At 63.4% G+C, this 96,156-nt stretch carries 93 protein-coding genes, 1 tRNA gene and 2 pseudogenes; 39 read left to right on the top strand and 57 right to left on the bottom strand.

What is annotated here, in order from left to right:
* The 4 genes from FJ428_RS28975 to FJ428_RS28960 all read right to left on the bottom strand — a co-directional run.
* Nucleotides 1-996, bottom strand: a 996-nt coding sequence (locus FJ428_RS28975; protein WP_140880678.1) for an MBL fold metallo-hydrolase, incomplete at its 3' end; no start/stop codon positions are given.
* Nucleotides 996-2,072 carry an ABC transporter ATP-binding protein gene (locus tag FJ428_RS28970; RefSeq protein ID WP_140880670.1) on the bottom strand — a complete coding sequence of 359 codons (1,077 nt, stop codon included), beginning with the start codon at nucleotides 2,070-2,072 and terminating at the stop codon, nucleotides 996-998. The genes FJ428_RS28975 and FJ428_RS28970, both read right to left, overlap by 1 nt.
* Entirely contained in the window at nucleotides 2,060-3,763 is a 1,704-nt protein-coding gene (locus tag FJ428_RS28965) for an iron ABC transporter permease (protein WP_140500631.1), read from the bottom strand. The genes FJ428_RS28970 and FJ428_RS28965 overlap by 13 nt, the downstream gene beginning before the upstream one ends.
* An 80-nt stretch (nucleotides 3,764-3,843) precedes the next feature.
* Nucleotides 3,844-4,830 carry an ABC transporter substrate-binding protein gene (locus tag FJ428_RS28960; RefSeq protein ID WP_140525497.1) on the bottom strand — a complete coding sequence of 329 codons (987 nt, stop codon included), beginning with the start codon at nucleotides 4,828-4,830 and terminating at the stop codon, nucleotides 3,844-3,846.
* Nucleotides 4,831-5,092: 262 nt separating this feature from the next.
* Between FJ428_RS28960 and FJ428_RS28955 the strand changes: the two genes are divergently transcribed.
* Nucleotides 5,093-6,070 carry a sugar-binding transcriptional regulator gene (locus tag FJ428_RS28955; RefSeq protein ID WP_140525496.1) on the top strand — a complete coding sequence of 326 codons (978 nt, stop codon included), beginning with the start codon at nucleotides 5,093-5,095 and terminating at the stop codon, nucleotides 6,068-6,070.
* Between the two features lie 18 nt (nucleotides 6,071-6,088).
* Here the strand turns inward: FJ428_RS28955 and FJ428_RS28950 are convergent, their stop codons facing one another.
* From FJ428_RS28950 to FJ428_RS28920, 7 genes are all read right to left on the bottom strand, one after another.
* Nucleotides 6,089-6,457, bottom strand: a complete 369-nt coding sequence (locus FJ428_RS28950) for a hypothetical protein (protein ID WP_140500628.1) — start codon at nucleotides 6,455-6,457, stop codon at nucleotides 6,089-6,091.
* Nucleotides 6,458-6,571: 114 nt separating this feature from the next.
* Nucleotides 6,572-7,966 (bottom strand): pyruvate dehydrogenase complex dihydrolipoamide acetyltransferase, encoded by a 1,395-nt coding sequence (locus tag FJ428_RS28945; RefSeq protein WP_140880668.1) that lies wholly within the window; start codon nucleotides 7,964-7,966, stop codon nucleotides 6,572-6,574.
* A 3-nt stretch (nucleotides 7,967-7,969) separates the two neighbouring features.
* Entirely contained in the window at nucleotides 7,970-8,968 is a 999-nt protein-coding gene (locus FJ428_RS28940; protein ID WP_140880666.1) for an alpha-ketoacid dehydrogenase subunit beta, read from the bottom strand.
* Entirely contained in the window at nucleotides 8,968-9,996 is a 1,029-nt protein-coding gene (locus tag FJ428_RS28935) for a thiamine pyrophosphate-dependent dehydrogenase E1 component subunit alpha (protein ID WP_140500625.1), read from the bottom strand. Before FJ428_RS28935 ends, FJ428_RS28940 begins: the two co-directional genes overlap by 1 nt.
* A 2-nt stretch (nucleotides 9,997-9,998) precedes the next feature.
* The gene (locus tag FJ428_RS28930; protein WP_140525493.1) at nucleotides 9,999-11,327 is read right to left on the bottom strand and encodes an NAD(P)H-dependent oxidoreductase; all 1,329 of its coding nucleotides are present in this window, start codon (nucleotides 11,325-11,327) and stop codon (nucleotides 9,999-10,001) included.
* A 246-nt stretch (nucleotides 11,328-11,573) separates the two neighbouring features.
* Entirely contained in the window at nucleotides 11,574-11,750 is a 177-nt protein-coding gene (locus tag FJ428_RS28925; protein ID WP_246674866.1) for a hypothetical protein, read from the bottom strand.
* Between the two features lie 116 nt (nucleotides 11,751-11,866).
* Nucleotides 11,867-12,655, bottom strand: coding sequence for a 3-hydroxybutyrate dehydrogenase (locus tag FJ428_RS28920; protein WP_140880664.1), 789 nt, complete (start codon nucleotides 12,653-12,655; stop codon nucleotides 11,867-11,869).
* An 87-nt stretch (nucleotides 12,656-12,742) separates the two neighbouring features.
* Between FJ428_RS28920 and FJ428_RS30830 the strand changes: the two are divergent.
* Nucleotides 12,743-12,867, top strand: a pseudogene (locus FJ428_RS30830) (acetoacetate decarboxylase family protein); the annotation flags it as partial.
* Between the two features lie 56 nt (nucleotides 12,868-12,923).
* On the opposite strand, the gene FJ428_RS28910 reads toward FJ428_RS30830, so the two are convergent.
* The gene (locus FJ428_RS28910) at nucleotides 12,924-13,493 is read right to left on the bottom strand and encodes a TetR/AcrR family transcriptional regulator (protein WP_140500622.1); all 570 of its coding nucleotides are present in this window, start codon (nucleotides 13,491-13,493) and stop codon (nucleotides 12,924-12,926) included.
* Nucleotides 13,494-13,638: 145 nt separating this feature from the next.
* Here FJ428_RS28910 and FJ428_RS28905 point away from each other — a divergent pair, with 145 nt between their 5' ends.
* Together FJ428_RS28905 and FJ428_RS28900 are read left to right on the top strand one after the other, a co-directional pair.
* Nucleotides 13,639-14,952: an efflux RND transporter periplasmic adaptor subunit gene (locus FJ428_RS28905; protein WP_140880662.1), complete on the top strand. Its 1,314-nt coding sequence runs from the start codon at nucleotides 13,639-13,641 to the stop codon at nucleotides 14,950-14,952.
* The gene (locus FJ428_RS28900) at nucleotides 14,949-18,032 is read left to right on the top strand and encodes an efflux RND transporter permease subunit (protein WP_140525490.1); all 3,084 of its coding nucleotides are present in this window, start codon (nucleotides 14,949-14,951) and stop codon (nucleotides 18,030-18,032) included. The genes FJ428_RS28905 and FJ428_RS28900 overlap by 4 nt, the downstream gene beginning before the upstream one ends.
* A gap of 155 nt (nucleotides 18,033-18,187) precedes the next feature.
* Here FJ428_RS28900 and FJ428_RS28895 read toward each other — a convergent pair whose 3' ends face one another.
* Together FJ428_RS28895 and FJ428_RS30455 are read right to left on the bottom strand one after the other, a co-directional pair.
* Nucleotides 18,188-18,652 carry a L,D-transpeptidase gene (locus FJ428_RS28895; protein WP_140525489.1) on the bottom strand — a complete coding sequence of 155 codons (465 nt, stop codon included), beginning with the start codon at nucleotides 18,650-18,652 and terminating at the stop codon, nucleotides 18,188-18,190.
* A gap of 213 nt (nucleotides 18,653-18,865) precedes the next feature.
* Nucleotides 18,866-19,087 carry a hypothetical protein gene (locus FJ428_RS30455; protein ID WP_181167427.1) on the bottom strand — a complete coding sequence of 74 codons (222 nt, stop codon included), beginning with the start codon at nucleotides 19,085-19,087 and terminating at the stop codon, nucleotides 18,866-18,868.
* A 326-nt stretch (nucleotides 19,088-19,413) separates the two neighbouring features.
* On the opposite strand from FJ428_RS30455, the gene FJ428_RS28885 reads away from it, so the two are divergent.
* Entirely contained in the window at nucleotides 19,414-19,581 is a 168-nt protein-coding gene (locus FJ428_RS28885) for a hypothetical protein (protein ID WP_140558462.1), read from the top strand.
* Between the two features lie 81 nt (nucleotides 19,582-19,662).
* Here FJ428_RS28885 and FJ428_RS28880 read toward each other — a convergent pair whose 3' ends face one another.
* Entirely contained in the window at nucleotides 19,663-20,364 is a 702-nt protein-coding gene (locus FJ428_RS28880) for a response regulator transcription factor (protein ID WP_140558460.1), read from the bottom strand.
* 45 nt (nucleotides 20,365-20,409) lie between these two features.
* Here FJ428_RS28880 and FJ428_RS28875 point away from each other — a divergent pair, with 45 nt between their 5' ends.
* Together FJ428_RS28875 and FJ428_RS28870 are read left to right on the top strand one after the other, a co-directional pair.
* Nucleotides 20,410-21,183, top strand: coding sequence for a response regulator transcription factor (locus FJ428_RS28875; RefSeq protein ID WP_181167426.1), 774 nt, complete (start codon nucleotides 20,410-20,412; stop codon nucleotides 21,181-21,183).
* 160 nt (nucleotides 21,184-21,343) lie between these two features.
* Nucleotides 21,344-23,431 carry a sensor histidine kinase gene (locus FJ428_RS28870; protein WP_181167425.1) on the top strand — a complete coding sequence of 696 codons (2,088 nt, stop codon included), beginning with the start codon at nucleotides 21,344-21,346 and terminating at the stop codon, nucleotides 23,429-23,431.
* Nucleotides 23,432-23,561: 130 nt separating this feature from the next.
* Here FJ428_RS28870 and FJ428_RS28865 read toward each other — a convergent pair whose 3' ends face one another.
* Nucleotides 23,562-23,972 (bottom strand): hypothetical protein, encoded by a 411-nt coding sequence (locus FJ428_RS28865; protein WP_140880660.1) that lies wholly within the window; start codon nucleotides 23,970-23,972, stop codon nucleotides 23,562-23,564.
* A gap of 428 nt (nucleotides 23,973-24,400) precedes the next feature.
* Here FJ428_RS28865 and FJ428_RS28860 point away from each other — a divergent pair, with 428 nt between their 5' ends.
* Nucleotides 24,401-25,603 carry an aromatic ring-hydroxylating dioxygenase subunit alpha gene (locus FJ428_RS28860; RefSeq protein WP_140500615.1) on the top strand — a complete coding sequence of 401 codons (1,203 nt, stop codon included), beginning with the start codon at nucleotides 24,401-24,403 and terminating at the stop codon, nucleotides 25,601-25,603.
* Nucleotides 25,604-25,677: 74 nt separating this feature from the next.
* On the opposite strand, the gene FJ428_RS28855 is transcribed toward FJ428_RS28860, so the two are convergent.
* Together FJ428_RS28855 and FJ428_RS28850 are read right to left on the bottom strand one after the other, a co-directional pair.
* Nucleotides 25,678-27,096, bottom strand: a complete 1,419-nt coding sequence (locus FJ428_RS28855) for an aminotransferase (protein WP_140880658.1) — start codon at nucleotides 27,094-27,096, stop codon at nucleotides 25,678-25,680.
* 26 nt (nucleotides 27,097-27,122) lie between these two features.
* Nucleotides 27,123-27,368: a hypothetical protein gene (locus FJ428_RS28850; RefSeq protein ID WP_140500613.1), complete on the bottom strand. Its 246-nt coding sequence runs from the start codon at nucleotides 27,366-27,368 to the stop codon at nucleotides 27,123-27,125.
* A 63-nt stretch (nucleotides 27,369-27,431) separates the two neighbouring features.
* Between FJ428_RS28850 and FJ428_RS28845 the strand changes: the two genes are divergently transcribed.
* From FJ428_RS28845 to FJ428_RS28835, 3 genes are read left to right on the top strand one after another with little or no spacing between them, the layout of a single operon-like run.
* Entirely contained in the window at nucleotides 27,432-28,349 is a 918-nt protein-coding gene (locus tag FJ428_RS28845) for an ABC transporter permease (protein ID WP_140500612.1), read from the top strand.
* Nucleotides 28,346-29,170 (top strand): ABC transporter permease, encoded by an 825-nt coding sequence (locus FJ428_RS28840; RefSeq protein ID WP_140525484.1) that lies wholly within the window; start codon nucleotides 28,346-28,348, stop codon nucleotides 29,168-29,170. Before FJ428_RS28845 ends, FJ428_RS28840 begins: the two co-directional genes overlap by 4 nt.
* A gap of 37 nt (nucleotides 29,171-29,207) precedes the next feature.
* On the top strand, nucleotides 29,208-30,281 hold the full coding sequence (locus FJ428_RS28835) for an ABC transporter ATP-binding protein (protein ID WP_140880674.1): 1,074 nt from the start codon (nucleotides 29,208-29,210) through the stop codon (nucleotides 30,279-30,281).
* Here the strand turns inward: FJ428_RS28835 and FJ428_RS28830 are convergent.
* From FJ428_RS28830 to FJ428_RS28810, 5 genes are all read right to left on the bottom strand, one after another.
* The gene (locus FJ428_RS28830) at nucleotides 30,245-31,555 is read right to left on the bottom strand and encodes a flavin monoamine oxidase family protein (protein WP_140880656.1); all 1,311 of its coding nucleotides are present in this window, start codon (nucleotides 31,553-31,555) and stop codon (nucleotides 30,245-30,247) included. The genes FJ428_RS28835 and FJ428_RS28830 overlap by 37 nt on opposite strands.
* Nucleotides 31,552-32,628 carry an extracellular solute-binding protein gene (locus FJ428_RS28825; RefSeq protein WP_140880655.1) on the bottom strand — a complete coding sequence of 359 codons (1,077 nt, stop codon included), beginning with the start codon at nucleotides 32,626-32,628 and terminating at the stop codon, nucleotides 31,552-31,554. Before FJ428_RS28825 ends, FJ428_RS28830 begins: the two co-directional genes overlap by 4 nt.
* A 110-nt stretch (nucleotides 32,629-32,738) precedes the next feature.
* A complete protein-coding gene (locus FJ428_RS28820) occupies nucleotides 32,739-33,839 on the bottom strand; it encodes an ABC transporter substrate-binding protein (protein ID WP_140880654.1) in 1,101 nt (366 codons plus the stop codon).
* A 34-nt stretch (nucleotides 33,840-33,873) separates the two neighbouring features.
* Nucleotides 33,874-34,560: a transcriptional regulator BetI gene (gene betI, locus FJ428_RS28815; protein WP_140880653.1), complete on the bottom strand. Its 687-nt coding sequence runs from the start codon at nucleotides 34,558-34,560 to the stop codon at nucleotides 33,874-33,876.
* Nucleotides 34,561-34,587: 27 nt separating this feature from the next.
* Entirely contained in the window at nucleotides 34,588-35,388 is an 801-nt protein-coding gene (locus FJ428_RS28810) for a class I SAM-dependent methyltransferase (protein ID WP_140880652.1), read from the bottom strand.
* Between the two features lie 201 nt (nucleotides 35,389-35,589).
* Here FJ428_RS28810 and FJ428_RS28805 point away from each other — a divergent pair, with 201 nt between their 5' ends.
* From FJ428_RS28805 to FJ428_RS28790, 4 genes are read left to right on the top strand one after another with little or no spacing between them, the layout of a single operon-like run.
* Nucleotides 35,590-37,209, top strand: coding sequence for an NAD(P)/FAD-dependent oxidoreductase (locus FJ428_RS28805; RefSeq protein ID WP_140880651.1), 1,620 nt, complete (start codon nucleotides 35,590-35,592; stop codon nucleotides 37,207-37,209).
* Nucleotides 37,196-38,761 carry an NAD(P)/FAD-dependent oxidoreductase gene (locus FJ428_RS28800; protein ID WP_140880650.1) on the top strand — a complete coding sequence of 522 codons (1,566 nt, stop codon included), beginning with the start codon at nucleotides 37,196-37,198 and terminating at the stop codon, nucleotides 38,759-38,761. The genes FJ428_RS28805 and FJ428_RS28800 overlap by 14 nt, the downstream gene beginning before the upstream one ends.
* Before the next feature lie 51 nt (nucleotides 38,762-38,812).
* On the top strand, nucleotides 38,813-40,036 hold the full coding sequence (locus FJ428_RS28795; RefSeq protein ID WP_140880649.1) for an aminomethyltransferase family protein: 1,224 nt from the start codon (nucleotides 38,813-38,815) through the stop codon (nucleotides 40,034-40,036).
* 2 nt (nucleotides 40,037-40,038) lie between these two features.
* Nucleotides 40,039-40,293, top strand: a complete 255-nt coding sequence (locus FJ428_RS28790) for a hypothetical protein (protein WP_140500602.1) — start codon at nucleotides 40,039-40,041, stop codon at nucleotides 40,291-40,293.
* 5 nt (nucleotides 40,294-40,298) lie between these two features.
* Here the strand turns inward: FJ428_RS28790 and FJ428_RS28785 are convergent, their stop codons facing one another.
* The 4 genes from FJ428_RS28785 to FJ428_RS28770 form a co-directional block, all read right to left on the bottom strand.
* Entirely contained in the window at nucleotides 40,299-41,357 is a 1,059-nt protein-coding gene (locus FJ428_RS28785; RefSeq protein ID WP_140500601.1) for a dipeptidase, read from the bottom strand.
* A gap of 153 nt (nucleotides 41,358-41,510) precedes the next feature.
* Nucleotides 41,511-41,810, bottom strand: coding sequence for a GNAT family N-acetyltransferase (locus FJ428_RS28780; RefSeq protein ID WP_140567475.1), 300 nt, complete (start codon nucleotides 41,808-41,810; stop codon nucleotides 41,511-41,513).
* Nucleotides 41,803-42,432, bottom strand: a complete 630-nt coding sequence (locus FJ428_RS28775) for an alpha/beta hydrolase (protein ID WP_140666455.1) — start codon at nucleotides 42,430-42,432, stop codon at nucleotides 41,803-41,805. Before FJ428_RS28775 ends, FJ428_RS28780 begins: the two co-directional genes overlap by 8 nt.
* A gap of 11 nt (nucleotides 42,433-42,443) precedes the next feature.
* Nucleotides 42,444-43,376 (bottom strand): VOC family protein, encoded by a 933-nt coding sequence (locus FJ428_RS28770; RefSeq protein WP_140558435.1) that lies wholly within the window; start codon nucleotides 43,374-43,376, stop codon nucleotides 42,444-42,446.
* Nucleotides 43,377-43,597: 221 nt separating this feature from the next.
* Between FJ428_RS28770 and FJ428_RS28765 the strand changes: the two genes are divergently transcribed.
* Complete coding sequence (locus tag FJ428_RS28765; protein ID WP_140500597.1) at nucleotides 43,598-45,163, top strand: alkaline phosphatase family protein; 1,566 nt, start codon at nucleotides 43,598-43,600, stop codon at nucleotides 45,161-45,163.
* A gap of 89 nt (nucleotides 45,164-45,252) precedes the next feature.
* Here FJ428_RS28765 and FJ428_RS28760 read toward each other — a convergent pair whose 3' ends face one another.
* Nucleotides 45,253-46,563: a PRC-barrel domain-containing protein gene (locus FJ428_RS28760; RefSeq protein ID WP_140558434.1), complete on the bottom strand. Its 1,311-nt coding sequence runs from the start codon at nucleotides 46,561-46,563 to the stop codon at nucleotides 45,253-45,255.
* A 276-nt stretch (nucleotides 46,564-46,839) separates the two neighbouring features.
* Between FJ428_RS28760 and FJ428_RS28755 the strand changes: the two genes are divergently transcribed.
* Nucleotides 46,840-47,760 carry a diacylglycerol kinase family protein gene (locus tag FJ428_RS28755; protein ID WP_140880648.1) on the top strand — a complete coding sequence of 307 codons (921 nt, stop codon included), beginning with the start codon at nucleotides 46,840-46,842 and terminating at the stop codon, nucleotides 47,758-47,760.
* Nucleotides 47,761-47,789: 29 nt separating this feature from the next.
* Here the strand turns inward: FJ428_RS28755 and FJ428_RS30450 are convergent, their stop codons facing one another.
* A complete protein-coding gene (locus tag FJ428_RS30450) occupies nucleotides 47,790-47,963 on the bottom strand; it encodes a hypothetical protein (protein WP_181165417.1) in 174 nt (57 codons plus the stop codon).
* A gap of 158 nt (nucleotides 47,964-48,121) precedes the next feature.
* Between FJ428_RS30450 and FJ428_RS28750 the strand changes: the two genes are divergently transcribed.
* Nucleotides 48,122-49,654 (top strand): HWE histidine kinase domain-containing protein, encoded by a 1,533-nt coding sequence (locus tag FJ428_RS28750; RefSeq protein WP_224519159.1) that lies wholly within the window; start codon nucleotides 48,122-48,124, stop codon nucleotides 49,652-49,654.
* Between the two features lie 42 nt (nucleotides 49,655-49,696).
* Here the strand turns inward: FJ428_RS28750 and FJ428_RS28745 are convergent, their stop codons facing one another.
* From FJ428_RS28745 to FJ428_RS28735, 3 genes are all read right to left on the bottom strand, one after another.
* Nucleotides 49,697-50,161: a hypothetical protein gene (locus tag FJ428_RS28745; RefSeq protein ID WP_140880647.1), complete on the bottom strand. Its 465-nt coding sequence runs from the start codon at nucleotides 50,159-50,161 to the stop codon at nucleotides 49,697-49,699.
* 10 nt (nucleotides 50,162-50,171) lie between these two features.
* Nucleotides 50,172-50,498 carry a DUF883 family protein gene (locus FJ428_RS28740; RefSeq protein ID WP_140561580.1) on the bottom strand — a complete coding sequence of 109 codons (327 nt, stop codon included), beginning with the start codon at nucleotides 50,496-50,498 and terminating at the stop codon, nucleotides 50,172-50,174.
* A gap of 194 nt (nucleotides 50,499-50,692) precedes the next feature.
* Nucleotides 50,693-51,454: a Crp/Fnr family transcriptional regulator gene (locus FJ428_RS28735; protein ID WP_140561578.1), complete on the bottom strand. Its 762-nt coding sequence runs from the start codon at nucleotides 51,452-51,454 to the stop codon at nucleotides 50,693-50,695.
* A 44-nt stretch (nucleotides 51,455-51,498) separates the two neighbouring features.
* On the opposite strand from FJ428_RS28735, the gene FJ428_RS28730 reads away from it, so the two are divergent.
* Complete coding sequence (locus tag FJ428_RS28730; RefSeq protein WP_140500637.1) at nucleotides 51,499-51,948, top strand: response regulator; 450 nt, start codon at nucleotides 51,499-51,501, stop codon at nucleotides 51,946-51,948.
* 72 nt (nucleotides 51,949-52,020) lie between these two features.
* Here the strand turns inward: FJ428_RS28730 and FJ428_RS28725 are convergent, their stop codons facing one another.
* Both FJ428_RS28725 and FJ428_RS28720 read right to left on the bottom strand, forming a co-directional pair.
* Nucleotides 52,021-52,572, bottom strand: a complete 552-nt coding sequence (locus FJ428_RS28725) for an RNA polymerase sigma factor (RefSeq protein WP_140500591.1) — start codon at nucleotides 52,570-52,572, stop codon at nucleotides 52,021-52,023.
* Nucleotides 52,573-52,575: 3 nt separating this feature from the next.
* Complete coding sequence (locus tag FJ428_RS28720; protein ID WP_181165418.1) at nucleotides 52,576-52,779, bottom strand: NepR family anti-sigma factor; 204 nt, start codon at nucleotides 52,777-52,779, stop codon at nucleotides 52,576-52,578.
* A 219-nt stretch (nucleotides 52,780-52,998) separates the two neighbouring features.
* Here FJ428_RS28720 and FJ428_RS28715 point away from each other — a divergent pair, with 219 nt between their 5' ends.
* The 5 genes from FJ428_RS28715 to FJ428_RS28700 all read left to right on the top strand — a co-directional run bounded on the left by FJ428_RS28715 (nucleotide 52,999) and on the right by FJ428_RS28700 (nucleotide 56,081).
* On the top strand, nucleotides 52,999-53,793 hold the full coding sequence (locus FJ428_RS28715) for a response regulator (protein WP_140500589.1): 795 nt from the start codon (nucleotides 52,999-53,001) through the stop codon (nucleotides 53,791-53,793).
* 186 nt (nucleotides 53,794-53,979) lie between these two features.
* Nucleotides 53,980-54,144 carry a DUF1328 domain-containing protein gene (locus FJ428_RS28710; protein ID WP_006203859.1) on the top strand — a complete coding sequence of 55 codons (165 nt, stop codon included), beginning with the start codon at nucleotides 53,980-53,982 and terminating at the stop codon, nucleotides 54,142-54,144.
* A gap of 177 nt (nucleotides 54,145-54,321) precedes the next feature.
* Entirely contained in the window at nucleotides 54,322-55,353 is a 1,032-nt protein-coding gene (locus tag FJ428_RS28705) for a PAS domain-containing sensor histidine kinase (RefSeq protein ID WP_140880646.1), read from the top strand.
* 129 nt (nucleotides 55,354-55,482) lie between these two features.
* Complete coding sequence (locus tag FJ428_RS30445) at nucleotides 55,483-55,653, top strand: hypothetical protein (protein WP_181167424.1); 171 nt, start codon at nucleotides 55,483-55,485, stop codon at nucleotides 55,651-55,653.
* Nucleotides 55,654-55,835: 182 nt separating this feature from the next.
* Nucleotides 55,836-56,081 carry a YMGG-like glycine zipper-containing protein gene (locus tag FJ428_RS28700; protein ID WP_140500585.1) on the top strand — a complete coding sequence of 82 codons (246 nt, stop codon included), beginning with the start codon at nucleotides 55,836-55,838 and terminating at the stop codon, nucleotides 56,079-56,081.
* Between the two features lie 202 nt (nucleotides 56,082-56,283).
* On the opposite strand, the gene FJ428_RS28695 is transcribed toward FJ428_RS28700, so the two are convergent.
* The 4 genes from FJ428_RS28695 to xylF form a co-directional block, all read right to left on the bottom strand.
* Nucleotides 56,284-57,906 (bottom strand): CHASE domain-containing protein, encoded by a 1,623-nt coding sequence (locus tag FJ428_RS28695; RefSeq protein WP_140666450.1) that lies wholly within the window; start codon nucleotides 57,904-57,906, stop codon nucleotides 56,284-56,286.
* Nucleotides 57,907-58,042: 136 nt separating this feature from the next.
* Nucleotides 58,043-58,843, bottom strand: a complete 801-nt coding sequence (locus FJ428_RS28690; RefSeq protein WP_140500582.1) for an ATP-binding cassette domain-containing protein — start codon at nucleotides 58,841-58,843, stop codon at nucleotides 58,043-58,045.
* A 15-nt stretch (nucleotides 58,844-58,858) separates the two neighbouring features.
* On the bottom strand, nucleotides 58,859-60,211 hold the full coding sequence (locus FJ428_RS28685; protein WP_140500580.1) for a sugar ABC transporter permease: 1,353 nt from the start codon (nucleotides 60,209-60,211) through the stop codon (nucleotides 58,859-58,861).
* A 142-nt stretch (nucleotides 60,212-60,353) separates the two neighbouring features.
* Nucleotides 60,354-61,394, bottom strand: a complete 1,041-nt coding sequence (xylF, locus tag FJ428_RS28680; protein ID WP_140500579.1) for a D-xylose ABC transporter substrate-binding protein — start codon at nucleotides 61,392-61,394, stop codon at nucleotides 60,354-60,356.
* Between the two features lie 259 nt (nucleotides 61,395-61,653).
* On the opposite strand from xylF, the gene FJ428_RS28675 reads away from it, so the two are divergent.
* Nucleotides 61,654-62,895, top strand: coding sequence for an ROK family protein (locus FJ428_RS28675; RefSeq protein ID WP_140880645.1), 1,242 nt, complete (start codon nucleotides 61,654-61,656; stop codon nucleotides 62,893-62,895).
* Between the two features lie 7 nt (nucleotides 62,896-62,902).
* Here FJ428_RS28675 and phoB read toward each other — a convergent pair whose 3' ends face one another.
* From phoB to FJ428_RS28630, 8 genes are all read right to left on the bottom strand, one after another.
* A complete protein-coding gene (gene phoB, locus FJ428_RS28670; protein WP_140880644.1) occupies nucleotides 62,903-63,592 on the bottom strand; it encodes a phosphate regulon transcriptional regulator PhoB in 690 nt (229 codons plus the stop codon).
* A gap of 19 nt (nucleotides 63,593-63,611) precedes the next feature.
* A complete protein-coding gene (gene phoU / locus FJ428_RS28665) occupies nucleotides 63,612-64,319 on the bottom strand; it encodes a phosphate signaling complex protein PhoU (protein WP_140500575.1) in 708 nt (235 codons plus the stop codon).
* A gap of 25 nt (nucleotides 64,320-64,344) precedes the next feature.
* A complete protein-coding gene (gene pstB / locus FJ428_RS28660) occupies nucleotides 64,345-65,148 on the bottom strand; it encodes a phosphate ABC transporter ATP-binding protein PstB (protein WP_140561568.1) in 804 nt (267 codons plus the stop codon).
* Nucleotides 65,145-65,996: a phosphate ABC transporter permease PstA gene (gene pstA / locus FJ428_RS28655; protein WP_140500572.1), complete on the bottom strand. Its 852-nt coding sequence runs from the start codon at nucleotides 65,994-65,996 to the stop codon at nucleotides 65,145-65,147. The genes pstB and pstA overlap by 4 nt, the downstream gene beginning before the upstream one ends.
* 3 nt (nucleotides 65,997-65,999) lie before the next feature.
* Nucleotides 66,000-66,989 carry a phosphate ABC transporter permease subunit PstC gene (gene pstC, locus FJ428_RS28650; RefSeq protein WP_140880643.1) on the bottom strand — a complete coding sequence of 330 codons (990 nt, stop codon included), beginning with the start codon at nucleotides 66,987-66,989 and terminating at the stop codon, nucleotides 66,000-66,002.
* A gap of 65 nt (nucleotides 66,990-67,054) precedes the next feature.
* Nucleotides 67,055-68,113, bottom strand: a complete 1,059-nt coding sequence (pstS, locus tag FJ428_RS28645) for a phosphate ABC transporter substrate-binding protein PstS (RefSeq protein ID WP_140517885.1) — start codon at nucleotides 68,111-68,113, stop codon at nucleotides 67,055-67,057.
* A 517-nt stretch (nucleotides 68,114-68,630) separates the two neighbouring features.
* Nucleotides 68,631-72,767: a PAS domain-containing protein gene (locus FJ428_RS28640; RefSeq protein ID WP_181167423.1), complete on the bottom strand. Its 4,137-nt coding sequence runs from the start codon at nucleotides 72,765-72,767 to the stop codon at nucleotides 68,631-68,633.
* Nucleotides 72,768-73,375: 608 nt separating this feature from the next.
* Nucleotides 73,376-74,299 carry a DUF2865 domain-containing protein gene (locus FJ428_RS28630; RefSeq protein WP_140525468.1) on the bottom strand — a complete coding sequence of 308 codons (924 nt, stop codon included), beginning with the start codon at nucleotides 74,297-74,299 and terminating at the stop codon, nucleotides 73,376-73,378.
* Between the two features lie 304 nt (nucleotides 74,300-74,603).
* Between FJ428_RS28630 and FJ428_RS28625 the strand changes: the two genes are divergently transcribed.
* Nucleotides 74,604-74,807, top strand: a complete 204-nt coding sequence (locus FJ428_RS28625; protein WP_140500562.1) for a hypothetical protein — start codon at nucleotides 74,604-74,606, stop codon at nucleotides 74,805-74,807.
* A gap of 179 nt (nucleotides 74,808-74,986) precedes the next feature.
* On the opposite strand, the gene FJ428_RS28620 is transcribed toward FJ428_RS28625, so the two are convergent.
* The 4 genes from FJ428_RS28620 to FJ428_RS28605 form a co-directional block, all read right to left on the bottom strand.
* Nucleotides 74,987-75,346: a hypothetical protein gene (locus tag FJ428_RS28620; RefSeq protein WP_224519158.1), complete on the bottom strand. Its 360-nt coding sequence runs from the start codon at nucleotides 75,344-75,346 to the stop codon at nucleotides 74,987-74,989.
* 421 nt (nucleotides 75,347-75,767) lie between these two features.
* A tRNA-Glu gene (locus tag FJ428_RS28615) sits at nucleotides 75,768-75,842 on the bottom strand.
* A gap of 89 nt (nucleotides 75,843-75,931) precedes the next feature.
* On the bottom strand, nucleotides 75,932-76,339 hold the full coding sequence (locus FJ428_RS28610; RefSeq protein WP_140525467.1) for a VOC family protein: 408 nt from the start codon (nucleotides 76,337-76,339) through the stop codon (nucleotides 75,932-75,934).
* A gap of 13 nt (nucleotides 76,340-76,352) precedes the next feature.
* Nucleotides 76,353-76,751 carry a fimbrial protein gene (locus tag FJ428_RS28605; protein ID WP_140517879.1) on the bottom strand — a complete coding sequence of 133 codons (399 nt, stop codon included), beginning with the start codon at nucleotides 76,749-76,751 and terminating at the stop codon, nucleotides 76,353-76,355.
* 25 nt (nucleotides 76,752-76,776) lie between these two features.
* Between FJ428_RS28605 and FJ428_RS28600 the strand changes: the two genes are divergently transcribed.
* Both FJ428_RS28600 and rpoH read left to right on the top strand, forming a co-directional pair.
* A complete protein-coding gene (locus FJ428_RS28600) occupies nucleotides 76,777-77,832 on the top strand; it encodes an RluA family pseudouridine synthase (RefSeq protein ID WP_140763786.1) in 1,056 nt (351 codons plus the stop codon).
* Nucleotides 77,833-78,043: 211 nt separating this feature from the next.
* Nucleotides 78,044-78,955: an RNA polymerase sigma factor RpoH gene (gene rpoH, locus FJ428_RS28595; protein WP_027023478.1), complete on the top strand. Its 912-nt coding sequence runs from the start codon at nucleotides 78,044-78,046 to the stop codon at nucleotides 78,953-78,955.
* An 84-nt stretch (nucleotides 78,956-79,039) separates the two neighbouring features.
* Here rpoH and FJ428_RS28590 read toward each other — a convergent pair whose 3' ends face one another.
* The 4 genes from FJ428_RS28590 to FJ428_RS28575 form a co-directional block, all read right to left on the bottom strand.
* Nucleotides 79,040-79,912, bottom strand: a complete 873-nt coding sequence (locus FJ428_RS28590; RefSeq protein ID WP_140500555.1) for an MBL fold metallo-hydrolase — start codon at nucleotides 79,910-79,912, stop codon at nucleotides 79,040-79,042.
* A gap of 248 nt (nucleotides 79,913-80,160) precedes the next feature.
* The gene (locus tag FJ428_RS28585) at nucleotides 80,161-80,820 is read right to left on the bottom strand and encodes a peroxiredoxin (RefSeq protein WP_140500553.1); all 660 of its coding nucleotides are present in this window, start codon (nucleotides 80,818-80,820) and stop codon (nucleotides 80,161-80,163) included.
* A 169-nt stretch (nucleotides 80,821-80,989) separates the two neighbouring features.
* Nucleotides 80,990-81,355: a cell division protein ZapA gene (locus FJ428_RS28580; RefSeq protein ID WP_140500552.1), complete on the bottom strand. Its 366-nt coding sequence runs from the start codon at nucleotides 81,353-81,355 to the stop codon at nucleotides 80,990-80,992.
* A 4-nt stretch (nucleotides 81,356-81,359) separates the two neighbouring features.
* Entirely contained in the window at nucleotides 81,360-81,632 is a 273-nt protein-coding gene (locus tag FJ428_RS28575; protein ID WP_140880641.1) for a DUF4164 domain-containing protein, read from the bottom strand.
* A 259-nt stretch (nucleotides 81,633-81,891) separates the two neighbouring features.
* Between FJ428_RS28575 and tkt the strand changes: the two genes are divergently transcribed.
* The 7 genes and pseudogenes from tkt (at nucleotide 81,892) to FJ428_RS28540 (ending at nucleotide 91,427) form a co-directional block, all read left to right on the top strand.
* Nucleotides 81,892-83,883 carry a transketolase gene (tkt, locus tag FJ428_RS28570; protein WP_140880640.1) on the top strand — a complete coding sequence of 664 codons (1,992 nt, stop codon included), beginning with the start codon at nucleotides 81,892-81,894 and terminating at the stop codon, nucleotides 83,881-83,883.
* Nucleotides 83,884-84,094: 211 nt separating this feature from the next.
* Nucleotides 84,095-85,105, top strand: a complete 1,011-nt coding sequence (gene gap, locus FJ428_RS28565) for a type I glyceraldehyde-3-phosphate dehydrogenase (RefSeq protein WP_140500546.1) — start codon at nucleotides 84,095-84,097, stop codon at nucleotides 85,103-85,105.
* Between the two features lie 213 nt (nucleotides 85,106-85,318).
* Nucleotides 85,319-87,202: a potassium/proton antiporter gene (locus FJ428_RS28560; RefSeq protein ID WP_140880639.1), complete on the top strand. Its 1,884-nt coding sequence runs from the start codon at nucleotides 85,319-85,321 to the stop codon at nucleotides 87,200-87,202.
* 167 nt (nucleotides 87,203-87,369) lie between these two features.
* Nucleotides 87,370-88,566, top strand: a complete 1,197-nt coding sequence (locus FJ428_RS28555; protein ID WP_140880638.1) for a phosphoglycerate kinase — start codon at nucleotides 87,370-87,372, stop codon at nucleotides 88,564-88,566.
* A 125-nt stretch (nucleotides 88,567-88,691) separates the two neighbouring features.
* The gene (locus FJ428_RS28550) at nucleotides 88,692-89,717 is read left to right on the top strand and encodes a class I fructose-bisphosphate aldolase (RefSeq protein WP_140558417.1); all 1,026 of its coding nucleotides are present in this window, start codon (nucleotides 88,692-88,694) and stop codon (nucleotides 89,715-89,717) included.
* Nucleotides 89,718-89,884: 167 nt separating this feature from the next.
* Nucleotides 89,885-90,612 (top strand): annotated as a pseudogene (locus FJ428_RS28545) (thioredoxin family protein).
* A gap of 98 nt (nucleotides 90,613-90,710) precedes the next feature.
* Nucleotides 90,711-91,427: an SGNH/GDSL hydrolase family protein gene (locus tag FJ428_RS28540; RefSeq protein ID WP_140500537.1), complete on the top strand. Its 717-nt coding sequence runs from the start codon at nucleotides 90,711-90,713 to the stop codon at nucleotides 91,425-91,427.
* Between the two features lie 81 nt (nucleotides 91,428-91,508).
* Here FJ428_RS28540 and FJ428_RS28535 read toward each other — a convergent pair whose 3' ends face one another.
* A complete protein-coding gene (locus FJ428_RS28535) occupies nucleotides 91,509-91,688 on the bottom strand; it encodes a hypothetical protein (protein ID WP_181165425.1) in 180 nt (59 codons plus the stop codon).
* 97 nt (nucleotides 91,689-91,785) lie between these two features.
* On the bottom strand, nucleotides 91,786-92,733 hold the full coding sequence (locus FJ428_RS28530; RefSeq protein ID WP_140880637.1) for a ring-cleaving dioxygenase: 948 nt from the start codon (nucleotides 92,731-92,733) through the stop codon (nucleotides 91,786-91,788).
* A gap of 309 nt (nucleotides 92,734-93,042) precedes the next feature.
* Between FJ428_RS28530 and FJ428_RS28525 the strand changes: the two genes are divergently transcribed.
* From FJ428_RS28525 to FJ428_RS28510, 4 genes are all read left to right on the top strand, one after another.
* Nucleotides 93,043-93,210 carry a hypothetical protein gene (locus FJ428_RS28525; protein ID WP_140500534.1) on the top strand — a complete coding sequence of 56 codons (168 nt, stop codon included), beginning with the start codon at nucleotides 93,043-93,045 and terminating at the stop codon, nucleotides 93,208-93,210.
* An 83-nt stretch (nucleotides 93,211-93,293) separates the two neighbouring features.
* On the top strand, nucleotides 93,294-93,884 hold the full coding sequence (locus FJ428_RS28520; RefSeq protein WP_140525462.1) for a DJ-1/PfpI family protein: 591 nt from the start codon (nucleotides 93,294-93,296) through the stop codon (nucleotides 93,882-93,884).
* A 55-nt stretch (nucleotides 93,885-93,939) separates the two neighbouring features.
* Nucleotides 93,940-94,383: a hypothetical protein gene (locus tag FJ428_RS28515; RefSeq protein WP_224519157.1), complete on the top strand. Its 444-nt coding sequence runs from the start codon at nucleotides 93,940-93,942 to the stop codon at nucleotides 94,381-94,383.
* A gap of 80 nt (nucleotides 94,384-94,463) precedes the next feature.
* Nucleotides 94,464-95,183, top strand: coding sequence for a YafY family protein (locus FJ428_RS28510; RefSeq protein WP_140500532.1), 720 nt, complete (start codon nucleotides 94,464-94,466; stop codon nucleotides 95,181-95,183).
* A gap of 65 nt (nucleotides 95,184-95,248) precedes the next feature.
* Here the strand turns inward: FJ428_RS28510 and FJ428_RS28505 are convergent, their stop codons facing one another.
* A complete protein-coding gene (locus FJ428_RS28505; protein ID WP_140550924.1) occupies nucleotides 95,249-95,944 on the bottom strand; it encodes a DUF1013 domain-containing protein in 696 nt (231 codons plus the stop codon).
* Between the last annotated feature and the right edge of the window lie 212 nt (nucleotides 95,945-96,156).

Genomic DNA, 96,156 nt, shown 5'->3' with positions numbered 1-96,156 from the left:
GTGGGTGGGCATGCGCACCCAGTCCGCCCGGCCGGCCTTGTGCAGCAGATCGCCGGGGGAGCCGGACGGCAGATGCCCGGTCAGCAGAACCGGAAAGCCGGCCCGGTCGGCGCGCGGCAGCAGGCGGGACGAAGGCCCAGCCTCGCCCATGCCGTCATCGGCCAGCAAGGGCAGCGAGGGCAGCGGGTCGGCGTCGGTCCAGTCTGCGGCACTACCCAGCCGCAAGCGCAGCATCTCGGATACGCCAGGAAGCAGCGCTGAAGTGTCGGCGATCTGCGCTTCGAGCGAAGCACGCATGCCGGCGTGGATGGCGAAGGGTCCCGGCAAGGCCGCGATCAATTCCAGCGACCGCCCCGACAGCGGCGTCGGCAGAAGGCATCCGTTCGAATGGCGCGCCACCCAGCCCGAAATGGCCTCGGCGCGCGCCGCACCCGGCACGGGATCGGCGCCATAGGACGCGTCGAGAACGAGAAGATCGCATTCGGGGATCGCGTCCATCACGAAGACATTGCTGTCCGGCACCACGTCGGCCGAATAGACGACGCGGCTCTTGCCATCGTCGACGGCAAACCAGACGCCGCCGACGACATGTCCCGACCTCCCCGTCCTGACCGTGAGATTGCCGCTCTTCAGCAAATCGCCGGGTTCGAAAATCTCGATGCGATCTTCCGGAAAGGGAAATCGCTTGAGATCCCCGGGATCGGCATAGCCGGCGAGCGTGGCCGGAGCCTCGGCGCGGGTTTCGGCCGTCATGAAAATCGGACCGGCATAGCCGCGCGACAAAAGCCAGCTCAGAGCACCGACGTGATCCTCGTGCGCATGCGAGACAAACAACGCGTCGATGTCGGCGATCGACCCGTCAAGTGCCGGATAGTACTCCGCCCCTGTGGCGCCGACCTTGATGCCGATATCGAGCAGGATGCGATCGTTTCCGCTGCGGACGGCAACGCTGGTGCGGCCCTTTTCGCCGAAGCCGCCGGCCAGGTCCAGCTTCATCACGACGCCGCCTCCGCCGGGATTACCCAGCCGGACTTAATGCGCAGGCGCGCCTGGGCTCCGCTCTCCAGCACGACCGGGTCGGGCTGCCCGAAATGCAAGGTAAGATCAGGTCCTGCGGAAGGCGTAAATTCGATGCGCGCCGAGCCGCCCTGGTAGATCACCCGCTTGACGAGGCCATCGAAGCCGGGGCCGTCCGGCGAGACGTCGAGATCGGCCGACCGGCAGCAGATCCTTGCGCCGGCGCGCGGCCGCTCGCCTGCCCGGCAGCGGACGACCAGCTCGGTTCCGAGAACCCGGACCTTGCAATGACCGGCTTCCTCGGCGTTCAGCACGTCGGCCGGAAGCAGAATGCCCTGTGAAATGAAGGAGGCCACCATTTCATTCGCCGGCTCATGATAGAGCTCGCGCGGGGTCGCGAGCTGGACCAGGCGACCGTGATCCATCACCGCGATGCGATCGGCCAGCGCCATGGCCTCGGCCTGATCGTGGGTGATGTAGACGATGGTCGTGCCGGTGCGCTTGTGAAAGGCGGCGAACTCGTCCTCCATCGAGGCCCTGAGATGCACGTCGAGATTGGCGAGTGGCTCGTCGAACAATACCAGCGAGGGCGCGGCGACCAGGCAGCGCGCCAGGGCCACGCGCTGGCGCTGGCCGCCGGAGAGGTTGGCCGGCCTACGGTCTCCTAACCCCTGTAGATTGACCAGGGCCAGCGCGTCGGCAACCTTCTGGCGGGCGACCGCCTTGTCCAGCTTTGCAACCTTGAGCGAATAGCCGATGTTCTCGGCGACCGTCATGTGCGGCCACAATGCGTAGTTCTGGAAGACGATGCCGACCCGCCGCTTCTCTGGTGGAACGCTGCCGCCTGCACCCGACACGACCTCGCTGCCGACCCGGATTTCGCCCGACGTCACCTTCTCGAAGCCGGCGACAAGCCGCAGCAACGTCGTCTTGCCGCAGCCGGAAGGCCCGAGCACGGCAAGGAATTCGCCGTCGCCGACGTCGATCGAAACGTCCTTGACCGCATCGAACTCGGCGAAGCTCTTGGTCACATGGTCCAGGGTCAATCGCGCCATGGCAGAACTCCACTCGGAAGGTGAGGGGCAAGCAGGTTGGTCACCAGCATCAGCACGAAGGTGACCGCGACCGTGATGACGGACATCGCCGCCGCGTAGTTGGAATCGCCGCCCTGTTCGAACGAGAACATCACCACGCCGATTGTCTCGGAACCCGACGACCACAGCAGCGCCGAGACCGTGAGCTCGCTGAGCGCCGTCATGAAGATCAGCAGGCCGCCGGCGATCGCCGCCGGCGCCACCAAAGGAAAGACGATGGTGCGCATGCGCGTGAACAGGCCGGCGCCCGCCACTTGTGCAGCCTCCTCCAGCGTCCGGTCGATCTGGTGATAGCCGCTGATGGTCGGCCGCAAGGCCAGCACCAGGAAGCGGGCGAGATAGGCGTAGAGGATGATCCAGACCGTGTTGTAGAGCTGTATGCCGGTCAGCGGGATCGGCCGCAGGAACAGCAGCAGCGATGCGATCGCCAGCACCACGCCGGGCAAGGCATAGGGCAGTTCGACCGAAAGATTGAGCAGCCGCACCCAGCGCTGTTTGCCCCAGGCAATGAGATAGCCGATCGGCACGGCGACGAGGACCGCGAAGAAGGCGGCGGCGATAGACAGCCAGAAGCTGTTGAAGAAGGCGCGGCTGGCGGCAGCGTGCTCGAACAGCACGAAACGGTAATTGTCGAGCGTCGCCGTCTTGGCGCTGAGCGCGATGCCGTAGCCGGGAACCAGCGACGTCAGCACCAGCCCGAACAGCGGCAGGAACAACACCAGTACGACCAGCAGCCACATGCCGGCCTGGACGACCGGACGCCAGCGGCCAAGCTCGTAGGGCTCGGCGGGCAGCGAGGTGGAGCTGATGCGGTAGTCGCGGCGCCGGCTCATGACCTCCTGGGCGATAATGCCGGCCATGGCGATGATGCCGATCAGCACCGACAGGAACGCCGTCTCGCCGAGCACGGCCGGCCCGCCGCCGGCCAGTTTTTGATAGATCAAGGTCGGCAGCACGAGATAATTGGCGGGAATGCCGAGAAAGGCGGGAATGCCGAAATTGCCGACGCAGGACACGAAGGCCAGTGCCGCTGCCGCCATGATCGACGGTGTCATCAGGGGTAGCACGATGGTGACGAGCACGGTGAACCAGCTCGCGCCGCCGGCTCGCGCCGCCTCGACCAGTTCGCGCGGCAGCTTGCGCAGGCCGGCGCGCACCAGCAGGAACACCAGCGGGCCATACTGCACGCCGAGCAGCAGGATGATGCCCGACGTGGAATAGAGCGGGTTTTTGGTGCCCAGCGGCGGTGCGGCGCCGAACAGCTTGAGGAACGGGCTGGCCGGTCCGAACAGTTGCAGCCAGGCAAGCGCCGTGACCTGCGGCGCGATCATCAGCGGCATGACGTAGCAGAGCACCAGCGCGCTTCGGCCGCGTATGTCGGTCAGCGTGATGAGCACCGCCACCAGCGTTCCCGACAGCACGGCAAGCACCGTGCCGCCTATGCCGACGACAAGCGTATGCCAGGTGGCGATCCAGGTCGCCGGACTTCTCAGTCCGGCCTCCAGGGCCATCGTTGACACCATGCCGCCGGGTGCCACGATTTCCTTGATCAGGCGCAGCATCGGCAGCAGGGACAGCAGCACGATGACGACGGCTACCGCCGCCGTCAGGACCATTTCCTGGCCCCGGCTTTCCCTGATCGTTGATGGCATGGTTGCTTTCCTGAAATTCGAGCAGCGCGCAGTGGGGATGCCGCCGCGAAGCGGCATCCCGGCCGGATCGCCGAGCCTTGTCAGCCGCCGAACAGTTCCGAGAACTTCGCCTTGTCGGCGTCGGTCTTGGCGACGATTGCCTTGGTGTCGAACGACATCACCTTGACCTTGACGCCTTCCGGCAGCCATTCGGGCCGGCCGACCGAGGCCCGTGCCGGCAGGTAGCCCATGGAAAGCGCCAGCTTCTGGCCTTCGTCCGAAAGAATGAAGTCGACGAACTTCTTGGCGCCGTCGACATTCTTGGCCGTCTTCATGATCGCGACCGGTTCGGTCACGGCCGGCACGCCTTCCGAGGGGAACACGAATTCCACCGGCGAGCCCTTCTTCTTGGCGTTCATCGCCATGAAGTCGACGAGGATGCCATAGGGCTTCTCGCCTGATGCCACGGACTTCAGCACCGCGCCATTGCCGCGCACGCTGACGGTGTTGTTGGCCTTCAGCTTCTGGAAGAAATCCCAGCCGTAATCGGCATCGCTGGCGAAACCCGAAAGCAGGTAGGCGGCGGCACCTGAATAGAGCGGGCTCGGCATGACGAGACCATCGGCATAGGCCGGCTTGGCGAGATCGGCCCAATGCTCGGGTTTTTGCGCAGCCGCGGTGTTGTAGACGATGCCGGTGGTGATCAGCTTGCTGCCGAAATAGGTCTTGTCGGCGTCGTAAGCATCCGGCTCGATGCCGTCGAGCTTTGCCTCGGGATAAGGCAGCAGCCGGCCATCCTTCTTCAGCAACTCCATCGAGACCGCATCGGCGATCAACAGCACGTCGGCCTGCGGGCTGCCGGCGGCGAATTCGGCCGCCATCTTTGTGAGGATGTCGCTGGTACCGGAACGATAGATTGCCACGTCGATGCCGGGCTGCGCCTTCTTGAAGGCCTCCACGGTCTTGGCCGCATCGGCTTCCGGCTGGGATGTGTAGAGCGTCAACGTTTCGGCACTTGCCATGCCGGCAAACAAAGTTGCCGCGAGCGCCAGCTGGCTGCCCAGCAGCTTGATGAATAGCGTCTTCATAAGACCTCCTGTCCTGTCTGTGCACGACCGGTCCGGCCCGGCCGGTTCCCTGTCTCTTCCTCCCTGCACGGCGCATATGACTGGTGGATGACACAGCGCGTGAGATATACAAAATATGTTCATATGTTCGATGTCAATTACAAATGAACAAAACTGTGCAACAATCGACACGCCGGACATCCGGCGCCAGTTGACACGCGGCCGGCCTTTCTCCGAAGAGGCGATGCGGGGCCCAGGCCAAGGCTCATGAGGACGAAAAGCGATGCCCGTGGAAAAACCGAGACCGGCCCGCTCCGGATTGCCGATGGTGTCGTCGGATCTCAACGTCAAGACGGCGTGGCTCTATTATGTGGAGGGCTTCACGCAGGAGCAGATCGCCGAGAAGCTCGATGTCTCCAGGGTTAAGGTCATGCGCACGCTGGCCGCGTGCACGGCCGAGGGCATCGTCGTCACCATGATCAACGCGCCGACCGCCGAACAGGTGGCGCTCGAACGTGCACTCGAGAAGCGCTGGGGCCTCGATGCCGCCGTCGTCATCCCGACGCCTTCGGCGCAAGAGCACCTGGAGAAGGCGATCGGCCACGCCGTGGCGGCCTATCTCGGCGAGCAGATGCAGGACGGCATGACGCTGGCAATCGGCGGCGGCGCGACCCTGCATGCAAGTTTGGGCTTTCTCGCCCGCCGGCAGCTGAAGCACGCCTCGGTCGTGGCGCTCGTCGGCAGCCTGCCGCATTCGCAATGGATCAATCCGTCGATCGTCGCCGCCAAGGTCGCCGATGTCTTCGAGGTCGACAGCTACCAGATCACTGCGCCGGTGACGGTCGACAACCCCTCGCTGCGTGACCTGCTCTGGGCGCAGCCGGCGCTGCAGGACGTGCGGCAGCGCGCTGCCGCCGCCGATATCGCGCTGCTTACCGTCGGCGACATGTCGCCGGACGCGACCATCTTCCGCCACGGCATCGTGCCGTCGTCGCTCATCGCGTCGCTGAAAGCGAAGGGCGCGGTCGCCAACATGCTGTGCTATTTCGTCGATGCCTCAGGCAGGCTGGTCGACCACGAAGTCAACGGCCGCGTCATGGCCATCGACCTCGATGTCGTCGGCCAGGTGCCGAATGTCGTGCTGGCCGCCGGCGGAAAACGCAAGGTGGCCGCGATCCTCGCCGCGCTGAAGGCCGTCAGCACCAATGTGCTGATCACCGACAGCGATACGGCGACGGCGCTGCTGGCAAAGGCTGGCTGACGCTGCTTCCAGTGCCGCTTAGATCAGGCCGCGTTCGCGCAAGAAATCCTCGACGCCGACATGGGTCATGGATTCGAATTCGGCGATCGCCTCGGCCACCCGCCTGCGCTGGGCCGCCAGCAGCGTGAACACCTGCTTCATCTCGCCGGAAACGCCGAAGCGGCCCCAGCGCTCCGCGATATGCGCAGGCAAGCCGATGTCGGCGCAGAACGCATCCAGGCTCTCATAGCCGAGACTGGCGACGAGTTGCTTGGTTTCGTCCGCCGACATGCGCGGCTCGAAAGCGTGATCGTGCAGGCGCTGCGCCACCAGCTTGATGTCGGACGGAGACGCGCCCATCACCTTGCCGAACAGGGTCTTGACGTCGGATGGATCGAATGCGGGCATGCGGACCTCCCTTCATCACAGTCCACCTGAAACATGGGCGAAGGGTTCGCGCCTGACAAGTCGATTCTGTGGTGAGCCGGCGCATCATTCGACGCCGGCTCACGTCAACGTGACCTACACCAGCATGCCCATCGGGTTCTCGATCAGCTTCTTGAAGGCGACCAGCAGTTCGGCACCGAGCGCTCCGTCCACGGCGCGATGGTCGGTCGACAGCGTTACCGACATCACCGTGGCGATTCTGATCTCGCCGTTCTTGACCACCGCCCGCTCCTCGCCGGCGCCCACCGCCAGGATCGTCGCATGCGGCGGGTTGATGACGGCGGCGAAATCCTTGATGCCGAACATGCCAAGGTTCGACACCGCCGTGGTGCCGCCTTGATACTCTTCCGGCTTCAGCTTGCGACTGCGCGCGCGGCTGGCCAGGTCCTTCATCTCGTTGGAGATCACCGACAGCGTCTTTTCATCCGCCTTGCGAATGATCGGCGTGATCAGGCCGCCGGGGATCGAGACGGCAACGCCGACATCGGCATGCCTGTGCTTGACCATGGCGCTTTCGGTCCACGAGGCATTGGCATCCGGCACCGCCTTCAAGGCCATGGCCATCGCCTTGATCACCATGTCGTTGACCGAGAGCTTGTAGGCGGGCGCCTCGCCCTTGTCGGTCTTCTTTACCGGTGCGGCCGCATTGAGCTGCGTGCGCAGCGAAAGCAGCGCATCGAGCTCGCAGTCGAGCGTCAGGTAGAAATGCGGGATGGTGGTCTTGGCCTCGACCAGCCGGCGCGCGATGGTTTTGCGCATATTGTCGTGCGGCACCAGCTCGTAGGAACCTTCCTCGAACAGGCGCAGCACGTCCCCCTCCCCCTTGAAGAGAGGGTGGCCGGCCGCAGGCCGGTCGGCTGGGGTCGCTTCGACGGGGCTCGGCGCAAAAGCGGTGCCTTCTGAGGCGACCCCCTCCGTCCGCTTCGCGGACACCTCCCCCTCGAGGGGGGAGGAGAGTACCGCATCGATATCCGCCTTCACGACGCGGCCATGTGGGCCTGTGCCTGGTATGCCGGAGAGATTCAGTCCTGCTTCACGAGCCAATCGACGCGCCAAGGGTGTAGCGCGGGTTTTCCCCTCCCCCTCGAGGGGAGGGTGGCCGGCCAAAGGCCGGTCGGGTGGGGTCGGTTCGACCGGGCTCAGCGCGATGGCGGTGCCTTCTGAGGCAACCCCCTCTGTCGGCTTCGCCGACATCTCCCCCTCGAGGGGGGAGATTGGCGCATAAGTCTCGCCCTCGGCATAGATCCACGCGACCGGTGCGCCGACGGGGATATCGACGCCTTCCTTGCCGGAGACATCGCGCAGGATGCCGCTGGCCGGCGCGTCGATTTCCATCGCCGCCTTGTCGGTCTCGATCTCGAACAGCACGTCGCCCTTCTTGACCCGGGCGCCTTCCTCGGCGAACCAGCGCGAGATCTGTCCGGTCGCCATGTCCATGTCGACCTTGGGAAGAATGACTTCGGTCGGCATGTCTCAGCGAACCCCTCTCACGAGGTCGCGCGCGGCGGTGATGATGCCGGGAACCTGCGGCACCGTCGCTTTCTCCAGCTCCGGATTGTACGGGATCGGCGTCTCCGCGCCGCCCAGCCGCACGATCGGCGCGTCGAGATAATCGAACGCCTCGCTCTCGGCGATCATGGCGCTCACCTCGGCGCCGATGCCCAGCGTCTTGACCGCCTCGTAGACGCACATCAGCCGCGACGTCTTCTTGACGCTGTCGATGACGGTCTGCTTGTCTATCGGCCGGATGGTCCTGAGGTCGACGACTTCGACGTCGATGCCTTCCGCCTCCAGTGCGGCCGCGGCGTCGAGCGCCTTCTGCACCATGATCGAGGTGGCGACGATGGTGAGATCGCGCCCTTCGCGGCGGATATCGGCCTTGCCGATCGGCACCGTGTAGTAGCCTTCGGGCACCGGGCCCTTCATCTTGTAGAGCAGCTTGTGTTCGAAGATCATCACCGGATCGGGATCGGCGACGGCAGCCAAAAGCATGCCCTTGGCATCGTGCGGCGTCGCCGGCTGGATGACCTTTAGGCCCGGCACATGGCCGAGCCAGGCCTCCAGGCTCTGGCTGTGCTGCGCGGCGGCACCGGTGCCTGAACCGGCAGGAAAGCGCATCACCACGGGAACGGAAACCTCACCGCCCAGCATGAAGCGCATCTTGGCCGCCTGGTTGACGATCTGCTCCATGGCGAGCGTGGCAAAGTCGGAGAACTGGAACTCGAAGATCGGCCGCATCCCGGTAAGCGCCGCACCCACCGCGACACCCGCGCCGCCCAGTTCCGAGATCGGCGTATCCATCACCCGGTCCGCGCCGTAGCGCTCGACCAGATCGCCGGTCACCTGGAAGGCGCCGCCATAGACGCCGATGTCCTCGCCCATCAGGAAGACGCGTTCGTCCATGTCCATGGCGATCGCCATGGCTTCCTGGATCGCCTGGGCGTAGCTCAGTTCACGCGCCATCGCGTCCATCACGCCTGCTCCGTATACACGTAATTTCCGGTCTCGCTGACATCAGGCGACGGGCTCGCCTTGGCGAACTCGATGCCGTCGGCGATTTCCTTGGCCACCGCTTCGCGGATCGCCTCGATGCCCTTGTCGTCAATGAACCCGAAGTCGCGCAGCTCGCTTTCGAACAGGGTGATCGGATCGCGGTTCGACATCCAGTCCTCGATCTCCTCCTTGGTGCGATAGCGGTTGCGGTCGCTCTTGGAATGGCCGCGATGGCGGTAGGTCTTGGACTCGATCAGCGTCGGCCCCTCGCCCGCGCGTGCGCGCTCGACGGCCTTGTAGGACGCCTCGGCGACCTCCGAAAAAATGTTGCCGTTGACGATGACGCCGGGCATCGAATAGGCGGCGGCGCGCTCGGCGATGTTCTTGACCGCGGTCGAGCGGGCCGTCGACGTCGACATGCCGTAGCCATTGTTCTCGCACACGAAAATCACCGGCAGCTTCCAGATCGCCGCCATGTTCAGCGCCTCGTGGAAAGCGCCCTCATTGTTGGCGCCGTCGCCGAAGAAGGAGACCACGACCTTGCCGGTCTTCATCATCTTGGAGGAGAGCGCCGCCCCGACGGCGATCGGAATGCCGCCGCCGACGATACCATTGGCGCCCAGATTGCCCTTGGCCACGTCGGCGATGTGCATCGAGCCGCCGCGTCCCTTGCAGTAGCCGGTGGTCTTGCCGAAGAACTCGGCGAACATGCGCTTGACCTCGGCGCCCTTGGCGATGCAGTGGCCGTGGCCGCGATGCGTCGAGGTGATCTGGTCATCCTCGCCGAGCGGCATGCAGATGCCCATGGCGCTGGCTTCCTGCCCGATCGACAGATGCATGGTGCCGTGGATGAGGCCGCGCGTGTAGCTCTCCTCCGCGCCCTCTTCGAAGCGGCGGATGAGGTACATCTTGTAGAGCACCTGTCTGAGCTGCTCGGCGCTGTACTGGCGATAGACGAAGGGCAGGTTGGCGCGGCTGTCCGCGACGGCTTTGCTGGCTGCGGCCATGATCACACCTCCACGGTTCCGTAGACGAGCTTGTCCTGGCGCGCGCGCAGTTCGGCGATCTTGGAGCCGGGAGCCGGGGCGGCATTGGCGTAGGTGATGAGCTCGCCCTTCTTGATCGGCGCCGTCACCGAACCGCCTTGCAGCAGACCGCAGGGAATGGCCCTGGCGGCATGTGCTTCCGGCGCCGTCATGATCCAGGCGCGGTAGCAATATTCGCCGATCGCATCGAGCTTCTCGCCCGGCTTCATGTCCTTCTTGGCCACGGCTGCGACTTCGGCCACCGGCTTTGCCAGCGGCACCATGTCGGCCTTGCCGTAGAGCACGACGCGGGCGCAGGTCAGGGGCACTTCGAGCGAGGTCAAATGGTAGGGCCGATGGAAGGTGAAGTACGGGCCCTTGCCCATCTTCAAATCTTCCATGCGCTCCGAAATGCGCGGATGCGACATGTCGGCGACGACGAACACGCCGGGCGCGACACCCTTGCCGATCGAATAGTCGACGACGCCGACCTTCGACAGCACGCCGCCGTCCTTCTGCGGCACCAGCACCTTGGACAATTCGCCGAGCGTCGCCGCCGGACCATGCATGCCGGCCTTGTCGGGCACCAGCCCGGTGGCGTTGGCGATCGCCGCCATCTCGACCATGGTCTTGGAGCCGTCGACGAACTCGACCAGCATACGCACATTCATGTGCCGGCGCTTGGCTTCCTCTTCATAGTCGGGCGGCGTGGCGTCGATGTTGAGCGGATTGTTCTTGCCCTTGCCGGCGGCGACGATCGGATGGCCCATGGCCGAGACGAATTCGATAAGCTCCATGCAGGAAGACGGCTCGTCGCCGGCGCCCAGCGAATAGGTGACGCCGAGCCGGTCGGCCTCGCTCTTGAGATAGGCGCCGATGGTGACGTCGGCCTCGACATTCATCATCACCAAGTGCTTGCCGTGCTCCATGGCGCGCAAGCCGATCTCGGCGCCGACGGCGGGAACGCCGGTGGCGTCGATGACGACATCGATCAGGTCATTGTTGATGACCAGGCTGGCGTCGTTGGTGACCGCCACCTTGCCGGCCTCCATGGCGGCCGTCATCGCCGAGGCGTTCGACACTTCGCGCGCATGCCCGGTTTCCTGGAAGGCGATATCCACGGCCTTGCTGGCGGCGGGCAGGTTCAGCTCGGAAATGGCGCCGATCTCGATGCCGGACATATGGGCGACGCGGGTGACGATGTCGGTTCCCATCTCGCCCGAACCGATCAAGCCGATGCGGATTGGCTTGCCCGACTTGGCCCGCACCTCGAGATCACGGGCAAGGCCCGTCAACGAAACATTGGAAGCCATATCGCTCATTCCTCCCGTAATGCTGCTATTCAATCACCTGACGGGTATTGAACATCTGTATTTCTGTCAAGACTAATGTCCAGATTTGATGCGCTTTTGCAGCACTTCCCAACATCACGAGCAAGATGGGAAAGCCGGCAAATCCGACAACCAAACGGCTCGCGACGGTTCGACGCATTCGGGCCCGGAAAAACTTCAACCGTGAGCGCGCTTGATGGCGAGAGAAGGGGCGCCCCTGCTTAAGTGCTAGCCAACCGGAAAATCGTGGAAATGGATGATGGTGCTGACCGGAATGCCGCGCCATTTGCCGGCGATCAGCCGGTGGACACGTCCGGCGAAGATGTGACGGACACTGCCATGGCGTTGGAATAGCTCTTGAAGGGCATTGGCGTCGGTTAGCGTGACCTCGTCGAGCACCGGCATGTGGATGCCGAACGGCGGGTGGTGCATAAACAGGAGGACCGACCGGTCCTGTGCCTCTTGCAACCGCTTGCCGGCGCCTGCGGCATCAGCCGGGAACAGAACGCCTCGCCTGGGCTTTACTGTGCCGTCCAGCCGCCGTCCATCGGCAAGGTCGTGCCGGTGATCTGCCTGGCTGAATCCGAGCACAGGAACAGCGCCAGGGCGGCAAGGTCCTCGACGGCGACGAATTCCTTTGTCGGCTGTGCGGCCAGAAGCACATCGCGCTTGACCTGTTCCTCGGTCATGCCGCGCGCCTTCATCGTGTCGGGGATCTGCTTCTCGACCAGCGGCGTCCAGACATAGCCGGGCGCGATCGCGTTGACGGTGATGCCGTCCTGCGCGACTTCCAGCGCCACCGTTTTGGTCAGGCCTGATATGCCGTGCTTGGCCGAGACATAGGCGGATTTGAACGGCGAGGCGACGAGCGCATGCGCCGAAGCCGTGTTGATGATGCGGCCCCATTTGCGGCTCTTCATGCCGGGCAGCGCCGCTTTTATCGCGTAGAAGGCCGACACCAGGTTGATGCGGATGATCGCTTCCCATTTGTCGTCCGGGAATTCCTCGATCGGCGCGACATGCTGGATGCCGGCATTGTTGACCAGGATGTCGAGGCTGCCGAACGCCTCTTCCGCCTCATGCACCATGGCGCTGACCGCCGCGCCGTCCATCATGTTGGCGCCGGAGTAGCGGCATTTGACACCGAAATCCTTCTCGATGCCGGCGCGCTCCTGCTCGATCGCCGTGGCGTCGCCCAGGCCGTTGATGGTGAGATTGGCGCCTTCGGCGGCGAAGGCGCGGGCGATAGCCAGGCCGATGCCGCTGGTCGAGCCGGTGACGAGGGCGTTTTTCGAAGACAGGGAAGCCATGGCGATCTCGATATGGTGGGAGGGAACACGAAAGATAGGGCGCGGTCTTGTGCGCCGCAACATGACGATGCCACAGCCATATATCCGCGCATGCCCGACTCGACCGGCTTCGGCGACTACACCGAGACCGGTCACGTCATTCCGGTGCGCTACAAGGCCAGCATGGCGACTATGTCCACTCGATGTACCTCGACGACGCGCCGATCACCGGCGCGAGCGCGGTTTTTCCTCCGGAATTGCCTGGAAACCGAACCGCCCTGATGGTCCGTCAGGGTCGCTTGGCCCGGGCAGGGCCAACATTGGGCGATCCGGCGATTTCCAGCAGCGACGACACCAGCAATTGCCGCTCGTCTGGGGAAAGCACGTCCGCGTCGAATAGGTTCATGCTGCGCAGGCCCTCGATGGCGAGATAGCAGACCAGCAGCGACTTGAGATCCGGCGTCTCGCTCTTCAGTCGTTGGAAGAGTTGTCGCTTGAACGTCTTTATCGGCGACATGAAGTCCGGATCCTCGGCGATCGCCGAAAATATCCACGACGCCGATGGCTGCTTGTCCTCGCAATCCTTGGCCGAAAGCCTGATGTAGACGGCGAGCGGATTTGCGCCATTGTCGTTGCTGCTGGCGGTCTCTAGCGCCTGCTCGAATTCGCGCAGATAGCCTTCGACCAGGCCCTGCATCAATTTGGCCTTGGTCGGGAAATTGTAGAGCAGTCCGCCCTTTGATACGCCGGCGCGGCTGGCGACGGCATCCAGGGACAGGCTACCGGGACCGGATTCCCGTGCGACGTCCGCCGCCGCAGCGAGAATCCTCTCGCGCGAGTTCGTTCGTTGGGCTTTCATGGCGCCTCCCATCGCAAGCTTAGGCCCAATTGACAAGACCGTCCAGACGGTACAGTAAGACCGCGGTCATTTGAAATCGGGGCCCGCAGTCGATATGTGTCCCGATATCCGCGCTTCGCGCCGGATTTCGACTGAGGGGACTTCCTTGTTCAAGCGCATACTCCGTTTCGTTATCATCATTGTTGTGTTGGCCGTGCTCGTCATCGTGGTCGGCGGCATCGTCGGGTTCAATTTCCTGCGTGACAACGGCATCAAGCAGTATTTCGCCACGATGAAGCCGCCAGCGGCAACCGTGTCGACAACTATCGTCAAGCCGTCGAACTGGACGCCGGGCATCGAGGCGATCGGCACGGTCCGCGCCGTGCGCGGTGTCGACCTGACGGTTGAGACCGCCGGCATCGTCAAGGAGATCCCCTTCCATGCCAACGAGAAAGTGGCGGCCAATGCGGTGCTGCTGCAGCTCGACGACGCCGTAGAGCGTGCCGATCTCGCGGCACAGAAGGCGCAGGCGGCGCTCGATCAGACATCGCTGACCCGTGCACTCGAACTGACCAAGCGCGGTGTCGGCTCGGACTCGACCTTGGACACCGCACGTGCGGCCGCGTCCGCCTCGGCATCCCAGGTCAACAGGCTTCAGGCAGTGCTCGACCAGAAGCAGCTGACGGCGCCCTTTGCTGGAACCGTCGGCATCCCGAAGATCGATCTAGGCCAATATCTGGCGCCCGGCACCGCCGTGGTGACGCTGCAGGATCTCGACACGATGCGGGTCGACTTCACGGTTCCCGAACAGCAACTGCCGCTGCTCAAGATCGGGCAGACGGTTCGGCTGGGCCTCAGCGGCGGCGATATGCCTTTTGCCGGGACCATTCGCGGCATCGACCCCAAGATCGACCCGTCCAGCCGGCTGGTGAACATCCGGGCGGAAGTCGCCAATCCCGAAGGCAAGCTGACCCCCGGCCAGTTCGTGCAAGTGCGTGTCGAATTGCCCGAGGAGCAGAATGTGCTGGCGCTGCCACAGACGGCGCTGACCACCAGCCTCTATGGCGACTACATATTCGTGGTGCATCCGGCAAAGCCCGCCGAGGCGCAGCCGACCAAGCCGGAGACAAACCCCGCCGCGGCGGCGACCGACAAGCCGGCGGACGCCAAGCCCGCGGCCGATGCCAAACCGGCCGAAGCCGCGAAGCCTGCCGCCGATGCGGCAAAACCAGCGGACAAGGCCGCCGCCGATCAGGCCAAGCCGGCCGCGGGGGGCGAGCAGCCTGCCCTGGTCCTGTCGCAGGTATTCGTCAAGCCCGGCCGCCGCAACGAGGGCATGGTCGAGATCGTCGAAGGCCTCAAGGCGGGCGATGAGGTTGTCACGGCAGGTCAGAATCGCCTCTTCAACGGCATGTCCGTCAACGTCGACAACACCATCGACCCAACCAAATCGGCGAACAAGCAGGCCGACCAGCAATGAGCGTTTCCGATCTCTTCATTCGCCGGCCCGTCCTCTCCACGGTCCTTGCATGCATGATCCTGCTCCTGGGTTTCCAGGGCATATTCAGCCTGTCGATCCGCCAGTATCCGAAGGTTGACGAAACCGCGATCACCATCACGACGGCCTATCCGGGCGCCAGCGCCGACCTGATCCAGGGCTTCATTTCCGCTCCGATCGCGCGCGCCGTCGCCTCGACCGAGAACATCGATTACGTCACGTCGTCGAGCCGACCGTCCTCCAGCACCGTGACTGTGCAGATGAAGCTCGGCTCCAACCCGGACGTCGCGCTGACCGAAGTGCTGTCCAAGGTCCAGGGCGTGCGCGGCACCTTGCCGGACGCCTCCAAGGATCCCGTCATCGTCAAGGGCACGGGCCAGCAATTCGCGATGATGTACATCTCGATGCAGAACCCGAACATGACTAAGGAGCAGCTGACCGAGTATATCGAGCGCGTCATCAGGCCCCGCATGTCGACGGTCGAAGGCGTCGCCGACGTGCAGATCTTCGGCGCCCAGGAATATTCGATGCGGGTCTGGATCGATCCGGTCAGGCTCGCCGCGCGCGGTGTGACCGCATCGGAAGTGCTGACGGCGATCAACAACTCCAACTTCCTGTCGGCGCCCGGCAACACCGAGAACGAATATGTCGTCTCCTCGATCACCGTGCGCTCGACGCTCCAGACGCCGGAAGCCTTCGCCGAACTGCCGCTGCGCTCGACCGACGGCAATGTGGTGCGGCTGCGCGATGTCGCCCGCGTCGAACTGGGCGCCGAGAATACCGACACCAGGGTTTCCTTCAACGGCAAGCCAGGCACCTTCCTCGCCATCTTCCCGACCCCGGCTGCCAATCCCCTGACCACGGCGGCGGCGCTCACCAAGCTGGTGCCTCAAATCCAGGAGACGTTGCCGAAAGGCATGACGATCGAGATCGTCTACGACGCGACCGGGCAGATCAGCGCCTCGATCGACGAAGTGTTCAAGACCATCGGCGAGGCCGTTGCCATCGTCGTCGTCGTCATCCTTTTGTTCCTTGGCTCTTTCCGTTCGGTGATGATGCCCATCGTCACCATCCCGCTGTCGCTGATCGGCGTCTGCTTCCTGTTGTTCGCGGTGGGCTATTCGATCAATCTTCTGTCGCTGCTCGCCATGGTTCTGGCGATCGGCCTCGTCGTCGACGACGCCATCGTGGTGGTGGAGAATATCCACCGCCACATGGAAGAGGACCACATGTCGCCGATGCAGGCGGCCTTCAACGGCATGCGCGAGATCGCCACCGCCATCGTCGCCATGACCATGACGCTGGCCGCGGTGTTCGCACCATTGGCCTTCACCGGCGGCCTGACCGGCGCGCTGTTCCGCGAATTCGCCGTCACGCTCGCCGGCTCGGTGGTGCTGTCGGGCGTGATCGCCATCACCATCACGCCAATGATGTCGGCGCGCCTGCTGAAGTCCGGCACGCCAGGCCGTTTCCAGCGCATTGTCGACGGCACTTTCGCGCGGGTCGAGCACGTCTATGAGCGGGCCGTCACCGGGTCGCTCAACTATCGCCCGCTGACGCTGATCATCGTGCTGGCGCTTGTCGGGGTGACCGGCTTCATGTTCACCAAGACCTCAACCGAACTGGCGCCGGAAGAAGACCAGGGCTTCCTGCTCTCGCTTGTAACGGCGCCGCGTTATGCGACATCCGATTACACCGAGACTTACGTCAACCAGATGCTCGGTCTGGTGAAGGATATTCCCGAAACGCGGGCGCAGTTCTCGGCCGTCGCGTTCGGCGGCACGACGAACAGTGCGTTCGTCGGTTTCGCCTTCAAGGACTGGGCGGAGCGCAAGCGCAACTCGAAGGAGCTGCAGGCCGACATCACAGCCCGTCTCGCCAAGGTGGCGGGCGTCCAGGCCTTCGTCTTTGCGCCACCGACGCTGCCGGGCTCCGGCGGCGGCCTGCCCATCGCCCTGGTGGTGCGATCGACCGGCGACTCCTCGGAAGTGTACGACGTGGCCGAGAAGATCAAGAACAAGGCACAGGCCTCCGGCCGCTTCATCGTCGTGCAGAATTCGATGGCCTATGACGCGCCGCAGGTGACGGTGACCATCGATCGCGACCGCGCCGCGGCGCTGAACCTGCCGATCGCCGATATCGGCCGGACGCTGACGCTGCTGGTCGGCGGCGCCGAAGTGGCGCAGTTCGACCGCGACTCCAACAGCTACGACATCATCCCGCAGGTGCCGAAAGAATTCCGCGACAATCCCGAAAAACTCGGCGAGTACTTCGTGCGCAGCGTAACGGGCGAGATGGTGCCGCTGTCGGCGGTGGTGAAGATCTCGACCAATGCGTCGCCGGCCGCGATCGAGCAGTTCAACCAGCTGAATTCGTCGACGATCTCGGCGCTGCCGCTGCCCGGCGTCACCACGGGCGATGGATTGAAAGTCCTCGAGGACATAGCCAGGGAGAGCCTGCCCGACACCTTCTTCATCGACTATTCGGGCCAGTCCAGGCAGGAGAAGGAACAGGGCAACACGATCCTGATCGCCTTCGGGGCGGCCGTCATCGTCATCTATCTGGTGCTGGCGGCGCAGTTCGAAAGCTTCCGTGATCCGCTGATCATCATGATGGCGGTGCCGCTGTCGATCTTCGGCGCCATCGTGCCGCTCAATCTGGGCCTCGGCACACTCAACATCTACACGCAGGTCGGACTGATCACGCTGATCGGCCTGATCACCAAGCACGGCATCCTGCTGGTCGAGTTCGCCAACCAGCAGCGCGAGATCCACGGTATGCGGCGACGCGACGCCATCATCGCTTCGGCCAAGGTGCGGCTGCGGCCTATCCTGATGACGACGGCGGCGATGGCGCTTGGCGTGGTGCCGCTGATCACGTCCAGCGGCGCCGGCGCCGCGGCCCGCTATTCGATGGGCCTGGTCATTTTCACCGGCATCCTGGTAGGCACCATGTTCACGCTCTTCGTCGTGCCCATGTTCTATACCTTCATTGCCAGCAAGGACTTGCCCCAGCTGGCCGAGAAGCCGGATCCCAAATTGATGCCGGCATTGCCGAGCTGATGGAAACGGCATTGCCGAACTAACAAAAACTAACAAAGAAAAGAGGCCGAAACGTCCCGGCCTCTTTCTTTGGCTGTGCTCGATTTACCGCGGGAAAATGTTCCGGCGGGAGCCCTGAACGGATATGGCTGCTGTGCCGATCCGTTGCCAGCCAGCTACTTGACGATGACGATGCTGGTGTTGGCCGGCCCGAAGGTTTCGACGAGCTGGTAGAAATCGGCGGCATTGTCGGGATGCAGCCGCACGCAACCATGCGAGGCCGGCCGGCCAAGCCGCTTGATGGCATAGGTGGCGTGCACCGCATAGCCGCCGCTGAAGAACACCGAATGCGGCATCGGCGCGTTGTCGTACTTCTTCGAATACCACATTTCATGCATGCGCGTCGGCTTAAACGAGCCGGTCGGCGTCACATGCGCCCTGTCGCCGGTGGAAACCTTCCAGGCGAAGGCCGGGCGGCCGTCGACCGAGACTTCCATGACCTGTTGCGAAAGCGAGACGCGCGCCACGATCTTGTTGGCGGCATGCGCGGTACCCGTGCCGGCGCCGAACAGAAGCGCCGCAGCCGTCAGGGCAGCGGCGGCGGTGATGTTGATGAGCTTGGCGGAAATAGCAGTATGCATGATGTCCCTCTCTCTGCCGGGCTGGCCGGCCCCAAATTCGATGAGCGGCTTATCCCTGCATCATGTTTCGGAGAGATTTCGTGAAATGCTCGTTTGTGTTTCGAATATGTTTCCTCTGGTTAATGGGCCAAAGTTCCCATATGGCGAACATCGACGCTGTCACCCTGGACAGGAGTAGGCACATAGGTATCCAGCCCGAAACGAAAGTTCGGATTAGCCAAAATTGAAAGGTTGGAGCCCTATTTCGAAACAGAATCTGCAACAAAGCGCATTTTCGGCGGCATGAAGCGGATACAGGCCGTCGGCAAAGTTGACGTAACGAAAGCAGACGGCAACGACCACGGGAACGAAAACGAACATGCGGTCCTGGTTTCTCGGGATCAGCATCGCAGCAGCAGCCATTAGCGTCGCCGGCACGGTTGCCGACGGTTCCATGGCCAGCCTCGCGGCGATGAGTTCGAGTGAGATCTCAACCCTCTATACCGTCCTGTTTTGTGCCACGGTCTGGATTGTTCCAGCCTGCGCATCGTCCGGCTCAAGGCCCACTGGCGGGTTGGCCTTCGGCTGCTGGCATTGCGCGGCCCCTCCGGCAACTTGCTGCTGAGAGGACCGAAGGCCCGCGCCGTGACGGGGGGCTCCGTAGACGGCGCGGGCACTTCGGGAGTTCCTGAAGTATGCCGAGGCGTCACGCGCCCACCCAAGACGGGCGTTGGTCTTCGGAAAACAAGCTGCCGCAACATGATTTACTGGGGATTGACGCAATGAAAACGAAACTTGCAGCTTCGGTGCTTTCGGCACTGCTCTACGCACAGGGCCTGCTCGGCTTTGCCGGGCTCGCCACCGTGCTCTTGAAAGAGCGCGCGCATGCAGGCGAGTTCGCGGCAGGCAGCGACATGCCGCCGGGGCCATCGCTACTGGTGGTGCGCTGAGCGCAGGGCAATCGGGCCCGAGGTGAAAACCGGTTTGGAAATCCGATGCTCAACCAGAGGAATTGCGTGAGCGCCCGGCCGTCAATCGGCGAATTGCGCCGGCGGATCGAAACGGTAGCCGGCGCCGCGTATGGTGATGATGGCTTCCGTATCGAGCTTGCGGCGCAGCCGCACGATGCGCGAATCGATCGAGCGGTCGAAAGCGTCGACATTCTCGGCCGGCGCCGCCGCGATTATGTCGTCGCGCGTCAGCACCTTGCGGGGACTGGCCAGGAACAGCCGAAGCAGCGCCACCTGGCCGGGCGAAAGCTGCTCCTCCGTGCCCGAGCGGTGCATGACGATGGCCGACCTCAAATCGACGGTCGCGTTCTCCAACACGATCAGTTCCTGGGCGGCCCTGCCCCGCCGCGTCAGCAGGCCGCCGACGCGGGCGGCGAGTTCCCTGACATTGAGCGGACTTTCGATGACGTCGGCCGCACCGAGCTCGAGCGCCAGCACCTTGTCGACGAGGTCGCACGGCCGGCAGATCAGGATGAAATCCGGTCCGCCTTCACCGCCCCCGCCTTGGCTGCCATAACGCCTGAGCAGATCACGTCCCTCCGCCTGGCTGAGGCTGTCACCGACGACGACGACGTCGACGCCCTTTCCCGCCAGCATAGATTCCGCTTCCCAGGGCTGGCGCGCCTGACGCACGTCGTGGCCTCGCCGCTCAAGGTGATCGGCGAGTTCGGTCGCCACCACTTCGGCGACGCAGATAAGCCCGATAACGGCGCGTGCAGCCATGTTTTCCAACCATTTCCTGGCAACCCGATATGAGTGCTGGACATCATGTTTATACCCAATCTACTTTCCACCGAAAGTGGGAGCGAGCGCATCGTGCGGGCAAGAATTTTAATTGTCGAGGATGAGCCCGATCTAAGAGAGGCGGTCGCCGAATATCTCGGCGCCGCCGGCTATGACGTGGCGACCGCCGAAACCGCGGCCGCCGCGCGCAGCCTGGTCGAAACGCAATCATTCCACCTCGCCATCCTCGACATCGCCATGCCGGGTGAGGATGGGCTATCGCTCGGCCGCTGGTTGCGCTCGAGACTGCCGATCGGCATCATCTATGCCACCGCCGCCGGCACCGCGCTTGATCGCATCGTCGGACTTGAGCTCGGCGCCGACGACTACATCGTCAAACCCTACGAGCTGCGCGAGGTGCTGGCCAGGGTCCGCAGCGTGCTGCGCCGGGTTCCGCAGCACGCGCCGATGCACGGCCAAAAGGCGAGCGATCCCCGCCGCTCCGTCGCTTTCGGCTCCTTCCAGGCTGATCTCGACGGCAGGCTGGTCACCGGCGCCAACGGCGCGGTGATCGACATGGCCAAGAGCGAGTTCGACGTGCTGGAGGTTTTCCTGACCCGCGCCAACCGGCTGCTGACACGTGCTGCCATTTCCGAAGCGATCGGCCTCACCGAAGATCCGGAATCCTCGCGCGCGGTCGACATTCGCATCATGCGCCTGCGCAAGAAGATAGAAACGGATCCGGCCAGCCCGAAATTCCTGCGCACGGTGCGCGGCGAAGGCTATATCTTCTCGCTGCCGGCCGGCGACGGCCACTAAGTGGGCGCGGGGGATTGCTCCCGCGCCTGTGCTGGTCTGTGGACGGATCCGTCGCAATACTTGTCGCCCAAAAACGCTCTTGGTTTTGGGACAACGCATAAAAACAAGGATTTGAGACGCGGCGCATGAAATCCGCTTGGCACCGCAACAATGGCTGAAAATGACCGCTGAAGCAGCAGGCACGGACATGCAAGACGGCCGGCAAGGCGCGGCGATGGCGGCCGTGCGCGTGGTGCGGCGGCTGCGCGAGGCCGGCGACTGGCAGCGCGAGATGGAAGCCATACTGGAAACGCTTTGCCGCGCAATGGACTGCCAGCGCGGCATCCTGTTCCGCCTGCGCGAACTGCCCGGCCAGGGATTTGCCCAGTCGGTGGCCGCCTACTGGATCGATCCCGTGGTCGGTGGCGAGCTGGCCTCGCCGACGGTGATCGTGCAGTCGATCATCAACGCCGATCCGCTGCTGGAACGGCTGCAGGAGGATGAACGGCAGGGCAAGATTTTCGCCGGCCATACGCGCGACCTCGAGGGCTTCCTGAGAGCCGACTTCGAGAAACAGAGCATTAAGTCGTTCCTGTCGGTGTCCGTATTCGCGCATGGCCACCTGTGGGGGACGCTGGCGGTCAATGACTGTATCGAGGAGCGCGAATGGACCGATGAGGAAGAAGCGACGCTGCATATCATCGCGCTGGCCATCGGCGACGCGATCGAACGCTCGCCCTCCGACGCCCACGCCAGCGAGGTCATCCGCCGCACCATGCTGCAAGCCTCGCTCGATGCCATCCTCGTCATCGACGAGACCGGCTCGATCGTCGAATTCAATCCGGCCGCCGAGAAGATGTTCGGCTTCCTGCGCAGCGATATCCTCGGCAAGGACCTGCTCGACACCATCGTGCCGATCTATTACCGTAAGGGCTATGCGTCGGGGGCCGAATACATGTCCGGCCGCGGCGCGCCAATGGTCGGACAGCGGCTCGAGACGGTGACCCAGAACGCCGCCGGCGAGATTTTCCCCATCGAACTGACGGCGACCGAGATGCGGGTCGCCGACCGCCGCCTGATCTTCGGCTCCATCCGCGACCTGCGCGACAAGCTGCGCGCCGAGGAGGAGATCAATCGGCAGCGCGAGAAGTTGCACCAGAACGAGAAGATGGCGGCGATGGGTTCGCTGCTTGCGGGCGTCTCGCATGAGCTCAACAACCCGCTGGCCGTGGTTGTCGCCCAGTCGACGCTGCTGCACGAATTCGCCTCCGATCCGCAGACCAAGGTTCGCGCCGAGAAAGTTCGCGCCGCCGCCGAGCGCTGCGGCCGTATCGTCAAGAGTTTCCTGTCGATGGTCCGGCTGCATCCGACCGAGCGGGCCGAGACGGACCTTAACCAGGTGATCCGCGCGGCGCTCGAGGTGACCGCCTACGGCGCGCGCTCGAGCGGGATCATCATCGACACCGATTTCGCGCCTGGCCCGTTGCTGGCCATGGCCGACGCCGATCACGTCACCCAGGTGGCCGCCAATTTCCTCATCAACAGCCAGCATGCGCTGGCAGGCATAGGCGGCGACCGGCTGATCAAGGTGCGGACCTTCCGCAGCGAGCGCGGCGATCCCGGTTTCTCGGTCGAGGACAATGGGCCTGGCGTACCGGAAGCGATCCGGTCCCGCATCTTCGAATCCTATTTCACCACCAAGCCGGTCGGCGTCGGAACCGGCATCGGCCTGTCGATCTCGAAATCGATCATCGAGCGGCACAATGGCAATGTCTGGTTCGAGGAAGTGCTGCCAAGTGGCGCCCGTTTCGTCGTCCAGCTGCCGGCCATTGTAGCCGGCGTCGCCATCGCCGGCGAGGGCCAGCCGCGATCGAGCGGGCTGCGCCACGCCTTGATCATCGATGACGAGCCCGACGTCGCCGGTTCGCTCTCCGACATACTCGAACTGATGGGCATCAAGTCACGGATCGCGCCCCTCTGGGACACGGCCACAGCCATATTGGCTGGCCACATGCCGCCCGACATCGTCTTTTCGGACCTGCGCATGCCTGGAACAAGCGGCATGACCATCTATCGAGAGTTGCTTGCCGAAAGACCGGAACTGGCGCGGCGTTTCGTGCTGGTCACTGGCGACCTGATCGGCGCCAAGGCCGAAATCGAGGCGCTGCCGCTACTGCAGCGTCCGCAGATCCTGGAGAAACCGTTCAGCACGCTGGATGTGCGCAGCGTGCTTTCCGCCATTGCCGACCAGGTGGTTTCGAAGGGATAGACCGCACCAACCGGTAAAAAAAGCCCCCGGCCGACATGCGGCGGGAGCCGAAGGGAGCGCTGGACGCGCTCGGGGAGCGCCGCGGCACGTTCCAAAGCGGAGCCGCTTCGGAACCATGTTTCAGTCGAACTCAGAAAATATTCGGCGTATTGGTCAGCGGCGCGGCATTGGCGATCATCCGGACCGCACGGGCTTTGTGGGCTCCGGACTGCTCGGCTATGGCCCGCAGGCAATCGACGCTCTCGGCGCCCCAGGCCTGACCCTTGCAGGCAAAGTCGACCATCGACATCGGCAGGCGTGCGGTTCTGGTGGTGGTCATTGCGCCGCCGACGACGTTGGCTGGTGGATTGAGCGAAGCAAAGGCCGGGCCGACCGTCGGCGCGAACGCCATGCCGGCGAAGGCGCAAGCAGCCAGCGCCATGAACATCGCCATGGGGTGGTCGCTGGCGCGCTGGCGCAACACCAGCTTCGGGCGGCGGCCAACGCGCTCCGGAGCCTGGGACCGGCGGTCGTTGCTGGCAATCTGAACTTTCGCATGCATCATCATCCCCTTCGTTGACTTTCTTTTTTTGATAAAACGAACTTAGTCGCGCTCTGTATCAGCGGAAAGCTGGCGTGAATCTGATATTGTAACCGCCTTGAAACGGGCCCGTGGCCAGACCACATCAAGCGGGCATCTCGCGCAGCCGATCCCGGCTCGGCGGACCGGCAAGGGCAAGCGCGACGACGCCCTTTGTCTCGGCTTCCCTCCTGGCAGGATTTGCTTCGAAAACACGCCGGAACCAAGCTTTGAAACCCGGGCTAACGCCCGGATTCTCCGGGGTTTTCGGGCGAGCCGTTGCATCGGATTGGATTGAAATCGGCGCGCCAACTTTCTTTCGAAAATATGCCTGTTTCCACAAGCCATTGCATTTCAATGAAAAATATGATTATATTGAACGGATATTCAATAAAAAGAAGAGACGTTTTATGAACCCGCATCTCCGTGACGTGGCCATTCCCAACGATTGGGACCGGCGGGGACTGCCTGGCTGGAGCTACCATTCCGATGCCCTCCTCGAACTCGAGAAGGAGCACGTTTTCCGCAACCACTGGCAGATCGCCGGACATGTCAGCGACATCCCTGACGCCGGCGATTACCTGGCCATGGACGTCGTCGGCGAACGCGCTCTGATCGTGCGCGGCAAGGACGGCGTCGTGCGCGGTTTCAACAATATGTGCCGCCATCGCGGCAGCCGTGTCGTCGCCGACAGCCAGGGCAACTGCAAGAACGCGCTAGTGTGCCCGTTCCACGGCTGGGTCTACAATCTCGACGGCACGTTGCGCGGCGCTGCCCGCCCGCGTTCCTTTCCCGATCTCGACAAGACCGAGTTCGGCCTGATGCCGCTCGATCTGGAGGTCTGGATGGGCTTTATCTTCATTCGCTTCCGCGCTGGCGGCCCGCAGCCCTCCGTCGCCGAGCTGATGAAGCCGATCGAGCCCGAATTCTCGCACTACAAGGCCGCCGACATGGTGCCCTCCTGGGGGATCTGGACCCAGAAAACTCCGGTCAACTGGAAGTCGGTGCGCGACGTCGACAATGAGGGCTATCACGTCGCCATGGCGCACCCGGCTCTGCAGGACCTCTATGGCGCGACCTATTTCGACGAACCCTTCGTCAACGGCGTGTCGCGCTCCTTCGCCAGCTACAACCCGCATGCCGGCCGTCGCTGGAGCGTAAGGAACTACGTCAAGATCGCGCCGGAGCCGGCGCATCTGCCGGACTATCTGAAGAAGGCCTGGGTCTATTATGGCATCTTCCCCAATGCCGTCCTCTCGGTGATGCCGGAATCGGTGCAGTTCTATCAGGAGTTCCCGCTGTCGACGGGTGAGACCCTGCTGCGCGGCGCCATTTACCGCTATCGCGACGAAAGCCGCGAGCAGGCTGCGGCCCGCTATCTCTCCTTCCGCATCGACCGCGACACCATGTCGGAGGATGTCCAGCTTTCGGTGTGGTCGAACGAATCCATGCTGTCGGAAGCCTTCGAGGGTTTTTACCTCTCCGACCTCGAATACGGAGTGCGCACCCACCACGACCATCTGCGCAGGCAGATCCCCGTGCTTGGGCTCGAAACGGCGCCGGAGGAGAAGGACATGTGGAACTTGAACGACGCGCTGCGGTCGCGTGGATAGGCGACGCCGATAATTGGCGAAACCATCGGTGAGAGCGCTCCTCTCCCCGTCCTATGCGGGGCGAAGAAAGAACGTCATCCCCGCCACACCCCTTCTTTCCTGAGATCATCCATCGTGCGCGAAATGCCCTCGCGCAAAATGCCGACCATGTCGTCGATCTGCTCGCGCGTGATGACCAGCGGCGGCGACATCACGCACATGTTGATCAGCGGCCGCACCAGCAGGCCGAGCTCGTGGCAATGCGCGTCGATGCGTTTGCCGACATTCTTGTCGAGCTGCAGCGGGTTCTTGCTTTCGCGGTCGGCGACACATTCGACGCAGCCCATCAATCCCAGCCCGCGCACCTCGCCGACCAACGGCAATTCTTCCAGCGTCTTCAGCTGCGCCTGGAAGTAGGGCGCGACCGCTTGCGTATGGGCAAGTACGCCCTGTTCCAGAAGGTCGAGATTCCTGAGCGCCACTGCGCAGCCGACCGGATGGGAGGTGTAGGTCAGGCCATGGCCGAACATCGCGTCGGGATGGTTCGACCGGCGCAGTTCCTCCAGCAGCCGTTCCGATATGATGACGCCGCCGAGCGGGAAATAGCCTGACGTCACACCCTTGGCGAAAGTGATCATGTCGGGATCGATGCCGAACACATCGCCGGAGGCGAAGACATGGCCCAGCCGTCCAAAGCCCGTCACCACCTCGTCGGAGACATAGAGGATGTCGTTGTCGCGGCAGATCTCGCGGATGCGCTTGAGATAGCCGTCCGGCGGCACGATAACGCCGCCGGAGGCCTGCACCGGCTCGCCGACGAAAGCGCCGATCCTGTCGGCGCCGACACGCGCGACGGTGTCGCGGAACTGGTCGACGAGGAAGTCGGTGAAATCAGCCATGCTCATGCCCTGCGGACGACGGAACGGATCGGGCGAGGACAGCTTGATCACCAGCTCGTCGGCGCCGTCCATCCAGTCGCGGTCACGCGGGCGGCCATTGAGCGAGGCCGACAGATAGGTCGAGCCGTGATAGGCGCCGCCGCGCGACAGGATCAGCTTCTTCTCCGGCCGGCCCCGCACATTGTTGTAGAACTGCATGAAGCGCAGCGCCGTCTCCACCGCCGAGGAGCCGCCTGTGGTGTAGAAGACGTGGCTGAGATCGCCGGGCGCATGACCGGCTATGCGACCGGCAAGCTCCGCCGAAGGCGCGTTCATCGTGTACCACGGCGTGTTGTAGGACAGTGCCATCGCCTGGTCGTACATCACCCTGGCGAGTTCCTCGCGCCGATGACCGACATTGACGCACCACATGCCGGCCGGCCCGTCGATCAACCGCTTGCCGGTGCCGTCGGTGATGTAGATGCCGTCGCCTTCGCCGATCAGCGCGCGCGCTTCCGCGCCGACCGAACCGGCATACGGCCAAGGCTGGACGAGATGGCGCCTGGCCAACTCGACGGCATCCGCGGCTCCGGCTCCGGCCATTTCGCTCGCCTTCAGGTCCCTCGCAGCCGCCATTGTCATCTCCACATAATTCGTCGAATTCAGGATTTCGAAATTTGGCCGGCAGTGCCGGAAATTTCCGGCATAATCCGCACTATTTTGAATGTCCGTTCAATCAATATCTCAGAAATAGCGCTTGATTTCAATCCGCGGATGCGGGCATGATGAAAGAAAGCCGGCAAGCTCGGGGCGCGATCAGCAAAACTGGTCACCGGTTTCGCGTTCGATCGCGCTCCAAAACAAAAATGGGAACAAACAGCCGGCGCCAGTCCAATGGGATAACGCATGGCGGGACGCTCCAGGCCAGCAACCGAGATCACAGCCGGAGCCCTGCCCCCCGGAGCCTGGCAATGACGGCGGCGGCGGAAGGGTCGCCCCCGTTGCGCATGACGCGGGCCAGACGAAATGCCCTTCTGCAATCCGAACCCGTGCAGGGCTTTGCCCTGATCAGCCCGACCTTTCTCTACGCGCTCATCCTCCTGGTCCTGCCGATCCTGGTGGTCATCGCCCACTCCTTCTGGACGCAGAACTATCTGACCATCGACCGCACCTTCACGCTGGAAAACTACCGCGTCGCCCTGACCGAGCCGATCTATCGCGATCTGTTGTGGCGCTCGCTGTATATCTCGCTGACGGTCAGCTTCTTCACCGTCGTCCTGGCTTATCCGATCGCCTATTTCATTTCCTTCCACGGCGGCCGCCACAAGAGCCTGTGGCTGTTCCTCATCACCATCCCGTTCTGGACCAGCTATCTCCTGCGCGTGATGTCGTGGAAGGTCATTCTCGGCTATAATGGCGTCTTGAACTCCGGGCTGATCGGCCTCGGCATCATCGACGAGCCGTCGACGGCGCTGCTCTACAATTCGAGCGCCGTCATCATCACGCTGACCCACGCCTGGGCGGCCTTTGCCATCCTGCCGATCTTCGTCTCGCTGGAGAAGATCGACCGGACCCTGGTGGAAGCGGCCACGGATCTCGGCGACGGTCCCTTTCGTTCGTTCCTTCGCGTGACTTTGCCGCTGTCGGCGCCAGGCATCATCTCGGCGGCGCTGATCGTGATGATCCCGACGGTCGGCGACTATGTCACCCCCAAGCTCGTCGGCGGCAAGGACGGCGTCATGATCGCCAACGCCATCCAGGCGCAGTTCGGCAAGGCCTCGAACTGGCCGCTGGGCGCCGCCCTTTCCGTCACCACCATGCTGGTCGTGACATTGATGGCCGGCGCCACGGTGCTGGTCATCCGTGCCGCCCAGAGGCTTGCGCGATGAGCGCGGCGCGACGTCTGCTGCCGGGCGGCTGGCTGTCGGCCTATGCCTTCCTCTATGTAGGTTTCCTTTATCTGCCTGTGATCTTCCTGCCGATCTTTTCGATCAACACGGCGGCTACGCCGAAATTCCCGCTGACCGGCTACACCCTCAAATGGTACGAGGACCTGCCCAACACGCCGGCGCTGCTCGACGCCACCTGGAACAGCCTGATCGTCGGCGTCTCGGCGTCCGTCCTTTCGACGGTTCTCGGCATCCTCGCTGCCCGCTCGATCACCCGCTACCGCTATCCCGGCCGGCGGGCCATCAACGGTCTGATCATGGCGCCGCTCGTGCTGCCGGAAGTCATCGTCGCCATCTCGATGCTGCTGGTGATGCTGCAGCTCGGCTTGAGCCTCTCTCTGTTTACCGTCGTGCTCGGCCATGTCCTGGTCTGCATCCCCTATTCGATGACGGTGCTGACCTCCGGCTTCGAGGGTTTCGATCGCAGCCTCGAGGAGGCCTCGGCCGACCTCGGCGAGAGCGCCTTCGGCACCTTCCGGCGGGTGACGCTGCCGATGGTGGCGCCGGCAATCATCTCCAGCCTGCTGGTCTGCTTCACCATTTCGCTGGACGAGTTCATCATCGCCTTCTTCCTGACCGGTACCGAGGCGACGCTGCCGATCTATATCTGGGGCCAGTTGCGCTTCGCGGCGAAACTGCCGGGCGTGCTCGCGCTCGGCACGCTGCTGCTGGTCGCCTCCTTCCTGCTGATGACCGTCGCCGAAATCCTGCGCCGCCGCGCCGCCAGACGCACCCAGAACGAGGGAGGGCTTTATGCCTGAGCAGGCCCCATCCGCACGAACCCTGTCCGAACGGACGATGATCGAGATCAACGGCGTCACCCGCAGCTACGGCGCCTTCAAGGCGCTCGACGATGCGTCCTTGACCATTCGCGAGGGCGAATTCTTCTCGCTGCTCGGCCCGTCCGGCTGCGGCAAGACCACGCTGTTGCGCATGATCGCCGGCTTCGACAACCCGACGAGCGGTTCGATTTCGGTCGGCGGCCAGCCGATGGAAGGCATTGCGCCCAATCGCCGACCGACCAACATGGTGTTCCAGAGCTATGCGATCTTCCCGCATCTCAATGTCGAGCAGAACGTCGCCTATGGCCTGAAGCGGCTGAAATTGCAGGGCGGCGAGGAGAAGCGCCGCGTCGAGGAGGCCTTGGCGCAGGTGTCGCTAACCGGTCTCGGCAAGCGGCTCGCCACCGAACTGTCCGGCGGCCAGCGGCAACGCGTCGCGCTCGCCCGCGCGCTGGTGATGCGGCCCAAGGTGCTGCTGCTCGACGAGCCGCTGTCGGCGCTCGACAAGAAGCTGCGCGAGCAGATGCAGGTCGAACTGCGCCGCCTGCAGCAGGCTGTCGGCATCACCTTTGTGCTGGTCACCCACGACCAGTATGAGGCGCTGGCCATGTCCGACCGCATCGCCGTGATGTTCGGCGGCAGGATCGCGCAGGTCGCCTCGCCCAAGGAGATCTACCAGCGGCCGGTCAACCGCCAGGTCGCCGACTTCCTCGGCGGCATGAATTTCGTCAAGGCCGAGATCGTCGAGGAGAACGGCGCCTCGCTGGTCGTCGACACGCTGGGCTTCGGCCGTGTGAAGACCGACAAGCCGAAGGCCTTCGTGCGCAATGGCGGCGGCGCCACGCTCGGCATCCGCCCGGAGCGCCTGCGCGTCCTGTGGGACAATGCGACGGCCAAGTTCGAGGTTGCCGGAAAGGTGGTCGAACGCCACTATTTTGGCGAGATCACCCATTTGATCGTCGAGATCCCCGGCCTGGAAAAGCCGCTGTCGGTAACCGAGACCAACGATTTCGGCGCCGACGATATTCCGGTCGGCACTTCGATCCGCCTTGCCTACGATCCCGAAGCCCTGGTGGCGATGGCGGATTGACGGTCCGCGATGATCTTTCGCGCCGCTATGCGACCGGCAACGATCGCCCCTTCGACATAGCCGGGGAATGACGGCGACAGCTCCGACGATGCGAAATGAACAGGCGGCGCGCCGGCCAGGAGCACGGGCTCGGCATCGATCGCCGCGACGTCGACGATGAGGTCGCTGTAGCCGCCGCCGCTCCAGCGGTCATGCGTCCAGTCGCGCTGGCTGAAACCCGCGATTTCGGCCGCGTCGGGGCCGAGGGCTTCCACCAGCCTCGCCGTCACTTCGGCGCGCAGCGCAGCCTTGCCCAGCTCACGCCAGCGCAATGCGAGCGGGCCGCCGATGAAGACGACCAGCGCCGCATGGCGCTCATCCTGGCTGACGTCGCAGGCGAACAGCCCCGGCGGGTCGCGCCACATCACCATGCCGCTCAAGCCGCGGCGCCGCCAGAAGGCAGCGGGGTAGCGCACCAGCACCTTGATCACGGCGCCGCTTTCCCAAACGCCGAGTGCCTTCGCCAGGGATTCGGGCAGGGCGGGTGCGAAGCCCAGTTTCGCCGCCATGACCGGCGGCACCGCGACAAGTGCCGCCCGCGCTTCAATGACACCCGCCGCCGAGACGATGCGAACGCCTTGCGGTCCATGCTCGATGCATGAAACGGCCGCGTTGAGCCACAGCCGGTCGCCGAGATCGCTGGCCAGGTCCTCGGCCACCGACTGCATCGTCTCGCGCAGGAAATACTGGAGCTCCGGCACCTCATTGGTGATGCGCCGATCGTTGTCGATCAGGTGCCAGAGCGGCAGTTTCTCCAGCCTCAGGCACCACAGGCCCTCGATCATCGAGCGGAAGGCTGCCTTGGCGGCATCGGCATCGTCCTGCCGGTCGAGCCAGGCGGCAACGGTCAGCCCGGCAATCGAGGGATCGTCCGGCGCGATCGCGTTCATCCGATCGCGGATCGCCATCGAACCAGAATAGGTTCGCTTCGCCTCGGCGGCGGAGATTGGCGGCTGGGCGATAAACGCGCCGTCGACATGGGTTTCGACAAGCGTCTTGCCGCGCGCTTCGACAAGCGCCATCAGCTCCGGCATGTCCTCGCATAGGAACTGGCCGCCACTGTCGATGCGCTCGCCTAAGCCGATCTCCACCGATTCGACGCGCCCGCCGACACGGTCGCGCGCCTCGAGCAGCACGAAATCGACGCCGGCCTTTTTCAGCTCGAGCGCGGCCGACAGCCCGGTGAAGCCGGCGCCGATGATGACGACATCGGCTCTTGTGGACTCGCTGTTCAATAGCCGGCCTTGATCTTCTCGAACTCGGCGACCATGCGCTGCTTGAGCTCAGGCGGCACCGGCTGTTGGAACAGCGTCTTGTCGAGGAATTTGTCGAGATCGTCGAAGCCGCGGTCGGCCAGCACCTGGTGATCGACTGCGGCCATGCCGGCACCGTTGCCATGGCCGTAGCCGAAGGTCTTGACCATATAGTCCGACACCCCGGGCGCGTTGACCGCGTTCAAGAAATCATAGGCCTGGTCGAGCTTGCCCGGCGCATCCTTCATCAGCACATAGCCGCACACCCAGGTCGAGATGCCTTCCTTGCTGTCGCGGTTCATGGCGATCGGCAGGCCTTGCCCCTTCAGCGTCACATAGGTCTCGTTCCAGCCCCAGACGAGATCGACCTCATTGCCCATGAAGGCCTGGTTGAGATCGGTGTCGTCGGTCCAGTAGAAACGGATGTTCTTGTGCACGTCGCGGAGGAAGGCGGACGCCTCCTGGAACTGGGCATCGGTCATCCTTGTCCAATCCTTGAGGCCGATGACGAGGCTCGCCAGCGCGTAGGCGTCGTCGACATTGTCGCCGATGGTGACGCGGCCCTTGAACTTCGGGTCGGCGAAGATCCTGAGCGACTGCGCCTGCTCCGGCGTCACCTTGTCGGTGCGGTAGAGAAGCGAGGTGTTGCCCCAGTCGAAAGGCATGAACCACGCTTTGCCGTCGTTGGTGGTGGCGAGATCCTTCATCGCCATGATGCCGGGATTGAGGTCTTTCCAGCCAGCTATCCTCGACGTGTCGAGCGGCTGCAGCAAGCCCGCCTCGCGCCACTTGACCACGCTTTGCGAACAGGGATGCGCGATGTCGGCCTTGAAGCCCGCACGCATCTTCTCGAAGGCCTCGTCCTCGTCCCCGAAGAAGGCGAAGGTCGGCTCGGCGCCGTATTTGGCGGCATAAGCGGGGTGCAGCAGCGGGTCCTCATAGCCGGACCAGTCGAACACGACGAGGTCGCCGCCACCTTCCGCCCAGGCATACACGGCGCCGGCGCCGATCATGCAGGCGGCGGCAAGGGCAAGACGGCGTAGCACTGGCTTCATGGTGCGAATTCCCCCGTCGCGAAAGGCTGCCGCGAGGTTAGGAGAATTCGCCTCTCTTGGCGAGCCCGTCCGCCCACCATCTCCGCAGGCGGGCGGGCGGCCGAACCGGCTCAATATCCGGCTTTGATCTTCTCGAATTCGGCGATCATCTTGAGCTTGAGCTGCGACGGCACCGGCGACTGGAACAGCGTCTTGTCGACGAATTTCTGCACATCGTCATAGCCTTTTTCCTTCAGCACGGCCTGATCGACGCCGGCCATGCCCTTGGCGTTGGCCTGGCCATAGCCCCAGTCCTTGACCAGCACCTTGGCGGTTTCGGGATCGTTGACGGCGTTCAGATAATCATATGCCTTGTCGACATTGCCGGGCGCGTCCTTGAACAGCACATAGCCGCAGACCCAGGTCGAAATGCCTTCGTTAGTGTCCTTCTTGGCCTTGATCGGCACGCCGGCGGCGACCGATTGCACGGTGGCGTCGTTCCATGCCCAGGCAAGATCGACCTCGCCGCCGCTCAAAAGCTGCACCACGTCCGTTGTGTCGGTCCAGTAGGAGCGCACGTTCTTATGCACCTGGCGCAGGAAATCCGACGCCTGCTTGAACTGGTCGTCGGTCATCTTGGTCCAGTCCTTGACGCCGATGGCGAGGCTCGCCAGCGCATAGGCGTCGTCGACATTGTCGCCGATCGAAACCCGGCCCTTGTACTTCGGATCGGCAAACGCCTTCAGCGACTGCACGTCCTTCTCGTCGATCTTGGAGGAATTGTAGGTGAGCTGCGTATTGCCCCAGTCCCAGGGCATGAACCAGGCCTTGCCGTCGGCGGTCGTGGCGAGATCCTTCATCGCCACGATTCCGGGATTGAGATCTTTCCAGCCTGTGATCTTCGATGTGTCGAGCGGCCGCAGCAGGCCGGCCTCGCGCCATTTCACCACGCTCTGCGAGCAGGGATGGCCGAGATCGGCCTTGAAACCCGAGCGCACTTTTTCGAACGCCTCGTCCTCGTCGCCAAAGAAGGCGAAGGTCGGCGAATCGCCGTTCTTCTCGACATATTTCGGATGGAAGCTCGGATCCTCATAGCCGGACCAGTCGAACACGACCAGGTCTTTGTCGGCGGCAACCGCCAGGGCTGCGGCCGAGGCCGCCAGCACGCCGGTCAATGCCAGGGTCAATGTCAGGCGTCGGGCCAATGTCAGCCGCTGGATTGATGTCTTCATTGCTGTTCCATCCTCTATTATTTTATCGCTTGCTTCATGCCTTGCGACGGGTGGCGGCTGCTCCCTGGTAATGTTTAGGGAATGCGGCCGACAGGAATTCGTTGGCTGCCTGCAAGGCGCTCTCGCGGGTAGTGTCTTCGGTGCCCATCATCAAGCGCAGCCACAGTCCCTCCAGCATCGCGCTGAGCGCCAGCGCCATGACCTGCGGCTCATAGGCATAGCCGCCGCTTTGCTTGAGCGTCGCGCAAAGCTCGATGAAGATGTTCTGGTAAACGGCATCGCGGGCGCTGCTCAGCGCCTGATAGGTCGGCCGCGACTTGGCCTCGCCCCAGAAGGCGCACCAAGCCGCCAGCTTGCGCTTGTTGCAGATCGAACGGTCGAAATCGGCCGCGACCAGGGTTCGCAGCTGATCGGCAGGGTCGTCACCAGCCTTCTCCAAGGCATTGCGCCAATGCGCCGAGTACTCGTCATACATATGCTGCAAGGTCGCGATCAGCAGTTTTTCCTTGCTCTCGAAATGGAAATTGACGATGCCGCGCGACAGGCCCGCGCCATCGGCGACGTCGGCCATCGTCGTCTCCGAATAGCCGCGCTTGGCCAGCGAATCGATCGTCGCCTCGATCAGCTGAAGCTGCCTGACCTCCTTGGAGGCCTTGCGCCCGCGTTTCTCGGGTTCGCTCGATGCCTCGGCGGACTGCTCTTGGCGTGCTGCAATTTTCATGGGTGCGGTCATGCTCCACATCGCCGGCTAGCCGACCATCTTCGGTTTTTGCCCGCGAAGATGAGTGGGACGGTGCTCGCCACTGTCAAGCACCTTCTGCATGGCCTCCCAGGTTCGTATGTTCTTGTCGACATAGGCGGCGCCCACCGCCGCCGCGACCGTCGGATAGAGCGGCCCCTTCAGCCTTTCCAGTTCGCCCCGCGCCACCTCGCGGTACCAGGGATTGCGGTCGCGAACCGCGACCTCGGCAAAGCCCGCCTGGCGCATCGCCTGTGCGTAGCGCGCCGGCGAGGCCATGGCGAAGGACAGCCCTTCGGCGGCGACATAGGCCTTCATCTCCGGTGATGGTTCGCCGTCATGCGAGATCATCCAGTTTGATGCCGCAAAGGCGCCGCCGGCCTTGAGCACGCGGAATATCTCCGCAAACAGCGCATCCTTGTCGGCGACATGCAGCAGCGCATCCTTGGAGAAGACGACGTCGAAGGACTGATCCTCGAAAGGCAACCGCCCAGGCGGCGCCTGGATAAAGCTGGCGCGGTCGGCAAGCCCGCGGGAGGCTGCCCGCCGCCTGGCCGTTTCGATCACCGGCCGCTCGACATCGAAGCCGGTGACGTGCGCGGCGCCATGCCGTTCGACCAGATGCAGCGTGATGCCTCCGGACCCGCAGCCGATGTCGAGCACGGTCTTGCCTGCGAGCGAAAGTCCCTCGAGCACGCGGTCGACTTCGTCGGGCCCGCCCGGCGACAGGTAGCCGTCGCCCCACAGCGCCTCGAGGAAGCGGATGGCGGCTCCGTCATACTCCGGCTCGGCCTCGGCCGTTTCGATCATCAACCCTCGATCCCCAATCGACGAATGTCCGTCTCGAACGCCTGCAAAGCCTAGCCCATGTCTGGGAAAACGCAACATCATTTGTTGAACATTCATTCAATACGGCTGGACACAACGACGACTACCGTGCCAAATTTCGCGCATTGAGGGGACGGATTACGCCAAGATGAACAGCGGATCGCATGGAAAGACTGGGCCAAAATGAAAGCTTGGGATGCGGTCGTCATCGGCGGCGGACACAACGGACTGGTCAACGCCTGCTATCTCCAGCGCGCCGGGCTCGACGTGCTGGTGGTGGAGAAGAATCCCTGGGTCGGCGGCGCCGCCACCAGCCGGGAATTGACGTCGGGCTTCCTCTATTCCAACTGTTCCTATGTCTGTTCGCTGTTTCGCCCTGAAATCATGCGCGACCTCGAACTGCCGCGCTTCGGCCTGCAGGTTATCTCCTATGAGGGCGGCGCGGTGTTCACCAGGGATGGCGATTATCTCGCCAATTACCGGGACCATGATGCACACCGGCGCGAATTTGCGCGCTTCTCGAAACGCGATGCCGAAGCCTACGACCGTTATGCGCGCGACGTGACGCGCCAGTGCCGTTTCATCCAGCCGCTGTTGATGCGCACCGCGCCCGACCCGACCAGTCTGCGGCCGCGGGATCTGGGCGAGCTCCTTTATCTGGGCAAGAAATTCGCGGGCCTGTCGGCGGAGGAAATGGCGCTGACGCTGCGCTTCTGGACCATGTCGATCTCGGACTTCCTCGATGAATATTTCGAGACCGATGTCATCAAGGCCAATTTCGCTTTGTCCGGCATCATCGGCACGGCGCTCGGGCCGATGTCGCCCGGCACGGCTTATGTGCTGCTGCACCACTATATGGGCGAGGTCGACGGCTCGGTCGGCGCCTGGGGCTATGCGCGCGGCGGCATGGGCGCGGTGACAAAAGCGCTGGCGGCATCCTTCAAGGCGTCTGGTGGAACCATTCGCACCGGCGCCGAGGTCGACCATGTTCTGGTGAGCCGCGGCAAGGCCAAGGGTGTGGTGCTGGCCGGCGGTGAGGAGATCCGTGGCAAGCTCGTCGTCTCCAACGCCGACGTGAAGCGAACCTTCCTGAAACTGGTCGAGGAAAAGGAACTGCCCGAGATTTTCCTGCGCCGGGTCAGGAACTTCAAGATCCGAGGCTCGTCCGGCAAGGTCAACATCGCGCTGGACTCGATGCCCGAATTCCCGGCTCTGCCGAAGGATTCGCCGGTTTATCGCGGCGATATGCATTTCACCGATTCGATGGAGCGCATGGAGCGCGCCTATGACGACTGGAAGGCCGGGCGCTGGTCGGCCGATCCTTTCCTCGACATGGTCATCCCGACGACGCTCGACCCGACGATGGCGCCGCCGGGAAAACACTTCATGAGCTGCTTCGTGCAATACGCGCCGCCCAAGGTGAACGGCCATGAATGGACCGACGCCGATCGCGACGGATTCGCCGAAAGCGTGATTGCGCAGATTGCCGACTACTCGCCCGGCTTTCGCGACCGCATCGTCCACATGGAGGTGCGCACGCCGCGCGAAATCGAGGCCGAGGTCGGGCTCACCGAAGGCAACATCTTCCAGGGCGAACTGACCTTCGACCAGCTTCTGTTCAACCGCCCGGTGCCGGGCTACGCGCAATACCGCTCACCGATCGGCGGGCTTTATATGTGCGGCTCCTCGACCCATCCCGGCGGCGGCGTCATGGGCGCGCCCGGCCGAAATGCCGCGGCCGAGATCCTGTGCGATCTCGCCAAATCGATCTCACATATGAGCCCGGCCCATGACGTCATATGATGCAATCGTCATTGGCGGCGGCCATAATGGCCTCGTCACTGCTGCCACGCTGGCGAAGGCCGGGCGCAAGGTGCTGCTGCTGGAAGCTGGGAACGATCTCGGCGGCGCCGCGCGCACGGAGGAATTCGCGCCGGGTTTTCACGTCTCGTCGATCGCCCATCTGCTGAACAGGCTGCACCCCGACGTGGTGAAGACGCTGGAGCTGGAGAAGCATGGCTTGCGGATCACCCCAGACGACTTCGCGCCGTCGGTTGCGCTGTCGATGGACGGCCCCTCGCTGGTCCTGCACGGCGCCTATGGCGAAATGCTGACCGGTGCAAGTTCGTCCGAGCAATCCGCGTGGAAGCAGTTGCGCGCGCAACTGCTGCGCTACGCCGGCATCCTGGAACCCTTCCTCTCGCGTCGTCCGCCCGATCTGGCCGGCATGTCGCTGCTGGAGACGGCGGCGCTCGGGCAGACCGCTCTGGCGCTGAAAAGGCTCGGCAAGGAAGACATGCGCAATTTCCTGCGCATGCTCTTGATGAACGTCGCCGACCTGCTCGACGAGCAGCTTGCCGACATCAGGCTGAAAGGGCTGCTGTCCTTCGACGCGACGCTCGGCAGCCATCTCGGTCCGCGCTCGCCCACCTCGCTGCTCGGCCTCTATTACCGGCTGGCCGGCGAGGCCGGCGGTGCGGCCGGCGCGCAGATAGTGCCGAAGGGCGGCATGGGCGCGGTGATCGCCGCCATCCGCACCTCGGCCGAAAAGGCCGGCGTGAACGTCCGCACATCGGCGCCTGTCGCAAGGATCATTGTCGAGAAAAACCGCGCCGTCGGTGTCGCATTGGACAATGGCGAGGTGCTGCGCGCCAGGACGATCGTCTCCGCGACAAATCCGGCGACGACTTTGCTCGACCTTGTCGGTCCACGCGAACTCGACACCGGCTTCGTGCGCAAGGTGAACAACATCCGCATGAAGGGTGATGTCGCCAAGCTTCACCTGGCGCTCGACAGGCCGCCGCAATTCACAGGTGTCGATGCCGCCGGCCACAGGGGGCGGCTGGTTATCGCCCCCTCGCCCGATCATGTCGAGCGCGCCTTCAATCCATCCAAATACGGCGCGTTCTCGCCCGAACCGGTGATGGAGATCACGCTGCCAAGCCTCGCCGATCCATCGCTCGCGCCCGACGGCGCCTGCGTGCTGTCGGCGGTGGTGCAATACGCGCCCTATGCTCTGAAAGAGGGATGGGGCGCCGGCAAGGCGAAATTCCTGGAGGCAATCATGGCTCAGCTCGAAGCCTACGCGCCAGGCATCGGCAAGACGGTGCGCCACACCGAGCTCTTGACGCCCGCCGACATCGAAACGCGCTACCGCATGCCGGGCGGCCACTGGCACCACGGCGAGTTGCAGGCCGACCAGATGCTGATCTCGCGCCCGGTCTCGGGCTGGTCCGGCTACGACACACCGCTCGACGGGCTGTTTCTCGCCGGTGCCGGTTCACATCCCGGCGGCGGCGTCTCCGGCGCACCTGGATTGAACGCCGCTCGACGTATCATTGCGATGAAGGGGTAAGGCGATGTTTCAGTTGGCGGCAGTCGCATTCTACGGCGAAGGATCGCCAGCATGAATCAGCAACCATCATCCGCCCGCATCGAAGCCCAATCCCACTTCCGCACGTTGCGTCTCGGCACGCCGTTCCAGCCGCGCATCGATGCTCTGGCCAAGACCCAGGATTGGTACAACTGGGCGGGCTACCGCGCCCCCCATTCGCTGTGGGACGAGGAGCTCGAATATTTCGCCATTCGCAGCCAGTCGGCGCTCTTCGACATCTCGCCGATGACCAAGTACCGCGTCGAGGGACCGGACGCCCAGGCCTTCCTCGACCGCGTCACGCTGCGCGACGTGACCAGGCTGAAGCCGGGCCGCGTCCATTATACCGCATGGTGCGACGACGAGGGCTTCGTCCTCGATGACGGCACGCTGTTCCGGCTCTCGCCAACGCGGTTCCGGCTGTGCTCGCAGGAGCGGCATTTGCCTTGGCTGCTCGACAGCGCCATCGGGTTCGATGTGACGGTGGAGGAAGAGACCGAAGCCGTCGCGGGCCTGGCACTGCAAGGTCCGACCTCTTTCGCCGTGCTGCGTGATGCCGGTTTTGCCGATGTCGAAAAGCTGAAGGCATTCGACCTCGCCGAATTCCCGCATGATGGCGAAACCGTCACCATCTCGCGCACCGGCTTCACCGGCGACCTCGGCTATGAATTGTTTATGCCGGTCGACAAGGCGCTGAGCCTGTGGGACCGGCTGATGGCGGCCGGCGAACTGCGCGGCATCCGCGCCATCGGCTACACCGCGCTCAACCGCGCCCGGCTCGAAGCCGGGCTGATCGTCGCCAATGCCGACTTCACGACAGCCGAACACGCCATCCGCGCCGACCGCTTGCGCATGCCCGACGAGATCGGGCTCGGCTTCATGATTGATCTGGAAAAGGCCCATTTCAACGGCCGTCGCGCCATCTTCGAGGCGCGCGCCAAGCGCAAGCTGCGGCATGTGCTGGTCGGGCTGGAGATCGAAGGCAACATCCCGGCCGAACACGCCATCGTCTATCACAGAAAGAGCCAGGAGGTCGGGCTGGTCAGCGCCGCCATGTGGTCGCCGATGGCCAAGCGCAACATCGCCATCGCTTCGCTGGTGCGACCATATGGTGATACTGTCGTCGACGACCTCTGGGTCGAGATCTACGCAATGCGCGAGCTGCAATACCAAAAGCTGATGAAGCGGGCCAAGGTGGTGGCGCGGCCGTTCATCAAGCTCGATCGTCGCACCGCCAATCCGCCGGCGGATTTCTGACCATGGACGAGGAAGCCGACAAGCAGCAAGAAGAGGCGGCCGAACAGTGGGAACTGGTCAACACGCCGCTCGGCGAAAAATGGTCGGGCCGCACACGCTATGCCGCCGCCATGTTCTTCTACAAGCGCGGCGAGATGAGCGCCGAGACGCTTGAGGTCTACCGCATCTGCGCGCGGCTCGATTCGGAAAACCCGCTGCCGATCATCCGCGACCGCGGCGTCGGCAAGGACTGGCTGAAGCGCATGGGGTTCGGCTGACCTGCCTATCCTATGGTTCTTTCCAGCATGGCCAGCCAGTTTCGGTAGGCGATCTTTTCGATCAGCGCGCGGCCGAAGCCGCGTGCGGCGAGCGCATCGATGAGCTTCGGCAGGCCGGCGGCGTCGCCAATGACGGCCGGGATCATGGCTCCGTCGAAATCGGAGCCGAGGCCAACCCCATCCTCACCCAGCGCCTGCAGCAGGGAATCGATGTGGCGCACCATGATGTCGAGGCCGGTATCGGCATTCATCTTTCCGTCCTCGCGCAGGAAGCCGGTGGCGAAGTTCAGCCCGACCATGCCGCCGGTTTCGCGAATCGCGCCGAGCTGCCAGTCGGTGAGGTTGCGTGAGTGGCCGCAGATCGCATGCACGTTGGAATGGGTCGCGACCAGCGGCGCATCGCTGAGCGCGGCGACGTCACGAAACCCCTTCTCGTTGAGATGCGACAGGTCGATCATGATCCTGAGTTGGTTGCAGGCCTTGACCAGCGCCTTGCCGGCATCGGTCAAGCCGGGACCGGTATCGGGCGAGGACGGAAAGCGGAACGGCACGCCATGGCCGAAAGCGTTCGGGCGGCTCCAGACGATGCCGAGCGAGCGCAAGCCGGCGGCATGCAGCACGTCGAGCATGGTGAGTTCGGGATCGATCGCCTCGACCCCTTCGATATGGAATACCGCAGCGATCGAGTCGCGCACCATGGCGCCGCGCACATCTGCGGCATTGCGGCAGACGCTCAGCGCTCCGGCCCGTTCCAGCCTGAACAGGATCGAGGCCATCGCGATCGTCGAGGCCAGCGCATCGCTGTGCGGGAGTTCGGGCGGCAAAGGCTCGGCATCGCTGGGCGTCGACGGGACAGCGCCGCGCCGGCCTCTCTCGACAGGCGGCGGGAAGATCGCGAACATGCCGCCGGCGAACCCGCCGGCCCGTGCGCGCGGCAGGTCGATATGGCCGCCCGATTTCCCTTCCATGAACAGCTTTTCGACGTCCGGGTCTTTCGACTGATAGAGTCTGAGCAGCGTGTCGTTATGGCCGTCGAAGACGGGAACGAGATCGGTTTCGGTCATGAAGGGATCATTCGGTTCGATGTGTCGCACGCCGCCCGCGATATATCATATCTACTTAGGCAAGATGGGCCGAGCGTGCAAATGCCAAAGCCGTGCTGGCCTATCACACTGTTTTACTCCCGTGGGTCCCGACTGGTAAAGCGCCGGCTGATCCTACCCCTTCAGCACGTCGGCCCACTCCGGATGACGGCGGAACTGGGCGTTGGCGAAGGGACAGAGCGGGATGATCTTCTTGCCCGCCGCGCGCGCGTCCTCGACGGCGCGGGTGACGAGCCGAAGCCCGGCACCCTGGCCGCGAAACGCGTCGGGCACTTCGGTGTGGTCGATGATGATCTGGTGCTCGCCGATCTTGGTGAAGGTCATCTCCGCCTCGGCCCCGCCCGGACCGCGCAGCACGTAGCGGCCCTTGGAGCCACGATCTTCGAGTTCGATCTCCGGCAGTTGGTCAGGCATCACTTACTCCTTGGGCCACGCCGGCAAAGAGCCGCCGCGCCGCCTCGATTTCGTTCGGCCGCACTTCGTGCCCGCCTTCATGCCACTCCACTGTGACATCGGCGCCATCGGCGCGCAAATAGGCTTCGAGCCGCGAAGTCAGGTTCGGCGGACAGATCGGATCCCGCCTGCCGGCGGTCACCAGAATGCGGCGCCCGGCAAGACTCCCGTTCACCTCCGGTTCGAACGGGATCAGCGGGTGCATCAGCACCGCCGCGTCGAACAGGTCAGGGGCTTCGAACAGCAGCGACGCCAGGATGTTGGCGCCGTTGGAATAGCCGAGAGCGTAGACCGCCGACGGTTTTGCCGCTGCTATCTGCGCCTTGACGAAGCCCGCCATCTTCCGAGTCGCGCGCGCCAGGTCCTGCATGTCATAGACGCCCTCGCCGGTGCGACGGAAAAAGCGCGCAGCGCCTTGTTCAGACACATCGCCGCGTGGCGAGATGATGGTTGCCTGGGGCGCGAGATCGCGCCCCAGCGAGACGAGCTGGCCCTCGTCGCCTCCGGTGCCATGGAAGACGAAGAGCAGCGGACCGCCCGGCGAACCGGGCAGCACCTTGTGGATGTAGCTGTCTGTGCTCATGACCCCGCCCCTCAGTCTTCCAGCTTCTGCAGATGCTGTTCGAGATAGGGCCGCAGGTGTTGATGCTGCGCCGGCAGCTTCAAAGCTTCACCGAGATGGGCGGTGTCCTCGTCGCGGTCGAAGCCCGGCTCGTTGGTGGCGACTTCGAACAGAACGCCGCCCGGCGTGCGGAAATAGATCGCCCAGAAGTAATCGCGGTCGATCACTGGCGTCACCTGGTAGCCGGTATCCATCAGCGCCTTGCGCACTTCGAGCTGCCTGGCGCGATCCTCGACGGCGAAAGCGACGTGATGGACCGAGCCCGCGCCGAGATCGGCAAAGGCGGCACCGGGTAGCGATTCGATGTCGACGACGTCGGCGCCATTGCCGTTCCTGATCGCCAGCCGCCTGACATTGCCGGATTTGTCGAGCTCCTCATAGCCCATGAACTTCAAGAGTTCCTCGGTGGCGCCGCCATCCTTCAGGCGCAGCGACACGGAGTGAAAGCCCCGGATCGCCTCGTCGGCGGGAATGCCGCCCTTCGCCCATGGCGCGCGCGTGTCGGCCCTGTCCTCGACGAGCGCGAAACCGTCGCCGTCCGGTCCGGCGAAGGCCAGACGCTTCTCGCCAAAGGTCTCTTCGCGCGAAAGGCCGGCGATACCTTCCTCGGCGAAGCGCCTTTCCCAATAGGCGAGCGTGCCTTCCGGCACCGAATAGGCGGTGGTGCCGACTTCGCCGACGCCGTGACGGCCCTTGCCGATATTGGGAAACGGAAAATAGGTCATCACCGAACCCGGCGTGCCGAGCTCGTCGGCATAGTAGAGATGGTAGACGTCGGGCGCGTCGAAATTGACCGTTTTCTTGACCCGGCGCAGGCCGAGCTTCCCAGTGAAGAACTCATTGTTCTGGCGGGCATCGCTGGCCATCGAGGTGACGTGATGCAAACCCTTGATCTGGTCGAGCATGAGTGCTGCTCCCTTGTTCTATTGCGGCCCCTGCCGCTGTCCCCGCCAATATGAGCATCGGCCTGTCCCCGTCAAAGGCGGCAAAGGCGGGATGGACTGTACTCTGGAAGTGAACAATCGAAAGCAATTTGTTCACCGATCCACCAGCAGCCCGGGCTTGCGCCGGGGCGGGATTTCGGTTCCATGAGCGACGCTCGCACATTAGCCAAGGATTATCGCCAGTGACCGGAAAAGGCAGGCGTCCGAACGTTCTCCTGATCACCTGCGACCAGTGGCGCGGCGATTGCCTTTCGGCGGCCGGCCATCCCCTGGTGAAGACGCCGAATGCCGACGCATTGGCAGCGGAAGGCGTATTGTTCAAGCGGCACTATGGCGGCGCGGCACCCTGCTCGCCGGCCCGTGCCTGCCTCTATACCGGCCTCTACCAGATGAATAACCGGGTTTGCCGCAACGGCACGCCGCTCGATGCCCGTCACGGCAATATAGCGCTTTCGGCGCGCGCGCTGGGCTACGATCCGACGCTGTTCGGCTACACCGACGTATCGCTGGATCCGCGCCGGCTCGCTCCGGCTGATCCGCGGCTGCGAAGCTATGAAGGCGTGCTTCCTGGTTTCACGGTGCGCCAATTGCTGCCAGAGCATCAGAAGCAGTGGCTGTCATGGCTGGGAATGCAGGGCATCGATACCGACGCCGGCTCCCCCGCGATCCATCGACCGGCGAACGGGGCAGGCGATGCCGGCTCCGTGACGAGTGCGCCGCCCGTCTATTCGAAGGAGCAGACGCCGACCGCTTTTCTTGCCGGCGAATTCATCCGATGGCTGGGCGAACAGGAGCATGCCGCGCCCTGGTTCGCGCATCTCTCTTTCATCAGCCCGCATCCGCCTTTCATCGTGCCTGCACCATACGACACCGTGTACGACCCCGCCGACGGCCCCGACTTTCGCCGTGCGGCAGACTGGCAGAAAGAGGCGGACAGCCATCCCTATCTCGCCTACGATTTCGGCAGGCAGAAAAAGCACAAGTTTCGACCTGGCGCCGCAGGCAGTGTACATGACTGGAGCGAGGATGATTTCCGCCGCATCCGCGCGATCTATTACGGCATGATCTCGGAAGTCGATGCGCAGCTCGGCCGAATCTGGCAGGCGGTCAAGACGGCGGGCGCGTGGGACGACACCATCGTTGTGCTTACCTCCGACCATGCCGAGATGATGGGCGACCATTTCATGCTGGGCAAAGGCGGCTTCTTCGACGCCAGCTATCATATCCCCTTGGTCATCCGCGACCCGCGTCACGGCCGCACCGCAGGCGTGGCCGTCGACCGCTTTACCGAGGCGGTGGACATATTGCCGACCTTGCTCGACCTGCTGGGGGGCGAACCGGCGCCGCACCTCGACGGTCATTCGCTGCGGCCGTTCATCGCCGGCGAGGAGCCGCCGGACTGGCGCGACGCCGCGCATTGGGAATTCGATTTCCGTTCGATCGCGGAAGGCGAAGCCGAACGGCATTTCGGCCTTGCCTCGCGCCAGTGCAATCTCGCCGTGATCCGCACGGAAAAATTCAAATATGTGCATTTCGGCGGCGGCCTGCCGCCATTGCTGTTCGACCTGGAAAAGGATCCCGCCGAGCTCGCCAATCTCGCCGCCGATCCCGCCTATCTCCCGATCAGGCTCGAGTTCGCCGAACGGCTGCTTGCCTGGCGGACCGAACATCTCGACCAGTCGCTGGCGCTGGCGGAGCTGACCAGGGATGGCGTTGTGGGCTATGTAAGTAGGGCAGTAGGGGAATAGGGAATCCCTACTGCCCTACTGCCCTACTGCCTACTGCCCTACTGCCTACTGCCCTACTACCCTACTACCCTACTGCCCTACTGCCGTTGCTATCTCACGATCATCCGCTGCTGCTCGCGGTTCTGCGCATAGCTGCCTTTGTCATAGGCGGCCTGGGCCTCGAGCTGCTCCTTGGTGAAGGTCGTGTAGAGATATTTGTTACCGTCCTTGTCGGTCATGAATTTCAGGTTGTCCATGCCGACGGCGACTTCCTTCTCGCCGACGCCGAGGAAACCGCCGACATCCACGATGACCGCGTCGGTCTTGTTGTCGGGCGTCAGCACGACATCGCCGATCTCGCCGACCTTGACGTCGTTGGCGCCATAGACTGTGGTACCCTTGAGATCGTCGCCCCTGACTTCGCCGACAGGCATTTCGGTCAGTTTGGATTTGTCGATCGCTGCGGTCTTCGTCTGGTCGGGGGCGGTCGCATCAGGCGTCGAGGCGGACGGGGCCTGCGCCGTCTTGTCGATCGGAGCCGTATTGGTTGTCGGCGCGACGGCCGGGGTGGACGCAGCAGGTGCGTTGGATGCCGTCGTGACCGGAGCCGGATCATAGGCCTTGCGGTTGAAGTCCGGCAATGCCTGCAGCTCTTCCTTGGTGGTTTGGGCTACCAGCCAGCGGTCGCCGTTTTTCTCGGCCCACTGGGCCTTGCCGAAATCATAGGTGACGTTCTTCTCGCCGATGCCGAGGAAGCCGCCGACGCCGATGACCAGTGATTGCGCCTTGCCTTCCTTGGTCAGGACGATGTCGTTGACGTTGCCGATGTTCTGCGCATCGTCGCCGGTCCCGTTATAGACGCTCTCACCGATGATATTGGTGGCGAGATTGCCGGCGGCGCGCTTCACCGATTCCGCCGGAGCCGCGTTCATGTCGACTGGCGCCTGGGCGGTATCGCTCGGCGCGGATGTGGACGGCGCCTGTGCGGCTGTCGATGCGGCCGGTGCCGGAGCATAGGGCTTGGTGTCGAACTCCGGCTGCGCCGTCAACTGGTCCTTGGTCGTCTGGGCGACCAGCCAGCGGTCGCCGTTTTTCTCGGCCCACTGCAGCTTGTCGTAATCGAACGCGACATTCTTCGTCCCGACGCCCAGAAAGCCCCCGACGCCGATGACTATGGATTTGGCCTGACCGTCCTTGTCGAAGACGATGTCGGTTACTTTGCCGATATTCTCGGCATTGTCGCCGGTGCCGTTATAAACCGATTCACCGATGATGTTGGTGGCGATGCTGCCCTCGGCGTGCACCACAGGAGCGGCGGGTTGCTCCGCGCCAGGCGCAGCCGGTGTCGGAGTCGTCTGCGCATGCGCGCCCGTCGCCACGAACATGGCAAGAGCAGTCGTGGCTAAAAGATTGCGGATCATGATGGTGTCTCCTCGTGCCTGATTTCATGCATGCCGCACCGGCCTCCGCCGTCACCGGCGACGGGCGAACGCGGCATTCGCCTGATCACAACGTCGTGACTGCGCCCATTGTTCCGACAAAAGCCAGGACGCATATTCTCCGCACACGCGGCTCGCAACTTGCGTCCTGCAAAGGGAAATTCGCCGCATCATCCGGAACCTTTTTGCTACTTGCGCCGTTCAGCCGACGGCTGGAGCTTCTCCGGCTCGGAGTTTTTTTGAGAACACGGAGGGGACATGCGGTTTGCGGCGGTGCTGAACCGGGACGGTGGCACCTTGCGCACCCTCGACCTGGATGGCTTTCGCGATCGCATGCGCGACCTGCTGGAGGCGGCAGGCCATTCCATCGATATCGACGTGGTTGCCGGCAAGGACATCGTGCCGGCATTGGACAACGCGGCTTCGCGTCGCGGCATCGACGTGATTCTCGCCGGCGGCGGCGATGGCACGATATCGGCGGCGGCGGCGCGGCTGATGGGCAAGAAAAAGGCGCTGGCCATATTGCCCGCAGGCACCATGAACCTCTTCGCGCGCGGGCTCGGCATCCCGCAGACGCTCGATGCGGCTTTGCGATCCTTCGCCGATGGCGAGGTGATGGCGGTGGACATCGCCACCGCCAATGGCCGGCCTTTCGTGCATCAGTTCTCGATCGGCATGCACGCCAAGATGGTGCAGCTACGCCAGAACATGGAGTTCGGCTCCCGGCTGGGCAAGATGCGGGCATCCGCGAAAGCGGCTTGGCAGACGATCAAGAATCCGCCGGCGATGACGGTCACCCTGACCATTGGCGAGGCCGAGATCACGGCGCGAACCACCGGCGTCGGCGTCACCAACAACCTGTTTGGAGAGGGTCACCTGCCCTTTGCCGACAATCCGGCGGGCGGCGTGCTCGGCATTTATGTCACGGTCGCGCGGCAGCGCGCCGAACTGGTCAAGTTCTTCTTCAACGTCGCGCGTGGCAAATGGCGTGACAATGAACATGTCGAAATCCATCAGACAGAGCGGGCTGTGCTGAAGATCCGGTCGGCGGCCAGGAAATACCGCGCCGTCCTCGACGGTGAACTTATCAAGCTCGAGGCCGAAATTACCATCGAAATCCACCCGGGCGCCTTGAACGTGCTGGTGCCGCGGCACGCCATGCGGGCAAAGGCGGCCTGATGCAGGGGCAGCCGACGAGGAACAGAAGACTAGCCGCTCGGAGCGCTGCCTTGTTCGGTGGTCGGGGATTTCGTGTACTCGCCGTAAATCTCGACGATGCCCCAAACGACAAAGGCCAGGAGAAGTCCCGCAATCAGGATCCGCAATCCGTGCCAGCCCCAGTGTCCCTGACGCGCTTTGTTTTCAGGAATGGTCTTGGGCATAGCCGGCCTCGATGCGATGTGGACGCGTTGAGCGTCTCTAGCAAAACATCTTCGGGTAACGGTTCCTTGCTACGAAGGTTCCGCGTTTGGCCAAGCCCTTCGCCGGCAAGTCGGGAAGGCGAAGTCGGAGGGCTCGCGAGGAGGCGTTGGGGGCGCTGGTGAACAAGGCGGCGAAATTGGCGCCGGGCCTGCCGGCCGAAGTAATGCACGTCGTCAACGACGCCGGCCGGCTGGCCGTGCTGCACGGCTTGCAGGCGCTGGATACGATGGCTGACGCCGACTTCGACGGCGTCAGCCGCCTTGCCGCGGCCGCCATGCGCGCACCGATCGCGCTGGTTACGCTCGTCGACGTCGAGCGGCAATGGTTCAAGTCGCGTGTCGGCCTGGACGAGATCGAGACCGCAACCGACATCTCCTTCTCCGCCCATGCGATTGCCGCGGGCGGCGAACTGATGGTGGTACCCGACGCGACCTTGGATCCGCGTTTTAAAGCCAACTCACTGGTCACGGGCAAGCATCACATCCGCTTCTTTGCGGGCGCGCCGGTGACCGTCGCCGGCGCCAGGATCGGAACGCTCTGCGTTTTCGACCGCAAGCCCCGTCCCTTTCCATCGCGCGTCAGGCTCGACCAGTTGAAGGCGCTGGCCGGCCTAGCCGCCAGCCTGTTCACGCTGAAGGATGCGACGCGCAGCGGCGCCATCGCCGAGGCGGCGCTGGTTCGCGAAGAAAAACGGCGCGCCATAGCGCTCGACGCGGCATCGCTTGCCAGCTGGGCCTGGGACATCCGCACCGACATGATCGAATGCGATGGTTTGCTGCCGGAATTGTTCAATCTGCCGCGATCGAACCGGTTGCGGGCGCGCGACATCCTGATGGCAATAGATCCACGCGACGTCTATCAAACCGAAACCCGCTTCCGCGACGCCTTGGCCGGCGGCGACGACTATTTCGGCGAGTACCGAGTGAAAGGCTTCCATCCACCCCGTTGGCTGGCGACGCGCGGCCGCGTCATCGAGCGCGATGGCGACGGCAAGCCGACGCTGATCTTCGGGGTCAATTACGACATATCCGAACGCAAGCTTGGGGAGGAAAGGCAAAGGCTGCTGCTTCGCGAACTCAATCATCGCGTCAAGAACACGCTGGCGACCGTTCAGGCGCTGGCGACGCAGACCGTGCGCCATGCCCGGCAGCCGAGCGCTTTCCTGGAAGCCTTCGGCGCCCGGCTCCAGGCACTCGGCATTGCCCATAATCTCCTGTCCGACCGGGAATGGCGCGGCATCGGCATCCATGAACTCGTCCAGATCGAGGTGAGGCCCTTCGACACCGCCGAGCAACTGCGCATGACGATCACCGGTCCCGATCTGTTGCTGTCGCCGGACCAGGCAGTGGGGCTGGGCCTGATCTTGCACGAACTGGCCAGCAACGCCCTACAATATGGGTCGCTGTCGGCGACATCCGGCAAGGTCGATCTGAGCTGGAAGACACAAGGCAGAAAAAGCGACCGGCGCCTTGTCCTGACCTGGCGCGAAAGCGGCGGTCCTGCGGTTGCCCCGCCCGAGCGGCACGGTTTCGGCTCGATCCTGATCCGCCGCAGCCTGGCCAAGGTCATCTCCAGCGAAGTGACGCACGAGTTCCGGCCGGAAGGCGTCTTTGCCGAAATATCCATGCCGCTGGAGGATCTCTCCAAGTGACCGCCCAGCCTTAATCCGGGCCCAGCCTTCATCCGGTCAGCCTCAATCAGGATCGCCGCCAGCCGGCCCGCCGGGACCTGGTTTCACGTTCTCGCGGTAGATGGCATAAGCCGCCAACGCCACGGCGGGACCGAGAATGGCCCCGAGGCCGACCTTTCCCTTGAGCAGCACCGGCAGAGCGGCCAGTGCGGCGGTGACCCCGATTGCCGTCATGTCCGCCTTGCGCCGTTCTGCCCGGCGCCGTGCGCGCGAGCCGGCCGAGAAGCGATAGATCAGCAAGATCAGACCCGCGACGATCAGAAAGCCGACGCCGAATCCCAACGCCGCAGCGAGCGGCCCATAGCGGTCCGCAGCCCAGATATAGCCGGCCCCGATCAGGAAGCCGAGACCGCACAGCGCCGCGAGCGCGGCAAGCGCATAGACAATTGCAGCCGTGCGCGCGCGGCGCATGGCTGCAACGGTTTCGCCCGAAGCCAGGCCCGAGACAAGGGAAGCCAGCAATCCCATTTGAGCGGGACTAGCGGCGCGCCAGGAGCGCGAACAGGAAGCCGACGCCGGCGGCGATCGCCAATGAAGTCACCGGCTTCTCGCGCACGCTTGCCGCTATCTGCGCCTCGATATCCCTGGTGTTGCTGCGCAGGCTGTCAAAGGCTGCCTCGCCTTGGGCCCGCAGATGCTCGACACCTTCGGCGGCGGCACGGCGGGCGGTGCCGTATCCATGCTCGCCTGTCTTGGCCAACTGCTTCGTAAGCTTGTCGATATCGGTCTTCAACTGCCTGATATCGGCTTCGAGATCCGAGTTCGCCCGCGCTTCGCCTGCGTTCTTTCCTGCGGCAGCTGCCATCGCTTAACTCCCTGTGATTGCTTTGGTTTCAACGCGCTGCATGTCTCAAGGTTCCGAGCCCCTCGGATAAACGGGCATGGTCCCGCAAAGCGGGTGTCGGTTTGCCGAAAAGATCACGCTCAATCCAATGGATAGAGGCCATCCTGGTTCCATCGATCTGGACCCTAGCTCAAAACGGGTCCTCCTGCATCCGGTCAGATCAGCGGCCGCCGTTCCTTGCCCTGCCCCTCCCAGCCGGCAAGCTGCTTCAACCCTTCATGATCGATGATCTCGCAGCCGCCATCGCGCCAAGCGATCAGCTTGCGATCCATCAGCTTGCGAATCGTCTTGTTGGTATGGACCAAAGACAGGCCGAGGGTATCGGCGATGTGCTGCTGCGTGAACGCGATCCGGGTGAACCGCCCGCCATTGAGGCCAACGGCCTTGGCCCGGCTGCCGATGAAGGCGATGAGATAGGCGGTGCGCTCGATCGCGCTGCGGCGGCCGACGCTGAGCAGGTTCTCGTCCAGCATCCGCTCCTCGCGCGACGCGATCCAGGTGATGTCATAGGCCAGGCCCGGATGGTTGCGGAAAAGCTCATGCAGGGACTCCCGCTCGAACACGCAAAGCAGCATCGGCGACAAGGCTTCGACGGAATGCTGCATTTCGCCCATCACGCCGCCTTGCAGCCCGATGAGATCTCCAGGGACGGCGTAGTTGAGGATTTGACGGCGGCCATCCGACAACAGCTTGTAACGGAAAGCCCAGCCCGACAGCACCGTGTAGAGATGGGCGCTGCGGCGTCCTTCCACCAGCACCGTTGCGCCCTTGTCGACCGCGAGCTCGCCTTTCTTCAATTTGTCGATGAAGGCCAGTTCCGATCTCTCGAATTTGCGGAAACCCGGCAGCGGCCGCAGTGGGCAATTCTCGCAATCGTACCGGCGGCTGGAGGAAGCAAGGCCGTTCTGGATTGACATTTCGACCGCTCCTCGAGAGCCGCGGGCTCAGCCGCTGCGGTGGCATGTCTTTTTTAAATGACAGCGCGTCAAATAGCGATCATGACTCGCTGCGTTTCAAGGAGCCATTGCCTGTGTCGCCTTTGCTTGACGGATTGCGCATTCTTGTCCTGGAAGATGAATTTCTCATCGCCATGGATGTCGAGCAGCTTTGCCGTGATCACGGCGCCGACGACGTGGTGCTTGTCCGTGACCTGGCCGAGATCGATGGCCGACAGGTTGCCACCCAATTCGATGCGGCGATCGTCGACCTCATGCTGGGGGGCACTCCGACTTTCGACTTTGCATCGCGCCTGCGTGAAACGGGCGTGCCCTTCGTCTTTGCCTCCGGTTATTCGGATGCGGACGAGATCAAGGTTGCCTTTCCAGGGATAAGGCTGGTCAGCAAACCTTATTCGGGCGAAGATCTTGTGGAAGCGGTGGCCCGGGCCTGCGGACGAGTCCCGCCCGCCTGACGACGTCGCATCGCGTAAGAGTCAGAGCGGATGCGATGGCGATTCTGTCAGCCGTTTCGATGCGACGCTTTTTTAGTGCGCCGCCGTGCCAGTGACCTGTGCTGAGATCGCATCGGGACCGTACTCGTCCTCGCCGGAGATTTTCAGTATCTCCTGCAGGCGCGTGCGGGCTCGGCTGACGCGGCTCTTGATCGTCCCGACCGCGCAACCGCAAATCTCGGCCGCCTCCTCGTAAGAGAAGCCCGAGGCGCCGATGAGGATGATGGCCTCGCGCTGGTCTTCGGGCAGCTGCTCGAGCGCACCGCGGAAATCCTTGAGGTCGAGCTGGCCGTGCTGGGCGGGATGCACCGCAAGCCTGGCTGTCATGATGCCGTCGCTGTCCTGCACCTCGCGGCCGCGTTTGCGCATCTGCGAATAGAACTCGTTGCGCAGGATGGTGAAGAGCCATGCCTTCAGGTTGGTACCGGGCTGAAAGCTCTCATGCTTGTCCCAGGCCTTGACCAGCGTTTCCTGCACCAGGTCGTCGGCCTTGTCGGCATTCTGCGTCAGTGACACTGCGAAGGCACGCAAGCTCGGTATTGCCCCAAGCAGATCGGTCTTGAAGCCTTGTGAGACCGTTGCCATGCCTCAGTCCTTTTTCTGTGCGGGCTCGGCCCGCTCCAGTTGGCTGAGCAACTGCGCGAAACGATCCGGCACATCGTCGGAGACCAGCTCGTCGTAATACTGCTTGAGTTTGCGTCCGATTTCGGAATTCGGCCCGAGCGGGTCGCCCACGCCGTTCCGGCGCCTGATTGAGGCGCCAGTCAAGACATCTTTCGTCATTTCCTTCATTTCGCCCTTTAATCCAGCCCCATAGCCGCTCAACATAACTCAACACAACACAAGCGGCATCCTCGTCTGGTTGCCCATCCCCAACTCAAACGCTGTTCAGGCGTATTAGTTCCCGGGGCCGGAACTTTTTGCGAAAGCCCGCGTTTGTGTCGTTGGGGCTTGCAATGGGGCTTGACCTGCATTTTTAGTCAATCACGTCATCTGAGGGAGACGTCCGTCATGAGTTTATCCGCCACCATCGCTCCGCACCTGCCGTTCCTGCGCCGCTTCTCGCGTGCCGTATCGGGATCGCAGGAGAGCGGCGACGCGCTGGTTGCCGCGATGCTCGAGGCCATCATCGCCGATGTCGATATTTTTCCCGAGGCATCCAGCGACCGCATCGCGCTGTACAAGGTCTTCGCCAAACTGTTCACGTCCGTCGCCATCCGCGTTCCACAAGAACAGGCGCAATCGGCATGGGAACAGCGCGCTGCGGCCAATCTCAACGCGATCGCGCCGCTTCCCCGCCAGGCCTTCCTTCTGGTGGCCGTCGAGGGTTTCAGCGAGGATGAGGCGGCCGAAATTCTTGGCGTCGGCGAACAGGAATTCTCAGAACTGCTTGCCCAGGCGAGCAACGAGATTTCCCGCCAGGTGGCGACCGACGTGCTGATCATCGAGGATGAACCGCTCATCGCCATGGATATAGAGGAGATGGTCGAGAGCCTGGGCCATCGGGTCGTCGGCACCGCCCGCACCCATGCCGAAGCGGTGACGATGTTCGGCAAGACGCGGCCGAAGATGGTGCTCGCGGACATCCAACTCGCCGACGGCAGCTCGGGCATCGAGGCGGTGAACGAGATTCTGTCGTCGACTTCCGTGCCGGTGATCTTCATCACCGCCTTTCCCGAGCGTCTCCTGACCGGCGAGCGGCCCGAACCGGCTTTCCTGGTGACGAAGCCGTTCAACCCGGACATGGTCAAGGCGTTGATCAGCCAGGCTCTGTTCTTCGACCGGCAGGCGAAAGCAGCCGCATAGCGATGCGCAACTGAAGTCGCCGCAAACGCGCGCAAAAGCAGGGCGCGACCAGCCGGAAGGTTCCGCTGGCCGCGCCTTGCTTTTCCGCGCCACGATGGTGCGTGGGGGGATCGTCTTTTTCGGCGAAAAGTGGAACAAACCGCATCCACCCACGTTTTTCTCACATAGTTGGAAGGAGATGGAACCATGCTTTACTGGGCGCTCGTATTTCTTGTCGTGGCAATCATCGCCGGCGCGCTTGGTTTCGGCGGCATTGCCGGTACATCTGCCGGGATAGCGCAGATATTGTTCTTCATCTTTCTCGCTTTCCTCATCATTTCGCTTCTCGCCGGCCTGTTCAGACGGGCCTGAGAGTTATCAGGCGAACACTGGAAGCCGCACCCCTCAAACGGTTTCCAGCCACCGCCGGGTGGTGTCCCACAAGGACGCCGCCCGGCGGACCGCTTTTGGGCGTCTGGTTCCCGGAAAACCTGCCTTGGAACCCATTGGACGGTGAGCCGTTCAGCCTGAGTTGGGTGAACAGGTCGGATGCGTTCCAGGGCTCGAGATACCAAGAAGAACGAGCGGGGCGACGAGATCGCCCTGCATCCCGCCGAAAGCGGCATGCAACTTGGCCGGGCGCTTCTCCACGCACTGCACAATGCCGGCATTTCCGTCCTCTACCAGGACCGCGACATGAAAACGGTCTGGGCGCGGAACATGCGTGCGCCCTGGGCCGCCGACAGCAGCGAGGGCGACGGCATCCTGCCGCCGGCACAGGCCGACCGCATTGGCGCTGCCAAGCGCAACGTCGTCGCAAGCGGCGATCCGCAGCGCCTCGAGATCGGCGTCCCGATGGAGGACGGCATGCGCTGGTTTCAGGTCTGGATCGACGCCGACCATGGCGAGGCCGGCGACGTGCAAGGTGTCGTCACCACCATGGTCGAGACGACCGAGCAGCGACGCCGCGAACAGACGCTGACGACGCTGTTGCGCGAAGTCACGCACCGCTCGAAGAATTTGCTGGCAATCATCCAGAGCATCGCCACCCAGACGGGACGCTATTCCGACAGCATCGGCGATTTCCTGACCCGCTTTCGCGGCCGGCTCCAGTCGCTGGCCTCCTCCCAGGATTTGGTAACCTCCTCCAACTGGCGCGGTGCTGCCCTTCGCGAACTCGTCGCCGGTCAGGTCGGCCGCTACGGGACGGACGCGTCGCACAGCCTTCGCTTCCGCGGCGCAAATCCTTACCTCAACCCCAACGCCGCGCTGCATATCGGCCTTGCGATGCATGAACTGGCCGTCAACTCGGTCAGCTATGGCGCCCTGTCGCGGCCGGAGGGCTTCGTCGAAGTGACCGCCGTCCTCGACACCGCCGCCGATGGCGGCATTGCCCTGTCGCTGACCTGGGCCGAAACCATAGGAACCGACAGCAACCAAGAGGGCAAAAAGCGCTTCGGCAGCGTCGCACTGGAACGCGTAGTGCCCTCTTCCCTGAACGGAACGGCGCGCCTCGAGATCGCGGATGGTCGCCTCGAATACCATCTCGTTGTTCCGCACGGCAATTTCGAGACGGAGTAGGCGACCGCCATTTTTTAACCGGCTGTTCACCATAGAAGCAGATGCTGTTTTTGCCAGATACCGATGGAACTGCCGAGCCGACGAGCATGCTTTCGAGGGCTTTGCCGCAGCATAGTGGGGAGGAGCGCCTTGACGGTCGCCGATATCAACAGACTCGAGCAGGCCGCTCGCATTTCGATGAGCGAATTCCAGGATCCCGAGACATCCACGGCATCGCCGGTTGCTCATGGCATCCTGCCCATCGTCGCTCCGGCGTTGGCCGCGGCAATTGTCCTGATCGCCCTGTCCCAGCTGGCCTGATCCCGCCCCCACGTTCGCGCGCGCACATCGCTCGGGTTTTTCGGCGGCCGAGGCATCGGAAAGCTGCGCCCAGAAAAAGACTCTCTTCACCAACAATAAATTGGAGCAGCAAAGGTCGTTTTTTCATGCTAAGTGACGGCTGGAGCTTATTAAAGTGAGGACACGAAGTGAGGAGTGACCCTATGCGGAAAATTCTTATTGCCATGGCTGCCGTGGTCGCCGTCAGCGGCTGTACCTCGACCGAGCAGGATGTCGTCGGCGGCGGCTTGATCGGCGCCGGCGTGGGCGGCTTGGTCGGCGGCGGCAAGGGCGCGCTGATCGGCGCGGCCGTCGGTGCCGGCTCCGGCCTGCTGGTCCGCAACCTGCGCAATGGATACTGCCAGTATCGCGATCATCGGGGTCGCATCTACACGGCTCGCTGCAACTAAGGCAATTCGGGCGGGAAAAGCGCGGAGCGGTTTTCCCGCCGGAATTGCGAGCAAGGAGCGGATCGGCGATCTATCGACGCTGAACCGCTCCGAGCAACTTGAATCGCGCGCTGCCGGGCTCATTCGCGAACCCGGCAGCGGCGCGGCAATTTATTGGCCGCCGCGTGAAGCCTGGAGCGATTCCGCCAAGGCCCGATGGCCTTCACGCCGGCAGCGGAATCCTGATTTCCACATTCAATCCGTCATCGCGATAATCGCGGTGGATCGTGCCACGCAGCTCACGCGTGACATTGAGGTCGATCAATTTGGTGCCGAAGCCGGTCGTGGCCGGGGCGTCGACCTTCTTCTGCCCGGTTTCCTGCCAGCTCAGAGCCAAGACCCGGTCACGCCCGCGCCCTTCGACCGACCATTCGATCCTGAGGGCGCCGACCGTATTGCCGGCCTCGCCATATTTCAGCGCATTCGTTGCCAGTTCGTGGAAGGTGAGGCCCAGTGCCTGCGTCGTGGTTTCGTCAAGCAGCACCTCCGGCCCGGACAAAAGCTCTTCCGGCAGCTCCTTTCCGAACACTTGGCCAAGCTCGATGCGCAGGAGATCGCCGAGATCCGCCTTCTGCCAGCGCGAGCGCGTCAGCATGTCCTGGGACGCGGCCATTGCCTGTAGCCGGGCCGAGAAAGATGCCGAGAACTCATTGACGTCGCTGGCACGTGACGCGGTCTGGCGCGCGATCGCCAGCACTCGCGTGATCGAATTCTTGATGCGATGCTTCATCTCCTGCAGCATCAAATCCTTTTCGAGCAGGCTCTTTTCCGTCGTCTCATGCAGCAGCGATGCTGCCTCGTAGGCTCGCTCCTGATAGCGCGCGACAAGCGCGATGGCGCCGGCCAGCAGCAACCCGAACAGGCCGAGCATGACTGGGATGGCCCGCGACGATGGCTGCGAGAAGGCGCTTGTCGGCCTGAACTGCACGGTCCACGGACGGCCCGCCACGCTGATCTTGCGGGTGACCAACAGCCTGTCGCCAAAGCCCGACACGGGCGGCGTCTCCGACCGGAACAGCAAATGATCCGGATCGACGCCGCCATCGTAGATTTCGGTGTTGACCGGCAGCAGCGGCGCGCGGCTGAGCGCGATCTGGAACAACTCCCTGGCCCGGAAGGCCGCGTAGAGAAAGCCTACCGTCGAGGATCGCGATGCGTTTATGGCATCAGGTGCGGTCTCGACGTTGAGCCGCACGAAGACGAGAAAGCCGGTGAAGGTCTGTGCTGCACCCGTGTCCTGGCCGAGTTGCACCAGCCCGCTCGCGTGCTGCTGGTCATCTGCCATTGCCTTCTCGATTGCCGCGCGCCGCACGGGCTCGGTGAACATGTCATAGCCGATGCTGGCCTTATTGGACGGGTCGAGCGGCTCGAACAGCACAACGGGCGTCCGCCATGGCTGGGTGGTGTCCGGATAGATCGCACGCCTGGTGCCCTGGTCATGCAGCATGTCGCGCTCGACCGTCGCCTCGTCGCCTGCTTTCACCAGCCGGAGAAAGCCGATGCCGCGCAGGCCGGCGAAATTGGTATCGACATTGAGGGCATTGAAGAACGCTTTGAACTCGCTCTGCGAGATGTCGCCATTGCGGGCGTCGAACAAGGCTTGCGACGAGCGCAGCAGCGACAGCTGCAGGTCGATCCGGCTCTCGATACGGTTGAGCGCATCGTCCGCGGTCGCGTCGAACTTGATGCGAGCCGCCTCTTGCGTCGCGAAATAGGCGAACCCCGCCATTGTCATGCTGATCAGCGCAACGGCAACGAAAGCGACGATTGGAAAAAGCTTCTTCAACGGATAATGCGGCCTATCAGCATGTGAGCCCTTTATGGGCAAGTCGCCCGGTCAACACAATGGCAAGGCCAAGCCATCCCGCCGGCTGGCATATCACCTGATCGGCAGATCGGTAACGGGCTCAGGCCAGCAGGCTTCAGGCAGCGATCTTCAACGCGCCTGGTCCGGGAATGGCGCCAGGCGGACATTTGCCCAGGATGATCATGCCCAGCACCTCGTCCTGGGTCACATCGGTGGTGCGGGCAGTGCCGACGACCTGGCCGTTTTTCATGACGCACACCCGGTCGGCCAGTTCGAATACGTCGTGAATGTCATGGCTGATCAGGAAGATGCCGATGCCGTCGGACTTGAGCTGCCTGACCAGTTCCCCGACCTGGGCCGTTTCCTGCGGTCCAAGTGCTGCCGTCGGCTCGTCCATGATCAGGATGCGGGCGTTGAACAGGATCGCGCGTGCGATCGCCACCGACTGCCGCTGTCCGCCCGACAGCTTGATCACCGGCTCCTTGAAGCGCTGGAAGCGGGGATTGAGCCTGCCCATCACCTTGCGCGCCTCGGCCTCCATGGCGACGTCATCGAGCGTGCCCCAGGCGGTCCTCAGCTCGCGGCCGAGGAACAGGTTGGCGGCGGCGTCGACATTGTCGGCGAGCGCCAGGGTCTGGTAGATCGTCTCGATGCCGTATTTCTTGGCATCGCGCGGGTTGGAGATCGAAGCCTCTTCGCCGTTGACGAAGATTTGGCCCGCGTCACGCTTGTAGGCGCCCGACAGGATCTTGATCAGTGTCGACTTGCCGGCGCCGTTATGGCCGAGCAGGGCCACGACCTCGCCGGGGAAAAGATCGATCGAGGCATCGTCGACGGCGCGAATGCCGCCGAACGCGATTGAGATGTTGCGCATGTCGACCAGCGGGTTGCCGGCGGGAGCGATCCTGTCAGCCATGATTGTCCTCCTCCCTCAAACGCGTTTGCGATAGACGGTGTCGAGCCACACCGCGATGACCAGCACGGCGCCGACGACGATGCTCTGCAGCGGCGAGTCGACGCCAAGCAGCACCATGCCGGATTGCAGCGACTGCATCAAAAGCGCGCCCAGCATGGCGCCGATGATTGTTCCCGAACCGCCGGCGAGCGATGTGCCGCCGATGACGGCCGCCGCGATCACCAGCAATTCATCGAGCGTTCCGAGCACGTTGGTGGCCGAGTTCTGCCGGGCTGACGAGATCGCGGCGGCGATCGTGGCCAGCACGCCCATGATCATGAACACTTTCATCGTGATCCAGCGTGTATTGATGCCGGCGAGGTTGGCTGCTTCCGGATTGCCGCCAATGGCAAAGACATAGCGACCAAAACGGGTGCGTTTGGTGATGAAGGTCATGACCAGCCCGACGGCGATGGCCATCAGCACCGGTATGGCGATGCCGTGGGCGATGAACAGGCCGCCCTCGGGCACGGTTATGTTGTTGGCGGCTGCATATCTGTTCACGATGCCGACTGGCCACGGATAGGAATTGGCCAGCCAAACCGCGCCCATGATGACGGCGCAGGTCAGCACGCCGATCAGCGTCTCGGCCCAGATCGGACGCAGCGGGAAACGGAAGCGCTTGCGCTGTACCCGCCCGTTGAACAGCGCAAGCACCACCGCAAGGCAGGCGGCGATACCGACCACCCAGCTCCAGGTCGCGCCGATCGATCCGGCCGGGCCGCCGCCCATCAGCTGGAACGTCGCGTTGAGCGGCGCCACCGTCTGGCCGCTGGTAACCCACCATGCCGCACCGCGCCAGACCAGAAGCCCGCCCAGCGTCACGATAAAGGCCGGCACTTCGAGATAGGCGATGACAAAGCCCTGGAAGGCGCCGATCAACAGACCGAGCACCAGGCCGATGACCAGCGCCAGCACCCAGATCCATGGGTTGCCAAGCTCAAGCCCGACGAAGCGCACCAGGAAATGCACCTGGGCGAAGCCCATGACCATGCCGATCAACCCTTCGGCGGAACCGACGGACAGATCGATATTGCGCATGACGATGACCAGCACCATGCCGCAGGCCATGATGGCGACGGCCGAGGTCTGCACCGACAGGTTCCACAGATTGCGCGGCGTGAGAAAGGTACGGCTGTCGAAATCGAGCGGATTGACGCCGAGACGCAGGCTGGACAAGACATGCAACCCGATCCAGATCAGCAGCAGCGCGCCGATCATGCCGAGCATGCGCGTGTCGATCTCGGTCGCCTTAAGGAACCGGGCGACGGCGCCGAGTTCCGACGCACGCGCGGTGTCGGCCTGCGGGTTGGACGTCGTATCGGTCATGATTTTCTCCCACCGGCCTGCCCGTCCGATGCGGGATGACGGAAGCCAGCCTAGAAGTTACCCGCCCGGGGCGGAAAAACAAATTTTCTTGAAAAAACGCCGCGGCTTGGCAGCCGCGGCGTTCATCGCATGAAATGGAAGATCAGTTGCAGGCCGCTACGCTGCCCGCCGCGACGCCGGCACAGACCTCGTCTTTCTTGATCCAGCCGGCGTCGATGACGACGTTGAGATTGTCCTTGGTGATCGCAACCGGGGTCAGGAACAGCGATTTGACGGTGTTCCCACCGGGCGTTGTGAAGTCCTTGACGCCGGCGATATCGGTCATCTTCTTGCCGTCGGCCAGCTGCGAGGCGATCTCGGCGGCATTCTTGCCGAGTTCACGCGCGTCCTTCCACACCGACACGGTCTGCGTGCCGAGCGCGATGCGGTTCAGCGCCGCGTGGTCGCCGTCCTGGCCCGAGACCGGAACGGTACCGGCCAGGCCTTGAGCCGTCAGCGCCGCGACGACGCCGCCGGCAGTGCCGTCATTGGCCGCGACGACCGCGTCGACCTTGTTGTCGTTGGCGGTCAGGAACTGCTCCATGTTCTTCTGCGCGTTGGCCGGCAGCCAGCCATCCGTATAGGCTTCGCCGACATTCTTGATCTTGCCGCTGTCGATGGCGTCCTTGAGCACTTCCATGGAGCCCGAGAACAGGAAATCGGCATTCGGATCGGCACCCGAGCCCTTGATGAAGACGTAGTTGCCTTCCGGCTTCACCTTGAACACTTCGCGGGCCTGCATGCGGCCGACTTCCTTGTTGTCGAAGGTCAGATAGAAGACGTCCTTGTTCTCGATCAGGCGGTCATAGCCGACGACCGGAATGCCTTCGTCGAGCGCCTTCTGCACCGCCGGGCCGATGGCGGAGGCGTCCTGCGCCAGGATGATCAGCGAATTGGCGCCCTGGGAGATCAGGCTCTCGACGTCGGTGAGCTGCTTGCCGGGATTGGACTGGGCGTCGGCGGAAATATACTTGTCGCCGGCGGCTTCGATCGCCTTCTTCATGGCGGCCTCGTCGGTCTTCCAGCGCTCTTCCTGGAAGTTCGACCAGGAAACGCCGATGACCTTGTCCTTCGCCTGCGCGACCGACGCGAGCGTCAGCGACATGGCGACACCCGCCAGGATGGCGGCTGTGAATCTCTTCATCTTAATCCTCCCTGCGCCGCGTATGGCGCGACCAAACAGGCCCGTAGGCCGGCACAAAGGCTCTATTTTTTCGAGCCTCGAAAAAACACTGGTCCATCGTCGGAACGCTGTCAACGTCGATTCTGATGTATTTTGATGTCCTCGTGAATTTTTTTCGAGCTCCGGAATAAATAATGACAGCCAAGGCCGGTTCTGCCACTATTTGACGGTCGTCGGGGTCCTGGGGAGAGAACGCGGCGACGGGGAGGATGCGAGAAACATGTCGGTCGGAATCCGCCACGATGATTTGCGCCGACGCAACCGGGCGATGGTGATCGCGGCCGTGCGCCGTGCCGGGCAGCCCTCGCGCACCGAGATTGCCGCGACCACCGGGCTCAGCCATTCCACCATATCGGCGATCTCCTCCGACCTGATTGGCGAAGGCATCCTGGCGCAGAGCAAGCCGAGCGAGGCCGGTGCTCTGAAACGCGGCCGGCCGCAGGTCGGCCTCGGCCTCAACCCTGAAGCCGCGGCGGTGATGACCGTGGTGCTGTCGCTGAATTTTCTCTCCGTCGCCGTCATCGACTATGCCGGCCAGGTGATATCTGAAGAGCAGCGCCGGCTGGACACGCTCACCCTGTCGCGCGAGGCGCTGATCGGCGAATGCGTGGCCATCGTCAGGCGGCGGTTCGAGGATCCCGACCTCGACGTCGGCAGCATCGCCCGCATCGCGCTGGCGATCCAGGGCATCACCGACACGGATGCGCGCGCCATGCTGTGGTCGCCGATCACGCCGCAGACCGACATCGCCTTCGCCGACATACTGGAGACCGAGTTCGGCATTCCAGCCACCATGGAGAACGATTGCAACATGATGGCGGTGGCGCTGCGCTGGCGCGATCCCCAGCGCTACCGCGACGACTTCATCGCCATCCTTTTGTCGCACGGCATCGGCATGGGCTTGGTGCTGAAGGGTGAACTGTTCACCGGCACCCATTCATCCGGAGGCGAGTTCGGCCACATGATCCATCGCCCCGGCGGGGCGCTCTGCCGCTGCGGGCGGCGCGGCTGCGTCGAGGCCTATGCCGGCAACTATGCCATCTGGCGCAACGCGAGGCAGCTTGGCGAGGACACCGAGCCCGTCGACGTCAGCGACGCCGACATGCGCACCCTGGCGGCCTCGGCGCGCGAAAAGGACGGGCCGGAGCGCGAAGCCTACCGCAAGGCCGGCGAGGCGCTGGGTTACGGCCTTGGCAGCCTGTTCGCGCTGATCGATCCGGCGCCGGTCGCCATGGTCGGCGTCAGCGCCGCCGCCTTCGACCTGATCGAGCCGGCTCTGCGCGAGGCCATTGCCCAGACCGCCGGCGGCCAGCACTCGAAATCGATTTCCTTCGACACCGAGCCGAACGAACTGCCACTGATCCGCGAGGGCTGCGCCATGCGCGCGCTGACCTTCGTCGACCAGGAGATTTTCGCGCCGGGGGCACAGGCGAAATCAGGCGTGGGCGAGAACGTTGCGTGACATATCCCTAGTCTTCGCGAATCGCATACCCCGCGCCCCGAATGGTGCGGATCACGTCAGGCATGCGGCCATTGTTGACCGCCTTGCGCAGCCGGCCGACATGCACGTCCACGGTGCGCTCGTCGATATAGATCGTTTCGCCCCAGACATTGTCGAGCAGTTGGCTGCGCGAGAACACGCGGCCGGGATGTCGCATCATGAATTCGAGCAGGCGGAACTCGGTCGGCCCGAGCCGGATCTCGCTTTTCTTGCGGTAGACCCGGTGCGATTCACGGTCGAGCACGATGTCGCCGACCTTGAGCACGCTGGACAGAACTTCGGGCTTGGCGCGGCGCAGCAGCGCCTTGACGCGTGCCATGAATTCCGGCGTTGAGAACGGCTTGACCAGATAGTCGTCGGCGCCGGTGGAGAGACCGCGCACCCGGTCGCTTTCCTCGCCGCGCGCCGTCAGCATGATGATCGGCAGCCGCTCGGTCTCGGGCCGCATCCGGAGACGGCGGCAGAGCTCGATGCCGGACACCGCCGGCACCATCCAGTCGAGCACAAGAAGGTCAGGGACATTCTCCTGCAAGCGGATCTCGGCTTCGTCGCCGCGCGTCACCACCTCTACCTGATAACCCTCCGATTCCAGATTGTAACGGAGCAGCACACCCAGCGGCTCCTCGTCCTCCACCACCATGATGCATGGCGCGATCATCGACTGGTCACCCCTGCCGTCAAGCCGCTGGCGCCGACATCGCCGTCTCGTCCTGCTTCGGGCGATTGGCGGGCAATTGCGTGCCGGTCAGCACATAATAGGCATTTTCGGCAATGTTGGTCACGTGATCGCCGATGCGCTCGAGATTCTTGGCGCAGAACAAAAGATGCGTGCAGGCGGTGATGTTGCGCGGATCCTCCATCATGTAGGTCAGCAGCTCGCGGAAGACCGACGTGTATTTGACGTCGATGCGTTCATCGTCGGCGCGCAGCTTCGCAAGTGCCGCGGCATCGCGCGCCGCATACTCCTCGATCACGCCTTGCACCTGGATCAGCACAAGCTGCGCCATGGCGTCGATGGAGTGCGACAGGTCGCGCGGCGTGGCGGCAAGGCCGACGGTGCCGACGCGCTTGGCGATGTTCTTGGCGAGATCGCCGATGCGTTCGAGATCGCCCGCCATGCGGATCGAGCCGACGACATGGCGCAGATCGTCCGCCATGGGCTGCCGCTTGGCGATCAGGGTGATGGCGCGGTCGTCGAGTTCGCGCTGGCGCGCGTCCATGATGGCGTCGTCGGAGACGACGCGCTGGGCGAGCGCGTTGTCGGAATTCAGGAGCGCCTTGGTCGCGCCGCCGACCATCGATGAGGCGAGATCGCCCATGTCGCGGATCAGCCTGCTGATCTGTCCGAGATCTTCGTCAAAGGCTGCGACTGTGTGTTCGGCCATGATCTTGGTCCTCGTATGCCTGGGATCAGCCGAAGCGGCCGGTGATATAGTCCTGCGTGCGCTTCTCGCGGGGCGACGTGAAGATCTTCTCGGTGCGGTCGAACTCGACCAGCTCGCCCAGATACATGAAGGCGGTCTGCTTCGACACGCGCGCCGCCTGCTGCATGTTGTGGGTGACGATGACGATCGTATAATCGGCCTGCAACTCGTCGATCAGCTCCTCGATCTTGGCGGTCGACAGCGGATCGAGCGCCGAGGCAGGCTCGTCGAGCAGGATGACCTCCGGCTTCACCGCCACCGTGCGGGCGATGCAGAGGCGCTGCTGCTGGCCGCCCGAAAGGCTGAGGCCGCTGGCGTTGAGCTTGTCCTTGACCTCGCTCCACAGTGCCGCGCGCTTCAGCGCCTGCTCGACACGGCCGTCCATCTCCGCCTTGCTGAGCTTCTCATAGAGCCTGACGCCGAAGGCGATGTTCTCGTAGATCGACATCGGGAACGGCGTCGGCTTCTGGAACACCATGCCGATCTTGGTCCTGAGCAGGTTGAGGTCCTGCGAGCGGTCGAGGATATTCTGGCCGTCGAGCAGCACCTGGCCCTCGGCGCTCTGCCTCGGGTAGAGCTCGTAGATGCGGTTGAAGACGCGCAGCAGCGTCGACTTCCCGCAGCCCGAAGGCCCGATGAAGGCGGTGACGCTGCGCTCGGGCAGCGACAGGCTGATATCCTTCAGCGCCTTCGACTGGCCATAGTAGAAATTGAGGTTCTTGACCTCGATCTTGGCTTTCTCGACCGCGACTTCGGGCGTGTTCAACTCGGTGGACAACATCGGTTTCATCTGTCCTCTCTGCGTCCGGTAAGGCTGCGGGCGAAGATGCTCAGCCCGAGAACCGTAAGGGTGATTATGAGTGCGCCGGTCCACGCCAGCTGCTGCCATTCCTCGTAGGGGCTGAGAGCGAACTGGAAGATAGTGACGGGCAGGCTGGCCATCGGCGCATTGAGATTACTCGACCAGAACTGGTTGTTGAGCGCCGTGAAGAGCAGCGGCGCCGTCTCGCCGGAAATGCGGGCGATGGCCAGCAATATGCCGGTGACGATACCCGACAGCGCCGCACGGTAGGCGACCGAGCGGATGACCACCCAGCGCGGCGCGCCGATCGCGGCGCCGGCCTCGCGCAGGGCGTTCGGCACCAGGTTGAGCATGTCCTCGGTGGTGCGCACGACGACCGGGATGACCAGGATGGCCAGCGCGACGGCACCGGCGATCGCCGAGAAATGTCCCATCGGCCGCACCAGCAACTCGTAGACGAACAGGCCGACGATGATCGAGGGTGCCGACAGCAGGATGTCGTTGATGAAGCGCACGACGGTGGTGAGGCGCGAGAAGCGGCCATATTCGGCCATGTAGGTCCCGGCGAGGACACCGATCGGCGTGCCGACGATGACGGCGATGACTGTCATCATGATACTGCCGTAGATGGCATTGAGCAGGCCGCCGGCATCGCCGGGCGGCGGTGTCATTTCGGTGAACACAGAGAGCGAAACACCCGACAGGCCCTTATAGAGCAGTGCGCCGAGGATCAGCGCCAGCCAGGCCAAGCCGATGCCCGCCGCCGTGACGCATAGCGTCATCATCACGGCATTCCTGCGCTTGCGTCGATTGTGAAGCGATGTGGCCGTCGACATCGGTCAGGCTCCCGTGCGGCTGTCCATGCGCAGCAGCATGTAGCGCGCAAGGGCAAGGATCAGGAAAGTGATGACGAACAGGATCAGGCCGAGCGCCACCAGCGAAGACGTATAGAGATCGCCGTCGGCTTCGGTGAATTCGTTGGCGATGGTCGCCGAGATCGTCGTGCCGGGCGCGAACAGCGAGGCGCTGATGCGGTGGGCGTTGCCGATGACGAAGGTTACCGCCATGGTTTCGCCGAGCGCGCGGCCGAGGCCGAGCATGACGCCGCCCATGATGCCGACGCGGGTATAGGGGATGACGACGCGGCGCGTGACCTCCCAGGTCGTGCAGCCGATGCCGTAGGCCGATTCCTTCAGCACCGCCGGCACCGTGTCGAAGACATCCTTGGTGATCGAGGTGATGAAGGGCAGGACCATGATGGCAAGGATCATCGCCGAGGTCAGAAGGCCGATGCCGTAGGGCGGGCCGGCAAACAGGCTGGAGAGTCCCGGCACGTCGTGGAAAAGCTTGATGATGAAGGGCTGCACCGTCGTCTGCAGGAACGGCGCGAACACGAACAGGCCCCAGATGCCGTAGATGATTGAGGGTATGCCGGCAAGCAGCTCGACGGCGATGCCGATGGGGCGCCGGAGTGGCCGCGGGCAGAGTTCGGTAAGGAAGATGGCGATGCCGATGCCGATGGGAACGGCGATCAGGATAGCGATGGCGGCGGTGACGATGGTTCCGTAGATCGGGGCCAGCGCCCCGAAATTCTCGGTAACCGGGTTCCACGATTCGGTCGTCAGGAAGGAGAACCCGAATTTCGACAGCGCTTCCCACGAGCCGGCAAACAGCGAAATCGCCACGCCGCCGAGGATGAGCAGGACGAGGATGGCGGAAAAGCGTGTCGCCGTTCGGAAAATCGTATCGGTGAGCGCGAAGCGTCGGACCGTCGCTTCCCTGGCCCGCATGGCGGCCGACGATGGCATGGCTTCGGAGACGGCGGTCATCTGGCCCTCGCGTTTCAAGGAAGACAGGGAGGGCGCCGTGAAGCGCCCTCCTCGTTCAGCAGGGATTACATGGCGGAATAGAGCGGCTTGCCGTCTTCGCCGACGATGTCCTTGGCCCACATGTCCTCGACGCTCTTGACGACCGCGTCGGGGATCGGAACGTAGTCCAGCGCCCCGGCCATGTCGTCGCCCTTCGCGTAGGACCAGGCGAAGAACTTGAGCGCTTCACCGGTCGCCGCCACGTCGCCGGGCTTCTTGTAGACCAGGATCCAGGTCGCCGACGTCATCGGCCAGGATTCGGCGCCCGGCTGGTTGGCCAGGATGACGCCATAACCAGGCTGCGAGCTCCAGTCGGCATTGGCCGCCGCCGCCGAGAACGCCGCCGCCGTCGGCTCGACCTTCTTGCCGTCCTTGTTGATCATGTCGGCATAGGTCAACTTGTTCTGCTTGGCGTAGGCGTATTCGACATAGCCGATCGAGCCACCGGTCTGCGAGACGTTGTTGGCGACGCCTTCATTGCCCTTGGCGCCGATGCCAACCGGCCATTCGAGCGCGGTGTTGACGCCGACCTTCGACTTCCAGTCGGCGCTGACGTCGGCCAGGTAGTAGCTGAAGTTGAACGTGGTGCCCGAACCGTCGGAGCGATGCACGACGGCGATCGCCTGGTCGGGAAGCTTGACGTCGGGATTGAGCTTGGCGATCGCCGCGTCATTCCAGTTGGTGATCTTGCCGACGAAGATATCGGCCAGCGTCGGGCCGTCGAGCACCAGTTCGCCCGGCTTGATGCCTTCGAGATTGACGACCGGAACGATGCCGCCCATCACCATCGGGAACTGTGCAAGTCCGGTGGATTCGAGATCCTCGCCCTTCAGCGGCGCATCGGAAGCGCCGAAGGTGACGGTCTTGGCTTTGATCTGCTTGATGCCGCCGCCCGAGCCGATCGACTGGTAGTTGAGACCGATGCCGGTCTCCTTCTTGTAGGCATCGGCCCACTTCGCATAGATCGGGTAAGGGAAGGTGGCGCCGGCACCGGAGATGTCAGCTGCCATTGCCGCGGAAAGGGTGAGGGTGGACGCCGCAGCCATTGCGATCGCAACGGCCGCCGAGCGGATGAAATGTCTCATATGGCCTGCTCCTGTTCGGAAGATGGTCTCTCGGCGCCATTCCTTGCCAGCGCCCGCTGAGGCCAATAGCGTTCGATTATAACAGTCGCATGACAGTTTCGTGTCAGCCCGGTAACGCGTCGCCGGCGCCTGGGAAGGCGATGGCGATTAGCGGCTGCGGCATGGCGCCGGTTTGCCTTCGGGAATCAGGGACTTGCGCTATCCGGCCACCCAAACAGCCATCGGATTCGGCATGGATCGCTGATCGAAGAAAAGCCGGACGGGAGCGCGTCGCTCGAGGCCAGAGGATGTCTTGGCCGGGCCATCGCCAAAAACAGGTCCGTTGGGGTAGATTGACGCTGCTTCATACTGGCGGTCGCTGCTCCCGCCCGTAACTAGAAGAGAGCGGAAATTCGATGCCGTCATTGTCCCGGCTGGACGCCGGCTTTGATATGGTGCGATCGCACCATAGTCTTGCTCGAAGGGCTGCAGCCGGCCCCGGGTGATTCTCGCCGCAATCCGGCCGAAGGCGCAAAGTCTATCCCGCGTTGCGCCGGGCCTGGCGACCAGCGCCGACCCAGCGCTCGACCTTTTCGAGCAGGGCCCTGGGGCTGATCGGCTTGGGCAGATAATCATCCATGCCGGCGTCCAGGCAGCGTTCGCGATCGCCCTTGAGCGCATGCGCGGTGACCCCGACGATCGGCACATGCGTGCCGGTTTCCTCTTCCAGCCGGCGGATGGCGGCGGTTGCCTCGAGCCCGTTCATCTCCGGCATCGAGACGTCCATCAGGATCATGCAGGGATTGAGCCTGCCGAATGCGTCCAGCGCCTTGCGGCCATTGCCGACGATCTCGAAACCGTAGCCGGTCTCGCCGAGGATCTGGGTGAAGACCATCTGGTTGACCTCATTGTCCTCGGCCACGAGGATGTCCAGCCGCTGCTCGCCGCCAGTCGCGGCAAGCCGGGGCCTGACCGGCGGCGGCTGCAGCAACGCGCGTTGCCCCGACGCAGCCGCTGGCGATGGTTGCGGACCGTTCCCCCCGTCTCCCTCGACAGCAAGCGGCCGGGCGACATGCGTGGCGTGGCGATGCCGCTGGATGGTGGCGACCAGCGTTTCCAGGAGCACCGAGGAGCGTGCGGGCTTGATGAGTTGGGCATCAATGCCGAGATCGCGGTAACTGGTGTTGGCCAGCGACTGGTCGACGGAGGTCAGCATGATGATCGGCGTGTCGGCAAGCCCGGCGGTGTTGCGCACGACACCTGCCATCTCGGCGCCGCTCATCTCGGGCATCTGATAATCGAGCACGACGCAATCGACCGGCACGCCGTAGGCGGCGGCCGCGATCAGCACTTTCAGTCCCTCGGCGCCGCTCTCGGCCGCGCAGGAATCGAAGGTCCATGACGTCATCTGCTCGGTCAGGATGGCGCGGTTGACGGCATTGTCGTCGACGATCAGCACCCGCGCGCCGGTCACGTCCACCGGCATGATGCGCTGCGCGTTCTGTTGTCCGGCCCTGGGCAGCGTGACCGTGAACCAGAAGGTCGACCCCTTGCCTTCGGCGCTTTCCACGCCGATGTCGCCGCCCATCAATTCGACCAGCCGCGAGGTGATCGCGAGCCCGAGCCCAGTGCCCTCATGCCGCCTCGTCGAGGAGGTGTCGACCTGGCTGAATTTCTCGAACACCTGTTTCAGCTTTTCCTCAGGGATGCCGATCCCGGTGTCGGTGACCGAGATCGTCAGCCTGGTTCCGTCCGGCACACTTTCGCCGGTGACGTCGACGAGCACATGGCCTTCTTCGGTGAACTTCACCGCATTGCCGAGCAGGTTGGTGACGATCTGCCGGATGCGGCCGACATCGCCGATGAACAGGCTTTCGAGCCCAGGCTCGATGCGCACGATGAGCTCGAGGTCCTTTTCCTTGGCCCGCGTCGACACCAGCGTCGCCACGTCCTCGATCGCCTCGGCGAGATTGAAGGGGGCGGGATCGAGCACCAGCTGGCCGGCATCGATCTTGGAGAAATCCAGGATATCGTTGATGATGGTGAGCAGCGCGTTGCCCGATTTGACGATGATGTCGGTGAAGGTCTTCTGCTTCGGATCGAGATCGGATTTGGCCAGGAGTTCGGCCATGCCCAGCACGCCGTTCATCGGGGTGCGAATCTCATGGCTCATATTGGCGAGGAATTCCGACTTGGCGCGGTCGGCAAGTATGGCGCGCTGGCGCGCCTCGCGCAGTTCCGCCTCGCGCAGCTTCAATTCGGTGATGTCGGTGGTCGACCCGATCAGGTAGAGCGACCCGTCGGACGCGATCATCGCGCCCTTGCGGGCGAACTGGTGGCGCACGCTGCCGTCCGGGAGCATCACCGTCTCCTCGACCTCCTGGGTTTCGCCGCTGCGTAGCACCGCGAGGTCGCCATTGACGAAGGCTTCGCCGTCGGGCCCGAAAATTTCGATATCGGTCTTGCCGATCGCGTCCTGCTTGCTGAAGCCGGTGAGATCGCACCAGCCCTTGTTGACGTAGAATTGCCTGAGATCGGAGCGTTTGGCATAGATCGACACCGGCACGTTGTCGATCAGGCTGCGGAACACCTCGTTCTCGCGCATGCTTTCTTCCAGCGCCCGCTCGCGCGCCTTGACCTCGGTGATGTCGGTGCTGGAGCCGACCAGATGCACCGATCCGTCCAGCGCCACCAGCCGGCTCTTGCGCGTCATCAACTGCCGCACCGTGCCGTCGCGATGGGTGACGGGCTCCTCGACCTCCCTGACGCTGCCCGTGAGGGCAACCTCGGTATCGTCCAGGCTGTAGCTTTCTCCATCTCCGTCGCCGAACAGCTGCCGATCGGTGCGGCCGATAACGTCTTCCTTGGCGAGCCCGGTGATCGCGCACCAGGCCTTGTTGACGAACTCGATGCTGAGGTCCTGCGCCTTGATGAAGGCGGCCACGGGCAGTTCGTCCAGCACGTGCCGGAACAGGTCGATCTGCCGCATCGAATCGTGCAGCGCCTTTTCGCGGCTCTTGATCTCGGAGATGTCGACGCGCACGCCGATGAACGTGCCGTCATCGGTGCGCATGTCATAAACCTGATACCAGCGGCCGTCGGGATTGAGACGTTCGAAGGATGAGTATGGCAGGTGGTAGCGGGCGAGGATGCTGTCCAGCCAGCCATCGAGATCGCCATCATAGAGCGCATCGACCCGCGGATCGCCGCTCGAGCGGAAATAGCCAGCCGAATGACCGAGTGCCAGCGCGTCGCGGAAGGTGCGGCCGGGCTGCCACGCCGGCTTCAACGCCGGCAGCGTGTCCTGCATCTTGCGGTTGGCGAAAACGAAATTGTCCTCGCGGTCGTAGATGATCACGGCGGCCGGCAGCGATTCCAGCACGCTGGCCAGGTGTTTGCGGGCGTCCTGCGCCTCGGTCTCACGGCCCTTCATGTCCGAGACGTCGAAGAGGAAGCCGGCCACGTAGTTGCGGCCGCTTACCATTCTAACGCGGTTCTTCCTGACGACGCGCGAGCGGTTGACGCCGTCGACCTCGAAGCTTTCCTCCACCTCGTAAGGCCGCCCGGTCGCCAGCACCTCGCGCTCGCTTTTCTCGAACAGCGCAACCTCGGCCGGCGCGAGAAAATTGCCGCCGGGCTTGCCAAGCATGGTTTGCGGGGTCTGGCCGAACAGGCCCGCAAACGCCTCGTTGACGAAGACGAAGCGCAGATCGTCATCCTTGACGAAGATCGGATCCTTGACGCCGTTGATCACCGCTTCCGCCAGTCGCGCCTTTTCCAGCGCGTCGGCCAGCTCGGCCTCGCGATCCTTCATGTCGGTGACATCGACATAGGAGATGAGCCGCTTGCCGCCGGCCAGCGGGGCCAGCGACGCAACCAGGGTACGCCCGTCATTGCGCGGCAATTGTCTCGAGCCGGCGACGCCGGCCCTGATCTCGGACTCGCGCTCGGCGGTATGGCGCCGCCAGGCAACGTCGTCTGCGCCGTAGGAATCGACGGCGCGGCTGGCCTCCATCAACTCGCGGAAGCCCGAGCCGATCCCGGCGCGCTGGGGATCGATTTTCCACAAATTGTAGAAGGCCTGGTTGATCACTTCGGCGCGCAGGTCGGCGTCGAGGACCATGATCCCGATCGGCATCGAATCGACCATCGTGCGAAGGTCGGGAAGGCCTCCCGAAGACGCCTCTCCTTGCTGCTTCTGCTCCAGTTCTTCGAAGGCGACGGCCAATCCCGTGACATTGCGTCCAATGCCACGATAGCCGGCGAATTTCCCCTCGTCATCGAAGCGTGGAAAGCCTGAGGTCAGCACCCAGCGGCAATCGGCGCGACCTCCCTTCAGTTCGTAGACAAAGTCACGGAACGGCCGATGTGCCTGCAGATCCTCCAGATGCATTGCCGCGCTGCGGTTGCCGTTCAGGACCTGCTTCAGGAAATCGAAACGGAAGCGGCCGAGCACGGCGGCCGGGTCGATGCCCGTGACCGCCTGGTAGTTGTGCGAAAGCCAGGAAAAGCGCAGCTCGGCGTCGGTCTCCCAGATCCAGTCCGAGCCCGTTTCGACCAGCTGGCGTAGCATGGCCAAATCCATGCCTGCGGTGAACGAAGCCGCGTCGTTCACCGCCATTTCGCCCGACCCGCGCTCGCCGCGCACGCCGGCTGTCTCGTTCGCTTCAGCCATGCCGTCCCCACCCCGAATCCAAGGCCGAACCCTCCCTCCGCGGTTCGTCGGCGGAATGTGCCCGAGAAGCATTAACGATCCGCTAACCTTAACAAGCCGTTGCGCACCGGACGGGCCCTGGCCTGCGCCATTGCGCCCGGTTGTCGGCCTGATCGAAGCCGCGCTATAAGCCAATATTGGGGTGTTGCTGATGTTTGGACGGATTGTGCCTTGCTTGCTGAGCGCGGCGCTGCTTTTCGGCAGCGGCTGTTCGCGCAGCTATGACGGCACCGTCGTCATTCCGCGCCCGCTCGATGCCCGGCGTTTCTGGGACCGGCCGCCGCCCAATGTGGAATACGGGCCGTCCGGAATGGAAAACGGCGCTTTTCCGGCGCCGCCACAACCGCCAACCCGGTTTTCCGAGCGCAGGCCCGCGCCGCGCGCCGCACCGAGACGTCATCTTTCAAGAGTTTCGAGGCCACCTCCGCCGTCCTCCGATGAGGAAAAGCCCCTGGCATGCAGGAATGTCAGCGAACCCGGAAAGAGGGTTCGCATGGTCTGCGACTGATGGGTGCCACCCAAAACTGACCTTGGCTGAGAAACCGGCGCCTACAACCGGGGGCGGATGATCATTCGGCTGGGAAGAAGGCCGGGCCGACTATTCTCACCGGCCGCTTGCCGGCCTCTATCGACTGATGCTGGGCCGCCCCGGAGGCTTCGGCGTCCGCCGCGGGAATTGCCGCGACGCTGCCGAGGTCCGGCTTGGCCGACGGCAAGGGGATGATGGCATTGGTCATGTTTGTGGGCGTTACCGTTCGGGCCCTCAATTCGGCGACCCTGCTGTAGTAGCGTTTTAGGTCACATGCCTTGAAATTGACGTCGTCGCGGTAGCGGAATGCGGTCGGCAGATCGGTGTAGGGCTTGCGCGTGTCGAGAGAGACCATCTTTTCGGTTTCGAGGCTGACGTCGCTGAGCGTATAGAGGTCGACGCCCGGCTCGTCGCAGATGTAGCGGCATTGATCGGCCATATCCTTCACATCGTCGCTGCCGGCGAACTGCGACTTGGGTGCTGGGAAGAAATATCCATCCGAAAGGCGCACGCAGAACAGCATCGCGTTGCCGGCGCCCGTTGCCCTCGCCGCTGGCGCCGCCGCAGACACCGATTGGGTCTTCGCCGCCGCGCGCTTTGCCGCTGGCGCGCAGCCAAGCGCGACAAAGCGTGCCCGCAGCCCCGACATGTCCCGGCCTGAATTGGAGGCCGCAGCGATCTGGCGCTGCACCTCGCTCCTGTTCCTGGCAAGATCGGCGCATGCGTTGAAGAAACCACCGAGGGAATTTTTCGCCGTACACTTGCGCTGCCTCTCGATGCCTTGGATCGCGGCAAGCTGGCGGTGCAACTGGGCAAGCTCGGGGCTCGTGCCGCCGCCACGGCCGGCCGAAGACAACTGATTTCTTATTGCACTGCAACTGTCGGCATAAGAACTGGACATGCCGAGCGCGAGCACGGTCAGGGTGACGAACGCGATCATCATGGGGGACCAGAAACGGATCATCGGAAGGACGCGGTCCTTGTTGCTGAGAACCTGGAATGACAACTCTTTCGACTTCGGTAAGCTTTCGCTAAATGAGTTTTATCTAATCTTTCTAGTCTCCATGCATTGAGAGACTTGTCTTTAGTTTAATAGAAGAACCTCTGTGAATTCAATATTGCATTTTTATTTCAAGATTGAGACGAACTGCAAAACAATGCAGCCGGACCGACGGCTGGCAGGCCTGCCGAATCACTCCGGCGTTACCGGAAACGGGCCCTGAAACCTTTGCCCGTCCTTTCGCGTTGAAGCGCGAAGGAGAACGCAGATGTCGATCCAGGTCACGGTATCGGAACTGACAAGAAATCTTTTTCATTCCCTGGGACTTGATCCGAGGCCCCTGAGCGCCGAGCAAAACCTGCTGCTGGAATGCTATCTGGCCGGGCAAATCCCGGAATCGGCCTGGAACGACTACGTCTTCGAGACACCCGACCTGGCGCGGCACGCCGAGGCGCGGCGTACCAGCCACTGACCGGTGAAGGCGGTGCTGGGCGAGATGGTTTGGTGGTAGTCGCTACCTGAGCGGCTGGCTGGCAGACGTTTTCCGTCAGGATTGCGTAAAAAATTGAAGCGGGATCGGCGATCCGAACGCCGAACGGCTCTAGCGCATTAAGCCGCGGCGCGCCCTGCGCGGAGAGTTGCGGAAAACAGCTATTGGCCGATCTTGGGAGATACGAATTGCAAGGTGAACACGTTGCCGGCAATCCCTTGCGCCAGTTGCGGCGAAAGGCTGAGCGGCGTGCAATTCTTCACCGCGGTCATTGCGGCGTCGATGAACGACTTTCGCGCCTTGTCGTCGCCGGCCACCTTGGCGGCGGTCGGCCGTGGCGGACCAAGCAGCGTGCCGTCGCGCTTGAAGCTGAAGCTCAGAGTGACGATGGAATTTCCAGCATCCGCCGGCGGCGTCCAGCATGCCTGGATCGCCGTGCCGACTTCGTCCATCGTGTTGAGCTGGGCGGCAGCCGACGGGCAGGTGGCGCCAATCGCCAATGCGCCGCTAATCAGGAGCATTCCAGCGGTTCTTTTCATTGCAATTCCTCCACCGTCGACCCTTCCGGCCGCCCGCGTGCGATCGTCAGGATTGATGGTAGGGCTGGAGATGGCAAGGGCAATATGCTTTGGCGAAAGCTCTTGCCGAAAGCATTGGAGGCAGCCCTGCCCGCAGCGGCCGGCCAAAAAACAAAAGGCCGGCAGTGGGCCGACCTTTGTTTTCACCGCAGCGCCAGTACATCCGTGGTCGCGGGTGAATTGTCTCCAATAGACAGATTATAGGTAAACGAAACGTTAATCGAAGCCGCCATGCCATAGCTCCGAGCCCGGCTTTTGCCAGCGCTCCATGCGGTCATATGCGCGCATATGACGAAGCTTCCGCGGAGGCCTTGAACATTGTTTGATGCTGGAGGGATCATCAACGGCTGAGCCGTCGCCTTCTTGGTACGCCCAAGGGGAATCGAACCCCTGTTCCCGCCGTGAGAGGGCGGTGTCCTGACCGCTAGACGATGGGCGCGTTCAAGAACCGGCGATATAGGCTGGCGGCGGAGAAAAAGCAACTGGGGTCCGCCGGCTTTCCCGGGATCAAGAAAAAGCTGGCTGCTGCTAGCGTTTTGGCTCGATCAGGTCCCATAGATTGCCGTGGAGATCGGCGAAAACCGCCACCGTGCCGTAGGGCTCCAAGCGCGGTGGCTCGCGAAATTCGACGCCCTTCGCCACCATCGCCGCATGATCGCGGGCAAAGTTGTCGGTTTCCAGGAAGAGAAAAACCCGCCCGCCGGTCTGGTTGCCGATGCTCTTCCTTTGTGCCTCGTCGGAGGCCTCGGCCAGAAGCAGCCGCGCGCCGCGCCCGCTGGCCGGCGCGACCGTCACCCAGCGCTTGCCGCCGCCAAGGTCCACATTCTCCAGGAGCACAAAGCCCATTCGCTCGACATACCAGTCGATTGCTTCGTCATAGCTGTCGACGACCAGCGCAACGGTGGCGATATGACGGTTTTCGGCAAAGCCGGTCATTGCGCGCCGGGCTTCATTTGTTGCGGATTGCGAAGCGGCCGATTATGCGCCGCTCGCCCATATCGTAGACGAAGATCGTGCGGCTGCCATCGACAAGTTCGGCCTCGATCGAGACGCGATTGCCGGATAGCGACTGGCTGACCACCCTGGCGCCGACCGGCAGCACGATGTCTCCGCTGAGCGGTTCGCCGGCGGGCACCTGGATGTCGCCGGCCAGCGGCGGGCTCACCGGCGCTGCCTTGCGTGATTTGTAGACAATCGCCGCGATCACCACCATAAGGGCCAGCAAGAGCAGGCCGAGATTGATGGCCATGAAGCGGATGAGCCTGCCGCGCACCTTTTCGATCTCGGGGTTGAGCGGCTTTTCCCCGCCTTCAACAACGGCGTCTTCGTCGGCGGCGGGGCGGGCCATGGCAAACATTCCGGAACGATTCTCGATGAGCGCTCATAACGAAGAGGCCCCCGGATTGATAGAGGACCAATTCATGCAGGCAGAACCGATCGTGCTCGTGGCCGGCGCCGACGATGCCGGCCAGCGCATCGATCAGTGGCTGGCAGGCAGGCTCGGCCCGGAAATGTCGCGCAGCCGCGTGCAGATGCTGATCAGGCAGGGCGCGGTCTTGGTCGACGGCAAGGCCGTTGTCGAGACCAAGCGCAAGATGTCGCCGGGCGAAACTGTCTCGGTCGCCATGCCGGAGCCGGAACCGGCGGAGCCACAGGGGGAAAACATCGCCCTCGATATCCTCTATGAAGATGACGAACTGATCGTCATCAACAAACCCGCCGGGCTTGTCGTCCATCCCGGCGCCGGCAATTGGACCGGCACGCTGGTCAATGCGCTGATCCATCATTGCGGCGACAGCCTGTCCGGCATCGGCGGCGTGCGCCGGCCGGGCATCGTTCATCGCCTCGACAAGCAAACCAGCGGCGTCATGGTCGTGGCCAAGACCGACCGCGCCCACAAGGCGCTTTCGGAGGCCTTTGCCGATCACGGCCTGACAGGCGATCTCGAGCGCGCCTACCTGGCGCTGGTCTGGGGCATACCGCAGCGGCCGGCCGGAACGGTGGATGCCCCACTCGGCCGCGCCGCCGACCGTGTGCGTCGCGCCGTAGTACCCGAAGGACGCGACGATGCCCGCCACGCCGTCACCCATTTTGCGGTGCAGGAGCGCTTCGGCGAAAACCAAAAGGAATTCGCAACCGCAAGTCTGGTTGAATGCCGGCTGGAGACCGGCCGCACCCATCAGATCCGCGTCCACATGGCCCATATCGGTCATCCGGTGCTCGGTGATCCCGATTACGGCCAAGCCTTTCGCACCAAGGCCAACCGGTTGCCCGAACCGCTGAGAAGCCAGGTCAAGGCCTTCTCCCGGCAAGCTTTGCACGCCTGGCTCCTTGAATTTCGCCATCCGACTACCCATCTATCGATGAGGTTCGAGGCACCGATACCGAGGGACATGGAGGAACTCGTCGGCGGCTTTCGCAGTCTTTGAATCCGCCGCCCGGCAAGCTTCAAATCAACCATCAAAAAACCTGACTGGCGTTGTTCACTTCAGCGTGACACACTGTTTCGTGTTGAACAAATGCCTGTCTTTTCTGGTTTTGTTCCTGTATATATCTGATGTCGCGAGCGAGCCTTTGGTGCTCGCGTCACATGCCCGCCGCGTTTCGGGGGCATCACTCCAATAGAGAGGGGGCGCTATTATGGCCCAGTCACTACCCAGTATCGTTTCCGGCGAAGGCGGCCTCAGCCGCTACCTGGAAGAGATCCGCCGCTTTCCGATGCTTCAGCCGCAGGAAGAGTACATGCTCGCCAAGCGTTATGCCGAGCATGAGGACACTTCCGCAGCGCACAAGCTCGTCACCAGCCATTTGCGGCTCGTCGCCAAGATCGCCATGGGCTATCGCGGCTACGGCCTGCCGATTGGCGAAGTGATCTCGGAAGGCAATGTCGGCCTGATGCAGGCCGTCAAGAAATTCGAACCAGAGCGTGGCTTCCGCCTCGCGACCTACGCCATGTGGTGGATCAAGGCCTCGATCCAGGAATACATCCTGCGCTCGTGGAGCCTGGTCAAGATGGGCACGACCGCCAACCAGAAGCGTCTGTTCTTCAACCTGCGCAAGGTGAAGGGCAAGATCCAGGCGCTTGACGACGGCGACCTCAAGCCCGACCAGATCGCCGAAATCGCCACGAGGCTGAACGTCTCGGAAGCGGAAGTCGTGTCGATGAACCGCCGCCTGTCGGGCGACGCCTCACTCAACGCGCCGATCCGGGCGACGGAAGGCGAGTCCGGCGAATGGCAGGACTGGCTGGTCGACGACCACGAAAGCCAGGAAGAGATGCTGATCGAGCAGGACGAGCTGGAAAACCGGCGCGGCATGCTGTCGGGTGCTCTTGCGGTGCTCAACGAACGCGAACGGCGCATCTTCGAGGCGCGCCGCCTCGCCGATGAGCCGCTGACCCTGGAAGAACTGTCGGCTGAGTTCGACATCAGCCGCGAGCGCGTGCGCCAGATCGAAGTGCGCGCTTTCGAGAAGGTGCAGGATGCCGTCAAGGCCGCCGCCAAGCGCCAGACCCAGGCGCTGCGCACCATCGAGGCGCAGCCGGCGGCTTAAAGCCGGCATCGGCAACAAGATAAAACGGCGGCGTCAGGAGACTGGCGCCGCCTTTTGTATACCGCAGCGGGTGCTGTGATTGCTTCAAAGCCCATCCAGCGGAAATTTCAGATACCGTCGGCCATTGGCTTCCGGTTCCGGCAGGCGTCCGCCATTCATGTTGACCTGCAGCGCATGCAGGATCAGCCTCGGCATCGGCAATGTCCGGTCGCGCGCCTCGCGCAGGGCAACGAATTCGGCCTCGCCGCGCGCGGCGGCAAGATGTATGTTGTCGGCTTTCTGCGCGGCAACCGTGCTCTCCCATAACGCCTGGCGCCCGCCGGGCTGATAATCATGGCCGACAAAGACGCGCGTGTCCTCCGGCAGGGCCAGAATGCCCTGGATCGAGTGCCACAGGCGCGCGGCGCTGCCGCCGGGAAAATCCGTCCTTGCCGTGCCGCTGTCGGGCATGAACAGCGTGTCGTGAACAAAGGCTGCATCCCCGATCACATAGGTGATCGACGCCAGCGTGTGCCCGGGCGAGAAAAGCACCCTTGCTGGAAGCGTTCCCACCCGAAAAACCTCGCCGTCGCCGAACAGCCGGTCCCACTGCGAGCCGTCGGCGGGGAAATCCGGCCAGTTGTAGATCGCCTTCCACAATTTCTGGACCTCGACGATCCTCTCGCCGATCGCCGTCGGCGCCGCGGTCCTTTGCTTCAGGTACTGCGCGGCCGAGAAATGATCGGCATGCGGATGGGTGTCGAGAATCCATTCGACGCTCAGTCCCTCCGCCCTGACGAAATCCAGCAGCGCATCGGCATTGGCTGTCGAAACTGCGCCGGACTTCTCGTCGAAGTCGAGGACCGGATCGATTATGGCACACCGCTTCGTCACCCGGTCGGCGACGACATACTGGATGGCGCCGGTCGGCTTGTCGTGGAAACCGGTGACCTCAGGCTTTGCCGAACCTATGTCCAATCCGACGTCCCCTCCGTTAGCCAGACAGGAATGATTTTCTCTGCCAGAGCAACATAAGAGCATGCTTGTCTAGCGGGGCCCTGCCGTCAAGCACGCCTTGCCAGAAAAGCGACGGAAGTCGAAAAATGCCGGCCAGGCAACTGGAGCAATTCCAAGCGGTTTCCCGGGAAAGGCGCGTGGCGCTTTGCCCAAGGAATTGCGCAAAAACAAAGAGATGGTTCGCCGTTTCCGTGAACCGGAGAGCCGCTTTACGCGGAAGGCTGCTTGGTCTTCCTGAGATAGGGCAGGATGGTCTCGTAGGCGCCGAAGCGCTTGATGGCGTCCTCGTTGGAAACGGCCGCGGTGATGATGACGTCCTCGCCCTGTTTCCAGTTCGCCGGCGTCGCCACCTGGTGCTTGGCGGTCAACTGCATGGAATCGACCGCGCGCAGGATCTCGTCAAAGTTGCGGCCCGTGGTCATCGGATAGGTCAGCACCAGCTTGATCTTCTTGTCGGGCCCAATGACATAGACCGAACGCACGGTGGCATTGTCGGCGGGCGTGCGGCCTTCCGAGGTCTCGCCGGCACCGGCAGGCAGCATGTCGTAAAGCTTGGCGACCTTGAGATCCTTGTCGCCGATCAGCGGATAGTTCACCGAATGGCCGGTCGCCGTCTTGATATCGTCCTGCCATTTGCCGTGGCTTTCGACCGGATCGACCGAAATGCCGATGATCTTGACGTTGCGCTTCTTGAACTCGCCCTCGAGCCCCGCCATCGTGCCCAACTCGGTCGTGCAGACGGGAGTGAAATTCTTCGGGTGGCTGAACAGCACCGCCCAGCCGTCACCGATCCACTGGTGAAAGCTGATCGGTCCTTGCGTGGTCTCGGCGGTGAAATCCGGGGCGATATCGTTGATGCGAAGGCTCATGTTGTTTCCCTACCCTTGAAATGTTGCCGGCAACGGCTGGCGAGCGCTCAAATCTTTTTAACACCTCGGCGGCAACCCACAAATGCCTAAAGCCACAGGCGCCCGTCACGCCCGCGAAAAAATTTCTCTTCTTGCCGCCAAGTTCGGCAGGAATTTCCGAGGAGACCGCTTATGCCTTGTTGACGGCCAGCGTCGCCGCAAGATCTTCCATGCGCTGCGCCAGCGCGCCAAGCGCGTTGGTCAGCACGCTGTCGCTCTTGTCGGCCTTGGTCAGCGCCTCGTCGCGGGTCTTGCGCAAGGTCAGCACTTCGCTTTCCATGCCCTTGACGCGCTTCTGCAGCTCCGAGAGTTCATCCATGACCATGATGCCGGCCATGACCGTCAGCCGCTGGTCGCCGATCTCGCCGAATGAATCCTTCAGATGCGAGACGTAGCGGTCGAAACGCTCGGCGAGATCGATCAGATGCTCTTCCTGGCCTTCGTCGCAGGCCATCCGATACTGCTTGCCGTCGATGGAAACCGTGACCTGTGCCATCAGCCTACCTATCCAACACAGCGCGGATGGTTTCCATGGCGGTCACCAGTCGTCGCGACACTTCCTTGTTGGCATCCTCCAGCCGCTCGGCGCGCGCCTCGGAACTGTCGAGCTCCTGCGCCAGCCGCGAGCGGTCGGCATTCATCCGCTGCACCTCGGCCTCGGCTTCCGAATAATCGTGCTCATGCTCGAGCTTGGCCGCGACGGCGTTTTCCAGGCCTTCCATGGCCTTGCCCAGCCTTGCGATGACTTCCTTGAGTGTCGTTTCCCCGGTCATGGCCTCGTCCTGTGCCCTGCCCATCACCGAATCGCTCGCGTTCAGAACGCGTTATCTCTGAAACATTAGGCACCGGGTGAAGGCGACGTCAACAAAGCTCTCGCGACTGTCCCCTGCTAACGCTAATATAGGCCTGCCCGCGGCATCACAAGGCCGGCAAATGCGCACCGGTTTGTTGACTAAAAGTGCGCGCCTGCTATGTGTCGCGCACGCTTTTCAAGGGCTCTCCCAAGGCCCCAAACCCCACCCCGGAGGAACCATGACGTCGCGTGAACAACATGACCGGATGGCCAATGCGATCCGCTTTCTCTCCATGGACGCGGTCGAGAAGGCGAACTCCGGCCATCCCGGCCTGCCCATGGGCTGCGCCGACATTGCCACGGTGCTGTTCACCCGTTTCCTGAAATTCGACGCCAAGGCGCCGCATTGGGCCGACCGCGACCGCTTCATCCTGTCGGCCGGCCATGGCTCGATTCTGCTCTACTCGCTGCTCTACCTGACCGGCTACGAAGACATGACGATCGACCAGATCAAGCACTTCCGCCAGTTGGGCTCGAAAACCGCCGGCCATCCCGAATATGGCCACGCCGCCGGCATCGAAACGACCACCGGCCCGCTCGGCCAGGGCCTTGCCAATTCTGTCGGGTTCGCGCTCGGCGAGCGCATCATGAACGCCGCCTTCGGCAACGACCTCGTCAGGCACTACACCTATGTGCTGGCCGGCGACGGCTGCCTGATGGAAGGTGTCTCCCAGGAGGCGATCGCGCTTGCCGGGCACCTCAAGCTCAACAAGCTGATCGTGTTCTGGGACAACAACAACATCTCGATCGACGGCCCGGTGTCGCTGGCTGACAATACCGACCAGGTCGCGCGCTTCCAGGCTTCCGGTTGGAACGCCAGCCACATCGACGGCACGGATCCGGAAGCCATCGCCTATGCGATCGAAGCCGCCCGCCATTCCGACAAGCCGACGATGATCGCCTGCAAGACGACCATCGGCTTCGGCGCCCCGACCAAGGCCGGCACCAACAAGGCGCACGGCTCGCCCCTCGGCGCCGACGAGATCGCCGGCGCGCGCAAGTTCTTCAACTGGGAGTCACCCCCCTTCGAGGTTCCAGCCGACATCCTCGATGCCTGGCGCACGGCCGGCACGGCCGGCGCCGAGGCGCGCGCCGACTGGGAAGGTCGCCTCGCCAAGGCCGACGCCAAGCTCAGGGCAGAGTTCGAGCGCCGCGTTGCCGGCAAGCTGCCGTCCAACTTCGACGCCGTCATTGCCGACTACAAAAAGAAGCTCTCCGCCGACAAGCCGAAGGTCGCCACCCGCAAATCTTCCGAAATGGCGCTGGAAGTCATCAACGGCGCCGTGCCCGAAACCATCGGCGGCTCGGCCGATCTCACCGGCTCCAACAACACCAAGACCAGCCAGACCAAGAACATCACCCCGGACGACTACGGCCAGCGCTATGTCCACTACGGCATCCGCGAACACGGCATGGCTGCCGCCATCAACGGGCTGACGCTGCATGGCGGCCTGATCGCCTATGGCGGCACTTTCCTGTGCTTCTCCGACTACGCCCGCCCCTCGATGCGGCTGGCCTCGCTGATGGGCATCCGCTCGATCTTCGTCATGACCCATGATTCCATCGGTCTCGGCGAAGACGGCCCGACCCATCAGCCGGTCGAGCATGTGGCGGCACTGCGCGCCATCCCGAACCACAACGTGTTCCGTCCGGCGGACGCGGTCGAGACCGCCGAATGCTGGCAGTTGGCCCTTGAATCGGAAAAGACGCCGTCAACGCTGGCGCTGACCCGACAGAACCTGCCGACCGTGCGCACCGAATTCACAGAGAAGAACCTGAGCAGCCAGGGCGCCTATGAGCTCGCCGCCGCCAGCGGCGAAGCCGCGGTGACGATCTTCGCCACGGGTTCGGAAGTCGAGATCGCGCTCGGCGCCCGCGACCTCCTGGAGAAGCACGGCCATCCGACCCGCGTCGTTTCGGTTCCTTGCTTCGAACTTTTCGATAAGCAGAGCGAAGACTACCGCCGCAAGACGATCGGCAATGCGAAGGTGAAGATGGCGATCGAAGCCGGCATCCGCCAGGGCTGGGATCACCTCATCGGCTCCGATGGCATCTTCATCGGCATGACCGGCTTCGGCGCCTCGGGAACGATCGAGCAGCTCTATCCGCATTTCGGCATCACCGCCGAGGCGGCCGCCAAGGCGGCGGAAGCCCGCCTGCATGGCAAGTAAGGCCGTGCTTGTTGCCCAAAAGTGTATCTCGATTTTGGGACAGCGACATGTATGAAACAAGAACGCTCGGCGAAACCGCGTACAGCGGTTCCGCCGGACTGGCCTGACCTAATCGATTTAAATCCACGTCGCCGCGGCTGGATTCTTTCCGCTTCCGCCGCTATGAAGCTGCGGACCAATCGTCTGCCCTCCAGCTCCCAAGGAGAGAAAAATGACCGTCAGAGTTGCCATCAACGGATTCGGCCGCATCGGCCGCAACATCCTGCGCGCCATCCATGAATCCGGCCGCAAGGACATCGACGTCGTCGCCGTCAACGACCTCGGCCCGGTTGAAACCAACGCCCACCTCCTGCGCTACGACAGCGTACACGGCCGCTTCCCGCACGAGGTATCGGTTTCCGGCGACCAGATCACCGTCGGCAAGGAGACGTTCAAGGTCACCGCGATCAAGGATCCGACCCAGCTGCCGTGGAAGGAGCTCGGCGTCGACATCGCGCTCGAATGCACCGGCATCTTCACCGCCCGCGACAAGGCAGCCGCACACCTGACCGCCGGCGCCAAGCGCGTCCTCGTTTCGGCGCCCGGTGAAGGCGCCGACCTCACCGTCGTCTACGGCATCAATCACGACAAGCTGAACAAGGACCACATCGTCATCTCGAACGCGTCCTGCACCACCAATTGCCTGGCGCCGCTGGCCGCAGTCCTGCACGAGACGGTCGGCATCGAAAAGGGCATGATGACGACGATCCATTCCTACACCGGCGACCAGCCGACGCTGGACACCATGCACAAGGATCTCTACCGCGCCCGCGCCGCGGCACTCTCGCAGATCCCGACCTCGACCGGTGCCGCCAAGGCCATCGGCCTGGTGCTGCCCGAGCTCAAGGGCAAGCTCGACGGCATCTCGATCCGCGTGCCGACGCCGAACGTCTCGCTCGTCGACTTCAAGTTCATCGCCAAGCGCTCGACGTCGGCGCAGGAGATCAACGAGGCGGTGATCGCCGCCTCCAATGGCAAGCTCAAGGGCATCCTGTCGGTTACCCATCATCCGAACGTGTCGATCGACTTCAACCACGACCCGCACTCCTCGATCGTGGCGCTCGACCAGACCAAGGTGATGGACGGCAACTTCGTTTCGGTGCTGTCCTGGTACGACAATGAATGGGGCTTCTCCAATCGCATGGGCGATACCGCGGTCGCCTTCGGCAAGACCATCGCCTGATCGCGGGCCCATCTTCCAGAGACTTGAAACGCCCGGTTTCGTCCGGGCGTTTTCGTCGGAGTGCTCGGCAACGCGTCGCTTCGCTTCTGCTAAGCCCAAGGACGATGAAGTTGTGGGGCTTCGGCCCAAAAAACCGCTCTCCCGCCTTGCGCCGGCCATGCCTTCGCCCCACTCTTCCTTGAATCGAGAGAAGAGGCAGGGGACAAGTCACGGATGGAGCATGCGATCTATCTCGTCACGCTGGTGGGCACCGCGCTTGTCGTCGTCGCCGCGTTTTCGAGCCTGATCGCCTTCCGCTTCGGCGCACCGCTGCTGCTTCTGTTTCTCTGCATCGGGCTCGCCACCGGGACCGATGGCCTCGGCATCGAGTTCGACAATGCCCGCATCGCCTATTTTGCCGGCTCACTGGCGCTGGCGGTGATCCTGTTCGATTCCGGCTTCGGCACGCCTCTCAATGCCTTGCGGCAGGCAGCCGGGCCGGCGCTGTCTCTGGCCACATTCGGCGTGATCCTCACCACTGGCCTGTTCGGCGCCGCCGCCTACTATATGCTCGATCTCACCTGGCTGGAATCCTTCCTGCTCGGTGCCGCCGTCGCCTCCACCGACGCGGCCGCCGTGTTCTTCCTTTTGCGCGCCGGCGAGATCAATCTGCGCGAGCGCGTGCGCTCCACGCTGGAGGTGGAGTCCGGCACCAACGATCCGATCGCCATCTTCCTGACCATCACCCTGGTCGAGATCATAGCCGCCCATGCCGACCCCGAGGCCAATGTCCTGGTCACCAACCTCGTCCTCGGCTTCCTCATCAACATGGGCCTGGGCGCCATTGTCGGCGTGCTGGGGGGCCTCGCCATCGTGCGCCTCGTCGACCGGCTCAATCTCGACCATGGCCTGCTGCCGATCTTCGTGCTGACCCTATCGCTGATGGTCTTCGCCGCCGCCGGCGCCATCGGCGGCTCCGGTTTCCTGGCGGTCTATCTTGCCGGTCTCGTCGCGGGTAATTCCGACATCCGCGCCGTCACTATCCTCAAGCGCTTCCAGGACGGCATGTCCTGGCTGGCGCAGATCATCATGTTCCTGATCCTCGGCCTGTTCGCGACGCCCTCGCAATTTCCGGCAATCATGGTGCCGGCGGTGCTGCTCGGCCTGTTCCTGATGTTCGTCGCCCGGCCGATCGCGGTCTGGCTTTGCCTGATCCCGTTTCGTCTGCCGCGCCCCGAAGTCGCCTTCGTTTCTTGGGTCGGCCTGCGCGGCGCCGTCTCGATCCTGCTTGCCATCACTCCCTTGCTCGGCGGGCTGGAGAATGGCCGCACCATCTTCAATGCTGCCTTCATCATCGTCCTGGTGTCACTCGTCATCCAGGGCTGGACCGTTGGTCCGCTGGCGCGCCGTCTCGGCCTGATCGTGCCGGCGCGGCTCGGACCTCTGGACAAGGTCGAGCTCGAACTGCCGGGCTCGGCCCATCACGAGCTCCTCGCCTACCGCGTCGCGCCGGGCAGCCCGGTGGCGCGCGGCGAGCGCATCCCGCGCTGGGCGCGGCCCTCGCTGGTGTTGCGCGATGGACGCTCGATGCGTTTCCAGGACATGGGCAGGCTTGCCGCCGGCGACCAGGTCTACATCTTCGTGCCGGACCGCTATCCACGCCTGCTCGACAAGCTGTTCGCCAGCCGCGCCGTCGTCGACCCCGAGGACGCCGATTTCTTCGGCGCCTTCGCCGTCGATCCGGCGCGTTCCGCTGCCGAACTGGAAGCCGCATACGCGCCGGGCCTGAGCGAGGCGGAACAGAAGCTCACCGTCGGCGCCTTGGTCACGGCGCGGCTCGGCGGCCATGCCGAATATGCCGACCGCGTGCTGATCGGCCCGATCGAGCTGATCGTGCGCGACGTCGACGACAAGGGCAGGATCACAGGCCTGGGCCTCTCCTTCGAACCGACCGCGCCCGTGGCGCGGGTACCGGTCTTCCTCAGCGCCGGCGAGATCGCCGACCGGATCAAAGCCTTCGTCCAGACCTGGCGCAAGCCGGTGGAAACACCGATCACCGCCGCACGCGCAGACGAGAAAACCGAGCCGGCGGTGGAAAAGGCAACGACCGAAAGCTGACACGGCGATCCTTTGCGCCGCACCCATCCGCCTGCCGTGACGCTTCGCGACGTCGACGCCTTCGGCTTCGCCTTCGCCTTGAAAATTTCGCGCCCTCCCCAGCCAAGTCTTGCATCGTCGTCGGTGCGGGGTATGGTCCCGGCGATTTCTCAGCGAAAGGAACCAGCATGGCCAGCTTCAAGACACTGGACGATATCGGCAACATCAATGGCAAGCGCGTGCTGGTGCGCGTCGACCTCAACGTTCCCGTCGCTGACGGCAAGGTCACCGACACGACCCGCATCGAACGCATAGCGCCGACCATCGCTGAATTGTCAGGCAAGGGCGCCAAGGTCATCCTGCTCGCCCATTTCGGCCGGCCCAAGGACGGTCCCTCGCCGGAATTCTCGCTGGAGCCGATCGCCAGGGCGACGGCCGAGGTGCTTGGCCGTCCCGTGGGCTTTGCCGGCGACTGCGTCGGCGACACGGCGGGAAGCGCGGTCGCCGCCATGAACAAGGGCGACGTGCTGCTGCTCGAGAACACCCGCTTCTACAAGGCCGAGGAGAAGAACGACCCGGCCTTCACCGAACGGCTCGCCGCCAATGGCGATATCTTCGTCAACGACGCCTTCTCCGCTGCCCACCGGGCGCATTCCTCGACCGAGGGACTGGCGCATCTGTTGCCAGCCTTTGCCGGCCGCACCATGCAAGCCGAACTGGAAGCGCTGGAGAAGGGCCTTGGAAATCCTGTTCGCCCGGTGGTCGCCATCGTCGGCGGCGCCAAGGTCTCGACCAAGATCGACCTGCTGATGAACCTGGTCAAGAAAGTCGACGCGCTGGTCATCGGCGGCGGCATGGCCAACACCTTTCTCGCCGCACGCGGCACCGATGTCGGCAAGTCGCTGTGCGAGCACGACCTCGCCGCTACCGCCAAGCAGATCATGATCGAGGCGGCCGAGGCCGGCTGCGCCATCATCCTGCCCGTCGACGGCGTCGTGGCGAAGGAATTCAAGGGGGGCGCGGCCAGCGAAACCGTGGCCATCGCCGACGTGCCTGCGGATGGCATGATCCTCGATGTCGGCGAAAAGACCGTGAGGGCCGTTGCCGACTGGATCGATCGCGCCGCGACCTTGGTCTGGAACGGGCCGCTCGGCGCGTTCGAGATCGAACCCTTCGATCGCGCGACGATGGCGGCAGCCAGGCATGCGGCGGCGCGCACCAAGGCCGGCAAGCTGGTTTCGGTGGCCGGTGGCGGCGATACCGTGGCGGCGCTCAACCAGGCCGGGGTTGCCGACGATTTCACCTATGTCTCGACTGCCGGCGGCGCCTTCCTCGAATGGATGGAAGGCAAGCCGCTGCCGGGCGTCGACGTGCTCAAGCGTTGAGACGATCAACTCGAGGCGAGCGCGCGGCGTTGCCGGGAGTTTCGATCGATTCGAGCTTTCCGGCGTCATTCCTTTGGCGGTAGTGTTCTGTCAGGCGCAGAACAACACCGTCAAGGAGAAGCACGATGAGCGAACGTCTCGAAGACATTGCCGCCGCGATGGTGGCCAACGGCAAGGGCCTGCTGGCCGCCGACGAAAGCTCGGGCACGATCAAGAAGCGCTTCGACGTCATCGGCGTCGAATCGACCGCGGACAGCCGGCGCGACTACCGCGAGATGATGTTCCGCACTAGCGATGCCATGACCAGGTATATTTCCGGCGTCATCCTTTACGACGAGACCATTCGGCAGAAAGCGGCCGATGGCACGCCGCTGGTCGATATCATCAAGGCTTCAGGCGCCATCCCCGGAATCAAGGTCGATGCCGGCGCCAAGCCCCTGGCCGGCTTTCCCGGCGACACGGTCACCGAGGGCCTCGACGGCCTGCGCGAGCGGCTCGCCGACTATTATAAGCTCGGCGCCCGCTTCGCCAAATGGCGTGCCGTGATCGACATCGACAAGGCCAAGGGCGTGCCGTCGGTCACCTCGATCAGCGCGAACACCCATGCGCTCGCCCGCTATGCGGCCCTTTGCCAGGAAGCCGGCATCGTGCCGATCGTGGAGCCGGAAGTGCTGATGGACGGCGCCCACGACATCGACACGTGCTATGAAATCTCGAGGGCGACGCTGACGAAGCTCTACGACGAGCTCTACGCGGCCCGGGTGGTGCTCGAGGGCACGATCCTGAAGCCCAACATGGTGCTGGCGGGCAGGAAGTCGGGCGCGGTGAGCAGCCCTGAAGAGGTCGCGGAAAAGACCATAAAACTGTTCCGTGAGGCCGTGCCGGCGGCGGTGCCGGGCATCGCCTTCCTCTCCGGCGGCCAGGAGGACGAGGAAGCGACCGCCAACCTCAACGCCATCAACGCCATCGGCCCGCATCCGTGGAAGCTGACCTTCTCCTATGGCCGCGCCCTGCAGGCTGCCCCGCAGAAGGCCTGGAGCGGCAAGGCATCCAATGTTGCCGCGGGTCAGGCCGCCTTCACCCACCGTGCCCACATGAACCATCTGGCGGCGCTTGGACAATGGAAGCCGAGCCTGGAGCAGGCTGCCTGACCACGGTTTTCCGTCTCTATCGGACCCGGGCCATGCGCCCGGGTTTTGCTGCGCTTCGCCGGACTTGGGATGAAGCGCCTCCATCCCTATTTCTCTCCAGCGCAGCCGGCGCGATGTCGGCTCATGCCCGTCCCGAACGTCCTTGGGATGAAGCCAGGGAGAGGTTCATGCATCGCAACAAGGTCGTTTCACGCGAGGATTGGTTCCGGGCACACAAAGCGCATCTGGCGCGAAGGAATTGACGCGATTTCGCGAGCGCATCGCGGCGGAACGGCGCGAATTGCCTTGGCTGAAGGTGAGAAAGGACTACGTCTTCGAAACCGAGCAGGGTCCAAGATGCCTGGCCGAACTGTTCGCCGGCCGCAGCCAGCTGATCGTCTATCATTTCGTGTTCGGGCCCGGCTCGACCCATCATTGCGAAGGCTGTGCGTTCGTCGCCGACCACATGGACGGTGCCAATCAGCATCTGAGACACCATGACGTGTCACTTGTCGCGGTGTCACGCGCGCCGCTCGCCGAGCTGCTGCCCTACCGAGAGCGCATGGGTTGGAAATTCGACTGGGTCTCATCCTATGCCTCGGACTTCAACTTCGACATGCAGGTGTCGTTCACCGACAAGCAGATCGCATCCGGTGAAGCGATCTACAACTTCGAGACGCCCGTTCTGAAATCGAAAGACCTGCCGGGCACCACCGTGTTCTACCGGGACGAGACCGGCGACATCTTCCTGACCTTCATGTCGCGCGCCCGCGGCAGCGAACAGCTGATCGGCGCCTATCAATATCTCGACCTTGCGCCGAAAGGCCGCGACGAGACCGGGCCTTATAGAACCTTGATGGACTGGGTGCGGCTGCATGACCAGTATGGAAACAGGTCGCAAGCGGACAGGGCTTAGGCATTCAGCGATCCCATCGAACATTGGACGCTTGAAGGCGTCCGCCACCGGTGCAAGGATCGTTCACCTCCGGCGCAACATGCGTTAAATGCTGCTCGATGCGACGCTTTCCGGCTCTCCTCACTTGGCTCGCCTTCCCTGTCTATGTCTGGCAGGGGCTTGGCGTGCGCCGACGCACCTCGCGCATGCTGCCCGCGCAAGGCCCGGTCATGCATGAGATCGCCGGCGGCCAGCCGGCGGTCTGGCTGCTGGTGCTGGGCGATTCCTCCGCCGCCTCGGTCGGCATCGAAAAATCCGAGAATGGCCTGGCCGCGCAGCTGGCCGTCCTGATCTCGCAGCGAACCGGCCGCGCCGTGCGCTGGCGCGCCGCCGGGTTCAATTCGGCGACGTCGGGGCAGATCCGCGACCACGTCCTGCCCAATCTCTCGGCCGATCCGTGGACGCATATCGTGCTCGCCATTGGCACCAACGACACCAAGAATTTCCACTCCGTGCCCCGCTTCAAGAGGGCGTTCGGCGGTCTGCTCTACGCCCTGCGCGCCAAATGGCCTGAGGCCCGCGTGGTGTGGTCTCCTGTGCTGGAGTTCACGCAAGCGCCAGCCATGCCGCCGCTGCTCGGCAAGATCCTGGAAATTCGCGCCGGTGAGATGAACCGGATGGGCAAACGTCTTTGCCTCGAACGCGGTGCGGTGCCGGCGCCGCGCTTGCCGATCACCAATCCAGAAGCCGGCTTCGCCTCGGACGGATTTCATGCATCGGAAGCCGGTTACCGGGCCTGGGCCGAGCACCTCGTCGGCTGCGTGATCGAAGAGTGATTGCCGCCGGCTCGTGCCGGCCCGATATTCCATCCTGCGCATTCCGGGCGGGAAACCGCCAGACACCTTCCTGGAACTGCGCTACGTCCAATGTCCAAGCACGGCCGTTATCGAAATGGCCGCCATGGCCAGGAGCGCCAGCTTCCAGAAGTCGCTGCGCCGTTTCAGCCCCGGCCAGCCGAGCGGCTTGATCAACTGGATGACCATGATGCCAAGGATGACGAGGGCGAGGAGTTTCGACATGCCGCCTTTGACCAGCATCGCGGTCGGCTGTCAAAGCGCGTCGTTCGTCGCTCGAATAAAATAGGCGCCGCGATCCGGACTGGAACGCGGCGCCAGCCTTTGATCGGGGAACGATCTACTTCAGCGGCTTGAGGCCGGCCTCGATCGAAGCGCGCTTCGATTCCAGGAATGGCGGCAGGGCCAACTTTTCGCCCAACGTCTCCAGAGGTTCGTCGGCGGTGAACCCCGGCCCGTCAGTGGCGATCTCGAACAGGATGCCATTCGGCTCGCGGAAATAGAGCGAGCGGAAATAATAGCGCTCGACCTCGCCGCTCGACGGCAGACGGAATTCGGCCAGCCGCGCCGTCCATTGATGCAGCGTCTCCTGGTCCGGCGCCCTGAAGGCGACGTGATGAACCGCACCGGCACCTTGCCTTGCCGGCGCCAGTCCCGGCTGCACCAGGACGTGCAATTCCGCCGCCGGCCCACCCTCGCCCATTTCAAAGACCTGAACCTGGCCCTCCGGCGAGGCATAGTCTCGGACCTTGCGCATGTTCATCACTTGCGTCACCACTGCTTCGGTATTGGTGAGGTCGGGAACGCTGATGACGATCGGCCCGAGCCCGCGGATCTGGTGTTCGACCGGCACGCGGCTTTGCGCCCAGGGGCGGCTGTCGCCCTTGCCGTCATCGCTGACGAGGCGAAGACGCTGGCCCTCGGGGTCCTCGAAATCCAGGCTGGCGTAGCCACCGGTGTCTGCAATCTCACTCGTGACGATATTTTCGTCAGTCAAGTGTTGCTTCCACCAGGCAAGGCTGTCCTGGCCACCAACCCTGAGGCTGGTCCGGACAATGCTGTGGGTGCCGCGTCGCTCGCGGCCGACCGGCCAGTCGAAGAAAGTAAGGTCGGTGCCCGGCGTCGCTTCGCCATCGGCATAGAAGAGGTGGTAGGCTGAGGTATCGTCCTGGTTCACCGTCTTCTTGACCAGCCGCAAACCCAGCACCCTTGTATAGAAATGAAGATTTCCACGCGCATTGGCGGTGATGGCGGTCAGATGGTGAATTCCTGTCAGTTGAAGGCTCATGGTCGTCTCCCTGTTTTGGGGAAGAATTTTCTCCTTCCATATCAGAACTTCGGATCCCTGGCTGGAGACCACGTATCCTGACAGTCCGTCGCCAAACGCTGAACAATGGATCATGACCAAGCATTGCATTAGTGAACAATCTCGGCCTTCTAAACCTGCTTCGGGCCGCGGTCTGATGCAGTGAAAACGGTACCTTCACAGGGATAACGCACCGATCGCAACTATTATCCAGGCCCTGCCATCCTCCTGACAGACTGCTGTCAGGAGGGGTGTGCGATACTGTCTTCATTCACAGAGAGGAGACTAGCCATGACCGGTTCCACCATTCTGCGCGGCATGCAGCACTATGTCGGCAAGATTCGTACGATGCGCAACGAGATCCGCACCCAGCGGTTCATCAACTCGCTGCCGGCGGACATTCGCAAGGATATCGGCTGGCCGGACATGTATGCCGAACGTCGCCTTCGCGACAATTGAGACGAATTTTTCGGCAAAGCGGTTGGATGTAGGCGCCCAACGCCCAGATGATAAGTCCGGCACGCGAGGGGCGGAGCGAGCGTATGCCCAAGCAGAAGACAATCGGCCTTCTTTTCATAGACGGCTTCGCCGACTGGGAATATGGCCTGCTGGCGGCCTCGGCGGTCGAATGGTTCGGCGCCCGCGCGGTTTCGCTGACACCCGATGGCACGCCGGTGAGCGGGATCAGCGGTTTCCGGCTGACGCCCGACCGCTCGGCCGGCGCCGATGAAAATGCCGATCTCGATGCAATCGCCGTCATTGGCTCCGACCGATGGGCGGGCGAGGCGCCGCCCGAGGTGGCGGAATTGCTCAGGGATGTTGCGATGCGGGATGGTGTCGTCGGCGGTATCTGCGCTGGAACGCTGGCGCTGGCCCGGGCCGGCATGTTCGAGAAGGCGAGGCACACCAGCAATGGCCGTGACTGGATCAACCGCCACATTGCTGGCTATGCCGGCGATCACAATTATCAGGACGTGCCGCATGCCGTGTCCGATGGCAAGATCGTTTCCGCGCCAGGTTCGGCGCCCGGCACCTTCGCGCTGGCTTTCCTGAAGACGCTCTATCCTGAACGAAACGGCGAACTTGCCGAGATGCGGACGCTGTTCGCCAGGGAGTATGCTGAACCCTCCTGACAGAATGGTGTCAGGAGCGCCATGCCATAGATGCGAGCGGTGAACAGGACGAGCGATGAAGAGCTGGACCGACAGATTGAACACGCCGGGGGTCAACGGCATCAGACCGGCCCCGCGCACGGTGGCAGATGGAGTCGAAGACCAGACGACGCTGGTGCCGACGGCGCAACAGGTCGACGAATTCATCCGCTCGATTCCCGAAGGCGTCGAGATGGACGTTCGCGTGCTGCGCACGGCGCTTCCCTTTGAACGTGGCGCCGAAGTGACATGCCCGGTCGCGATCGGCTATCATCGGCGTACCGTTGCCGAAGCAGCCATTGAGTATCTCGGGCGCGGCATGACGCTGAGCGATGTCGCGCCTTTCTGGCGCGAGCTCGATGCCAATGACGCCGACAAGGAGGAAATTGTCCTTCGGCGCGGAATTTGTGGCCGCGCAGCGCAAGTGCGAAGGCTTGAAACCATGATGCATGCCGCCGAGTGTTCTGCGGTTTCGGAATAAAGGCATGCGCAAGAACACGATGCATGCAGCCCAACCGGTTTTGGGCGACATGCATAGGAACAACATCGAGGGACCATACGATGCGACGCGCCGACAGGCTCTTCCAGATCGTGCAGCATTTGCGCGGTGGCCGTCTGGTCACCGCGCAGAAGCTTGGCACATGGCTCGAGGTTTCCGAGCGAACCATCTATCGCGACATAGCCGACCTTCAGTCGACCGGAGTGCCGATCGATGGGGAAGCGGGCGTCGGCTACATGATGAGGGAGGGTTTCGACCTTCCACCGCTGATGTTCACGCGTGACGAGATCGTGGCGCTGGTCGCCGGCGCCCGCATGGTGCGTGCCTTTGGCGGTGCGGCCATGGCCCGGGCCGCTGATGAGGCTTTGGTCAAGATCGGCGCGGTGCTGCCCGATGCCGAAAAGGACCGTATCGCCCGCACTGAGATCCACACGCCGATGTGGGTGGTGAGCGACGCCGCGCGCGAAGCGATCGACCTGATCGAGCGCGCCATAGAGAAGCGCCAGGTGCTGACCATCGACTATTCGGACGAAGCTGGCCGCGGCACCGCCCGCGACATCAGGCCCTTGGGCCTTTGGTTCTGGGGCAAGGTGTGGACACTGGTCGCCTGGTGCGAGATGCGCGACGATTTCCGCGCCTTCCGCATCGATCGCATCGCCTCGGTGGTCATCGCAGGCCGCGTCTTCAAGCCGGAGCGCGGCAAGCAGCTCGCCGATTTTTACCGGGCGGTGGAACGCAGCGAGGATTACGGCATGGCGCCGGACCGTGCGGCGCGAAGCTGAGATCTCCAACCCGTAAGTAAAAAAGCCCGCTCGAAGCGGGCTTTTCGGTGGAGTTCGCGAGAATTCTACTCCTCGTCGTCGTTATCCTTGTCCTTCGACTTCAGAGCCGAGAGCTTGGCGAACACGGCGTTGGCGTCGAGTTCGGCATCCTCGTCCTTCGGCTTTTCGGGAGCCGGAACCAGGCGCTCGGTCAGCGCCGCCGGCAGCAGTGTGTCGCCGACCGGCTGTGCCTGCTCGCGGCCGCGCGATGCGCGGTTGACTTCCATGTCAAGATCGATCTGCGAGGCGAGACCGAGCGTCACCGGGTCCATCGGCTGCAGGTTGGCAGAGTTCCAGTGCTTGCGCTCGCGGATCTGCTCGATCGTGGACTTGGTGGTGCCGACGAGGCGCGAGATCTGCGCGTCCTTCAATTCGGGATGGTTGCGCACCAACCAGAGAATGGCGTTCGGTCGGTCCTGACGCTTCGACAGCGGGGTATAGCGCGGACCCTTGCGCTTGGATTCCGGCACCCGCACCTTGGGGTCCGAGAGCTTCAGCCGCTGGTTCGGGTCCTTCTCGGCACGCGCGATCTCGTCGCGGGTCAACTGGCCGGTCATGATCGGATCCATGCCCTTGATGCCTTGCGCCGATTCGCCGTCGGCGATCGCCTTGACCTCGAGCGGATGCAGCCCGCAGAACTGTGCTATCTGCTCGAAGGAAAGCGCGGTGTTGTCGACCAGCCAGACAGCGGTCGCCTTTGGCATCAGCAGCGTATTGGCCATTTTAAAAAATCCTTCTCGTTCGCCCGCGTTCCCGCGCGGGCGGTGGTTTAGAGCCACCAAAATGGGAAATTCGCAGGTTATATAACCGCTCTCCGGCGGTTCCGCAATGTTTTTGGGAAGGCGTGTCGTAAGCACATGAGTTGTCCGGATTAGGTAGCACGTGAGTTGTCCGGTTTTATCGCCAGCGGATGGAGGCTGGGGATGAAGCGGAC

The sequence above is a fragment of the Mesorhizobium sp. B2-8-1 genome (assembly GCF_006440955.1).
Taxonomy (GTDB): domain Bacteria; phylum Pseudomonadota; class Alphaproteobacteria; order Rhizobiales; family Rhizobiaceae; genus Mesorhizobium.
This window is presented reverse-complemented; position numbering and strand designations above follow the sequence as displayed.

Coding starts and splice junctions, on each gene's coding strand:
- FJ428_RS28970 (WP_140880670.1), bottom strand. CDS start 2,072: ATGGCGCGATTGACCCTGGACCATGTGACCAAGAGCTTCGCCGAGTTC.
- FJ428_RS28965 (WP_140500631.1), bottom strand. CDS start 3,763: ATGCCATCAACGATCAGGGAAAGCCGGGGCCAGGAAATGGTCCTGACG.
- FJ428_RS28960 (WP_140525497.1), bottom strand. CDS start 4,830: ATGAAGACGCTATTCATCAAGCTGCTGGGCAGCCAGCTGGCGCTCGCG.
- FJ428_RS28955 (WP_140525496.1), top strand. CDS start 5,093: ATGCCCGTGGAAAAACCGAGACCGGCCCGCTCCGGATTGCCGATGGTG.
- FJ428_RS28950 (WP_140500628.1), bottom strand. CDS start 6,457: ATGCCCGCATTCGATCCATCCGACGTCAAGACCCTGTTCGGCAAGGTG.
- FJ428_RS28945 (WP_140880668.1), bottom strand. CDS start 7,966: ATGCCGACCGAAGTCATTCTTCCCAAGGTCGACATGGACATGGCGACC.
- FJ428_RS28940 (WP_140880666.1), bottom strand. CDS start 8,968: ATGGACGCGATGGCGCGTGAACTGAGCTACGCCCAGGCGATCCAGGAA.
- FJ428_RS28935 (WP_140500625.1), bottom strand. CDS start 9,996: ATGGCCGCAGCCAGCAAAGCCGTCGCGGACAGCCGCGCCAACCTGCCC.
- FJ428_RS28930 (WP_140525493.1), bottom strand. CDS start 11,327: ATGGCTTCCAATGTTTCGTTGACGGGCCTTGCCCGTGATCTCGAGGTG.
- FJ428_RS28925 (WP_246674866.1), bottom strand. CDS start 11,750: ATGCCGGTGCTCGACGAGGTCACGCTAACCGACGCCAATGCCCTTCAA.
- FJ428_RS28920 (WP_140880664.1), bottom strand. CDS start 12,655: ATGGCTTCCCTGTCTTCGAAAAACGCCCTCGTCACCGGCTCGACCAGC.
- FJ428_RS28910 (WP_140500622.1), bottom strand. CDS start 13,493: ATGAAAGCCCAACGAACGAACTCGCGCGAGAGGATTCTCGCTGCGGCG.
- FJ428_RS28900 (WP_140525490.1), top strand. CDS start 14,949: ATGAGCGTTTCCGATCTCTTCATTCGCCGGCCCGTCCTCTCCACGGTC.
- FJ428_RS28895 (WP_140525489.1), bottom strand. CDS start 18,652: ATGCATACTGCTATTTCCGCCAAGCTCATCAACATCACCGCCGCCGCT.
- FJ428_RS30455 (WP_181167427.1), bottom strand. CDS start 19,087: ATGGAACCGTCGGCAACCGTGCCGGCGACGCTAATGGCTGCTGCTGCG.
- FJ428_RS28885 (WP_140558462.1), top strand. CDS start 19,414: ATGAAAACGAAACTTGCAGCTTCGGTGCTTTCGGCACTGCTCTACGCA.
- FJ428_RS28880 (WP_140558460.1), bottom strand. CDS start 20,364: ATGGCTGCACGCGCCGTTATCGGGCTTATCTGCGTCGCCGAAGTGGTG.
- FJ428_RS28875 (WP_181167426.1), top strand. CDS start 20,410: ATGTTTATACCCAATCTACTTTCCACCGAAAGTGGGAGCGAGCGCATC.
- FJ428_RS28870 (WP_181167425.1), top strand. CDS start 21,344: ATGACCGCTGAAGCAGCAGGCACGGACATGCAAGACGGCCGGCAAGGC.
- FJ428_RS28865 (WP_140880660.1), bottom strand. CDS start 23,972: ATGCATGCGAAAGTTCAGATTGCCAGCAACGACCGCCGGTCCCAGGCT.
- FJ428_RS28860 (WP_140500615.1), top strand. CDS start 24,401: ATGAACCCGCATCTCCGTGACGTGGCCATTCCCAACGATTGGGACCGG.
- FJ428_RS28855 (WP_140880658.1), bottom strand. CDS start 27,096: ATGGCGGCTGCGAGGGACCTGAAGGCGAGCGAAATGGCCGGAGCCGGA.
- FJ428_RS28850 (WP_140500613.1), bottom strand. CDS start 27,368: ATGCGTTATCCCATTGGACTGGCGCCGGCTGTTTGTTCCCATTTTTGT.
- FJ428_RS28845 (WP_140500612.1), top strand. CDS start 27,432: ATGACGGCGGCGGCGGAAGGGTCGCCCCCGTTGCGCATGACGCGGGCC.
- FJ428_RS28840 (WP_140525484.1), top strand. CDS start 28,346: ATGAGCGCGGCGCGACGTCTGCTGCCGGGCGGCTGGCTGTCGGCCTAT.
- FJ428_RS28835 (WP_140880674.1), top strand. CDS start 29,208: ATGATCGAGATCAACGGCGTCACCCGCAGCTACGGCGCCTTCAAGGCG.
- FJ428_RS28825 (WP_140880655.1), bottom strand. CDS start 32,628: ATGAAGCCAGTGCTACGCCGTCTTGCCCTTGCCGCCGCCTGCATGATC.
- FJ428_RS28820 (WP_140880654.1), bottom strand. CDS start 33,839: ATGAAGACATCAATCCAGCGGCTGACATTGGCCCGACGCCTGACATTG.
- betI (WP_140880653.1), bottom strand. CDS start 34,560: ATGAAAATTGCAGCACGCCAAGAGCAGTCCGCCGAGGCATCGAGCGAA.
- FJ428_RS28810 (WP_140880652.1), bottom strand. CDS start 35,388: ATGATCGAAACGGCCGAGGCCGAGCCGGAGTATGACGGAGCCGCCATC.
- FJ428_RS28805 (WP_140880651.1), top strand. CDS start 35,590: ATGAAAGCTTGGGATGCGGTCGTCATCGGCGGCGGACACAACGGACTG.
- FJ428_RS28800 (WP_140880650.1), top strand. CDS start 37,196: ATGACGTCATATGATGCAATCGTCATTGGCGGCGGCCATAATGGCCTC.
- FJ428_RS28795 (WP_140880649.1), top strand. CDS start 38,813: ATGAATCAGCAACCATCATCCGCCCGCATCGAAGCCCAATCCCACTTC.
- FJ428_RS28790 (WP_140500602.1), top strand. CDS start 40,039: ATGGACGAGGAAGCCGACAAGCAGCAAGAAGAGGCGGCCGAACAGTGG.
- FJ428_RS28785 (WP_140500601.1), bottom strand. CDS start 41,357: ATGACCGAAACCGATCTCGTTCCCGTCTTCGACGGCCATAACGACACG.
- FJ428_RS28780 (WP_140567475.1), bottom strand. CDS start 41,810: ATGCCTGACCAACTGCCGGAGATCGAACTCGAAGATCGTGGCTCCAAG.
- FJ428_RS28775 (WP_140666455.1), bottom strand. CDS start 42,432: ATGAGCACAGACAGCTACATCCACAAGGTGCTGCCCGGTTCGCCGGGC.
- FJ428_RS28770 (WP_140558435.1), bottom strand. CDS start 43,376: ATGCTCGACCAGATCAAGGGTTTGCATCACGTCACCTCGATGGCCAGC.
- FJ428_RS28760 (WP_140558434.1), bottom strand. CDS start 46,563: ATGATCCGCAATCTTTTAGCCACGACTGCTCTTGCCATGTTCGTGGCG.
- FJ428_RS28755 (WP_140880648.1), top strand. CDS start 46,840: ATGCGGTTTGCGGCGGTGCTGAACCGGGACGGTGGCACCTTGCGCACC.
- FJ428_RS30450 (WP_181165417.1), bottom strand. CDS start 47,963: ATGCCCAAGACCATTCCTGAAAACAAAGCGCGTCAGGGACACTGGGGC.
- FJ428_RS28745 (WP_140880647.1), bottom strand. CDS start 50,161: ATGGGATTGCTGGCTTCCCTTGTCTCGGGCCTGGCTTCGGGCGAAACC.
- FJ428_RS28740 (WP_140561580.1), bottom strand. CDS start 50,498: ATGGCAGCTGCCGCAGGAAAGAACGCAGGCGAAGCGCGGGCGAACTCG.
- FJ428_RS28735 (WP_140561578.1), bottom strand. CDS start 51,454: ATGTCAATCCAGAACGGCCTTGCTTCCTCCAGCCGCCGGTACGATTGC.
- FJ428_RS28730 (WP_140500637.1), top strand. CDS start 51,499: ATGTCTTTTTTAAATGACAGCGCGTCAAATAGCGATCATGACTCGCTG.
- FJ428_RS28725 (WP_140500591.1), bottom strand. CDS start 52,572: ATGGCAACGGTCTCACAAGGCTTCAAGACCGATCTGCTTGGGGCAATA.
- FJ428_RS28720 (WP_181165418.1), bottom strand. CDS start 52,779: ATGAAGGAAATGACGAAAGATGTCTTGACTGGCGCCTCAATCAGGCGC.
- FJ428_RS28715 (WP_140500589.1), top strand. CDS start 52,999: ATGAGTTTATCCGCCACCATCGCTCCGCACCTGCCGTTCCTGCGCCGC.
- FJ428_RS28710 (WP_006203859.1), top strand. CDS start 53,980: ATGCTTTACTGGGCGCTCGTATTTCTTGTCGTGGCAATCATCGCCGGC.
- FJ428_RS28705 (WP_140880646.1), top strand. CDS start 54,322: ATGCGTTCCAGGGCTCGAGATACCAAGAAGAACGAGCGGGGCGACGAG.
- FJ428_RS28700 (WP_140500585.1), top strand. CDS start 55,836: ATGCGGAAAATTCTTATTGCCATGGCTGCCGTGGTCGCCGTCAGCGGC.
- FJ428_RS28690 (WP_140500582.1), bottom strand. CDS start 58,843: ATGGCTGACAGGATCGCTCCCGCCGGCAACCCGCTGGTCGACATGCGC.
- FJ428_RS28685 (WP_140500580.1), bottom strand. CDS start 60,211: ATGACCGATACGACGTCCAACCCGCAGGCCGACACCGCGCGTGCGTCG.
- xylF (WP_140500579.1), bottom strand. CDS start 61,394: ATGAAGAGATTCACAGCCGCCATCCTGGCGGGTGTCGCCATGTCGCTG.
- FJ428_RS28675 (WP_140880645.1), top strand. CDS start 61,654: ATGTCGGTCGGAATCCGCCACGATGATTTGCGCCGACGCAACCGGGCG.
- phoB (WP_140880644.1), bottom strand. CDS start 63,592: ATGATCGCGCCATGCATCATGGTGGTGGAGGACGAGGAGCCGCTGGGT.
- phoU (WP_140500575.1), bottom strand. CDS start 64,319: ATGGCCGAACACACAGTCGCAGCCTTTGACGAAGATCTCGGACAGATC.
- pstB (WP_140561568.1), bottom strand. CDS start 65,148: ATGAAACCGATGTTGTCCACCGAGTTGAACACGCCCGAAGTCGCGGTC.
- pstA (WP_140500572.1), bottom strand. CDS start 65,996: ATGTCGACGGCCACATCGCTTCACAATCGACGCAAGCGCAGGAATGCC.
- pstC (WP_140880643.1), bottom strand. CDS start 66,989: ATGACCGCCGTCTCCGAAGCCATGCCATCGTCGGCCGCCATGCGGGCC.
- pstS (WP_140517885.1), bottom strand. CDS start 68,113: ATGAGACATTTCATCCGCTCGGCGGCCGTTGCGATCGCAATGGCTGCG.
- FJ428_RS28640 (WP_181167423.1), bottom strand. CDS start 72,767: ATGGCTGAAGCGAACGAGACAGCCGGCGTGCGCGGCGAGCGCGGGTCG.
- FJ428_RS28630 (WP_140525468.1), bottom strand. CDS start 74,299: ATGATCCGTTTCTGGTCCCCCATGATGATCGCGTTCGTCACCCTGACC.
- FJ428_RS28625 (WP_140500562.1), top strand. CDS start 74,604: ATGTCGATCCAGGTCACGGTATCGGAACTGACAAGAAATCTTTTTCAT.
- FJ428_RS28620 (WP_224519158.1), bottom strand. CDS start 75,346: ATGCTCCTGATTAGCGGCGCATTGGCGATTGGCGCCACCTGCCCGTCG.
- FJ428_RS28610 (WP_140525467.1), bottom strand. CDS start 76,339: ATGACCGGCTTTGCCGAAAACCGTCATATCGCCACCGTTGCGCTGGTC.
- FJ428_RS28605 (WP_140517879.1), bottom strand. CDS start 76,751: ATGGCCCGCCCCGCCGCCGACGAAGACGCCGTTGTTGAAGGCGGGGAA.
- FJ428_RS28600 (WP_140763786.1), top strand. CDS start 76,777: ATGAGCGCTCATAACGAAGAGGCCCCCGGATTGATAGAGGACCAATTC.
- rpoH (WP_027023478.1), top strand. CDS start 78,044: ATGGCCCAGTCACTACCCAGTATCGTTTCCGGCGAAGGCGGCCTCAGC.
- FJ428_RS28585 (WP_140500553.1), bottom strand. CDS start 80,820: ATGAGCCTTCGCATCAACGATATCGCCCCGGATTTCACCGCCGAGACC.
- FJ428_RS28580 (WP_140500552.1), bottom strand. CDS start 81,355: ATGGCACAGGTCACGGTTTCCATCGACGGCAAGCAGTATCGGATGGCC.
- FJ428_RS28575 (WP_140880641.1), bottom strand. CDS start 81,632: ATGACCGGGGAAACGACACTCAAGGAAGTCATCGCAAGGCTGGGCAAG.
- tkt (WP_140880640.1), top strand. CDS start 81,892: ATGACGTCGCGTGAACAACATGACCGGATGGCCAATGCGATCCGCTTT.
- gap (WP_140500546.1), top strand. CDS start 84,095: ATGACCGTCAGAGTTGCCATCAACGGATTCGGCCGCATCGGCCGCAAC.
- FJ428_RS28560 (WP_140880639.1), top strand. CDS start 85,319: ATGGAGCATGCGATCTATCTCGTCACGCTGGTGGGCACCGCGCTTGTC.
- FJ428_RS28555 (WP_140880638.1), top strand. CDS start 87,370: ATGGCCAGCTTCAAGACACTGGACGATATCGGCAACATCAATGGCAAG.
- FJ428_RS28550 (WP_140558417.1), top strand. CDS start 88,692: ATGAGCGAACGTCTCGAAGACATTGCCGCCGCGATGGTGGCCAACGGC.
- FJ428_RS28540 (WP_140500537.1), top strand. CDS start 90,711: ATGCGACGCTTTCCGGCTCTCCTCACTTGGCTCGCCTTCCCTGTCTAT.
- FJ428_RS28535 (WP_181165425.1), bottom strand. CDS start 91,688: ATGCTGGTCAAAGGCGGCATGTCGAAACTCCTCGCCCTCGTCATCCTT.
- FJ428_RS28530 (WP_140880637.1), bottom strand. CDS start 92,733: ATGAGCCTTCAACTGACAGGAATTCACCATCTGACCGCCATCACCGCC.
- FJ428_RS28525 (WP_140500534.1), top strand. CDS start 93,043: ATGACCGGTTCCACCATTCTGCGCGGCATGCAGCACTATGTCGGCAAG.
- FJ428_RS28520 (WP_140525462.1), top strand. CDS start 93,294: ATGCCCAAGCAGAAGACAATCGGCCTTCTTTTCATAGACGGCTTCGCC.
- FJ428_RS28515 (WP_224519157.1), top strand. CDS start 93,940: ATGAAGAGCTGGACCGACAGATTGAACACGCCGGGGGTCAACGGCATC.
- FJ428_RS28510 (WP_140500532.1), top strand. CDS start 94,464: ATGCGACGCGCCGACAGGCTCTTCCAGATCGTGCAGCATTTGCGCGGT.
- FJ428_RS28505 (WP_140550924.1), bottom strand. CDS start 95,944: ATGGCCAATACGCTGCTGATGCCAAAGGCGACCGCTGTCTGGCTGGTC.